This window comes from Ralstonia sp. R-29 (genome assembly GCF_049913345.1).
Lineage (GTDB): Bacteria > Pseudomonadota > Gammaproteobacteria > Burkholderiales > Burkholderiaceae > Ralstonia.
In genome coordinates this window covers 1,020,599-1,133,811 of the sequence record NZ_CP184377.1, presented here as the reverse complement: position 1 = coordinate 1,133,811, position 113,213 = coordinate 1,020,599, and the positions used below count along the sequence as shown (strand labels likewise).

The 113,213-nt window shown below is 63.3% G+C and carries 113 protein-coding genes and 1 tRNA gene (2 of these 114 running past the window's edge); 45 read left to right on the top strand and 69 right to left on the bottom strand.

Annotated features, from left to right (window positions below):
- From ACN9M1_RS05370 to ACN9M1_RS05345, 6 genes are all read right to left on the bottom strand, one after another.
- Nucleotides 1-95, bottom strand: the 5' end (the start) of a protein-coding gene (locus ACN9M1_RS05370) for a succinate dehydrogenase assembly factor 2 (RefSeq protein ID WP_426398033.1). It extends 193 nt beyond the left edge of the window; 95 of the gene's 288 nt are visible here — the first part of the coding sequence; the start codon lies at nt 93-95; its stop codon lies off the left edge, out of view.
- Nucleotides 96-165: 70 nt separating this feature from the next.
- Nucleotides 166-867, bottom strand: a complete 702-nt coding sequence (locus tag ACN9M1_RS05365; RefSeq protein ID WP_426398032.1) for a succinate dehydrogenase iron-sulfur subunit — start codon at nt 865-867, stop codon at nt 166-168.
- Nucleotides 868-885: 18 nt separating this feature from the next.
- Nucleotides 886-2,664, bottom strand: coding sequence for a succinate dehydrogenase flavoprotein subunit (gene sdhA / locus ACN9M1_RS05360; RefSeq protein WP_426398030.1), 1,779 nt, complete (start codon nt 2,662-2,664; stop codon nt 886-888).
- A gap of 3 nt (nt 2,665-2,667) precedes the next feature.
- Nucleotides 2,668-3,033 carry a succinate dehydrogenase, hydrophobic membrane anchor protein gene (gene sdhD / locus ACN9M1_RS05355; protein WP_426398028.1) on the bottom strand — a complete coding sequence of 122 codons (366 nt, stop codon included), beginning with the start codon at nt 3,031-3,033 and terminating at the stop codon, nt 2,668-2,670.
- A 10-nt stretch (nt 3,034-3,043) separates the two neighbouring features.
- Complete coding sequence (sdhC, locus tag ACN9M1_RS05350; RefSeq protein WP_426398026.1) at nt 3,044-3,454, bottom strand: succinate dehydrogenase, cytochrome b556 subunit; 411 nt, start codon at nt 3,452-3,454, stop codon at nt 3,044-3,046.
- A 260-nt stretch (nt 3,455-3,714) separates the two neighbouring features.
- Nucleotides 3,715-4,527, bottom strand: coding sequence for a GntR family transcriptional regulator (locus tag ACN9M1_RS05345; protein ID WP_426398024.1), 813 nt, complete (start codon nt 4,525-4,527; stop codon nt 3,715-3,717).
- 366 nt (nt 4,528-4,893) lie between these two features.
- On the opposite strand from ACN9M1_RS05345, the gene ACN9M1_RS05340 reads away from it, so the two are divergent.
- The 9 genes from ACN9M1_RS05340 to ACN9M1_RS05300 all read left to right on the top strand — a co-directional run bounded on the left by ACN9M1_RS05340 (nt 4,894) and on the right by ACN9M1_RS05300 (nt 15,416).
- A complete protein-coding gene (locus tag ACN9M1_RS05340) occupies nt 4,894-5,880 on the top strand; it encodes a malate dehydrogenase (protein ID WP_426398022.1) in 987 nt (328 codons plus the stop codon).
- 87 nt (nt 5,881-5,967) lie between these two features.
- Complete coding sequence (locus tag ACN9M1_RS05335; RefSeq protein ID WP_426398020.1) at nt 5,968-6,948, top strand: HpcH/HpaI aldolase/citrate lyase family protein; 981 nt, start codon at nt 5,968-5,970, stop codon at nt 6,946-6,948.
- Nucleotides 6,949-7,211: 263 nt separating this feature from the next.
- Nucleotides 7,212-7,781, top strand: coding sequence for a hypothetical protein (locus tag ACN9M1_RS05330; protein ID WP_426398018.1), 570 nt, complete (start codon nt 7,212-7,214; stop codon nt 7,779-7,781).
- A 35-nt stretch (nt 7,782-7,816) separates the two neighbouring features.
- Nucleotides 7,817-8,131 (top strand): hypothetical protein, encoded by a 315-nt coding sequence (locus ACN9M1_RS05325; protein WP_426398017.1) that lies wholly within the window; start codon nt 7,817-7,819, stop codon nt 8,129-8,131.
- Nucleotides 8,132-8,193: 62 nt separating this feature from the next.
- Nucleotides 8,194-10,899 (top strand): aconitate hydratase AcnA, encoded by a 2,706-nt coding sequence (gene acnA / locus ACN9M1_RS05320; protein WP_426398015.1) that lies wholly within the window; start codon nt 8,194-8,196, stop codon nt 10,897-10,899.
- Nucleotides 10,900-11,092: 193 nt separating this feature from the next.
- Entirely contained in the window at nt 11,093-11,389 is a 297-nt protein-coding gene (locus ACN9M1_RS05315; RefSeq protein WP_426398013.1) for a hypothetical protein, read from the top strand.
- An 83-nt stretch (nt 11,390-11,472) separates the two neighbouring features.
- Complete coding sequence (locus ACN9M1_RS05310; protein WP_426398012.1) at nt 11,473-12,684, top strand: DUF2863 family protein; 1,212 nt, start codon at nt 11,473-11,475, stop codon at nt 12,682-12,684.
- Between the two features lie 159 nt (nt 12,685-12,843).
- Entirely contained in the window at nt 12,844-14,439 is a 1,596-nt protein-coding gene (locus tag ACN9M1_RS05305) for an ABC transporter substrate-binding protein (RefSeq protein ID WP_426398010.1), read from the top strand.
- A 152-nt stretch (nt 14,440-14,591) separates the two neighbouring features.
- Nucleotides 14,592-15,416 carry a BspC domain-containing protein gene (locus ACN9M1_RS05300; RefSeq protein WP_426398009.1) on the top strand — a complete coding sequence of 275 codons (825 nt, stop codon included), beginning with the start codon at nt 14,592-14,594 and terminating at the stop codon, nt 15,414-15,416.
- Between the two features lie 62 nt (nt 15,417-15,478).
- On the opposite strand, the gene ACN9M1_RS05295 is transcribed toward ACN9M1_RS05300, so the two are convergent.
- Together ACN9M1_RS05295 and yaaA are read right to left on the bottom strand one after the other, a co-directional pair.
- Nucleotides 15,479-16,624: a M14 family metallopeptidase gene (locus ACN9M1_RS05295; protein ID WP_426398008.1), complete on the bottom strand. Its 1,146-nt coding sequence runs from the start codon at nt 16,622-16,624 to the stop codon at nt 15,479-15,481.
- A gap of 14 nt (nt 16,625-16,638) precedes the next feature.
- Complete coding sequence (gene yaaA, locus ACN9M1_RS05290) at nt 16,639-17,412, bottom strand: peroxide stress protein YaaA (protein WP_426398006.1); 774 nt, start codon at nt 17,410-17,412, stop codon at nt 16,639-16,641.
- 37 nt (nt 17,413-17,449) lie between these two features.
- Between yaaA and ACN9M1_RS05285 the strand changes: the two genes are divergently transcribed.
- Both ACN9M1_RS05285 and ACN9M1_RS05280 read left to right on the top strand, forming a co-directional pair.
- Entirely contained in the window at nt 17,450-17,953 is a 504-nt protein-coding gene (locus tag ACN9M1_RS05285) for a putative toxin-antitoxin system toxin component, PIN family (RefSeq protein WP_426398004.1), read from the top strand.
- 12 nt (nt 17,954-17,965) lie between these two features.
- On the top strand, nt 17,966-19,150 hold the full coding sequence (locus tag ACN9M1_RS05280) for a pyridoxal phosphate-dependent aminotransferase (RefSeq protein ID WP_426398002.1): 1,185 nt from the start codon (nt 17,966-17,968) through the stop codon (nt 19,148-19,150).
- A 15-nt stretch (nt 19,151-19,165) separates the two neighbouring features.
- Here the strand turns inward: ACN9M1_RS05280 and ACN9M1_RS05275 are convergent, their stop codons facing one another.
- Nucleotides 19,166-19,819, bottom strand: coding sequence for a glutathione S-transferase (locus ACN9M1_RS05275; RefSeq protein ID WP_426398001.1), 654 nt, complete (start codon nt 19,817-19,819; stop codon nt 19,166-19,168).
- Between the two features lie 122 nt (nt 19,820-19,941).
- On the opposite strand from ACN9M1_RS05275, the gene ACN9M1_RS05270 reads away from it, so the two are divergent.
- From ACN9M1_RS05270 to ACN9M1_RS05255, 4 genes are read left to right on the top strand one after another with little or no spacing between them, the layout of a single operon-like run.
- Nucleotides 19,942-21,450 carry a 3-hydroxyacyl-CoA dehydrogenase gene (locus ACN9M1_RS05270; RefSeq protein WP_426397999.1) on the top strand — a complete coding sequence of 503 codons (1,509 nt, stop codon included), beginning with the start codon at nt 19,942-19,944 and terminating at the stop codon, nt 21,448-21,450.
- Between the two features lie 27 nt (nt 21,451-21,477).
- A complete protein-coding gene (locus ACN9M1_RS05265) occupies nt 21,478-22,257 on the top strand; it encodes an oxepin-CoA hydrolase, alternative type (RefSeq protein WP_426397997.1) in 780 nt (259 codons plus the stop codon).
- A 2-nt stretch (nt 22,258-22,259) separates the two neighbouring features.
- Nucleotides 22,260-22,994, top strand: a complete 735-nt coding sequence (locus ACN9M1_RS05260; protein WP_426397995.1) for a histidine phosphatase family protein — start codon at nt 22,260-22,262, stop codon at nt 22,992-22,994.
- 38 nt (nt 22,995-23,032) lie between these two features.
- Nucleotides 23,033-24,118, top strand: coding sequence for a phosphotransferase (locus tag ACN9M1_RS05255; protein ID WP_426397993.1), 1,086 nt, complete (start codon nt 23,033-23,035; stop codon nt 24,116-24,118).
- 9 nt (nt 24,119-24,127) lie between these two features.
- Here ACN9M1_RS05255 and ACN9M1_RS05250 read toward each other — a convergent pair whose 3' ends face one another.
- Nucleotides 24,128-24,532 carry a glyoxalase gene (locus ACN9M1_RS05250; RefSeq protein ID WP_426397991.1) on the bottom strand — a complete coding sequence of 135 codons (405 nt, stop codon included), beginning with the start codon at nt 24,530-24,532 and terminating at the stop codon, nt 24,128-24,130.
- Entirely contained in the window at nt 24,529-25,233 is a 705-nt protein-coding gene (locus ACN9M1_RS05245; RefSeq protein ID WP_426397989.1) for an SDR family oxidoreductase, read from the bottom strand. Before ACN9M1_RS05245 ends, ACN9M1_RS05250 begins: the two co-directional genes overlap by 4 nt.
- A gap of 119 nt (nt 25,234-25,352) precedes the next feature.
- On the opposite strand from ACN9M1_RS05245, the gene ACN9M1_RS05240 reads away from it, so the two are divergent.
- Nucleotides 25,353-26,321 (top strand): LysR family transcriptional regulator, encoded by a 969-nt coding sequence (locus ACN9M1_RS05240; RefSeq protein WP_426397988.1) that lies wholly within the window; start codon nt 25,353-25,355, stop codon nt 26,319-26,321.
- Here the strand turns inward: ACN9M1_RS05240 and ACN9M1_RS05235 are convergent.
- Nucleotides 26,249-27,196, bottom strand: coding sequence for a LysR family transcriptional regulator (locus tag ACN9M1_RS05235; RefSeq protein WP_426397987.1), 948 nt, complete (start codon nt 27,194-27,196; stop codon nt 26,249-26,251). The two genes, ACN9M1_RS05240 and ACN9M1_RS05235, sit on opposite strands and share 73 nt — an antisense overlap.
- Nucleotides 27,197-27,263: 67 nt before the next feature.
- On the opposite strand from ACN9M1_RS05235, the gene ACN9M1_RS05230 reads away from it, so the two are divergent.
- The 4 genes from ACN9M1_RS05230 (at nt 27,264) to ACN9M1_RS05215 (ending at nt 30,622) form a co-directional block, all read left to right on the top strand.
- Nucleotides 27,264-27,716 (top strand): PaaI family thioesterase, encoded by a 453-nt coding sequence (locus tag ACN9M1_RS05230; protein WP_426397985.1) that lies wholly within the window; start codon nt 27,264-27,266, stop codon nt 27,714-27,716.
- A gap of 26 nt (nt 27,717-27,742) precedes the next feature.
- On the top strand, nt 27,743-29,005 hold the full coding sequence (locus ACN9M1_RS05225; protein ID WP_426397983.1) for an acyl-CoA dehydrogenase family protein: 1,263 nt from the start codon (nt 27,743-27,745) through the stop codon (nt 29,003-29,005).
- 194 nt (nt 29,006-29,199) lie between these two features.
- A complete protein-coding gene (locus tag ACN9M1_RS05220) occupies nt 29,200-29,841 on the top strand; it encodes a glutathione binding-like protein (RefSeq protein WP_426398805.1) in 642 nt (213 codons plus the stop codon).
- A 121-nt stretch (nt 29,842-29,962) separates the two neighbouring features.
- The gene (locus ACN9M1_RS05215) at nt 29,963-30,622 is read left to right on the top strand and encodes a methyltransferase family protein (RefSeq protein WP_426397981.1); all 660 of its coding nucleotides are present in this window, start codon (nt 29,963-29,965) and stop codon (nt 30,620-30,622) included.
- A gap of 13 nt (nt 30,623-30,635) precedes the next feature.
- Here ACN9M1_RS05215 and ACN9M1_RS05210 read toward each other — a convergent pair whose 3' ends face one another.
- The 49 genes from ACN9M1_RS05210 to ACN9M1_RS04970 form a co-directional block, all read right to left on the bottom strand.
- Nucleotides 30,636-30,944, bottom strand: a complete 309-nt coding sequence (locus tag ACN9M1_RS05210) for a hypothetical protein (RefSeq protein ID WP_426397980.1) — start codon at nt 30,942-30,944, stop codon at nt 30,636-30,638.
- 73 nt (nt 30,945-31,017) lie between these two features.
- On the bottom strand, nt 31,018-31,638 hold the full coding sequence (gene ureG, locus ACN9M1_RS05205; RefSeq protein WP_426397978.1) for an urease accessory protein UreG: 621 nt from the start codon (nt 31,636-31,638) through the stop codon (nt 31,018-31,020).
- 17 nt (nt 31,639-31,655) lie between these two features.
- Nucleotides 31,656-32,345 (bottom strand): urease accessory protein UreF, encoded by a 690-nt coding sequence (locus tag ACN9M1_RS05200; RefSeq protein ID WP_426398804.1) that lies wholly within the window; start codon nt 32,343-32,345, stop codon nt 31,656-31,658.
- Nucleotides 32,338-32,988: an urease accessory protein UreE gene (gene ureE / locus ACN9M1_RS05195; protein ID WP_426397976.1), complete on the bottom strand. Its 651-nt coding sequence runs from the start codon at nt 32,986-32,988 to the stop codon at nt 32,338-32,340. Before ureE ends, ACN9M1_RS05200 begins: the two co-directional genes overlap by 8 nt.
- Nucleotides 32,989-33,889: 901 nt before the next feature.
- Entirely contained in the window at nt 33,890-35,608 is a 1,719-nt protein-coding gene (gene ureC, locus ACN9M1_RS05190) for an urease subunit alpha (RefSeq protein ID WP_426397975.1), read from the bottom strand.
- A 13-nt stretch (nt 35,609-35,621) separates the two neighbouring features.
- Entirely contained in the window at nt 35,622-35,927 is a 306-nt protein-coding gene (locus tag ACN9M1_RS05185; protein WP_426397973.1) for an urease subunit beta, read from the bottom strand.
- 15 nt (nt 35,928-35,942) lie between these two features.
- Nucleotides 35,943-36,560, bottom strand: coding sequence for a HupE/UreJ family protein (locus tag ACN9M1_RS05180; protein WP_426397971.1), 618 nt, complete (start codon nt 36,558-36,560; stop codon nt 35,943-35,945).
- 24 nt (nt 36,561-36,584) lie between these two features.
- Nucleotides 36,585-36,887, bottom strand: a complete 303-nt coding sequence (ureA, locus tag ACN9M1_RS05175; protein WP_426397969.1) for an urease subunit gamma — start codon at nt 36,885-36,887, stop codon at nt 36,585-36,587.
- A gap of 52 nt (nt 36,888-36,939) precedes the next feature.
- A complete protein-coding gene (locus ACN9M1_RS05170; RefSeq protein WP_426397968.1) occupies nt 36,940-37,827 on the bottom strand; it encodes an urease accessory protein UreD in 888 nt (295 codons plus the stop codon).
- A 99-nt stretch (nt 37,828-37,926) separates the two neighbouring features.
- The gene (gene urtE, locus ACN9M1_RS05165; protein ID WP_426397966.1) at nt 37,927-38,619 is read right to left on the bottom strand and encodes an urea ABC transporter ATP-binding subunit UrtE; all 693 of its coding nucleotides are present in this window, start codon (nt 38,617-38,619) and stop codon (nt 37,927-37,929) included.
- Between the two features lies 1 nt (nt 38,620).
- A complete protein-coding gene (gene urtD, locus ACN9M1_RS05160) occupies nt 38,621-39,472 on the bottom strand; it encodes an urea ABC transporter ATP-binding protein UrtD (protein ID WP_426397964.1) in 852 nt (283 codons plus the stop codon).
- Nucleotides 39,469-40,653: an urea ABC transporter permease subunit UrtC gene (gene urtC, locus ACN9M1_RS05155; protein ID WP_426397962.1), complete on the bottom strand. Its 1,185-nt coding sequence runs from the start codon at nt 40,651-40,653 to the stop codon at nt 39,469-39,471. The genes urtD and urtC overlap by 4 nt, the downstream gene beginning before the upstream one ends.
- A gap of 3 nt (nt 40,654-40,656) precedes the next feature.
- Nucleotides 40,657-42,300: an urea ABC transporter permease subunit UrtB gene (gene urtB / locus ACN9M1_RS05150; protein WP_426397956.1), complete on the bottom strand. Its 1,644-nt coding sequence runs from the start codon at nt 42,298-42,300 to the stop codon at nt 40,657-40,659.
- Between the two features lie 101 nt (nt 42,301-42,401).
- Complete coding sequence (urtA, locus tag ACN9M1_RS05145; protein WP_426397954.1) at nt 42,402-43,658, bottom strand: urea ABC transporter substrate-binding protein; 1,257 nt, start codon at nt 43,656-43,658, stop codon at nt 42,402-42,404.
- A 253-nt stretch (nt 43,659-43,911) separates the two neighbouring features.
- Nucleotides 43,912-44,391 carry a MaoC family dehydratase gene (locus ACN9M1_RS05140; RefSeq protein WP_426397952.1) on the bottom strand — a complete coding sequence of 160 codons (480 nt, stop codon included), beginning with the start codon at nt 44,389-44,391 and terminating at the stop codon, nt 43,912-43,914.
- A gap of 35 nt (nt 44,392-44,426) precedes the next feature.
- Nucleotides 44,427-44,897: a MaoC family dehydratase gene (locus ACN9M1_RS05135; RefSeq protein WP_426397950.1), complete on the bottom strand. Its 471-nt coding sequence runs from the start codon at nt 44,895-44,897 to the stop codon at nt 44,427-44,429.
- A gap of 64 nt (nt 44,898-44,961) precedes the next feature.
- Nucleotides 44,962-46,092: an acyl-CoA dehydrogenase family protein gene (locus ACN9M1_RS05130; RefSeq protein ID WP_426397948.1), complete on the bottom strand. Its 1,131-nt coding sequence runs from the start codon at nt 46,090-46,092 to the stop codon at nt 44,962-44,964.
- Nucleotides 46,093-46,117: 25 nt separating this feature from the next.
- A complete protein-coding gene (locus ACN9M1_RS05125; protein WP_426397946.1) occupies nt 46,118-47,314 on the bottom strand; it encodes an acyl-CoA dehydrogenase family protein in 1,197 nt (398 codons plus the stop codon).
- A gap of 85 nt (nt 47,315-47,399) precedes the next feature.
- Complete coding sequence (locus ACN9M1_RS05120; RefSeq protein WP_426397944.1) at nt 47,400-47,861, bottom strand: DUF1178 family protein; 462 nt, start codon at nt 47,859-47,861, stop codon at nt 47,400-47,402.
- Between the two features lie 136 nt (nt 47,862-47,997).
- Nucleotides 47,998-48,627: an NUDIX domain-containing protein gene (locus tag ACN9M1_RS05115; protein WP_426397942.1), complete on the bottom strand. Its 630-nt coding sequence runs from the start codon at nt 48,625-48,627 to the stop codon at nt 47,998-48,000.
- 44 nt (nt 48,628-48,671) lie between these two features.
- A complete protein-coding gene (locus ACN9M1_RS05110; RefSeq protein WP_426398803.1) occupies nt 48,672-48,986 on the bottom strand; it encodes a DUF2818 family protein in 315 nt (104 codons plus the stop codon).
- A 24-nt stretch (nt 48,987-49,010) separates the two neighbouring features.
- Nucleotides 49,011-50,486, bottom strand: coding sequence for an NADH-quinone oxidoreductase subunit NuoN (gene nuoN, locus ACN9M1_RS05105; protein WP_426397940.1), 1,476 nt, complete (start codon nt 50,484-50,486; stop codon nt 49,011-49,013).
- Between the two features lie 16 nt (nt 50,487-50,502).
- Nucleotides 50,503-51,969, bottom strand: coding sequence for an NADH-quinone oxidoreductase subunit M (locus tag ACN9M1_RS05100; protein WP_426397938.1), 1,467 nt, complete (start codon nt 51,967-51,969; stop codon nt 50,503-50,505).
- A 12-nt stretch (nt 51,970-51,981) separates the two neighbouring features.
- Nucleotides 51,982-54,042 (bottom strand): NADH-quinone oxidoreductase subunit L, encoded by a 2,061-nt coding sequence (gene nuoL, locus ACN9M1_RS05095; RefSeq protein WP_426397936.1) that lies wholly within the window; start codon nt 54,040-54,042, stop codon nt 51,982-51,984.
- A 28-nt stretch (nt 54,043-54,070) separates the two neighbouring features.
- The gene (gene nuoK / locus ACN9M1_RS05090) at nt 54,071-54,382 is read right to left on the bottom strand and encodes an NADH-quinone oxidoreductase subunit NuoK (protein WP_021194982.1); all 312 of its coding nucleotides are present in this window, start codon (nt 54,380-54,382) and stop codon (nt 54,071-54,073) included.
- A 17-nt stretch (nt 54,383-54,399) separates the two neighbouring features.
- A complete protein-coding gene (locus ACN9M1_RS05085) occupies nt 54,400-55,032 on the bottom strand; it encodes an NADH-quinone oxidoreductase subunit J (protein ID WP_426397933.1) in 633 nt (210 codons plus the stop codon).
- Between the two features lie 149 nt (nt 55,033-55,181).
- Nucleotides 55,182-55,673 (bottom strand): NADH-quinone oxidoreductase subunit NuoI, encoded by a 492-nt coding sequence (gene nuoI / locus ACN9M1_RS05080; RefSeq protein ID WP_003261939.1) that lies wholly within the window; start codon nt 55,671-55,673, stop codon nt 55,182-55,184.
- Nucleotides 55,674-55,693: 20 nt separating this feature from the next.
- Complete coding sequence (nuoH, locus tag ACN9M1_RS05075) at nt 55,694-56,758, bottom strand: NADH-quinone oxidoreductase subunit NuoH (RefSeq protein WP_426397930.1); 1,065 nt, start codon at nt 56,756-56,758, stop codon at nt 55,694-55,696.
- Nucleotides 56,759-56,766: 8 nt separating this feature from the next.
- Nucleotides 56,767-59,118 (bottom strand): NADH-quinone oxidoreductase subunit NuoG, encoded by a 2,352-nt coding sequence (gene nuoG / locus ACN9M1_RS05070; protein WP_426397928.1) that lies wholly within the window; start codon nt 59,116-59,118, stop codon nt 56,767-56,769.
- A 12-nt stretch (nt 59,119-59,130) separates the two neighbouring features.
- Complete coding sequence (gene nuoF / locus ACN9M1_RS05065; RefSeq protein WP_426397926.1) at nt 59,131-60,426, bottom strand: NADH-quinone oxidoreductase subunit NuoF; 1,296 nt, start codon at nt 60,424-60,426, stop codon at nt 59,131-59,133.
- Nucleotides 60,427-60,927 carry an NADH-quinone oxidoreductase subunit NuoE gene (gene nuoE / locus ACN9M1_RS05060; RefSeq protein ID WP_426397925.1) on the bottom strand — a complete coding sequence of 167 codons (501 nt, stop codon included), beginning with the start codon at nt 60,925-60,927 and terminating at the stop codon, nt 60,427-60,429.
- 115 nt (nt 60,928-61,042) lie between these two features.
- Nucleotides 61,043-62,296, bottom strand: coding sequence for an NADH-quinone oxidoreductase subunit D (locus ACN9M1_RS05055; RefSeq protein WP_426397923.1), 1,254 nt, complete (start codon nt 62,294-62,296; stop codon nt 61,043-61,045).
- Between the two features lie 13 nt (nt 62,297-62,309).
- Complete coding sequence (locus tag ACN9M1_RS05050; protein WP_426397921.1) at nt 62,310-62,912, bottom strand: NADH-quinone oxidoreductase subunit C; 603 nt, start codon at nt 62,910-62,912, stop codon at nt 62,310-62,312.
- 1 nt (nt 62,913) lies between these two features.
- Nucleotides 62,914-63,396 (bottom strand): NuoB/complex I 20 kDa subunit family protein, encoded by a 483-nt coding sequence (locus ACN9M1_RS05045; RefSeq protein WP_004630808.1) that lies wholly within the window; start codon nt 63,394-63,396, stop codon nt 62,914-62,916.
- Nucleotides 63,397-63,402: 6 nt separating this feature from the next.
- On the bottom strand, nt 63,403-63,762 hold the full coding sequence (locus ACN9M1_RS05040) for an NADH-quinone oxidoreductase subunit A (RefSeq protein ID WP_426397919.1): 360 nt from the start codon (nt 63,760-63,762) through the stop codon (nt 63,403-63,405).
- A gap of 166 nt (nt 63,763-63,928) precedes the next feature.
- Nucleotides 63,929-64,013: transfer RNA gene (locus ACN9M1_RS05035), tRNA-Leu, on the bottom strand.
- Nucleotides 64,014-64,192: 179 nt separating this feature from the next.
- A complete protein-coding gene (secG, locus tag ACN9M1_RS05030; protein WP_426397917.1) occupies nt 64,193-64,552 on the bottom strand; it encodes a preprotein translocase subunit SecG in 360 nt (119 codons plus the stop codon).
- 65 nt (nt 64,553-64,617) lie between these two features.
- A complete protein-coding gene (tpiA, locus tag ACN9M1_RS05025; protein ID WP_426397916.1) occupies nt 64,618-65,364 on the bottom strand; it encodes a triose-phosphate isomerase in 747 nt (248 codons plus the stop codon).
- Nucleotides 65,365-65,444: 80 nt separating this feature from the next.
- The gene (locus ACN9M1_RS05020) at nt 65,445-66,449 is read right to left on the bottom strand and encodes an NAD(P)H-quinone oxidoreductase (protein ID WP_426397914.1); all 1,005 of its coding nucleotides are present in this window, start codon (nt 66,447-66,449) and stop codon (nt 65,445-65,447) included.
- Nucleotides 66,450-66,470: 21 nt separating this feature from the next.
- On the bottom strand, nt 66,471-67,418 hold the full coding sequence (locus ACN9M1_RS05015) for an HAD family hydrolase (protein WP_426397912.1): 948 nt from the start codon (nt 67,416-67,418) through the stop codon (nt 66,471-66,473).
- A gap of 112 nt (nt 67,419-67,530) precedes the next feature.
- Complete coding sequence (pnp, locus tag ACN9M1_RS05010) at nt 67,531-69,705, bottom strand: polyribonucleotide nucleotidyltransferase (RefSeq protein ID WP_426397910.1); 2,175 nt, start codon at nt 69,703-69,705, stop codon at nt 67,531-67,533.
- A 310-nt stretch (nt 69,706-70,015) separates the two neighbouring features.
- On the bottom strand, nt 70,016-70,285 hold the full coding sequence (rpsO, locus tag ACN9M1_RS05005) for a 30S ribosomal protein S15 (protein ID WP_252683993.1): 270 nt from the start codon (nt 70,283-70,285) through the stop codon (nt 70,016-70,018).
- A gap of 159 nt (nt 70,286-70,444) precedes the next feature.
- Nucleotides 70,445-71,704 (bottom strand): branched-chain amino acid ABC transporter substrate-binding protein, encoded by a 1,260-nt coding sequence (locus tag ACN9M1_RS05000; RefSeq protein ID WP_426397908.1) that lies wholly within the window; start codon nt 71,702-71,704, stop codon nt 70,445-70,447.
- 314 nt (nt 71,705-72,018) lie between these two features.
- Nucleotides 72,019-73,560 (bottom strand): 2-isopropylmalate synthase, encoded by a 1,542-nt coding sequence (locus ACN9M1_RS04995; protein ID WP_426397906.1) that lies wholly within the window; start codon nt 73,558-73,560, stop codon nt 72,019-72,021.
- A gap of 319 nt (nt 73,561-73,879) precedes the next feature.
- Nucleotides 73,880-74,752, bottom strand: coding sequence for a CDP-diacylglycerol--serine O-phosphatidyltransferase (gene pssA / locus ACN9M1_RS04990; protein WP_426397905.1), 873 nt, complete (start codon nt 74,750-74,752; stop codon nt 73,880-73,882).
- 13 nt (nt 74,753-74,765) lie between these two features.
- Nucleotides 74,766-75,413, bottom strand: a complete 648-nt coding sequence (locus ACN9M1_RS04985; protein WP_426397903.1) for a phosphatidylserine decarboxylase — start codon at nt 75,411-75,413, stop codon at nt 74,766-74,768.
- A gap of 149 nt (nt 75,414-75,562) precedes the next feature.
- A complete protein-coding gene (gene ilvC, locus ACN9M1_RS04980; RefSeq protein WP_426397901.1) occupies nt 75,563-76,579 on the bottom strand; it encodes a ketol-acid reductoisomerase in 1,017 nt (338 codons plus the stop codon).
- Between the two features lie 75 nt (nt 76,580-76,654).
- Nucleotides 76,655-77,146 carry an acetolactate synthase small subunit gene (ilvN, locus tag ACN9M1_RS04975; RefSeq protein WP_426397899.1) on the bottom strand — a complete coding sequence of 164 codons (492 nt, stop codon included), beginning with the start codon at nt 77,144-77,146 and terminating at the stop codon, nt 76,655-76,657.
- Nucleotides 77,146-78,903, bottom strand: a complete 1,758-nt coding sequence (locus ACN9M1_RS04970; protein ID WP_426397897.1) for an acetolactate synthase 3 catalytic subunit — start codon at nt 78,901-78,903, stop codon at nt 77,146-77,148. The genes ilvN and ACN9M1_RS04970 overlap by 1 nt, the downstream gene beginning before the upstream one ends.
- 372 nt (nt 78,904-79,275) lie before the next feature.
- On the opposite strand from ACN9M1_RS04970, the gene ACN9M1_RS04965 reads away from it, so the two are divergent.
- The 11 genes from ACN9M1_RS04965 (at nt 79,276) to ACN9M1_RS04915 (ending at nt 87,640) form a co-directional block, all read left to right on the top strand.
- On the top strand, nt 79,276-79,842 hold the full coding sequence (locus ACN9M1_RS04965) for an RNA polymerase sigma factor (RefSeq protein WP_426397896.1): 567 nt from the start codon (nt 79,276-79,278) through the stop codon (nt 79,840-79,842).
- Entirely contained in the window at nt 79,839-80,282 is a 444-nt protein-coding gene (locus tag ACN9M1_RS04960; protein WP_426397894.1) for a DUF3619 family protein, read from the top strand. The genes ACN9M1_RS04965 and ACN9M1_RS04960 overlap by 4 nt, the downstream gene beginning before the upstream one ends.
- 11 nt (nt 80,283-80,293) lie before the next feature.
- Complete coding sequence (locus ACN9M1_RS04955; RefSeq protein WP_426397892.1) at nt 80,294-81,148, top strand: DUF3106 domain-containing protein; 855 nt, start codon at nt 80,294-80,296, stop codon at nt 81,146-81,148.
- Nucleotides 81,149-81,241: 93 nt separating this feature from the next.
- The gene (locus ACN9M1_RS04950; protein WP_426397891.1) at nt 81,242-81,766 is read left to right on the top strand and encodes an RDD family protein; all 525 of its coding nucleotides are present in this window, start codon (nt 81,242-81,244) and stop codon (nt 81,764-81,766) included.
- Nucleotides 81,767-81,794: 28 nt separating this feature from the next.
- Nucleotides 81,795-82,814 carry an esterase/lipase family protein gene (locus ACN9M1_RS04945; protein ID WP_426398802.1) on the top strand — a complete coding sequence of 340 codons (1,020 nt, stop codon included), beginning with the start codon at nt 81,795-81,797 and terminating at the stop codon, nt 82,812-82,814.
- A gap of 235 nt (nt 82,815-83,049) precedes the next feature.
- Nucleotides 83,050-83,997, top strand: coding sequence for a UDP-2,3-diacylglucosamine diphosphatase (locus tag ACN9M1_RS04940; protein WP_426397889.1), 948 nt, complete (start codon nt 83,050-83,052; stop codon nt 83,995-83,997).
- Nucleotides 83,998-84,116: 119 nt separating this feature from the next.
- Entirely contained in the window at nt 84,117-85,160 is a 1,044-nt protein-coding gene (locus ACN9M1_RS04935) for a glycosyltransferase family 4 protein (protein WP_426398801.1), read from the top strand.
- A gap of 6 nt (nt 85,161-85,166) precedes the next feature.
- A complete protein-coding gene (locus ACN9M1_RS04930; protein ID WP_426397887.1) occupies nt 85,167-85,619 on the top strand; it encodes a diacylglycerol kinase in 453 nt (150 codons plus the stop codon).
- 137 nt (nt 85,620-85,756) lie between these two features.
- Nucleotides 85,757-86,455, top strand: a complete 699-nt coding sequence (locus ACN9M1_RS04925; RefSeq protein WP_426397885.1) for a TetR/AcrR family transcriptional regulator — start codon at nt 85,757-85,759, stop codon at nt 86,453-86,455.
- Nucleotides 86,452-87,036, top strand: a complete 585-nt coding sequence (locus tag ACN9M1_RS04920) for a TIGR00730 family Rossman fold protein (protein WP_426397884.1) — start codon at nt 86,452-86,454, stop codon at nt 87,034-87,036. The genes ACN9M1_RS04925 and ACN9M1_RS04920 overlap by 4 nt, the downstream gene beginning before the upstream one ends.
- A 7-nt stretch (nt 87,037-87,043) precedes the next feature.
- Nucleotides 87,044-87,640 carry a LysE family translocator gene (locus ACN9M1_RS04915; protein WP_426398800.1) on the top strand — a complete coding sequence of 199 codons (597 nt, stop codon included), beginning with the start codon at nt 87,044-87,046 and terminating at the stop codon, nt 87,638-87,640.
- Nucleotides 87,641-87,648: 8 nt separating this feature from the next.
- Here ACN9M1_RS04915 and ACN9M1_RS04910 read toward each other — a convergent pair whose 3' ends face one another.
- The 4 genes from ACN9M1_RS04910 to ACN9M1_RS04895 form a co-directional block, all read right to left on the bottom strand.
- Nucleotides 87,649-88,227 carry a DUF924 family protein gene (locus ACN9M1_RS04910; protein ID WP_426397883.1) on the bottom strand — a complete coding sequence of 193 codons (579 nt, stop codon included), beginning with the start codon at nt 88,225-88,227 and terminating at the stop codon, nt 87,649-87,651.
- 38 nt (nt 88,228-88,265) lie between these two features.
- The gene (locus ACN9M1_RS04905; protein ID WP_426397881.1) at nt 88,266-88,670 is read right to left on the bottom strand and encodes a group II truncated hemoglobin; all 405 of its coding nucleotides are present in this window, start codon (nt 88,668-88,670) and stop codon (nt 88,266-88,268) included.
- Nucleotides 88,671-88,696: 26 nt separating this feature from the next.
- On the bottom strand, nt 88,697-91,228 hold the full coding sequence (locus ACN9M1_RS04900) for an ABC transporter permease (RefSeq protein ID WP_426397879.1): 2,532 nt from the start codon (nt 91,226-91,228) through the stop codon (nt 88,697-88,699).
- Between the two features lie 70 nt (nt 91,229-91,298).
- On the bottom strand, nt 91,299-92,399 hold the full coding sequence (locus tag ACN9M1_RS04895) for a substrate-binding domain-containing protein (RefSeq protein WP_426397877.1): 1,101 nt from the start codon (nt 92,397-92,399) through the stop codon (nt 91,299-91,301).
- Between the two features lie 160 nt (nt 92,400-92,559).
- Between ACN9M1_RS04895 and ACN9M1_RS04890 the strand changes: the two genes are divergently transcribed.
- Nucleotides 92,560-93,396: a substrate-binding domain-containing protein gene (locus ACN9M1_RS04890; protein ID WP_426397875.1), complete on the top strand. Its 837-nt coding sequence runs from the start codon at nt 92,560-92,562 to the stop codon at nt 93,394-93,396.
- A gap of 32 nt (nt 93,397-93,428) precedes the next feature.
- On the opposite strand, the gene ACN9M1_RS04885 is transcribed toward ACN9M1_RS04890, so the two are convergent.
- Nucleotides 93,429-94,373: a LysR substrate-binding domain-containing protein gene (locus tag ACN9M1_RS04885; RefSeq protein ID WP_426397874.1), complete on the bottom strand. Its 945-nt coding sequence runs from the start codon at nt 94,371-94,373 to the stop codon at nt 93,429-93,431.
- Between the two features lie 201 nt (nt 94,374-94,574).
- Between ACN9M1_RS04885 and xdhA the strand changes: the two genes are divergently transcribed.
- The 7 genes from xdhA (at nt 94,575) to ACN9M1_RS04850 (ending at nt 104,015) form a co-directional block, all read left to right on the top strand.
- Entirely contained in the window at nt 94,575-96,089 is a 1,515-nt protein-coding gene (gene xdhA, locus ACN9M1_RS04880) for a xanthine dehydrogenase small subunit (RefSeq protein ID WP_426397872.1), read from the top strand.
- 4 nt (nt 96,090-96,093) lie between these two features.
- Entirely contained in the window at nt 96,094-98,460 is a 2,367-nt protein-coding gene (gene xdhB / locus ACN9M1_RS04875; RefSeq protein ID WP_426397870.1) for a xanthine dehydrogenase molybdopterin binding subunit, read from the top strand.
- A 16-nt stretch (nt 98,461-98,476) separates the two neighbouring features.
- Nucleotides 98,477-99,523, top strand: a complete 1,047-nt coding sequence (gene xdhC, locus ACN9M1_RS04870; RefSeq protein ID WP_426397869.1) for a xanthine dehydrogenase accessory protein XdhC — start codon at nt 98,477-98,479, stop codon at nt 99,521-99,523.
- Nucleotides 99,524-99,526: 3 nt separating this feature from the next.
- A complete protein-coding gene (locus ACN9M1_RS04865; RefSeq protein WP_426397867.1) occupies nt 99,527-100,564 on the top strand; it encodes an adenosine deaminase in 1,038 nt (345 codons plus the stop codon).
- An 18-nt stretch (nt 100,565-100,582) separates the two neighbouring features.
- Entirely contained in the window at nt 100,583-101,917 is a 1,335-nt protein-coding gene (guaD, locus tag ACN9M1_RS04860) for a guanine deaminase (protein ID WP_426397865.1), read from the top strand.
- A 239-nt stretch (nt 101,918-102,156) separates the two neighbouring features.
- Nucleotides 102,157-102,726 (top strand): TMEM165/GDT1 family protein, encoded by a 570-nt coding sequence (locus ACN9M1_RS04855; RefSeq protein WP_426397864.1) that lies wholly within the window; start codon nt 102,157-102,159, stop codon nt 102,724-102,726.
- 125 nt (nt 102,727-102,851) lie between these two features.
- Nucleotides 102,852-104,015: a lysozyme inhibitor LprI family protein gene (locus ACN9M1_RS04850; RefSeq protein ID WP_426397862.1), complete on the top strand. Its 1,164-nt coding sequence runs from the start codon at nt 102,852-102,854 to the stop codon at nt 104,013-104,015.
- Nucleotides 104,016-104,153: 138 nt separating this feature from the next.
- On the opposite strand, the gene ACN9M1_RS04845 is transcribed toward ACN9M1_RS04850, so the two are convergent.
- Both ACN9M1_RS04845 and uraH read right to left on the bottom strand, forming a co-directional pair.
- Entirely contained in the window at nt 104,154-105,404 is a 1,251-nt protein-coding gene (locus ACN9M1_RS04845) for a urate hydroxylase PuuD (RefSeq protein WP_426397860.1), read from the bottom strand.
- A gap of 19 nt (nt 105,405-105,423) precedes the next feature.
- A complete protein-coding gene (gene uraH / locus ACN9M1_RS04840) occupies nt 105,424-105,777 on the bottom strand; it encodes a hydroxyisourate hydrolase (RefSeq protein WP_426397858.1) in 354 nt (117 codons plus the stop codon).
- Between the two features lie 375 nt (nt 105,778-106,152).
- Here uraH and ACN9M1_RS04835 point away from each other — a divergent pair, with 375 nt between their 5' ends.
- The 6 genes from ACN9M1_RS04835 (at nt 106,153) to ACN9M1_RS04810 (ending at nt 112,381) form a co-directional block, all read left to right on the top strand.
- Entirely contained in the window at nt 106,153-106,905 is a 753-nt protein-coding gene (locus ACN9M1_RS04835) for a GntR family transcriptional regulator (RefSeq protein ID WP_426397856.1), read from the top strand.
- Nucleotides 106,906-106,995: 90 nt separating this feature from the next.
- A complete protein-coding gene (locus ACN9M1_RS04830) occupies nt 106,996-108,405 on the top strand; it encodes a nucleobase:cation symporter-2 family protein (RefSeq protein WP_426397854.1) in 1,410 nt (469 codons plus the stop codon).
- Between the two features lie 4 nt (nt 108,406-108,409).
- Entirely contained in the window at nt 108,410-109,822 is a 1,413-nt protein-coding gene (locus ACN9M1_RS04825) for an 8-oxoguanine deaminase (protein ID WP_426397852.1), read from the top strand.
- 111 nt (nt 109,823-109,933) lie between these two features.
- A complete protein-coding gene (gene puuE / locus ACN9M1_RS04820; RefSeq protein WP_426397851.1) occupies nt 109,934-110,896 on the top strand; it encodes an allantoinase PuuE in 963 nt (320 codons plus the stop codon).
- A complete protein-coding gene (gene uraD / locus ACN9M1_RS04815; protein ID WP_426397849.1) occupies nt 110,893-111,414 on the top strand; it encodes a 2-oxo-4-hydroxy-4-carboxy-5-ureidoimidazoline decarboxylase in 522 nt (173 codons plus the stop codon). Before puuE ends, uraD begins: the two co-directional genes overlap by 4 nt.
- A gap of 139 nt (nt 111,415-111,553) precedes the next feature.
- A complete protein-coding gene (locus tag ACN9M1_RS04810; RefSeq protein WP_426397847.1) occupies nt 111,554-112,381 on the top strand; it encodes an outer envelope protein in 828 nt (275 codons plus the stop codon).
- A 103-nt stretch (nt 112,382-112,484) separates the two neighbouring features.
- Here the strand turns inward: ACN9M1_RS04810 and ACN9M1_RS04805 are convergent, their stop codons facing one another.
- Nucleotides 112,485-113,213, bottom strand: partial view of an NADP-dependent malic enzyme gene (locus ACN9M1_RS04805; RefSeq protein ID WP_426397845.1) — the 3' end only. Its footprint extends 1,593 nt past the window's final position; the window shows 729 of its 2,322 coding nt (coding positions 1,594-2,322); the start codon falls outside the window, past its right edge; it ends in the stop codon at nt 112,485-112,487.

Genomic DNA, 113,213 nt, shown 5'->3' with positions numbered 1-113,213 from the left:
TTCTCAAGCAAACCGCGCCGGGCACGCCAGCGCAAACGCGCGCGCTTGTGCGGATCGGACTGGTGAGAGAACGTCGGAGTATTCACAGCAATCATGCTTCTTAAATGTGTGTCGCCGGAAAACGGCGCCGGCGACACACGATGCCAAAGTGCGCTGACTCGCGGCTTACACCGCGCGGCGCACCATCAATTCCTTGATCTTGCCGATGGCCTTGGTCGGGTTCAGACCCTTCGGGCACACATCGACGCAGTTCATGATGGTGTGGCAGCGGAACAGGCGGTACGGATCTTCCAGGTTGTCCAGACGCTCGCTGGTGGCTTGGTCGCGGCTGTCGGCGATGAAACGATACGCCTGCAGCAGACCAGCCGGGCCGACGAACTTGTCCGGGTTCCACCAGAACGACGGGCACGACGTCGAGCAGCTCGCGCACAGAATGCACTCGTACAAGCCGTCGAGCTCTTCACGCTCTTCCGGCGACTGCAGACGCTCCTTCTCGGGCGGCGGTTCGTCGTTGATCAGGTACGGTTTGATCGAGTGGTACTGGTTGAAGAACTGCGTCATGTCGACGATCAGGTCACGCACCACGGGCAGGCCCGGCAGCGGACGCAGCACGATCTTCTCGGGCAGCTCGCGCATGTTGGTCAGGCAGGCCAGACCATTCTTGCCGTTGATGTTCATGGCGTCGGAGCCGCACACGCCTTCGCGGCACGAGCGACGGAACGCAATCGACTCGTCCAGCTTCTTCAGCTTGACCAGCGCGTCGAGCAGCATGCGCTCGTGACCGTCGAGTTCGACCTCGTAGGTCTGCATGCGGGGCGCCGCGTCCTGATCCGGATCGTAGCGATAGACTTCAAAAATACGCTTCATTTTTGTGGGTCCTTCCGGTTAGAACGTACGGGCCTTGGGCGGCACGCTTTCCACCGTCAACGGCTTCATCGTCACAGGCTTGTACTCCAGACGATTGCCTTCGCTGTAGTACAGCGTGTGCTTCATCCAGTTTTCGTCGTCGCGGTTCGGGAAATCGCTGTGGGCATGCGCACCACGCGATTCCTTGCGAGCCGCCGCCGACACCATCGTCGCCTTCGCCACTTCCACCAGGTTGGCCACTTCCAGCGCTTCAACGCGCGCGGTGTTGAACACCTTGGACTTGTCCTTCAGGTGGATGTTGGCGCCGCGCTCAGCCACTTCCATGATGCGCTGGACGCCTTCGTCCATCAGCGTCTGCGTGCGGAACACGCCGGCGTGCGACTGCATGTTGCGGCGGATGTCGTTGGCGACGTCCTGCGCGTACTCGCCCGAGGTCGACGAATCCAGCTTGGCCAGACGTTCCAGCGCGCGGTCGGCAGCATCGGCCGGCAGCGGCTTGTGCTCGCGGTTCTTCAGGTTCTGCGCAATGATGTGGTTGCCCGCCGAGCGGCCGAACACCACCAGGTCGAGCAGCGAGTTCGTACCCAGGCGGTTGGCGCCGTGCACCGACACGCACGAGCATTCGCCGATTGCGTAGAAGCCGTTGATGACTTCGTTCGGGCTGCCGTTCTTCGGCACCACGACCTGACCGTGATAGTTCGTCGGAATACCGCCCATCTGATAGTGGATGGTCGGCACAACCGGGATCGGTTCCTTGATCGCGTCGACGTTGGCGAACTTCAGGCCAATTTCGCGGATCGACGGCAGGCGCTTCATGATGGTCTCGGCACCGACGTGGGTCAGGTCGAGCAGCACGTAGTCGCCGTTCGGGCCGCAGCCACGGCCTTCCTTGATTTCCTGGTCCATCGAGCGCGACACGAAGTCACGCGGCGCCAGATCCTTCAGCGTCGGAGCGTAACGCTCCATGAAGCGCTCGCCATCCTTGTTACGCAGGATGCCGCCTTCGCCACGCACGCCTTCCGTGATCAGCACGCCCGCGCCGGCCACGCCGGTCGGGTGGAACTGCCAGAACTCCATGTCTTCCAGCGGCACGCCAGCGCGTGCTGCCATGCCCAGGCCGTCACCGGTGTTGATGAAGGCGTTGGTGGAAGCGGCGTAGATACGGCCTGCACCGCCCGTGGCGAACAGCGTCGTCTTGCCTTCGAGGATGTAGACCTCACCGGTTTCCATTTCCAGCGCGGTCACGCCCAGCACGTCGCCTTCCTGATCGCGGATCAGGTCCAGCGCCATCCACTCGGTGAAGAAGTGGGTCTTGGCACGCACGTTACGCTGATACAGCGTGTGCAGCAGCGCGTGGCCGGTACGGTCAGCGGCGGCGCAGGCACGCTGCACGGGCTTTTCACCGTAGTTCGACGTGTGGCCACCGAACGGACGCTGATAGATCGTGCCGTCCGCATTGCGGTCGAACGGCATGCCGAAGTGTTCCAGTTCATAGACCACGTTCGGCGCCTGGCGGCACATGAACTCGATCGCATCCTGGTCGCCGAGCCAGTCGGAGCCCTTGATGGTGTCGTAGAAGTGATAGTGCCAGTTGTCTTCGCTCATGTTGCCCAGCGAAGCACCGATACCACCCTGCGCCGCCACGGTGTGCGAGCGGGTGGGGAAAACCTTGGACAGCACGGCCACGGAGAGGCCGGCTTCAGCCAGCTGCAGCGATGCACGCATGCCCGAACCGCCCGCACCGACGATCACGACGTCGAATTTGCGGCGCGGCAGCCCAGTCTTGACTGCGACCATGTCTTAAACCCTCCAGAGAATCTGAGCTGCGTAGCCCGCACAACCGACGAGCCACAGAATCGTCAACACTTGCAGCGTCAAACGCACTGCCACGGGCTTCACGTAGTCCATCCAGATGTCACGCACGCCAATCCAGGCGTGATACGTGAGCGACACGAACGCCAGGAACGTCAGCATCTTCATCCACTGGTTGGCGAACAGCCCAGCCCAGCTTTGGTACGACGTGTCTTTCGACAGCAGGAACGAGACCAGCAGCACAACCGTGTAGACCGCCATGATCACGGCGGTGACGCGCTGCGCGAGGAAATCCTTCAGGCCATAGTGCGCGCCAACAACGAGGCGCTTGGGACCGATATTGTTATTTGCCATCAGACGCTCCTCAGAACAGGCCGAACAGCTTGGCGCCGAACACGACGGTCAGCAGCAGGCTGACAATCAGCACGCTCACGGCGGTCTTCGACGACGTGGTCTTGTCGATGCCGATATGCAGATCGAGGATCAGGTAACGGATGCCGGCACAGAAGTGGTGCAGGTACGCCCAGATGAGCGCGAGGACGACAACCTTGGCGAAGCCGTTGGACAGGATCGCCGAGAACTTGGCGAAACTGATTTCCGACGTGAGACTTTGTTCGAACAAATACAGCACGAACGGAAGAAGAAGGAACATCAGCGCACCGCTGGCACGGTGCAAGATGGATACCTTACCGGCCCAGGGCAAGCGATAGCGGGCGATGTCGCCGATACCGATGTTCCTGAATTCCGGCCTGGCTTTCTTGATGGCTTCTGCCATGGTCAGACCCCAATTGGCTAATCAACAAACAAAACAGCTTTGCACAAATCCGCGAGATTCTAGCGCGCTTTTGTTGCGCAGCGCACCAATAATTCCACTCGGTGCGCTCCACTTTTGTGCTTTCCGCCCTCGCCTGCCAGTGGCGTGACAGGGGGGCGATTCTCCTCTCTACATCCGCTTCGTGACGCGCAATACGTTGTTGCGCGCCGCACAAATCAACACGCCGCCCGGCCGCACGAAACAGGCCCGGCCGCGTGCGGTCAATTCAGTTCATTCTGGTAGTAATGCCGCGTCGTGACGTATAGGCCACGGCGCACCTCCACCGGCCTGTCGCCGAACGTGTGTGACACGCGTTCCACGGATAGCAGCGGAGAGCCCGCCGCCACCGACAACAACTCCGCCGTCGCCGCATCGGCCGCCACGGCGCGAAGGCGCTCGGTAGCACGCAGCATGCGCACACCGAATTCCGCCTCGAAGAACGCGTACATCGGGCCCTTCCACTCGGTCAGCTTTTCGGCGGTCAAGCCCTTGAAGCTCGCGCCCGGCAGCCAGATCTCTTCGAGCACCGTCGGCTCGCCGGAAAAGAACAGAACGCGACGAATCTGTACGACGCTGTCGCCGGCCTTGAGCTCAAGCAGGCGAGCGATCTCGGCGGGTGCGCGCATGCGCTTGCACTCGAGCACACGGCTGCTGGGGTAGTGCTGTTCGCCCTGCTCCGGCATCAGACGCAAGAAACGGAACTGCACGCCCTCTTCGTAGTGCGTGGTGACGAACGTGCCCTTGCCTTGCCGGCGCGCGACGAGGTTTTCGGCGGCCAATTCGTCGATCGCCTTGCGCACAGTCCCCTGGCTGACCTTGTAGCGGGCCGCCAATTCCATTTCGCTGGGGATCATTTCGCCGGGCTTCCATTCGCCGGCTTGCAGGCTTTGCAGGATCAGCGTCTTGATCTGCTGATACAACGGACTGAAGGTGGGTGAGCCCGCACCCGCACCTGCGGAGACAGGCGATACACCGCCCTCGCCGCCCGAAGACGGTGGCGCAACTGCGGATTGAGGGTTGGGCGTACTCGACATAACTGCCGATTTCACCACAAAAGCGGCGACCCCGTCCAGCCCGTTTATAGAATGTCTTATGTCTTATATAAGACAGAAGATTGATTGACTTCGAGGCGGCGCCCGGCCTACACTCGCGCCGATTCCGGACGACGGGCCCGCGCTTGCGGCGACCAGCACCAAGGTCAACCACAAGGGTGTTTCCACTTCGTCATGCGGACGCAGTAAACTGCGAGGCTCTTGCCGATTCTGAGCCGGCCGCTTACGAGGCGCCGACCGTTGCCGGCAATGCCTGCGAGGCTGCACCCACATCCCGCCAGGATGTCCGCCGCGCGCAGTGCGATCCGCCGCTTTTTTGATACCGCACTACCGTTTTGGAGAGTTCTCATGGCAAAAGCACCCATGCGCGTCGCAGTGACCGGCGCTGCTGGACAGATCGGTTACGCCCTGCTGTTCCGCATCGCCGCCGGCGAAATGCTGGGCAAGGATCAGCCCGTCATCCTGCAACTGCTGGAAATCCCGGATGAGAAGGCCCAGAAGGCGCTCAAGGGCGTGATGATGGAGATCGAAGACTGCGCATTCCCGCTGCTGGCCGGCATGGAAGCCCACTCCGATCCGATGACCGCATTCAAGGATGTCGACGTGGCCCTGCTGGTGGGCGCCCGCCCCCGCGGCCCGGGCATGGAGCGTGCGGACCTGCTCTCCGCCAACGCGCAGATCTTCACGGCACAGGGCAAGGCCCTGAACGCTGTGGCCTCGCGCAACGTCAAGGTGCTGGTGGTCGGCAACCCGGCCAACACCAACGCCTACATCGCCATGAAGTCGGCGCCGGACCTGCCGCGCGAGAACTTCACCGCCATGCTGCGCCTGGACCACAACCGCGCCCTGTCGCAGATCGCCGCCAAGACCGGCAAGCCGGTGTCGAGCATCGAAAAGCTGTTCGTGTGGGGCAACCACAGCCCGACGATGTACGCCGACTACCGCTACGCCACGATCGACGGCAAGAGCGTCAAGGACATGATCAACGACCCGGTGTGGAACAACGACGTGTTCCTGCCGACGGTTGGCAAGCGCGGCGCCGCCATCATCGAAGCGCGCGGCCTGTCGTCGGCCGCCTCGGCTGCCAACGCCGCCATCGACCACGTCCGTGACTGGGTGCTGGGCTCGAACGGCAAGATCGTCACGATGGGCATCCCGTCGAACGGCGAATATGGCATCCCGAAGGACGTGATGTTCGGCTTCCCGGTCACCACGGAAAACGGCAAGTACAAGATCGTCGAAGGCCTGGAGATCGACGAGTACAGCCAAGGCAAGATCGAGATCACGCTCGGCGAGTTGCTGGGCGAGCAAGATGGCGTGAAGGACCTGCTGTAAGCGCATAATCTGAGAAAGAAACCGGAGCGGCTCGGCAGCGAACCCTCCGGTTTTTTTGCATTCAAATTCCCCCACCGAGACAGCGCAGTGCACCCCACCGAGGTTTTGTTCCAGGACGATGCCATGCCGGCCCAGTTGCCGGTCTGCGACCACTATGCGGGCGCCGAAAAGCTGATGCGCAAGTCGCTCGCCCTGCAACAAGCCCTTGGCCCCGTCTTCGACATCACGTTTGACTGCGAAGACGGCGCCGCCGTCGGCCAGGAACGCGCGCATGCCGAGCTGGCCGCCGCGCTCATCAACAGCGACGACAACCACTTCAACCGCGTCGGCGTACGCATCCACGACCCGAGCCACGACGCGTGGACGCAGGATGTCGACATCCTCGTCGGCCTTGCCGGCAGCCGGCTCGCCTACGTGACCGTGCCCAAGGTGCGCGATGTAGTGGAAGTCGCCCGCGTGACCGATCGCGTCAACCAGGCCGCACGCGCCGCCGGCATTGCGCGGCACCTGCCGATCCACGTGCTGATCGAAACGCATGGCGCGCTGGCGCAGGTGTTCGAAATCGCCTCGCTGGTGCAGGTGGAATGCCTGAGCTTCGGGCTGATGGATTTTGTCTCCGCGCACAACGGCGCGATTCCCGGTGCGGCGATGGGCTCACCCGAGCAATTCGAGCACCCGCTGGTCCGCCGCGCACTCACCGAGATTTCCGCCGCGTGCCACGCGCACGGCAAGGTGCCGTCGCACAACGTCAGCACCGACATCAAGCACCCCGACCGGGCCGGCACAGATGCCACGCGCGCCCGGAACGAATTCGGCTATCTGCGCAAATGGAGCATCCATCCAGACCAGATTGCGCCCATTGTTTCGGCGTTCCGCCCGTCGCACGAAGAAGTGACACAAGCCGCGTCCATTCTTGCTGCGGCACAGGACGCGTCATGGGGCCCGATCCAGCACGAAGGCCGGCTGCATGACCGCGCGAGCTATCGCTACTGGTGGGCCGTGCTGCAACGTGCGCACACCACTGGTGTCGAACTCCCGCCCGATGCGGTTGCGCGCTTCTTCGGATAAGAGGCGCTTCCTCGCAACGACAGACCTTGGCGAACACCCCCACGAACAAGGAGCTCGGACGACTCGACCACGAGGCACATTGCTCAGGAATCCGCACTGGACATGGCACAACACCCCCGTTTGGCGGATCGGTTGCATCGCCATGTAACAGAACGTTGGGCACGGCGTACAAATCGGTCAAAATACCGGCCGGTGTGCGCCGAACCCTGGCATTCCAGCCCCGGGCGGCCGCCTCCCCTGATTCAGTCTTACGGAAGGAAACTATGAACAAGTTCATCGCGGGCGCCTGTGCCGGCGTTCTCTCGCTGGCAACCGCGCAATACGCAACCGCCCAGACCACGACCAGCGCCAAGCCGGCCGCCAAGAAAAAGGCCCCGGCCAAGCGGACCTCCAAGAAGGCCGCCCCCGTTGCCGCCGCCAAGCCGGAAGGCGTGCAGTGGAAATGCGAACTCGGCAATGAGCTGTACATTGCCGGCGACATGACGCGCGACCAGATCATCAAGCTGCACTGGAAGGGCAAGAACTACGACCTGCCCCGCCAACTGACCCGTACCGGCGCAGACCGCTACTTTGATCAGAAGACCGGCTTCGACTTCGTTGTCATCCCCTCCAAGGCCATGCTGTTCGACCGCAACGAAGGCCACCGTCTGGCCGACGAGTGCCAGACCGCCGAAATGGCAGCCGGCGCCCCGGCCCCGACGCAAGCCGGCGCCCTGCGCGCTCCGGCAGGTCTGCCGCTGATGCTGCAGGACAACGCTGCCCCGGCTCCGGCTCCGGCTCCGGCTCCGGCGCCCGCTCCTACGCCGGACGCAGCGCAGCCCGCCAAGCAATAACGCAACATCGCGCGCGAGGCCCCGAGGAAACGCCCATGTCAGCGCTGGCTGCAAATACCCACCTGGAACCACGGCATGGCGATCCATGCGTGGCCGGTGCGGGCGCGCTGGCGAAGGGGCGCCTCGGGCGATCCGCAACTCGGAGGATGCCCGTCAGCAATTTGGCGGCCTCCGATGACTCAGATACCGTCATGCACGCATCAACGTGGGTGCATGACCGGCAGTGCATCAGGAATCATCACGACGCCCCTGAACACCCGATCGCCCAGGCGCTCACCGTCCAGCCGAAGGACGGCAAGGTGTTCAAGGAAATCGTGCAGCAGTTGGTTTGTAGTGATTGGATTGGTTGATTTGACGTCTCTGCAACGGGCGCCCAGGCGCCCCGCGCATCCTTAAGCCTTGGAGTCATGCCATGCCCCACAACCTGAAAAAAACACTCAAGGAATTCAAGATCAACGGCGGCCAGACCGGCAACTTCTATTCCCTGCCGCAACTGGGCAAGGAACTGGGCGTGGCAATCGAGCGCCTGCCGGTGTCGATCCGCATCGTGCTGGAATCCGTGCTGCGCAACTGCGACGGCAAGAAGGTGACCGAAGAGCACGTGGAGCAACTGGCCAACTGGAAGCCGAACGCTGACCGCGTTGACGAGATCCCGTTCGTGGTCGCCCGCGTGGTGCTGCAGGACTTCACCGGCGTGCCGCTGCTGGCCGACCTGGCCGCCATGCGCAACGTGGCCGAGCGCATGGGCAAGAACCCCAAGAAGATCGAGCCGCTGGTGCCGGTCGACCTCGTGGTGGACCACTCGGTGCAGGTCGACCACTTCCGCGAGAAGAAGGCGCTGGACCTGAACATGCAACTGGAGTTCTCGCGCAACAACGAGCGCTACCAGTTCATGAAATGGGGCATGCAAGCGTTTGACACGTTTGGCGTGGTGCAGCCGGGCTTCGGCATCGTCCACCAGGTCAACCTGGAATACCTGGCACGCGGCGTCCATAAGAAGGACGGCGTGTACTACCCGGATACGCTGGTCGGCACCGACAGCCACACCACCATGATCAACGGGATTGGCGTGGTGGGCTGGGGCGTGGGCGGCATCGAGGCGGAAGCCGGCATGCTGGGCCAACCGGTGTACTTCCTGACGCCGGACGTGGTGGGCGTGGAGTTGAAGGGTCGCCTGCGCGAAGGCTGCACGGCCACCGACCTGGTGCTCACCATCACCGAGCTGCTGCGCAAGGAGAAGGTCGTCGGCAAGTTCGTCGAGTTCTTCGGCGAAGGCACGGCCAGCCTGTCGCTGCCAGACCGCGCCACCATCGGCAACATGGCCCCGGAATACGGCGCCACGATGGGCTTCTTCCCGGTGGATGGGAAGACCATCGACTACTTCAAGGGCACGGGCCGCACCAAGGAAGAAATCAACGCGTTCGAAGCCTACTTCAAGGCACAGAAGCTGTTTGGCGTGCCGAAGGCAGGTGAGATCGACTACACCAAGACGCTGACGCTAGACCTGGGCACAGTGGCGCCGTCGCTGGCTGGCCCGAAGCGCCCGCAAGACCGTATCGAAATCGGCAATGTGAAGTCGACGTTCTCGTCGCTGTTCTCCAAGCCGGTGGCCGAAAATGGCTTCAACAAGAACGCCGACGACCTCGACAAGACCTTCACGACGACCAACGGCGTGAACGTGAAGAGCGGCGACGTGCTGATCGCGGCCATCACCTCGTGCACGAACACCTCGAACCCGAGCGTGCTCCTGGCGGCCGGCCTGCTGGCCAAGAAGGCCGTGGAAGCCGGCCTGGAAGTCGCACCGCACATCAAGACCTCGCTCGCGCCGGGAAGCCGTGTGGTGACGAAGTATCTGGAAGCTGCGGGCCTGCTGCCGTACCTGGAAAAGCTGGGCTTTGGCGTGACGGCCTATGGCTGCACGACCTGCATCGGCAACGCGGGCGACCTGACGCCGGAGCTGAACGAAGCCATCGTAAAGAACGACATCGTGGCCGCCGCCGTGCTGTCGGGCAACCGCAACTTTGAAGCGCGTATCCACCCGAACATCCGCGCCAACTTCCTGGCCTCGCCCCCGCTGGTCGTGGCCTACGCCATCGCCGGCAACGTGACGCGCGACCTGATGACGCAGCCGGTTGGCCAGGGCAACGATGGCCGCGACGTCTATCTGGGCGACATCTGGCCGACCTCGGAAGAGATCGCCAAGTTGATGAAGTTCGCGATGAACGCCGACACGTTCCGCACGAACTACGAGCAGGTCAAGAAGCCGTCCAAGCTGTGGGCCAACGTCAAGGGTACGAAGGGTCAGGTCTATGACTGGCCGAAGTCGACGTACATTGCCGAGCCGCCGTTCTTCGAAGGCTTTGGCATGACGCCGGCGGCTGCTTCGGCATCGGTGTCGGGCGCGCGCGCCCTGGGCGTGTTTGGCGATTCCGTGACGACCGACCACATCTCCCCGGCCGGTTCGATCAAGGAAACGTCGCCCGCCGGCAAGTACCTGCTGGCCAACGGCGTGCTCAAGGCCGACTTCAACAGCTACGGCTCGCGCCGCGGCAACCATGAGGTGATGATGCGCGGCACGTTCGCCAACGTGCGCATCAAGAACCTGATGATCCCGCCGAAGGCCGACGGATCGCGCGTAGAAGGCGGCGAAACGCTGTTCCAGCCGAGCGGCGAACAAATGTCGATCTACGACGCCGCCATGAAGTACATCGCCGACGGCACGCCGACGGTCGTGTTCGGTGGCGAAGAGTACGGCACGGGCAGCTCGCGTGACTGGGCCGCCAAGGGCACGCAACTACTGGGCGTGAAGGCCGTGATCGCACGCAGCTTCGAGCGTATCCACCGCTCGAACCTGGTCGGCATGGGCGTGCTGCCGCTGCAGTTCAAGGGCAACGACTCGGTGCAGTCGCTGGGCATCGTGGGCGACGAAACCTTCGACATCGAAGGCCTGGAAGGCGAAATCAAGCCGCAACAGGACGTCACCCTGGTAATCAAGCGCGCCAACGGCGAGACCACGCGTGCGCAAGTGCTGCTGCGTATCGATACGCCGATCGAAGTCGACTACTACAAGCACGGCGGTATCCTGCCGTTTGTGCTGCGTCAGTTGCTGGCTGCCTAAGCCACCACTGCGCTGTCGACCGGAAGCCGGCTCTTCGGAGCCGGCTTTTTCATGGCTGCCGAATCAAACAACGTGACGAGACCCCAACCGACGCGCAGCCTTTGGTAGAGTGTGCCGATTAGGCCGCGTGGCGGAGCGCTCGCCCATCGCCCGGTCTATCTTCAATCGCCCCATCCGCAGGAGCCTCGCACCCATGGCCAAAGTGGTTCTCGCCCTACTCGTCGTGGCGGCTGCCGTGTTCTACATCCTGTTCAAGGCGCCGCAGATCGATGCTCAGGCCCCGGCAGCGCCCTTGCCAGCCAACGCCACGACCGCCGCCGCTGCGCCCGTGCCACCGCCTCCGCCAATGGAGACTGCCGCTTCCGCCGTCACGCCGGCTGCTCACGCAAGCGCACCGGCAACATCGGAGCCCGCCGCAGTACTGGCACCAGCGGCACCTGCTGCGAGTAGCGTTGCAGCCGAAGCCTCGGCGCCTGCCGCGAAACCCTAGCGCTTTCGCCAACAAAGCGGCACACGAAAGCGTCCAAGGGTAAAATAACGCCCCTTCTTTCCAATCGACCGGTACGGCACAGCATGGCAGGATTCCGCTCCAAGGCCCCCCAACGTCTTTCCCCCGATGCAGAACGGCTTGTTGCCGATGCGCTGGCGCTTGATGCGTCAGGCAGCCGCATCGAAGACGTCTATTGGGAACAAAGGCTGTCCGAACGTCTTTCGCGGCTGCTGAAGAACGGCAGCCAGACCGCGCTCGACGCCGCGCTCGACCACCTCTTCAAGCACAACGAAGAGGCCTCCGACGTGCTGGCCGAACAGGCCGAAACGCTGGCCGAGTCGGCAGTGCTTAGCTCGGGCGACGTTGAGTACGATGCACTGCTGATCGCAGCGCCCATCCTGGCGCATACCCGCTACATGATCCCCTCGGGCACCATCAAGCCTGAGCTCGCGCAAACGCTGCAGGTGCATCTGCAAGCGCATGTGATGGCGTCCAACGCACGCGTGGCACTGGCGCCGTATCTGTACAGCATCGACCAACTGCCGCGCACGCACTCCGACACCTTCGCGCTCACGCACAAGCTGGCGGCGTACGCGCTGTCCGGCCAGCCACCCAAGATGGATTTGCGCGATATGCCCGAGACCGCGCCCATCCTCGCCGACCCGCGTTACCTCGTGGCCATTGTCGTGGCCCAGCATGGCCAGGCGCTGTTCCGCTGGCAGGAAGACGCCAAGGAGCACCACGCCGAACGCTCCGCCTGCCTGGAGCAATGGCGCGAGCAGGTCACGCCGACCATCTCCACGCTGATGCCTGGCTGCGAGTTCGACCTGCTGCTGCCGGACGCCTTCTTCCTGTCGTGCCGTGAGTCCGACAAGCAGATCCGCCCGCTCACGGTGCGCGCTGCCGTCAACTATCTGCAGGGCGCGCTGGACATGCCGGCCAACCGCTTCGGCGCCATCATCGGCGCCTTCGGCGAAGAGCAGATCGAGGAATATCGCGTGGCCTTCACGGTGCGTGGCGAGAAAGACCTCATCTACGGCATCGTCTGGCCCGTCTATGGCCGCGATGGCGGCGCCACGGATGTCACCGCAGAAGGCGAACCTGGCAGCCCGCTGGAGCAGATCTGCGACGAACTGCGCGCCTGCGGCATTGAAGACATCTTCCGCCACGGCCAACTCTTCGAACCGGAGTACTGCGAAGACTGCGGCGCCCCCCTTTATGCGGACCGCGCGGCAGAAATCGTCCACGCAGAGATGCCGGAAGACGCGCCGACACAACAGCCGCTGTTCCACTGACGCACCGCGACAGCACAAGCCACCTTCGGGTGGCTTTTTTATTGCTCTGTCGTCGCTTATATGGATTGTTGCTTTGCGTCGTACGCGCCCAGGCAGGCTGCGGCACAATGGCGGTCTTCCGCCACATGGCATCACCGCCCGAACTCCAGGAGCCCCCCGATGACAACGCGTCCCCTCTTTGGTGGTCCGATTCGCGCCTTGATTCGCAGCATGGCTGCATGTGCGCTGGCTGCGGCAGCCTCCGTGCCGATGGCTGCGCGCGCCGACGACCTCCGCATCGGCCTGTCCGCCGACGTCACGTCGATGGACCCGCAATGGAACAACGCCGGCCCCAACAACGCCATGGCGCTGCATATCTTCGAGTCGCTGGTCTTCCTCGACAAGAACGGCCGCTACACGCCGGGCCTGGCCACCTCGTGGAAGGCCATCGACCCCAACACGTGGGAGATCAAGCTGCGCCCCAACGTCAAATGGAGCGACGGCACGCCCTTCACCGGCGAAGACGTGAAGGCATCGATCGAACGCCCGGCGCGGCTGACCAACAGCCCCGGCCCGTTCACGAGCTACACCAAGTCGATCACCGAGGTACAGATCGTCGATCCGCTCACAGTGCGGCTGAAGGTGTCGATCCCGAACTACGCGAGCATTCCGAACGACCTGAACAGCCTGCCGATCATCCCCAAAAAGGTGGCGGACGCATCGCAAGCGGACTTTGATGCCGGCAAGGCAATGATCGGCACAGGCCCGTTCGTGTTCGACCACTTCACGCGTGGGCAGGAGATCGTGCTGAAGAAGAACCCGGGCTATTGGGGCCGTGCCCCGCAGTGGGACAAGGTCACCTTCAAGATCATCACTGACAACGCTGCGCGCACGGCTGCCCTGCTGTCGGGTGATGTAGACGTCGTGGAGGCCGTGCCTGCCGCCGATGTGCCGCGCATCAAGCAGAATCCGAAGTTCCACCTGGAGCAGCAGGTGTCCTGGCGCACGATCTTTTGGCAGATGGACCAGAGCCGCGATGCGTCGCCGTTCATTACGGACAAGGCCGGCAAGCCGCTTGCCAAGAATCCGTTCAAGGACCGCCGCGTGCGTGAAGCCGTGGCGCTGGCCATCAACCGCGACGCGATTGTCAGCCGCGTGCTGGAAGGCCAAGGCGTGGTGGCATCGAGCATCGTGTCGCCGCAGATCTTCGGGCATCCAGGTGGCAAGATTGGCTATGACCCGGATCGCGCGAAGAAACTGCTTGCCGAGGCGGGCTATCCGAACGGCTTCGGGCTCACGCTGCACGCTACCAACAACCGCTACCTGAACGACGCACAAGTGGCGCAGACCACGGTGCAACTGCTCACGCGCATCGGCATCCAGACCAAGGTGGAAACACTACCGGTAGCTGCGTACTTCTCACGCGCGCGCCAGGGCGAGTTCTCATTCATGATGCTAGGCTGGGGCTCGGTGGCAGCCGACGTGGCGCTGCGCAGCATCCTCGGCACACCCAACGCAGAAACCGGCTACGGCACCTGGAACTGGGGCCGCTACAGCAACCCGCAGTTGGACAAGCTGGTGCAGACGTCGCTCTCCACGGTATCGAGCGACCAAGCGCACGAGCAAGCCGCCAAGACCGCCGCACGCTTTGCGCAGACCGACTACGCGATCATTCCCTCGCATCATCAACTCGCCACGTGGGCCATGCGCAAGGGCATTCGCTATGAGGCGCGCACGGACGAATGGTCGCTCGCGTGGTTGTTCACCAAGCAATGATGATCGGTTCGTCATGTCGCAACCCAAGGTCGTAACGCCCTGTTACAGCAAAATCGCCGGATGTTCCGCATTGGGGTAACCAGCAGGAACTTTCGGCGCAGGCTTTCCTCTATCATGGCGTTTTTCCACGCCGACACCCTGTAACACTCGTGATGTTGCGACCCAAACTACTTTGTCTCGGCGTCGTTGCGCTGCTGGCCGCCTGCTCCAATTTGCAGACCCAACCGACCGATGCGTCGGCCCCGGCCACCACCACAACGCCGAGCACGCCGGCCGCGCAAGCCAAGCCGGCCATCCAGCCTGTACCGTCCACACCGCCCATCGTCTTCGGCTCGGCCGATGCCAGTGGCACCACCACGGTCAACCTGCCGGCCAAGGACAAGATGAGTTTGTCCGAGTACCGCGCACAGACTCGTGACCGCCTGATCCAATCGGAAGGTGCCCGCCCCGACGTGGCCGACTGCGCCGCGCATGCGAGCTGGATCATTCCACGCTCCACCAATTTCGATCAGTTCCGCCTGCCGACCGGCGCGCTGTCCAACGACCAGGCCAAGGTCGAGCCGTGGGACTCGCGCTTCTCGTCCAGCAAGCAAGGCGCTGTCAAGGTGTCGAGCGTGGTCAGCTTCAATGCCGCCGTGCACAAGCGCGGCACGGGCAACGACCAGTGGGAGCCGGTGCGCGTGCGCTGCGGCTATGACGAAGGGATGATGCTGGCGTACGAACTGCTTGATGCCAACGGCCAGCCGTTTGCGGCACCGGCGGCAGCGGCCTCCTCGTCGACCGTGCGCACCCACTGCCGCCGCGGCCACCGTTGCACGACCACGGCCGTGCACGGCAAGGGCACTGCCAAGGGCAAGGCCACGGCTAAATCGGCCAAGGCAAGCAAGGGCAGCAGCACAGCCAAGACCAAGTCGGCTACGACCGGCAAATCCACCACCAAGTCAACGGCCAAGAAAAAGAAGTCGACGAGCCAATAAGACAAACGCGCCGCCAGGGAACCCTGAGCGGCGCGTTGTCGTTATGGCTTCTGCATGATTGCTTAGCCGAGGTACTCCAGGATCGCCTGCAGCATGGCCGCACCCAATGCGGCGCTGCGGGCGCCGTCCCAGCCCACGCGTGCGTCGGGCAAGTTGGCGTTGTCTTTGAACGGCATTTCCAGCGTCAACGACAGGCAACCGTACGTGTGGCCGATGTACTTCGAGGCGAGCTTGAGCGCGTCTTCGTTGTACTTGCTGGCTTCGTAGCCGTATTGCGTCTGGAAGTCCGGTGAGGCACGCAGGAACGCTGCAACAAAGCGATCCTGATCGGCGCGCTGCGCATCGGTAAAGCCCGGCAGCATTTCGCTACCCGCCACGAACACGTAAGGCAGTGCCTCGTCGCCATGGATATCGAAGAACAGGTCGACGCCGGTCTGCTCGATAGCTTGGCGCACGCACAACACCTCGGGGCTGCGCTGGGCGTCGGGCTCCATCCATTCGCGGTTCAGGTTGGCGCCGGCCGCGTTGGTGCGCAGGTTGCCCAGCGAAGAGCCGTCCGGGTTCATGTTCGGCACGATGTGGAAGACAGCGCGCTCGGAGAGCACACGTCCGATCGGATCACCGCTCCACACGCCCTGCTGCGTCAAACGCGCCAGCAAGCCCTCAACGAACCACTCGGCCATCGTCTCGCCGGGATGCTGGCGCGCGATGATCCACACATTCTTCTTGCCGGGGCCGGGCTCGCCGACGGTGATGCACGTCATGTCGCGGCCCTGCACCGTTTGTCCCAGACGCTGCGTCCGCACGCCAGGCCGTGTCTGCGCGGCGGCCACCAACGACAGGTGACGCTCATCCGAATACGGCTCGAAATACGCAAACCAGATGCTGTCGTGCTCGGGCGTGATCTCGATGGTCATCGTCTTGCCGTCATAGCGCGTCGGCACGCGGAACCAGTGTTCGCGGTCGTATGAGGCGACGGCCTGGTAGTCCTTCCAACCGGCGGGGTACGTACATTCGCCGGCGTTTTCCAGCGCCAGCTTGCACGCCTGCCCCTGCACGCCCTGCAGGCGGAAGTGGAACCACTGCATGAAGTCGGCATGCGAATCGCGGCGGATGCGCAGGCGGATGGCATCCGCGCGTGCAGCATCGACGATCTCGATAGCGCCGCTGTCGAACGTGCTGGAGATGTACGGTTGGTTGGCAGTCATGTCGACTCCTGTGATCAGGTGAGCTTGCGGCGGAAGACCCAGCGCTCGTCGTCGGAATCGGCTGCTGCAAAAGCATAGCCGTCAACGTCGAAGGCCTTGAGCTTGCGCGGATCGGTGATGCGATGCTCGATCGCATAGCGCGCCATCAAGCCGCGCGCGCGTTTGGCGTAGAACGAGATGATCTTGTACTGACCGCTCTTCCAGTCTTCAAAGACCGGCGTGACGATGCGCGCCTTGAGCACCTTGGGCCGCACGACCTTGAAATACTCTTCCGACGCAAGATTGACGAGCACGGGGTCATCGTCCTGCTTGAAGAGCTTGTTGAGCGCGAGCGTCACTTCGTCGCCCCAGAAGGCGTAGAGGTCCTTGCCGTGCGGGTTGGCCAGGCGCGTGCCCATTTCCAGGCGGTACGGCTGCATCCAGTCGAGCGGGCGCAGCACGCCGTACAGGCCCGACAGAATCCGCAGATGCTTCTGCGCGAACTGCAGATCGTCCGCCGACAGCGAATTCGCATCGAGCCCGCCGTAGACATCGCCGTCAAAAGCCAGCACGGCTTGCTTGCTGTTCTCGGCAGTAAATTCGGTGGACCAGTCCCCGTAGCGCGTGGCATTGAGCACGGCCAGCGGGTCGGAAATCTTCATCAGCGTGCCGATCTGGGCCGGCGATAGCTTGCGAAGCACTGCAATGAGTTCTGCGGAGCGCGCGATGAAATCGGGCAGCGTGTGGGTCTTGGTGCGCGGCGGGGTGTCGTAGTCGAGCGACTTGGCCGGCGAGAGGACGATGATCATGTCAGAATCGCGGTTCACAAGTCTCGGATTGTATCGAATGGCAGACGCTGCCGCCCCGACCCATACCCCAGCGCCACGCGTGGTACTGGACTCCAACATCTGGGTCGATATCCTCATCTTTGACGACGCCGTTGCGCGCCCGATTCGCGCCGCACTGGAAGCCGGCCGGCTGGAGGCCATCATCAGCCCCGCCTGTCGCGAAGAACTGCGCCGCGTGCTGGACTATCCGCAGTTCGCGCGCTACGCCATCGACGCCGAAGCGGCGCTGGCCTGGGTCGATCGTGTAACCCGCTCGGTGGCCGATCCGGAAGACGCTGCCCGCGCGCAAGGCGAAACGTTCGTCCCGCGCTGCAAAGATCGCGACGACCAGAAATTCCTCGCGCTGTCCGATGCCGCCGGCGTTGCCTATCTCGTCTCCAAGGACCGCGCCGTGCTCAAGCTCAAGCGCCGCATGGCCAAGTATTGCGACGTGGCGGTGCTGCCGCCCAAGCAGTTCGTCGCGCTGGTCCAGTTGGAAAGCACTTCCACCATTCAAGCCTGAAGCCGTTTCATCATGACCACTGCTGCCCTGTCCGCTGATTCGCTCGCGCCCATCGCTCCGCCGCCCTCGCGGCTGCCCAACGTTGGCACCACCATCTTCACCGTGATGTCGGCGCTGGCGGCGGAAAAGCAGGCCGTCAACCTGGGCCAGGGCTTTCCGGATTTCGACTGCGACCCGCGCATTGTCGATGCGGTGTCCGACGCCATGCGCGCGGGCCTGAACCAATATCCGCCGATGACGGGCGTGCCTGCGTTGCGCCAGGCCATCGCCGTGAAAGTCGCCAACCTGTACGGCCATACGTACGACGCCGACCGCGAGATCACCATCACCGCCGGTGCCACGCAGGCGCTGCTGACCACCGTGCTGTGCTGCGTGCATCCGGGCGACGAAGTGATCGTCTTCGAGCCCACGTACGACAGCTACATCCCGTCGATCGAGCTGGCCGGCGGCAAGGTCGTGCCGATCACGCTGAACGCGCCGGACTTCCGCATCCCGTTTGACACGCTGGCTGCTGCCATCACACCGCGCACGCGCCTGATCATGCTGAACACGCCGCACAACCCGACGGGCACCGTCTGGCACGCGGACGACATGCAGAAGCTGGCCGAGATCCTGGCGCCTACCAACGTGCTGCTGCTCTCCGACGAGGTGTATGAGCACATGGTGTACGACGGCGTGCCGCATGCGTCGGTTGCGCGCATTCCCGAGCTGGCGCGACGCGCTTTCGTGGTGTCGAGCTTCGGCAAGACGTATCACGTGACGGGCTGGAAGGTCGGCTACGTGGCCGCGCCCGCCGCGCTCATGGCGGAGTTCCGCAAGGTGCATCAGTTCAACGTGTTCACCGTCAACACGCCGGTGCAGCATGGACTGGCGCACTACATGGCCGATCCGCGTCCATATCTGGATTTGCCGGCGTTCTATCAGCACAAGCGCGATCTGTTCCGCGCGGGGCTGGAGAAGACCCGCTTCAAGCTGCTGCCTTGCCAGGGCACCTACTTCCAGTGCGTGGACTACAGCGCCATCTCCGACCTGCCCGAGGCCGAGTTCGCCAAGTGGCTGACCAGCGAAATTGGCGTGGCGGCGATCCCCGTCTCGGCGTTCTACTCGCAGCCGCACGAATCGGGCGTGGTGCGGTTTTGCTTTGCCAAGAAAGACGAAACGCTCCAACTTGCGCTGGAGCGTTTGGCGAAGGTGTAAGAGAGGAATCGGCGATCAGCGCTTGCTGGCGTAATGCGCCAGCATCTGCTCCAGATTCGCCTTGCTGTCTGCGCGCATCTTCTGCACGTTGGGGTTCTCGGCCATCGCGGCCAGGTAAGGCTTGACGCCCTCGACCTGCGCCAGCAGGTCTTCACCGTAGATGATCTTGGTGGCCGAGCTCACCAGCGGAAAGTGCACGATGGCTGCGCAGTCCGCAATGGTGAACGTGTCGCCCGCCACGTACGGCGCAAACTTGAACAGCTTGGCCGCCGCCGGGATGTTCTTCTGCAGTTGCTCGCGCACCTTCACCTTCAGGTTGTCGCTGATCTTGCCGCCGAAGAACGCCTCGGGAAACAGCTGGCGCGCCACCAACTCCAGGTGCAGCTCCAGGAAGGTCACGACCTCGCGCACCTTGGCCGCCTGGAACGGGTCGGCCGGAATCAGCGGATGTTCCGGATAGCGCGCCTCCAGATAGTCGACGATGACCTGCGACTCGCACATGCCGCGATCGCCATCCTTCAGATACGGTACCTTGTGCAGCGGCGAGATTTCGCCGTCGGTCTGGTCCGGCCAGCGCAGCGACTCTTCAAACGGAAGGCCCTTCTCCAGCAGTGCGAGCTTGACCTTGTTGTAGTAGTTGCTCGCGGCAAAACCGTATAGCGTCAGCATGAAGCACTCTCTCCTTGGGTGGCGCTGTGTGATGGAAGCGCCCATTATGGTTGGCGCGGATGCCTAAAATCGCACGCTCGTGCTATTTTAGCCAAACTTCTTTCGATCGAAGCGGATTTCATATGCAGACTGTCGGGATTGTAGGGACCGGCGCCATGGGCCGCGGCATTGCGCAGATCGCGGCCCAGGCCGGCTTGCGCGTCAAGCTGTTCGACGCCAACCCGCAAGCCGTGAAAGCGGCGCGCACCGCACTGGCCGATACGCTCGGCAAGCTGGCCGCTAAGGGCAAGCTGACGCAGGAGGATGCCGACGCGACTGTCGCGCGACTGATCCCAGCAGGCGCCCTTTCCGATTTGGCCGACTGCGATCTCGTGGTCGAGGCCATCGTCGAGAAGCTGGAGGTGAAGCGCGACCTCTTCCGCCAGCTCGAAGACATCGTCCGCGCCGACGCGATCCTGGCGTCGAATACGTCGTCGCTGTCGATCACGGCGATTGCAGCCACCTGCAAGCACCCCGAACGCGTCGCGGGCTTCCACTTCTTCAACCCGGTGCCGCTGATGAAGGTGGTCGAAGTGATCGACGGCCTGCGCAGCGCGCCTGCCACCGGCGATGCGCTGGCCGTGCTGGCTAAGCGCATGGGCCACACCGCCGTGCGCTGCATCGACATGCCGGGCTTCATCGTCAACCATGCCGGGCGTGGCATGAACACCGAAGGCTTGCGCGTGGCGCAGGAAAGCGTAGCCACCTATGCCGATATCGACGCCATCATGCGCGAGCAGGCCGGCTTCCGCATGGGCCCGTTCGAGCTGATGGACCTAACGGGGCTGGACGTGTCGCACCCGGTGATGGAGTCGGTCTATCGCCAGTTCTATGACGAGCCGCGCTATCGCCCCTCACAAATCACCGCCGTGCGTTTTGCCGGCGGCATTCTGGGCCGCAAGACGGGCGAAGGGTTCTATCGCTACCCCGAAGGCCAGAAGCAGGTGCCCGCCGAAGCACCAGTGCCTAGCGCTCGCCCATCGTCCGTATGGATCAGCCGCGCGCACGAGGCCGGTCACGCTGCCGCGCAGCGGCTGATGCTCGACCTGGGCATCACGCCCGAGGCAGGTTCCAAGCCTTCCGCTGATGCGCTCATCATCGTCACGCCGCGCGGTCTGGATGCCACCGCCTGTGTGGCCGCCGAAGGGCTCGACGCACGCCGCAGCGTGGCGCTCGACACGCTCTATCCATTTGCCGCCACCAAGCGCCGCACGCTGATGACCACGCCCGCCACTGACGCCGCCTATCGCGATGCCGCGCATGGCCTGCTCATCTCCGACGGCGTCCCAGTCACGGTGATCCGCGATTCAGGTGGCTTTGTCGCCCAGCGCATCGTCGCGTGTATCGTCAACATTGCGTGTGACATCGCGCAGCAGCGCATAGCCACACCAGGCGACATCGATCTCGCTGTCACGCTTGGCCTCGGCTATCCGCAAGGGCCGCTGGCGCTGGGCGACACGCTCGGCGCGAACGTCATCCTCGAAGTGCTGCAGAACCTGTACGCGCTCTATGGTGACCCGCGTTATCGCCCGAGCCCGTGGCTGCTGCGTCGTGCGCGTCTTGGCATGTCGCTGCTCACGCCTGACGCCTGATTGCCGCCAACCCCTACGAGGCCGCCAATGACCGCGCAATTGCTCTCCCAACGCATCGGCTCGACGCTGGTGCTCACGCTGTCCAACCCCGACGCACGCAACGCGCTCGACCCGGTGATGTACACCGCGTCGATGGAAGCGCTGGACCGTGCCGCCAACGACAACGAGATCCGCGCCGTCATCTTCACCGGCGCCGGCAATGCGTTCTGCGCAGGCGGTAACCTGAACCGACTGCTGGAAAACCGCAGCAAGCCGAAGAGCGTGCAAGAGGAAGGCATCGATGCGCTCAACCATTGGATCGAGACGATCCGCACGTTTCCGAAGCCTGTGATTGCGGCAGTGGAAGGCCCCGCGGCGGGCGCAGGTTTCTCGCTGGTGCTGGCGTGCGACTTTGCAATTGCCGCGTCGGACGCAAAGTTCGTGATGGCGTATGTGAACGTGGCGCTTACGCCGGACGGCGGCGGCTCGTGGCATATCGCGCGCTTCCTGCCGCGTCCGCTGGCGAGCGAGATCATCATGCTCGGCAGGCCTGTTGGCGCGGAACGGCTCGCGCACTTCGGCTTGATCAACGAAGTCGTCAAACCCGGCGAGGCGCTCGACCACGCGCTGTTGCTGGCCGAGAAACTCGCCGCGCAATCGCCGCATGCCGTGGGCCGCATCAAAGGCTTGATCGCCAACGCGGAAGAGGCCTCGCTGCACGATCACCTCAAAGCCGAGCAGCACAGCTTTGTCGAAGCGCTGCACCACGCCGATGGCAACGAAGGCATCTCTGCATTTCTGCAGAAGCGCAAACCCCAGTACCGCTGAGCATGGCTCCCTTCCCCACACCCAAGCGCCGACGCGTCTACTTGATGCGCCATGGCGCTGTGACGTATTTCGACGAAACCGGTCGCCCCGTTCCCTCACCCGAGAACGTGCCGCTCAACGAACTCGGCCGCAGCCAGACCACCGCTGCGGGCAAGATCTTCGCCGCCGAGAACATCGTCTTCGATCGCGTGATCGTCAGCGGTCTGCCGCGCACGGTAGAGACGGCACAGCGCGTGCTGGCCGAGATGCCGGCGATGCAGGAACGCGGCATCACGCTCGAACACTGGCACGAGCTGCAGGAGATCCGCGGCGGCAAGTTGGCGGAGATTCCCGAGCATGAACTGGCGCAAGCCTTCATCGGTGCGTTTGAGGGCACGGTGCGCGAAGACCGCCGCTTCCTGAACGGCGAGAGCATCGGCGAGTTCCTCGACCGCGTGATTCCGGCCATTGCACGCCTGCGCGCCCTGCCCGACTGGGACACCGTTCTGCTCGTGCTGCACGGCGGCACCAACCGGGCGGTCCTCTCGCACGCCATTACCGGCGGCGAGCGCGTGTTCTTCGGCAGCCTCGCGCAGACCGCCGGCTGCATCAACGTGCTCGATGTCGGTGAGGCCCCGACCGATTGGGTGCTGCGCATGAGCAATTTCTCGCCGCCCTCGCCCACACATCTCGGCTCACGGCTGACGACGATGGAGGTGCTGCTGCAGGAATACCTCCGCCATCGCAATCCCGCCTGAACTTTCCTCGACACACAACAAGATTCGGAGACACACCCATGGCACAGACGGAGCAGGATTTCTCGGCATTCGAAGGCACGCGCCCGGTGGCGGAACAGCAGAAGTTCGACGTCGATGCGATGGAAGCATGGATGCGCGAACACGTGGAAGGCTTCGCCGGCCCGCTCACCGTGGAGCAATTCAAGGGTGGCCAGTCGAACCCGACGTTCAAGCTGATCACGCCATCGCGTACGTATGTGATGCGCGCCAAGCCGGGGCCGAAGGCGAAGCTGCTGCCGTCCGCCCATGCCATCGAACGCGAGTACCGCGTGATGGACGCACTCGCCAAAACGGACGTGCCCGTCGCCAAGATGTTCGCGCTGTGCGAAGACGAAGCCGTGATCGGCCGCGCCTTCTACATCATGGAGTTCGTGCAGGGCCGCGTGCTGTGGGACCAAGCGCTGCCCGGCATGGCGCCCGCCGAGCGCACCGCCATCTACGACGAGATGAACCGCGTCATCTCCGCGCTGCACACGGTGGACTACGCCGCGATTGGACTTGCCGATTACGGCAAGCCCGGCAACTACTTCGCGCGCCAGATCGAGCGCTGGAGCAAGCAATACAAGCTGTCGGAAACCGAGTCGATTCCGGCGATGGACAACCTGATCGAATGGCTGCCCAAGCACGTGCCGCAAGAGGCCGAGGAAGTCACCAGCATCGTCCACGGCGACTACCGGCTCGACAACCTGATCTTCCACCCGACCGAGCCGCGCGTGCTGGCCATTCTCGACTGGGAACTGTCGACGCTGGGCCATCCGCTGGCCGACTTCAGCTACCACTGCATGAGCTGGCACATCGAGCCGGGGCAGTTCCGCGGCGTGGCTGGGCTGGACTTCAAGGCCCTCGGTATTCCCACCGAAGCCGAGTACATCCGCCAATACGAAGAGCGCACCGGCCGTCGCATCACAGGTGACTGGAACTTCTACCTCGCCTACAACATGTTCCGCATTGCCGGCATCCTGCAGGGGATCATGAAGCGCGTGGTGGACGGCACGGCGTCTTCCGCGCAGGCGCTGGAAGCCGGCAAGCGCGCCCGGCCGATGGCCGAGCTGGGCTGGAAATACGCCCAGCAGGCCGGCGCCTGATTCGGCGATTCATTCGTACTCGCGCGCCGCTTCCAACGGACCGGATAGCGGCGCTTCCAGCTCCAGCACCACCCCGCCCGGCAACTGCACGAAGATCTGTGCAGCAGGCCGCGCGGGGTGTTTTCGTACTTGGTGCTGCATGCCGCTTTCGCGCACCGCCGCCAGCACGTCGGCCGCATCTTTCTTGGTGCGGAACGCGATGTGCGAGAACACCAGTTCGGGGGTGTCCCCCTCCTGATCGACGAGATGCACCAACGCATCGTCGTTCTGGTAGAGCCACGTGCCGGGAAACGGAAACGCCGGGCGCGGCCCCGGTTTCCACCCGAGCACATCTGAGAAAAACTTCAGGATGGGCGCATCGCCTGCCACGTGAAAGTTCACGTGGTCGAATGTCCAATCGCTGTCTGAACTCATAGCAAACCGCCTCCTTCAATGTCGATGATGGCGCCGGTCATGAAACCGTTGGTCATGGCCAGCAGATAGCCCTGGGCGAGGTCGTCCGGCGTGCCCACGCGGCCGACCGGCAGCCCGCTGCCGATGCGCGCGAGCATGGCTTGGCGATCGGCCGGCGCGCCCCACACTTCCGTGTCGACCACACCGGGGCTCACAACGTTGACGCGGCGCGGCGCCAATTCCTTCGCGAGGTTCTTGGCCGCCGCTTCCACTGCTGCGTTGATCGAGCCGCGAAGCAACCCGGTCGCCGTCGCCTTGCGTGACAGCAGCCCAGACGTGAGCGTAATCGACGCCCGGTCCGCCAGATACGGCAACGCGGCCTGCACGGCCATCAGCGCGGCAAACAACTTGGTGCCGAACCCCTGTTCCAGATCACTGCGCTGCAGCAACGCAAACGGCGGCGGACTCGTGCGCGAGCCGATGGTGATGACAAGGTGGTCGATCTTGTTACCGGCCGCAGCCTGCGCCAACGCACTGCCAAGCGACGCCGTGTCATTCGCGTCCACGGCAATCCCGTGGATACCGTCATCCGCCTTGGCCGACCGGCCCAGCACCGTCACGCGTGCGCCTGCCGCCAAGGCTGCTCGTGCCACCGCCTGCCCAATGCCCGCCGTACCGCCCAACACCACCACCGCCTGGCCCTGCAAGGTCTTCGAAGTCATGCCAATGCTCCTTTGAGAAGAGAAAGAAAAAACCGTCCATCGATTGGGGCCATTCTTTCATCAAACAGAAACAAGACAATCTGGCTATGCTTTGATGATTCTCCAAACCCGCTTTGACAATGATTGCCCTCGACGACCTCCGCCTGCTGGTGCGCATTGCCGATGCCGGCAACCTTTCCTCCGCCGCAAGGCAGCTGGGCTGGCTGCCGGCCACCGCCAGCGCGGCACTCAAGCGCGTGGAGACTGAACTCGGCGCCCGCCTGTTCGAGCGCACCACGCGCAGCATGCGCCCCACCGAAGCCGGGCAGCGCTATCTAGGGTATGCGCGGCAGGCGCTGGAAGCGCTGGATGAAGGCGCCGAAAGCCTGGGCCAGGACCGCACCGAGCTGTCCGGTGCCATCCGCATTGCCGCCACATCCGACCTGGGGCGGCACATCCTGCGCCCGTGGCTGGATGCGTTCTGCGACGCGCACCCCGGCGTGCGCATCACGCTGGTGCTGGGCGACCGGCTGGCCGACCTGATGCGCGAAGACCTCGACTTCGCGCTGCGCTACGGGCATCTGCAGGATTCCGCGCTGGTGCGGCGGCCGCTGGCGTCGCATCCGCGCGTGATCGTGGGTGCGCCGTCGTACTTCAAGCAGCACGGCCGCCCCGCTCACCCGAGCGATCTGGCCGACCATCGTTGCCTGATCCTCCTGCGCAATGGCGAGCCCGTCACGCGCTGGCAGCTCACGCACGCCAGCGGCCCCGCGCCCATCGACGTGCGCGGTGATTTCCAATGCGATGATGGCGCCGTCGTGCGCGACTGGGCCGTCGCCGGGCGTGGTCTGGCGTTCAAATCGTGGTTGGATGTCGCGCAGGACGTGTACGCAGGCCGGTTGGAACTCGCGCTGCCCGCCTGGAGTCACGCGCCGACCCCGCTACAACTCGTCGCGCTGGCGCGGCGCCATCGCCCAGCGCGGCTGACGGCCTGTGCGGACTTTCTCGCCGCGCGCTTTGCCGAGTTCAGCGCGCGCTATCCGTTCCCATCAGCAAAAGCGGCGGCAGCGTCGTCCAAAGCCACTTCCGCCATCGCGGCGAACACGTGATCGCGCAGCCAGCGGCTCGCGGCATCCTGGTCGCTGTTGGTGTGCCAGTACAGGTAAAGCTCCAGCGGCTGCACGTTGAACGGCAGCGGCAGCATCACGTTGCCATACGGCTCGTTGGCGATGCGCGCGTAGCGGATCGGCAGCGTAGCCAGCAAGTCGGTGCAGCTCACCACGCGGCACGCAGCGGGGTAATGCTGGCAACGTAGCCGCACGCGCCGCTCATGCCCCAGCCGGCGCAACTCCACATCCTCCAACCCTGCCCCGCGGCGGCGCGATGACACCTGCACGTGCTCGCACGCCAGGTAGCGCTCCAGCGTCAACGGCCCGTTTGCGATGGGGTGACCAGGGCGCGCCAGCACCACCATCGGATCACTCAGCAGTGGTGCATGGCGGATGGCCGGCGACGTCGGCAGCAAGATGTCCGCCGCCGCGTCGATGGTGCCGGCCAGCAACTCGGCTTCCAGCTGGCGGCGGTCGCCACGCGCAGTCGTCACGTCGATACGCGGCGCTTCCTTGGCGATGGCCGCCATGAGCGGCGGCAGCAACGTCGCCTCCAACGCATCGCGCATCGACAGCGTGAAGCGGCGCTCGCTCGTGGCCGGGTCAAAGCGTGTGCCCTCGCGCAACGTGCGCTCGAACCCCCGCAGTGCCGTCCGCACCTCGGCGATGAGCGTGCGGGCCAGCGGCGTCGGCACCATGCCCTGCCCGCGCCGCTCGAACAGCGCGTCGTCAAACAGCTCGCGCAGCCGGCCCAGCGCGTGGCTGACGGCGGGCTGCGTCAGGTTGAGCGTGCGTGCCGCCGCCGTGATCCCACCTTCCGTGTAGATGGCATCGAAGACGACGAACAGGTTCAGGTCGACCCGGGAAATATGCATGGCGTTGATGAACAGCAATCCACGAAATTCATTTTTCTTATTGTAAGCGAAGGCTTATGCTGCCCGCATGACAAGTGACCCGACCGCGCTGACCGTGCCGACTGGCTTTGAAAAGCTGGTCAAGCCGAGCCCCTTCCTGACGATGCTGGGGCCGGTCTACGCACGTGCGATGGGGCCAAATGCGGGCACATCGATGGTGATGGGCTTTCATGTGCTGGAGCACCACCTGAACCGGCGCGGCATCCTGCACGGCGGCGTGGTCGCCTCGCTGGCCGATGCGGCGCTGGGTTACTGCTTGGCCGAACCCGGCGACGGCACCGGCGGCGCGATCGCCATGTCCACCGCCAGCCTCACCGTGGATTTCATCGCCTCAGCAGGTATGGGCGACTGGATCGAGATCACCCCGGAAGGGTTGCGCACCGGCAGCAAGCTGGCTTTTGCGCAAGCCCTCTTCCACCGCGACGACCGCTTGATCGCCCGCGCGAGCGCAGTGTTTGCCGTACTGGGCGGCCCCGCCTGAACGATTCGACTTTCGGAGGAGACACCATGAATTTCGACTACACGCCCAAGGTCAAGGAGATGCAGGAGCGCCTGCTCGCCTTCTTCGATCAGCACATCTATCCGAACGAGCATCGTTTCCATGAAGAGGTGGAAGCCAACCGCCGTGCCGGTAACGCATGGATCCCGACCAAGGTGATCAAAGAGCTCAAGCCGCTGGCACGCAAGGCCGGGCTGTGGAACCTGTTCCTGCCGCGCTCGCCGCGCGCGCCGGAAGGTCTGTCGAACCTCGAATACGCGCCGCTGTGCGAAATCATGGGCCGCGTGCCCTGGGCGCCGGAAGTGTTCAACTGCTCCGCGCCGGACACCGGCAACATGGAAACGCTGGAGCGCTACGCATCGGAAGAACTGAAAGACCGCTGGCTCGAACCGCTGCTGCGCGGCGAGATCCGCTCCGCCTTCCTAATGACCGAACCGGCCGTGGCCTCGTCGGATGCCACCAACATCGAATGCCGCATCGAGCGCCAGGGCGATGAGTACGTCATCAACGGCCGCAAGTGGTGGTCGTCGGGCGCCGGCGACCCGCGCTGCGCCGTCTACATCGTCATGGGCAAGACCAACCCGGACGCAGGCCGCCATGAGCAGCAATCGATGATCGTCGTGCCGGCCAATGCGCCGGGCATCACCGTCATGCGCCCGCTGTCGGTGTTCGGCTATGACGACGCACCGCACGGCCACATGGAAGTCGACCTGAAGAACGTGCGCGTGCCGGTCGGCAACATCCTGCTGGGTGAAGGCCGCGGCTTCGAGATCGCGCAGGGCCGCCTGGGCCCGGGCCGTATCCACCACTGCATGCGCAGCATCGGCGTGGCCGAGCGCGCGCTGGAACTGATGTGCAAGCGCCTGTCGTCGCGCATCGCATTCGGCAAGGCCATCGCACAGCACAGCGTCTGGCACGAACGCATTGCCGAAGCACGCTGCATGATCGAACAGGCCCGCCTGCTCACGCTCAAAGCCGCGTACATGATGGACACCGTCGGCAACAAGGTCGCCAAGGCCGAGATTGCGATGATCAAGGTCGTGGCCCCGAACATCGCCTGCCAGATCGTCGATTGGGCGATCCAGGCGCACGGCGGCGGCGGCGTATCGGGCGACTTCCCGCTGGCTTCGGCCTACGCGCACCAGCGCACGCTGCGCCTGGCGGACGGCCCCGACGAAGTACACCGCGCGGCCATTGCCAAGCTGGAGCTGGCCAAGCACCTGCACAAGCTGGCGGACGTGGCTGATATGCCAGTCACACGCGGCGCATAACGCGGCTCGGGCTGTACCGTTCACTCCTTAACCCCGCCTCGAGCGGGGATTTTTTTGCCTGCGGTCGCCGTCTGCGCGCTTGGCCGTTCTGTGCTTGAATTGGCGGTTCGTTCCCCTCTTTCTCGCTCAGGAGCACGCAAGTGACGATCGACGTCTACAGCTGGGCCACGCCCAACGGCCACAAGGTTCACATCATGCTGGAGGAATGCGGGCTGCCGTACCGCGTTCACGCCATCAATATCGGTGCCGGCGACCAGTTCAAGCCCGACTTCCTCAAGATCAGCCCCAACAACAAGATTCCGGCCATCGTTGATCAGGACGGCCCCGATGGCAAACCCATCTCGCTGTTCGAATCGGGCGCGATCCTGTTGTACCTCGCCGGCAAGACGGGCAAGTTCCTGCCCGACGATGTGCGCGGCAAGTACGAAGTGCTGCAGTGGCTGATGTTCCAGATGGGCGGCGTCGGCCCGATGCTCGGCCAGACGCACCACTTCCGCGTCTATGCGCCCGAGAAGATCGAATACGCCATCAACCGCTACAGCAACGAAGCCAAGCGCCTGTATGGCGTGATTGACAAGCGCCTGGGTGAATCGAAATACCTCGGCGGCGCGGACTACTCCATCGCCGACATCGCCACGTGGCCATGGCTGCGCAGCTGGAAGAACCAGGGCATCGAGCTGTCGGACTACCCCAAGCTGCAGCGCTGGTTCGAAGCCATCGAAGAGCGCCCCGCCGTGCAGCGCGCGGTGAAGGTGCTGGCCAAGGAACGCCCCGCCGTGCAGGACGACAAGGCAAAGGAGATCCTGTTCGGCGCGACGCAGTACGAGCGTCGTTGATTCGCACGTCTTGCTCGCAGGAAACAGGCCGCGTGATGCGGCCTTTTCTTTTGGGCCGCATCAATGTCTGCCGGGGGCAGGGCCGCCTACACTGCCGTTCACACACTCTTGCGCGAACACCATGACAGCGTCTCCCAAGTTCGGCCTGGCGGCCGTCGTATCTGTGGCGGGTTATCTGGGCCTCACGGCCCTGGGCTGGGGCGGTGTGGGCGCGTTGCTGGCGCATCCGGCGCGCGTGGCGCTGGTGGTGGTGACCGTCCTACTGGCCCTTGCCGCGCTGTTTGCCGGCGGCAACCTCAGTTCCGGCGTGCGGGAGGATCGCTCCAACCGCTGGGTCTTGCCCGTATTCGGCGTGATCGGCTTGGCGAGTGCATGGCTACCCGCCTACACCGACCGGCATGACCTCTGGTGCATCGACGGGGATGCCGTGCGGTGGCTGGGCGTGGTGCTCTATGCCGCCGGCGGCGTGCTGCGCTTGTGGCCCGTGTATGTGCTGGGGAATCGGTTCAGCGGGCTGGTGGCGATTCAGCCGGGGCATACGCTGGTGACCGAGGGCATCTATCGGTACGTGCGGAATCCCAGCTACCTCGGGTTGCTCATCGGCACGCTGGGGTGGGGATTGGGGTTCCGCGCGATAGCTGGCGTGGTGCTGACCGCGCTGCTGATTCCCCCGCTGATCGCGCGCATGCATGCCGAAGAAGCGCTGCTGCAATCGCAGTTCGGAGCCGAGTACGACGCATATCGCGCCCGGACCTGGCGGTTGATTCCTTGGCTCTATTAGATCGGCTTCGCGCTCAGCCCTGCCCGCCTAAAGCGAAGCACTGCACATCTGGTGCGGTATAGGGCGTTGGATACGGCGACCTCGGCCCCACCTCCAACCGCATCGGTTGTAGCGCCAGCACCTCGGCTTCATTGCGCTCGCGGGTGGTGAGTGCCGGCCCGGGCGGGTTGGGCGGCGCCAGGGGCTGGTTGACGGCGCAACGCACCGGCTTGCCGTCATGCAGCCGTACATCCATGGTGTAAGACGGCCCAGATGGCAGCGGAGTACACGCCACGGCACTCCACACCAGTCCCGTCAGCACGATCCAAAGACGCGAGCCCATGCGGCACCTCCGACTTTGCGCACACCACACGGTTTGACTCACCGTGTCACCGCGAGTGCCGACATCGCGCGCTTCAGGCGGCCAACATCCCCTGCTTCTCAATGAAGCGGATCACCGCATCCAACCCACCCTGCGCGCGCAGGTTGCACATCACAAACGGGCGATCCCCGCGCATCTTGCGGGTGTCGCTTTCCATCACCTCCAGATTGGCACCAACGTACGGCGCGAGGTCCGTCTTGTTGATGATGAGCAAGTCCGACTTGGTGATGCCCGGCCCGCCCTTGCGCGGGATCTTCTCCCCGCCCGCCACATCGATCACGTAGATGGTCAGGTCCGACAGCTCGGGGCTGAACGTGGCCGCGAGGTTGTCGCCGCCCGATTCAATGAACACCACATCCGCATCCGGAAACTTCGCCAGCATGCGGTCCACCGCTTCCAGGTTGATCGACGCATCTTCGCGAATGGCGGTGTGCGGGCAGCCGCCGGTCTCCACGCCCATGATGCGATCGGCAGGCAGCGCACCGGAGATGGTCAGCAGGCGCTGGTCTTCCTTGGTGTAGATGTCGTTGGTGATGGCCACGAGGTCGTAGCGCTCGCGCATGGCCTTGCAGAGCATTTCCAGCAGCGTGGTCTTGCCGGAGCCCACCGGGCCGCCCACGCCAACGCGCAGGGCAGGAAGTTTCTTGGTACGCATGATGATCAGGTTCAGGATCAGGAACGAAAAAGTCGTGAGTATTGCGTTTCATGCCGGGCCGACAACACGCCAAGGCCGGGCGAAAACGTAGACAGTTCAGGCGGATGACACGCCGCGCGGCGCGTGGCCTCTTCCACCGCGCGCGCCACTGGCGCATGCAGAGCGAACAGGATGCGCTGCCCCGCCGATTGCCCCAGCGGCACGGCCTTCACCGCCGCCGCCATCTGGTTTTCCACCCAGGCAAAGCAGTACGCCGTGACACCGTCGTGCGGATCAACATTCAGCGCGGCAGCCGCCGCCGCGAACGCTGTTGGGAAGGTGACTGACGCGCGCGCCGCCAGCGCTCCACGCAAAGCATCATCGCCCCACTGCATCTGCTGGATCAGCTTGCTGAGCGACCAGCCCATCTGCGCTGTTTCCAGCCGCAACTCGCGCGTTTCGCGCGTGGCGAGGAACCAGGCATCGTGCTCGGCCACAGCATCGAAACGACCGGCTTGCCAATCGGCGAATTGCAGCAGCCACAGCGGCGCCTCGCACGCGGCGAGTACGTCGAGGCCTTCAGCAATCCACCTCGCGGCGGAGGCCTCATCGCCCACGTGCCGCACATCCACCGCCGCCTCCAGCCCCTGCGAATAGCTGAACGCGCCCACCGGCAGCGCCGGGGACGCAAGGTGCAGCAAGGCGGTCAGTTGGGCAACGCTAGTCATGGTGATGATGACCGCAGCCCGGGCCGTGCACGTGACCATGGTCGTGGTCGTGGTCGTGGTCGTGGTCGTGCGAATGATCATGGCTGTGCGCATGCCCGTGGTCATGGCTGTGACCATGCGAGTGACCGTGATGCTCCTGGTACAGCGCCTGCGCGGCAGCGTAGTCCTCTTCGAACGTGGCATCGTGGCCATGGCGATGGCCGCCACCGTATGCACCTGCCTCGGGTTCGAACGGCGCTTCCACGTGCGCAACGGTCACGCCCAGGCGCACGAGCATGTCTTCGAGTACCGGGTCGGCTTCGAGCTGCAGCGCATCGGCGCTGACCTGCACGGGCGTGTGGCGATTGCCGAGGTGGTAGGCGGCGCGCATCAGGGCGAGGCGGTTCTCGCTGGTGACGCGCAGCACCTGCTCGGGCGCGGCCAGCACTTCTACCAGCGTGCCGTCTTCGGCGACGAGCACATCGCCGCCGCGCATGACGGTACCGCGCGGCAGCACGACGGCCACCTCGCGGCTATCGTCGAGCGTGGCGCGCAGGCGGCTGCGGCTGCGCTCCAGGAACGGCAGCACCAGCTTGGGCGCACGCTTGACCAGCACGGGCGCTAGGCCATGCGGCGCGGGAAGGTGTTTGTTGATGGAAAGCATTGTCGATATCCGGTTGCTGCGCGGGGATGCAGTCCGAAGAACCCGGCGTTGGGTCTTGGACTGACATCGGTGACTCTTAAACACTCAACGATGGACCTCAGACTGTCGTCTGTGACTCTCAAACACTCAATGTTGAGGCTCAGGCTGTCATCGATGGCTCTCAAACACTCAACGTTGAGCCTCAGACTGTCATCGATGGCTCTCAAACACTCAACGTTGAGCCTCAGACTGTCATCGATGACTCTTAAACACTCAACGTTGAGGCTCAGACTGTCATCGATGACTCTCGGACACTCAACGTTGAGCCTCTGAGGCTCGGCGCTCGGCGCGGCGGGCCATCCCTTGTTTCATCCCCTGCCGGGGCTGACTCACTTTCTTTGTCTTGCCAAAGAAAGTAAGCAAAGAAAGGCGCGCCCAAGATGGCGAAAGACTCCTTGAATTTATGTCGCGGACAGGGGAAGGGAAAAACTCGCTGCGCTCAGACAGTTTCCCTTCCTTTTTCCTCTCTGCAACAGAAATTCAAGGCGCCATCTAGGGCAAGGGTAAAGCACCCAATCTCTTGCCAGCGCCCTACTTCGTCTCACAGCGGGCCTGCCGCCGTGCGCCCTACAACCGCCAGCCTTTTCGCTCGCACTAGTGTCCCGTCGGTTTGGCCTTTGACGTTCCTGCCCTTGATGGCGCCTTGAATTTTCGTAAGCGGGCGGAAAAAAGGCCGGGAACTGTCTGAGCGCAGCGAGTTTTCCCGGCCTCCGCCCGGTTACGCAAATTCAAGGAATCTTTCGCCATCTCGGGCGCGCCTTTCTTTTGCTTACTTTTCTTTGGCAAGACAAAGAAAAGTGAGTCGGCCCCGGCAGGGGACGATACCGGGGATGGACCACCAAGGCCCATCCCAAGCAAATCCCTAAAACAAAAAGTACCGCTGCGCCATCGGCAACACCTCAGCCGGCTCGCAAGTCAACACAACACCATCCGCCACCACCTGATAAGTCTCCGGATCCACAGTAATGTCGGGCTGCCAGTCGTTATGAATCATGTCCGCCTTCGTCACACGGCGCGTGCCCTTGACCACGGCGGTGGTCTTAGCCAACCCATACTGCTCCGCCACCCCCGCAGCAGCCGCGGACTGCGACAAGAAGCTCAGTGAAGTCCGTCCCAACGCCCCACCCGCCGATCCAAACATTGGCCGATAGTGCACCGGCTGCGGCGTCGGAATCGATGCATTCGCATCCCCCATCGCCGCCGAGGCAATCATCCCGCCCTTCAAAATCAGGCTCGGCTTCACACCAAAGAACGCCGGCTTCCACAGCACCAAGTCCGCCCACTTGCCGACTTCGACGGAGCCCACTTCATGCGCAATGCCGTGCGTGAGTGCCGGGTTAATCGTGTACTTCGCCACGTAGCGCTTCACGCGAAAATTGTCATGCCCGCCGCGCGCGTCGTTCGGGTCCCCCGCCAGCTTGCCGCGCTGCACCTTCATCTTGTGCGCGGTCTGCCAGGTGCGAATCACAACCTCACCCACGCGGCCCATCGCTTGCGAATCGCTGGAGAGCATCGAGAACGCGCCCAGGTCGTGCAGGATGTCTTCCGCAGCAATCGTCTCGCGGCGGATGCGGCTCTCGGCGAAGGCGATGTCTTCGGCGATGGATGCATCGAGGTGATGGCACACCATCAGCATGTCGAGGTGCTCGTCCAGCGTGTTGACGGTGAACGGCCGCGTCGGGTTGGTCGACGATGGCAGCACGTTCGATTCACCGCACACGCGGATGATGTCCGGCGCATGCCCGCCGCCAGCACCTTCGGTGTGATACGTGTGGATCGTGCGGCCCTTGAACGCCGCCACCGTCGCTTCGACGAAGCCCGATTCGTTCAGCGTGTCGGTGTGGATGGCGACCTGCGTGTCGGTGTCGTCGGCCACGCCCAGGCAGCAGTCGATGGCCGCGGGCGTGGAGCCCCAGTCTTCGTGCAGCTTCAGGCCGATGGCGCCGGCGTCGATCTGCTCGCGCAGCGGGCCCGGCAGGCTGCCATTGCCCTTGCCCAGGAAGCCGATGTTCATCGGGTAGGCATCGGCCGCCTGCAGCATGCGCTGCATGTACCACGGCCCCGGCGTGCAGGTTGTCGCATAGGTGCCGGTAGCCGGCCCTGTGCCGCCGCCGATCATCGTCGTCACGCCGCTGTTGAGCGCTTCGTCGATCTGCTGCGGGCAGATGAAGTGGATGTGCGAGTCGACACCGCCAGCCGTGACGATCATGCCTTCGCCCGCGATGACTTCGGTGCCCGGGCCGATGACGATGGTCACGCCGGGCTGGATGTCCGGGTTGCCTGCCTTGCCGATCGCCGCGATGCGGCCGTGCTTCAAACCGATGTCGGCCTTGACGATGCCCCAGTGGTCGATGATCAGCGCGTTGGTGATGACGGTGTCGGCGCAGTCCTTCGATTCGCGCTGGCTCTGGCCCATGCCGTCGCGGATGACCTTGCCGCCGCCGAATTTCACTTCTTCGCCGTAAAGGGTGAAGTCGCGTTCGACTTCGACAATGAGGTCGGTGTCGGCCAGGCGGAGGCGGTCACCCGTGGTGGGGCCGAACATTTCCGCATAGGCGCGGCGGTCGATCTTGAGTGTCATGTTCGTGTCTCGCTTAGAGCTTGCCCATCACGCGGCCGGCGAAGCCGTAGACGACGCGGTCGCCAGCCAGCGCGACCAGTTCAACCGTGCGCTCCTGCCCCGGCTCGAAACGCACGGCGGTGCCAGCGGCAATGTTGAGCCGATAGCCGCGCGTGGCTTCGCGGTCGAAGCGCAGCGCGTCGTTCACCTCATAGAAGTGATAGTGCGAGCCGATCTGCACGGGGCGGTCGCCGGTGTTGGCCACTGTGACTGTCAGCGTGGGCCGCCCTGCATTGAGTTCGAGTTCGCCGTCGAGCGGCAGGAGTTCGCCGGGGATCATGGTGTGCCCTTTGCGTTAGATGGCGGCAGCCAGCAGGCTTGCGCCGTACAGCGCCACGCCCACGCCCGACAGGCGCGCCAGCCACGCCAGACGCGGCTTGAGCGCGAAGCCCGCGCCAATGCCGGCGGTATGCAACAGTGCCGTCGCCACGGCAAAGCCGCCGACGAAGTACGGGAACATGGCCTGTGCGCCGGCCGGGAATTCCGTGCCGTGTGCATAGCCGTGGAACAGCGCAAACGCGCCGCACAGCAGCGCGCCGCCCCACGTCGACAGCTGCGCGCGCGCGGCAATCAGCAAGCCGAACACCAGCAGCGATGCGGCGATCATCGGTTCGACCATCGGCAGCGCCATGCCGCCTGCGCCCAGCAGTGCACCCATGACCATCAGCGCGACAAAGGCGACCGGCGCCCACAGCGCATCACGCACCGAGCGCGAGGCGAGCGCACTCCACACGCCCACGGCGACCATCGCCAGCAGGTGGTCGGCCCCGGTAAGCGGATGCAGGAAGCCGGCGAGCAGGCTTCCCTCTGCCGTGTGACCGGGGTGCCCCGGGTGGGCGAAGGCGATGGATGCGCCAAACGTGAGCGCGATGGCCGCAGCGGGCCGGACGAAGCGAGACAGGAGTTGGGTCATGGCAGGACTCTTCGTAGAGGGCGTTTAAACAATCGGGTGGTGGACGGTGACCAGCTTGGTGCCGTCTGGGAATGTGGCTTCGACCTGGATATCGGGAATCATCTCGGCCACGCCGTCCATCACGTCATTTCGTGTGAGCAGCGTGGTGCCGTAGTGCATGAGTTCGGCCACGGTCTTGCCGTCGCGCGCGCCCTCCATGATGGCGGCGCTGATGAAGGCGACGGATTCCGGGTAGTTGAGCTTGAGGCCGCGGCCCTTGCGGCGCTCGGCCAGCAAGGCGGCAGTGAAGATCAACAGCTTGTCTTTTTCGCGCGGGGTCAGTTCCACGAGGGGCTCTCTTCGGTGAGGTTCTTTGGAGTTTCAGTTGAGCGACGCACGGTCACGTCGCCCACAGACGCAGCGGTCGGCCCGCCACGGCATGCATCGGTTCGCGCAACGCCAGCCATGTCTTCGACAGCAAGGCGCGCGCATCTTCGGGGCGGCGTGCGAGCACGCGCAGCAGCAAAACGTTTGGCAGGCCGGGCGCATCCTGCGTCAGACAGGTCACGCCAGCGCGCAGGGTATCGTTGTACGGTAGGTGTTCGGCCATCGATTCGGCCAGGGCTTCGGTTGCGCCCTCGCCCACGGCCCACAGCGTGCCGACGACGTGGAAGTCAGCCATACCCGTCGTCGCGTTCAACATGGGCGATTGCGCATCGAACGCCGCCGACTCGATCCACAGCGGTTGCCCGTTGCAGCGCAGTTCGGTTCGCATGGCGATACGGCCTTCGGCCCACGATTCACCGGCAGCATGACGGCCAAGCATGGTGGTGTCCCAGCCGATGGCGGTGGCGCCGGGCGCGACATCCACTGCCAGATCGATGATCGGGCATGCCTGGTTGAAGACGATGTTCTCCTGCGGCAGCCAATCGAGCCGCGCACCTGTATCCACGCGGATGGCAACCCGCTGCGTGGCCGTACGGCCGAGCGACTTGTACCATTTGGTCGCGCCCGGCGTGGTCAGCACGGCATGCGCATCGGCACCCAGCTCGATGTCGATATCGAGCACATCGCCGCCGGCAATGCCCGCTGGCGGATGCAGCATGACGACGTGGCAGATGCCTTCGCCTTCCGGGTACAGCGCCTTCTGCACCCGCAGCGGCCCTTGATGGCGGCACGTTGCCAGCACCGTCCGCTCCGCACGGCGGGCGAATGCCAGACGCAGCGAGGCCTCCCAGGACGCGAACGCGGCGGCCTGCGGCGGAAGTGGAAAATCGGGATGGCGCATCAGGCGTGCAGCACGGCGACTAGGAATTTTCTCATCATAGCCAGATGCCACCGCTTCCGCACACCCCGCATTCGACTTTTTTCGCAGCGCGGGGGTGCATCAAACGGCCACCAGATCACGCACACCGTCGGCTTCCATGTTGGCGCCATCGCCCTGGGCAACCACCTCGCCGCGGCTCATGACGACGTAGCGGTCGGCAATGCTGCGAGCGAAGTCGTAGTACTGCTCGACCAGCAGCACCGACATGCCGAACTCGTCCACCAGCCGGCGCAGCGTGCGGCCGATCTCCTGGATGATCGACGGTTGAATGCCTTCGGTCGGCTCGTCCAGGATCAGCAGGCGCGGCTCGCTCATCAGCGCGCGACCGATGGCGAGTTGCTGCTGTTGACCGCCGGACAGATCGCCACCACGCCGGCCCTTCATCTCCTTGAGCACCGGAAACAGCTCGTAGATCGAATCCGGCACCTTGGATGGCGCACGCTTGGCAGCGGCCCCGATCAGCAGGTTCTCTTCCACCGTCAGGCGCGGGAAGATTTCGCGGCCCTGCGGCACATAGGCGAGGCCCTGGGAGACACGTTCGTAGGCCGGCAGCTTCTGGATGGCACGCCCTTCCCAGTCGACGGTGCCGCTGGCGGTGGGCACCACACCCATCAAACACTTGAGCAGCGTCGTCTTGCCGACGCCGTTGCGGCCGAGCAGCGTGGTCAGCTTGCCCGTGGGCACCTCAAAACTGACGTTGCGCAGGATGTGGCTGCCGCCGTAGAACTGGTTCAGTTGCTGGATCGTCAGCATGTCAGCGCCCCAAATACGATTCGATCACGCGCTCGTCGCGCTTCACCGCATCGAGCGTGCCTTCGGCCAGGACGCTGCCTTCGGCCAACACGGTCACACGGCCCGTCTCCCCCGCCAGCGCAGCGACGAATTCCATGTCGTGTTCCACCACCATGATCGAGCACGAGCCGCGCAGGCCGTTGAGCAGCGCGGCAAGCTGCATCGTTTCTTCGTCCGTCATGCCGGCGACGGGCTCGTCGAGCAGCAGCAGTTGCGGCTGCTGCATCAGCAGCATGCCGATCTCCAGTCGCTGCTTCTGGCCGTGGGAGAGCAGCCCGGCGGGGCGATACGCTTCCGCTTCCAGATGGATGCGGCCAAGCGTTTCTTCGATGCGCTGGCGGCCGTCGTTCAGCAGCCGCGCACGCAGCGACACCCACCAGCGCTTGTCGGCCTTCATCGCGAGTTCGAGATTTTCCCACACGGTGTGCTGCTCGAACACCGTGGGCTTCTGGAACTTGCGGCCGATGCCGATCTGCGCGATGCGCGGCTCGGTCAGGCGCAGCAGGTCGATACTCTGACCGAGGAAGACGCGGCCCGTGACATCCGCATTGCGCGGCCCGGTCTTGCCGGTGATCACGTCCATCATCGTGGTCTTGCCGGCGCCGTTGGGACCGATGATGCAGCGCAGCTCACCGTGGTCGATGGAAAGCGTGAGCGCATTCAGTGCGCGGAAGCCGCCAAAGCGCACCGTCACGTCTTCGAGATACAGGATGGCGCCGTGCGAGACATCGATCGTGTCCGGCTCGACCAGGTGGCCCATACCGGTGGCGGTGCCGGTCTCCGCGCGGTCGGGGAGTTCGGTAAACGTGCTCATGCGTGGTCTCCGGCGGGCGGTGCGGCTTTGGCGATGGGCTCGGCGGGCGCATCCGCACGGAGGACGTTTTCACGCCGCAGTTGCCGGCGCAGCGTACGCAGGCCCAGTACGCCGTTCGGCAGGTACAGCGTCACCAGCACGAAGATCGCGCCGAGCACGAACAGCCAGTACTCCGGCACCCACGCCGTCAGCAGCGTCTTGGCCCCGTTGACGAGGAACGCACCGATGATCGGGCCGATCAACGTGCCGCGCCCGCCCACGGCCACCCACACGGCCATCTCGATCGAGTTGGCTGGCGACATCTCGCCCGGGTTGATGATGCCGACCTGCGGCACGTACAGCGCGCCTGCGATACCGCATAACACCGCTGAGAACGTCCACACGAAGAGCTTGTAGCCGAGCGGGTTGTAGCCCGAGAACATCACGCGCGCTTCGGCGTCGCGGATGGCCGTAACGACACGCCCGAACTTGGACGTGACGATGGCGCGACAGGCAATGAAGGCCAGCACCAGCGCAATGAACGTCGCGACAAACAGCACGGTACGCGTCGGTAACGCCCAAACCTGAAAGCCGAGGATGCGCTTGAAATCGGTGAAGCCGTTGTTGCCACCAAAGCCCGTCTCGTTGCGGAAGAACAGCAGCATGGCCGCATACGTCATGGCTTGCGTGATGATCGACAGGTACACGCCCTTCACACGCGAGCGGAACGCGAAAAAGCCGAACAGCCACGCCAGCACACCGGGCACCAGAATCACCAGCAGCATCGCCCAGGCGAAGTGCTCGGTGCCATGCCAGAACCAGGGCAGTTCCTTCCAGTCGAGGAAGACCATGAAATCCGGCAGGTCGCTCTTGTAGACGCCCTCGCGGCCGATGGAGCGCATGAGGTACATGCCCATCGCATAGCCGCCCAGCGCGAAGAACAACCCGTGGCCGAGGCTGAGAATGCCGCAGTAACCCCACACCAAATCGAGCGCCAACGCCGCCAGCGCATAACACATGATCTTGCCGACCAGCGTGAGCGCATACGCCGACAGATGCAGCGGGCTGCCCTCCGGCACCAGCAACGCGCACACCGGTGCCCCGATGCAGACGATGACCGACACCAGCACCAGCGCCGACCACCCGCGCCGAGACAGCAGCGGCATGCGCGGCGGAATATCGAGAGAGAACTTGGTCGTCATGAATCAGGCCTCCGCGCTGCGGCCCTTGAGGGCAAACAGGCCCTGCGGACGCTTCTGGATGAACAGCACGATCAGCACCAGCACGATGATCTTCGCCAGCACCGCGCCATAGAACGGCTCGATGAACTTGTTGATGAGCCCCAGCCCGAACGCCCCGATGATGGTGCCCGCCAACTGCCCCACCCCGCCCAGCACCACGGCCATGAACGAGTCGATGATGTAGCTCTGGCCGAGATCCGGCCCCACGTTGCCGATCTGCGAAAGCGCGCAGCCGCCTAGCCCCGCAATGCCCGCACCGAAGGCGAACGCGTAGCTATCGACCTTCCACGTGCGCACGCCAACGCAGGCGGCCATCGTGCGGTTCTGCGTCGTCGCGCGCACGAACAGGCCCAGGCGCGTGCGGTTGAGCACCGCCCACGCAATCGCCACCACCGCTAGCGCAAACAGCAGAATCACCAACCGGTTGTACGGCAGGATCAGGCCGGGATACAGCGCAATGCCGCCGCTCATCCAGCTCGGGTTGGCGACCTCCACGTTCTGCGCGCCGAAGATGGAGCGCACGGCTTGCATCAGCAGCAGGCTGATACCGAACGTGGCAAGCAGTGTTTCCAGCGGGCGGCCGTACAGGTGCCGCAGCACCAGCCGCTCCAGCGCAAAGCCGACCACGGCTGCGGCCAGGAACGCCGCAGGCAGCGCCGCCGGCAGATACCAGTCGAATGCGTTCGGGAAGTGGTTGCGGAAGATCGTCTGCACCACGTAGGTGGCATACGCGCCGATCATCAGGAACTCACCGTGCGCCATATTGATGACGCCGATCAAGCCGTAGGTGATCGCCAGCCCCAGCGCGGCCAGCAACAGCACCGAACCCAGGCTCAGGCCAGCGAACAGGTTGCCGACCAACTCAGCCTTCCGTTGTTGTGCAGACAGGCTATCGAGCGCCTGTTGCGCAGCGGTGCGCAGTTCGTTATCAGCGCCGCTGTCTTTGGCGAGCAGCGGCAACAGGCGTTGGCGCGTTTGCGGGTCGGTGTCGTTGGCGAGCAGCTTGAGCGCTTCGAGCTTTTCAGCATGCGTGCCGTCGTCAAGCGCGAGGTTGGCCCACAGCAAATCGAGCTTGGCGCGCAGGGCGGCGTCAGTCTCATGCTTGCGCGCGGCATCGACGATGGGGCGCGACGCGGTTTCGGTATGCGCCAGCAGTGTGTCGATGGCTTGCGCGCGCACGGCGCGGTCCGGCGATTGCAGCACGAAGCCGCTCGCCGCGCTGTCCACTTGCGCACGCAGGGCGTTGTTCAGGGTGAGGGATTGCAGATCGTCCGGCTTGACGGTGACGGGCTTGCCGGAGATGGCATCCAGGTATGTCTCGCCATCCTGACGCACCATGCCGGCAGCGGGGGCAAAGAACAACGCGTCGTTCTGCAGGGCTTGCAGGATGGGGCCAGCCTGCTCAGCAGGCGCAGCGGTCAGCGCGTTGAGCGTCTTCACCTTGGCATCGAAGTCGTCTTCGGCAAGGGGCTTGAGATCGGCCTGGGTGAGTGGCTGCCCTGCGGCCCATACAGATGCAGCGGGCACCGCACCCAGACAGAACGCGCACAGCAGTGCAGCAAGGGAATGAAGCAGGGAATGAGACAACCAGTGGGACAAGCGCATCATGGCAATCCGATGCGTGGCGACCGGTGTTGGGGCCGGTGCGCCACGCCGTGCAGCGTCATTCAAAGGACCGGCCACGCTGCATGCGCCGCCGGTCCGCCTGATCACTTCACTTCATCAGGCTTGCCTTCGTTGCCCGGGATGTACGGGCTCCACGGCTTGGCGCGAATGACCGTCGGCGTCTTCCACACCACGTTGAACTGGCCATCGCCCTTTACCTCGCCGATCATCACCGGCTTGCTCAGGTGGTGGTTGTTGTTCATCACCAGCGTGTAGCCCGACGGTGCCTTGAACTGCTGGCCGTACATGGCCTTGCGCACCTTGTCCACGTCGGTGGAGCCGGCCTTCTCGACAGCCTGCTTCCACATCATGATGCCGACGTAGGTGGCTTCCATCGGGTCGTTGGTGACGCGCTTGTCACCGCCCGGCAGGTTGTTGGCCTTCACCCACGCGGCCCACTTCTTCTTGAAGCTTTCATTGACCGGGTTCTTGACCGACATGAAGTAGTTCCATGCCGCCAGGTGGCCGACCAGCGGCTTGGTGTCGATGCCGCGCAGCTCTTCTTCACCCACCGAGAACGCCACCACCGGCACGTCCTTGGCCTTCAGGCCCGCGTTGCCGAGTTCCTTGTAGAACGGCACGTTCGAATCGCCATTGATGGTCGACACCACGGCCGTCTTGCCGCCCTGCGCGAACTTCTTGATGTTCGCAACGATGGTCTGGTAGTCGGAGTGGCCGAACGGCGTGTAGACCTCTTCGATGTCGCTGTCCTTCACGCCCTTGCTGTGCAGGAACGCGCGCAGGATCTTGTTGGTCGTGCGCGGGTACACATAGTCGGTCCCCAGCAGGAAGAAGCGCTTGGCGCCACCGCCTTCCTTGCTCATCAGGTATTCCACCGCGGGAATGGCCTGCTGGTTGGGCGCGGCACCGGTGTAGAAGACGTTCTTCGACATCTCTTCGCCTTCGTACTGCACCGGGTAGAACAGCAGGCCGTTCAGCTCTTCATACACCGGCAGCACGGATTTGCGCGACACCGACGTCCAGCAGCCAAACGTCACCGCCACCTTGTCTTGCGTGAGCAGGCCACGCGCCTTCTCGGCAAACAGCGGCCAGTTCGAGGCCGGGTCCACCACCACCGGCTCGAGCTTGCGGCCGAGCACGCCGCCGCTCTTGTTGATCTCGTCGATGGTCATCAGCGCCACGTCTTTGAGCGACGTTTCGGAGATGGCCATGGTGCCCGACAGCGAATGCAGGACCCCGACCTTGATCGGCTCTTTTGCCTGGGCAAACGCGAAATTGGATACGGACAACAGCGTTGCTGCGGCAACTGCCGACAGCTTCAACAGCTCACGACGTTTCATTGCGGCTCCTTGGGTTATTTGGTGGCAAGAACGACCCCCGGTGCCGAAAGTGCAACTACCGTGCCATCACATTCCGCTCATGGAATGGGAAAACCGCGCCAAAACGGTGCCAAAACCGCGCCAAGGAAGCGCATTTGCATTCCGTGATGCGCGTGCCTGGGGCACACACAGACAAGCACAAAACAAGCGGAGCGCAAGCAAAAAAACGAAGGCCGGCATTGCGCCGGCCCTTTCAGACAGATGCGGAACGCGCTCAGGAATAGCGGCGCGAAATCGATTCCGCCACGCACACCGGGCGCTCCTGCCCTTCGCGTTCGATGGTCACCGCCCACGTCAATTGGGCGCCCGCCAGTGCGGGCGCATTCGGCAGCGGCGGCAGGGTTTCCAACTCCAGCAACGTCACGCGTGCGCGCACGCGGCTGCCCACCGGCACGGGCGCCGTGAAACGAACCTTGTTCAGCCCGTAGTTCACGCCCATCTTCACGTCCGGCATCGCCAGCGCGTTCTGCATCAGCATTGGCAGTAGCGATAGCGTCAAGAACCCATGCGCCACCGGCGCCCCGAATGGCGACTCCCGCTTGGCGCGCTCCACATCCACGTGGATCCACTGATGATCGCCCGTGGCCTCGGCAAACAGATTGACCTGCTGCTGCGTGATCTCGGTCCAGTCGCTCACCGCGACTTCCTGGCCGATCAATCCTTTCAGTTCATCGAGCGACTCAATGGTGCGCATCTGCGTTGTCTCCTTGTTGTTGTTCGATGGCAGCGTCAAGCTTGCGGGCGCCGTCCGAACATGCCCATGCCGGTCAGGGTGCAGACCAATTCGCCGTGCTGGTTGTGGGCTTCCCAGCGGTTCTTTGCCACGCCGCGATCCGGCTTCGACTGCGACGGCTTGATCTCCACACACGTGGTCGACACCGACAGCGTATCGCCCGGATACACCGGTTTGAGCCAGCGGATCTCATCCACCCCCGGCGAGCCCATGCTCGACGACTTGCTGAGAAAACCCGTCACCATCAGCCGCATCATGATCGAGCACGTCATCCAGCCGCTCGAAATGATGCCGCCATAGATGCTGTGCTTGGCGGCTTCGGCGTCGATGTGGAATGGCTGCGGATCGTACTGGCGCGCGAAGGTCAGGATTTCTTCTTCGGTGACGGTGTACGTGCCCACCTGCAGCGTGCGGCCGACTTCGAAATCATCGAAATAGAACTCGTATGGAAGCGTTGCCTGCGTCATGTCGTACTCTCCAAATGACAACGCCCCGCACGCATCGGAATGGGCGGGGCGCTGAATGTTGCGCTTAGGCGGCCTTCTGGAAACCTGGCAGCGATGCAAAACGCGCCAGATGATGGTCCACATCGCCGAGCGTCGTGTTGATCATCGTGAGCCGCTTGAACATGTGCGCGGCGGGCAGTTCGTTCGTCACGCCCATGCCGCCGTGCAGTTGCACCGCTTCCTGACCGACATCACGCGCGGCTTGTCCCACGCGTGCCTTGGCCGCCGACACGTAGCGGCGGCGCGCTTCCACATCGCCATCTTCAAAATGCGCAGCCGCCAGATACGTAATCGAACGCGCTTGCTCACCGTGGATGAACATGTCGACCATGCGATGCTGCAGCGCCTGGAAGCGCGCGATCGGCACACCAAACTGCTGGCGCGTCTTGGTGTACTCCAGCGTTGCGGCATTCAGGGCATCGATCAGGCCAACCGCTTCAGCGCACAGCATGACGCAGCCAAGATCGGCCACGGCATCGATGACCTCCCATGCTTCGCCCGCCTTGCCCAGCAGCGTGGCCGGTGCATTGTCGAAGCGGATATCCGCAGCATGCAGATTGTCGATCGTGCGGTAGTCCTTGACCGTCACGCCGGCGGCATCGCGGTCGACCACGAACAGCGACAAGCCAGAGGTGTCGCGCGCTTCGCCACCTGTGCGCGCGGACACGATCAGCTTGCCCGCCTGCCCACCGTGCACCACCACCGCCTTCGCGCCGGTGAGCGTCCAGCCACTGCTCTGCTGCGTCGCACGCGTCGTCACGTTAAAGAGTTCGTAGCGCGATTGCGGCTCGCCAAAAGCGATGGCCAGCTTGACGGCACCGCCGGCCACTTCCTCCAGCAGCGCATCCTGACCACCTGCAAGCTTGAGCGCCTGCGCGCCCAGCACAGTCGCCTGATACGGCTCCACGACCAGGCCGCGGCCCAGCTCCTGCATCACCACCAGCAAGTCCATCGCGCGGCCATCAAAACCACCCTGCGCTTCCGGCACCGGCAACGCCGTCAGGCCCAGCTCAGCGATGCTGTCCCATGCGCTCTTCGACACGCCCTCGGGCGAGTACACAATCTTGTTGCGCGCCTCGAAACCGTAGTCCTTGTCGATAAAGCGGCGCACCGCATCGGCCAGTTGCTTCTGTTCGTCGGTGAACGAGAAATCCATTGTTGTCTCCGTTATCCGTTGCTCGTTAGACGCCCAGAATCATCTGGCTGATGATGTTGCGCTGGATCTCGTTCGACCCGCCGTAGATCGAGGTCTTGCGATAGTTGAAGTAGTACGGTGCGAGCGGTGCCGCATCGTTGTCGCCCGTGATGGCTTGGAGGGTCTCGCCCTCCAGGTAGCTCGGATCAAACGGCTGCGCATACGGGCCCACGGCCTCGACCATCAGCTCGGTCAGCATCTGCTGGATCTGCGTGCCCTTGATCTTGAGCAGCGATGCCTCGGGGCCCGGGCCCTTGCCGGCGTTCTCGCTCGACACCACGCGCAGTACGGTGATCTCCAGCGCCAGCAGTTCGATCTCCAGCGACGCCACCTTGGCGCCGAACACCGGGTCCTGCAGCAGCGGCTTGCCGTTCTTCTGGTGCTGCAAAGCGACGCGCTTGAGGAAGGCCAGTTCGCGCTTGGAGTTACCCACGCGCGCAATGCCGGTGCGTTCGTGGCCAAGCAGGTACTTGGCGTACGTCCAGCCGCGGTTCTCTTCGCCGATCAGGTTTTCGACCGGCACCTTCACGTTGTCGAAGAACACCTCGTTCACTTCGTGTTCTTCGTCGAGCATGATGATCGGCCGCACAGTGATGCCCGGCGTCTTCATGTCGATCAGCAGGAACGAAATGCCCTCCTGCTTCTTGGCTTCGGGGTCGGTACGAACGAGGCAGAAGATCATGTCGGCGTGCTGGCCGAGCGTGGTCCAAGTCTTCTGGCCGTTGACGATGTAGTGATCGCCCTCGCGCACGGCGCGCGTCTTGACGGATGCGAGATCGGAGCCCGAGCCTGGTTCCGAATAGCCCTGGCACCACCAGTCGGTGCAATCGACGATGCGCGGCAGGAAGTAGCGCTTCTGCGCCTCGTTGCCGTACTTCATGATCACGGGCGCGACCATACTGACGCCGAACGGCAGCACGCCCGGTGCGCCAATCTGCGCGCACTCTTCGTCCCAGATGTGCTTTTGGATGGGGGACCAGCCGGTACCGCCCCACTCGACCGGCCAGTGCGGCACCGACCAGCCCTTGGCTGCCAGCGCCTTGTGCCAACGAACAAAATCTTCGCGGTTGAGGCGGCGGTGGTTCAACACCTTGTCTTGGATGTCCTTGGGCAGATTGGCCTGCAGCCAGCCGCGGACTTCCTGGCGGAACGCATCGTCGGCCGCCGAGTAGTTCAGATCCATGCCTGTCTCCTTTGGTTGGCTCCCCGCTGCGGCAAATCAGCAGAGAACGTTCTTGTCGGACCGGCGCGGACCTGAATCAGGGCGACTAGTGCACGGGCTGCTTGAGCGCGTCGGGCACCAGCAGCGGCATCACGTCAATGCCCTCCTCTGCCAGCTCCTGCGCTTCTTCCCGAGAGGTTGTCCCGCGAATGCCCCGCTCCGGCGCCTCGTCGTAATGCATGCGACGCGCCTCTTCTGCGAACCGTTCACCAACGTCCTCGGTGTTGGCCAGGATGTGGCGCACGGCTTTCAGATAGAGCTGTTGCAGGGCCACGGGCGCACCCCCCTCGCCTTCGACCGCTTGGGCGGCGCTGCTCTTGGGGGCAGCATCCGCACGCGACGACGACAGGTTCAGGCGCGGCGCACTCGGCAAGCGCTCAACCTCGCTGTGCCCGCAAACCGGGCACGTCAACAGCCCGCGTTCCTGCTGCGACTGCAAGTCGGCATCGGAGCCGAACCAGCCTTCGAAGCGGTGGTCATTGGCACAACGGAGGTTCAGCACTTTCATGATCGGTCCAGCGCATGGGGACGAGTGTATCCCCGATTCGAATATTTGTGAACGGTCGTGCTAATTTTTTCGCACGACCGTTCACCATCGTACGTCAAACAAGAAATTGGCGGTCGGCGGCGAGGATTCAAGCGGCTCAGACACCACCCGGTGTCCACGCGCCCGACAGGATTTTCTCCAGCCAGAACGTACCGATGATGGTCTTCACGTCAGAGATCTTCCCCTCACGCACCCAGTCGATCAACTGGCCGGCGGGCGCGATGAACGTCTCGAGGAATTCGCCCTCATCGAGCTTCGCTTCGCCCTGCGTTAGATCGCGCGCAAGATAGATGTCGATGAACTCGGTGGAGTACGAGATGCCCGGGTGGATGCGCGTGAGGTAATCCCAACGCTCGGCGGTGTAGCCCGTTTCCTCGATCAGTTCGCGCTTGCCGCAGGCCAGTGCCCCTTCTTGCGGGTCCAGCTTGCCGGCGGGGAACTCGATCATCACCTGGCCAATGGGATAGCGGAACTGACGTTCCATCAGCACGGTGCCATCGTCAAATAGCGGGATCATCATGACCGCGCCGGGATGGATCAGATATTCCCGGCTGGTATTGCGGCCGTCCGGCAGGCGGACGATGTCTTGCTTGAGCGTGAGGAACTTGCCCTGATGCATCAACGCGGAAGCCACTTGGGTCTCGCGCAGGCCGGCGTCCTGATCGTCTTGATTGGACGTGGCACCAGTCGATGTCGGGGATGCGTTAGGCGGTGTGGGGTCGGACATGGCGCTCTCTCATGCCGAGACAGCGGGAACCTGCCCGGCGGGAATTAACGGGAATCGCGGGGATGGCGAACCAGGTATTGCCACGTAAAGCCGGGAAACGCGAACACCAACATCAGGCAGGCGGTAATCGCATAGAACTGCCAGCCTTGCGGGAAAGCATTGCCCTGGCTCGATTCGATGCCGAAACCGATCAGCCCCACCACGATGTACATGGCGATCAGTTCGGTGCCGCGCAACCAGAACGGCTTGCGCGGCCAGCGTACCGCCACGAGGGCCAGCACGCGTTGATTGACGAACGGCAGGTTGGCACAGATCAGTGCCAACACGATGACAAACAGGCCGCCCACTGATGTGCCCATCATGCGCTCATCGTGCCGCGCCGATTACGACGCCAGCGTCAGGCGGATCGCTTGATAGCACATGGCCATCAGACCGGCCGGGAAGATACCCAGCAGCAGTACCAGCACGCCATTGAGCGACAGCAGCGAGCGCAGGCCGAAGGTCGCTTCCACCGGGCCTTCGTCGGCCGGCGTGTCGAAGTACATGACCTTGACGACGCGCAGGTAATAGAACGCGCCCACCAGCGAGAACATCACCGCCACGATCGCCAGCCACGACATCCCGGCGTCCACCACCGCACCCAGCACCGACAGCTTGGCGTAAAAGCCAACCGTCGGTGGCAAGCCCGCCAGCGACATCATCATGAACAGCGTCAGCAGCGCAAACCATGGGCTCTTCTTCGACAAGCCCTTCAGGTCGGCAATCTCTTCCGCCTCGTAGCCCTTGCGCGACAGCAGCAGGATGACGCCGAAGGCGCCCAGCGTGGTCAGCACATAGGTCACGGCGTAGAACATCGAGGCGCTGTAGGCCTGCGCCGTCAGGTCCGGCTTGCCAGAGCTCACGCCCGACAGCAGACCCAGCAGCAGAAAGCCCATGTGCGAAACCGTCGAATACCCCAGCAGACGCTTGAAGTTGGTTTGCACCACACCGGTGATGTTGCCGACAGCCAGCGACACAACCGCCAGCACGATCAGCATGTTCTGCCAGTCGAACGCCAGCGGCAGCATGCCTTCGACCAGGATACGCAGCGTCATCGCAAACGCGGCCAGCTTGGGCGCGCCTGCAATCAGCAGCGTCACTGCCGTCGGCGAACCTTGATAGACGTCGGGCACCCACATGTGGAACGGCGCAACACCCAGCTTGAACGCGAGACCCGCCACCAGGAACACGACGCCGAACACCAGGATCGTCTTGTTGATGTTGCCGGTGTTGATCTGGCGGAACACCTCACCCAGTTCGAGCGAGCCCGTTGCGCCGTACATCATCGACATACCGTACAACAGCAGACCCGAGGCCAGCGCGCCGAGAATGAAGTACTTCATCGCCGATTCCGACGACACGTTCGAGCGGCGGCGCAGTGCCACCAGCGTGTACGACGCCAGTGACAGCAGTTCCAGACCCAGGTACAGCGTCAGGAAGTTGTTGCCGGTGATCATCACCACCTGCCCGCCCAGCGTGAACAGCGCGAACATGTAGAACTCGCCGTTGTACATGTCGCGGTCGGCCAGATACTTGCGCGTGTACACCAGCGTGACGAACAGCGCCAACGCGGCCGTCGCACACAGCACGTTGGCCATCGGGTCGATCACGGCCAGATTGCTGAACACGTAGTGCGTTTCACCGGTGGCTGCGTTGAGCGCGAACCACACGGTCAGCACCAGCGTGATCACCAGTGACACCGGATAGGCGACGCTAGTGCGGTTGCGACCGCGCGCCAGGTCGATCCAGTTGACCGCACCAATACCCAGTGCGAGGAAGATGATCGGGGCGATAGCCGCCATGGATGAGGACGATTGCATGGTTTCTTCTCCCCGCTTACAGCTTGCTCTGTGCCACGTGGGTGAGGAGATTCACCACGGACGCGTGCATGACATCAGTGAAGGGCTTCGGATACAGGCCCATGTACAGCGTGGCGATGGCCAGCACGCCCAGCATGAAGAACTCGCGGCAATTCAGATCCTTCAGCTCAGCCACGTGCTTGTGCGTCACATCGCCGAAGATCACGCGCTTGACCATCCACAGCGAATACGCTGCGCCGAAGATCAGCGCGGTGGCGGCCAACAGGCCAATCCAGAAGTTGTACTTGACCGAACCCAGGATCACCATGAATTCGCCGACGAAGCCCGAGGTGGCCGGCAGACCGCAGTTGGCCATCGCAAAGAACACAGACAGCGCGGCGAACTTCGGCATCGTGTTGACTACACCGCCGTAATCGGCGATCTGGCGCGAGTGCACACGGTCATACAGCACGCCGATGCACAGGAACATCGCGCCCGAGATGAAGCCGTGCGAGATCATCTGAACGATACCGCCCTCGACACCAATCTCGTTGAAGATGAAGAAGCCCAGCGTGACGAAGCCCATGTGCGCGATCGACGAATACGCGACCAGCTTCTTCATGTCAGCCTGCACCAGCGCCACCAGACCGATATAGATCACGGCAACCAGCGAGATCGCGATGATGAACGTCGACAGGCTGTGGCTGGCATCCGGCGCGATCGGCAGCGAGAACCGCAGGAAACCGTAGGCGCCCAGCTTCAGCATGATCGCGGCCAGGACCACGGAACCGCCGGTCGGCGCTTCCACGTGGGCATCCGGCAGCCAGGTGTGCACCGGCCACATCGGCACCTTCACGGCAAACGCCATGAAGAAGGCAATGAACAGCAGGATCTGCTCGTTCATCGACAGCTTAAGCTGGTGCCACTGCAGGATCTCGAACGTGCCGCTGTGGAAGTACAGATACAGCAGCGCAACCAGCGTCAGCAGGGAGCCCAGCAGCGTGTACAGGAAGAACTTGATGGCCGCATACACACGGTTCGGGCCGCCCCACACACCGATGATGATGTACATCGGGATCAGCGTGGCTTCGAAGAACACATAGAACAGCAAGCCGTCGAGCGATGCGAACACACCGATCATCAGACCCGACAGGATCAGGAACGCGGCCATGTACTGCGCCACACGCTCGGTGATCACTTCCCAGGCCGAGATCACCACGATCACCGTGATGAAGGCGGTCAGCACCACAAACCACATCGAGATGCCGTCGACACCCAGGTAGTAGCTGATGTGGAAGCGCTCGATCCAGCTCGATTTCTCGACAAACTGCATCGCGGCCGTCGACTTGTCGAAACGCGTGATCAGCGGCAGCGTGATCACGAAGCTGATCAGCGAACCGATCAGCGACATCCAGCGGACATAACCGGGATTGCGGTCTGAGCCCGAGGCCAACACCAGCACGCCGAAGAAGATCGGCAGCCAGATCGCAAAAGACAGAACCATTTTTGTTATCCCTTATTTGCCCGCCAGGAACACGAAGTACGTCAGCAGAGCAACCGTGCCGACAATCATCGCGAACGCATAGTCATAGATGTAACCGGACTGGAGCAGACGCACGACGCTCGCAAACCAACCCACCAGACGGGCGCTGCCATTGACGATCACGCCGTCGATCACACCCTGATCGCCGCCCTTCCACAGGCCACGGCCAAACTTGACCGCACCGTTGGCGAAGACAATCTCGTTGATCTTGTCCATGTAGTACTTGTTGTCCAGCAGCTTGTAGACGCCCGAGAAACGCTTGGCAATTGCTGCCGGAATATCCGGACGCTTCAGGTAGAAGAACCACGACAGCACCACACCGGCCGTCAGCAGGATGAACGGTGCCGATGTGAAGCCATGCAGCGCCATCTGGACCCAGCCGTGGAAGTCTTCGCTCAGCACCTTCATCGCTTCGTGGTTCTCGCTGTTGAAGATGACTTCCGAGAACACCACGCCGTGCTTGAAGAACTCGCCGAACAGCATCGGCTGGATCGCCATCGCACCGATGATGACCGACGGGATCGCCAGCAGCACCAGCGGCAACGTCACCACCAACGGCGACTCGTGCGGCTTTTGACCCGGAGCCAGGCCATGGTGATGGTCGGCGGTTTCTTCCTCGTCCACGTGATTGCCTTCGTGATGCGAGTGCTCCTTGCCGAAGCGCTCTTCGCCGTGGAACACCAGGAAGTACATGCGGAACGAGTAGAACGCCGTCACGAACACACCGGCCAGCACCGCCCAGTAGGCAAACTCTGCGCCCGGCAGGTGCGACTCGCGCACCGCTTCAATGATCGAATCCTTCGAATAGAAGCCCGAGAAGAACGGCGTGCCGATCAGCGCCAGCGAACCCACCAGCGACGTCAGCCACGTGATCGGCATGTACTTGCGCAGGCCGCCCATGTTGCGCATGTCCTGGTCGTGGTGCATGCCGATGATGACCGAGCCGGCGCCGAGGAACAGCAGCGCCTTGAAGAACGCGTGCGTCATCAGGTGGAACACGGCCACTTGGTAAGCCGATGCGCCCAGCGCCACGGTCATGTAGCCCAGCTGCGACAGCGTCGAATAGGCCACCACGCGCTTGATGTCGGTCTGGATGATGCCCAGGAAGCCCATGAACAGCGCGGTGATGGCGCCGATGATCAGCACGAACGACAGCGCAGTGTCCGACAGTTCGAACAACGGCGACATGCGCGCAACCATGAAGATACCGGCCGTCACCATCGTGGCCGCGTGGATCAGTGCAGAAATCGGGGTCGGGCCTTCCATCGAGTCCGGCAGCCACACGTGCAGCGGGAACTGCGCCGACTTACCCATCGCGCCGATGAACAGGCAGATGCAAGCCACGGTCAGCATGTGCCAGTCGGTACCCGGGAAACCGATCGTCGCCAGGTTGTCGCGCGCGGCAAACACATCCGCATAGCTCAGGCTACCGCTGTAGGCCAGCAGCAAGCCAATACCGAGCACGAAGCCGAAGTCGCCCACACGGTTGACCAGGAACGCCTTCATGTTGGCGTAGATAGCCGTCGGGCGCTTGAACCAGAAGCCGATCAGCAGGTACGACACCAGGCCCACCGCTTCCCAGCCGAAGAACAGCTGCAGGAAGTTGTTGCTCATCACGAGCATCAACATCGAGAACGTGAACAGCGAGATGTACGCGAAGAAACGGTTGTAGCCGTCGTCCTCCGCCATGTACCCGATGGTGTAGATGTGCACCATCAGCGAGACGAAGGTCACCACGCACATCATCATCGCGGTGAGCGAATCGATGAGGAAGCCGACTTCCATCTTCAGCGAGCCGACCGTCATCCATTCATACACGGTGCCGTTGTAACCGGCGCCGTTCAGGACGTCGGACAGCGTCAGGGCCGACAGCACGAAGGCGATCGCCACACCAAGAATGGTGACGCTGTGCGACGCCGCGCGGCCGATCTTTTCACCAAAGAACTTCGTGCCGAACAGCCCGGCGATCGCCGCGCCGGCCAGCGGCGCCAGCGGAATCGCCAGCAGCAGGTTGGGATTGAGCGTAGTAGCCATTGGAGCTTCTTATAAGTGGATACGCCGATCAGCCCTTCAGGCTGTCCAGGTCGTCAACGTTGATGGTGTCCAGATTACGGAACAGCACCACCAAGATGGCGAGACCAATCGCGGATTCCGCCGCGGCCACCGTCAGGATGAAAAACACGAACACTTGCCCCGCCAGGTCGCCCAGATAATGGGAGAACGCGACGAAGTTCATGTTGACCGCAAGCAGCATCAGCTCGATCGCCATCAGCAGCACGATCACGTTCTTGCGGTTCAGGAAGATGCCGACGATGCTGATGGCAAACAGCACCGCGCCGAGCACGAGGTAATGGGCAAGGGATAGCGATGACATATGGATTCTCCCGGGGCTCAGCTCTTGGATTCAGCCGAAGCTGCGCCTGCCGCCTTTTCCGCCGGCATCGAAACCAGGCGCACGCGGTCCTTGCGTTGTACGCGGATCTGCTCGGCCGGCTTCTGGCTCTTGTTGTCCTTGCGGCGGCGCAGGGTCAGCGCCACGGCAGCGACGATCGCCAGCAGCAGCACCACGCCCGCCACTTCAAAGGCGTAGATGTAATCGGTATAGATAAGCTTGCCGAGCGCCTGGGTGTTCGGGCCGGTAAAACCCTTGGGCAACTCCTGCACAGGCTGAGTGCGACCCATGAACGTCTTGGTCAGCACGACGGCCATTTCCAGGATGATCACCACGCCGACAAACGCCGCCATTGGCACATACGTCCAGAAATCGCGGCGCAGATGCTCGATGTCGATATCGATCATCATCACCACGAACAGGAACAGCACCATCACCGCCCCCACGTAGACCAGCACCAGCGTAATGGCGAGGAACTCTGCCTTGAGCAGCATCCAGATCGCCGCCGCAGTGAAGAACGAGAGCACGAGGAACAGCGCCGCGTGCACCGGATTCTTCGCGGTGATGACCTTCAGCGCTGCGAGCACGAGCACGAGCGCGAAACTGTAGAAGATGATCGTCGTGATTTCCATGATCCTGGCGCGGGCCATTTGGCGGCACGCGCTTGTCCAAAGTCGAGGCAGCACGAGGCTGCCGCAACTGGTTGGCTCACGAGGAGCCGTTATCCAACCGGGATGTCAACTGCACCGCCCCCCGCCAACTGCTCGGCGGACGGATTGAATCAGCGGTACTTTGCGTCGGCCGCCTTGTTTGCCGCGATTTCCGGCTCGAAGCGGTCGCCCACGGCCAGCAGCATGTCCTTGGTGAAATACAGGTCACCTCGCTTCTCACCGTGGTATTCCAGGATGTGCGTCTCGACGATGGCGTCCACCGGGCAAGCCTCTTCGCAGAAGCCGCAGAAAATGCACTTGGTCAGATCGATGTCGTAGCGCGTGGTGCGGCGGGTGCCGTCGTCACGCTGATCGGACTCGATCGTGATGGCCAGGGCCGGGCACACGGCTTCGCACAGCTTGCACGCGATGCAGCGCTCTTCCCCGTTCGGATAGCGACGCAACGCGTGCAGACCGCGGAAACGCGGCGACAGCGGCGTCTTCTCTTCCGGGAAGAGCACGGTGATCTTGCGCGCAAACAGGTAGCGCCCGGTCAACGCCAGCCCCTTGAAGAGTTCCTTCAGGAGGAGGCTGTTAAAGAATTCCTTGATGGCAAGCAACATGGTGGCTTCCTATTGTCCCGTTACTTCCAAATGTTCCACGGTGACACGATCCAGATGGCAACAACAACAAGCCAACCCACAGTGAGCGGAATGAAGATCTTCCAGCCCAAGCGCATGATCTGGTCATAGCGATAGCGCGGGAACGATGCGCGCAGCCAGATGAAGACCGACAGCAGCAGGAAGACCTTGATCAGCAGCCAGAAGAAACCCGGGATCCAGTTGAACACCGGCGCATCGATCGGCGAGGCCCAGCCGCCCAGGAACATCGTAGCCGTCATCGCCGAGATGACGATCATGTTGATGTACTCGGCCAGGAAGAACAGCGCGAACGCCATGCCCGAGTATTCGATCATGTGACCGGCCACGATTTCCGACTCGCCTTCCACCACGTCGAACGGATGGCGGTTGGTTTCCGCCACGCCCGAAATGAAGTACACGCCGAACATCGGCAGCAGCGGCAGCCAGTTCCACGACAGGATGTTCACACCGTGGTCAGCAAAGAAGCCGCGGTTCTGCGAGTTGACGATGTCCGACAGGTTCAGGCTGCCCGTCACCATCAGCACCGTCACGAGCGCAAAGCCCATGGCGATTTCGTACGAAATCATCTGTGCCGAGGCGCGCATCGCACCCAGGAACGCGTACTTGGAATTCGAGGCCCAGCCAGCCAGGATCACGCCATACACACCCACCGAGCTGATCGCCATCACATACAGCAAGCCGGCGTTGATGTTCGACACCACCGCTTCGGCCTGGAACGGCACCACCGCCCAGATCGCCACAGCCGGCATCAGCACCATCAGCGGCGCGATGATGTACATGCCGCGGCTGACCGCGCTCGGCACCATGACTTCCTTGAGCAGCAGCTTGAGCACGTCGGCAATCGGCTGCAGCAGGCCCAACGGGCCCACGCGGTTCGGGCCCAGACGCACGTGCATCCACCCGATGAGCTTGCGCTCCCACAGGATCAGATAAGCCACGCACAACAGCAGCGGCACGATGATGCAAACCGCACGCACCAGCGTCCAGATCAGCGGCCACCAGCCACCAAACGTGGACGCGCCGAAAGAAGTAATCGACTCGATCATGTTGACCCTTACACCGTCGCCGCCAGCGCGGACGATTCAACCTTCTCAACGCTTACCGCTCCGAACATCGCACCCAACTGAGCCGATGCTTCGGTTGCGGCCGGCACGCGGATCACGCCAGCTGCCAGCGATTTATCCAGCACCGCCGGCAGTACCACGCTGCCCTGCCCTTGCGTCACGCGAACGGCATCGCCGCTAGCCAGACCCAGTTGCGCGAACACGTCCGCCGACAGGCTTGCGCGAACCGCTGCGCGCGCAGCGGCAGTCAGTTGCAGCGAACCTGCACGGCGCACGATCGGATCAGCGTGGTAGATGGGCACATCAGCCAGGCGCTCGACACCAGCCGCGGCAGCAGTCGAAGCCGCAGTTTGCGCAGTCGTCACATTCGACAAACGCTCGGCAACCGGCTTGGCCAGCACCTCGTCACGCACGACTTCGGACGTGTCGTAATCGAAACCCGACACGTTCAGCAGGTTACCCAGCACGCGCAGCACCTTCCACGCCGGGCGCGAATCGCCCAGGCTGCGCACGACACCGCTGAAGCTCTGCGGCAGGCCTTCGCAGTTGACGAAAGTGCCCGAGGTTTCGGTGAACGGCGCGGTCGGCAACAGCACGTCTGCGTATTCGAGCGCAGCGCGCGACGCAAACGGGGCCAGCACGACCACGGTGTCAGCTTGGTCCAGGGCAGCACGCGCTTGCGCCGGGTTGGCCGTATCAAACTCGGGCTCGGCGCCCAGCAACACGTAAGCGCGACGCGGCTGCGCCAGCATGGCAGCAGCGTCCAAACCGTTGCCTTGCGGCAGTGCGCCGGCAATGTAGCCCCCGACGGTGTTCGCGGCTTCGGTCAGGAAGCCCAGCGTCGCGCCGGTCTGCTGCGCAACCCACTGGGCCAGCGCGTGCAGTTGCGAGAATTGCGGGTGTGCCACGGCAGCGTTGCCAAGGAACACAGCCTTGCGCTCGCCCGAAGCCAAGCTAGCGGCGATGCGCTTGGCAACGTCGCCCGCTTCGATACCGTCAGTACCAGCCGGACGCGCGGCGTTGTTCGCCGCTGCAACTGCCACGGCCACTTCGGCCAGCAGCGACAGCCATTGCGACGGCGCACCCAGCAGTTGCGTGGCCGGCATCAGCAGATCTTCGCCGCCGGCGCCGATCACATTCAGCTGCGAACCCTTCTTACTGGCTTGGCGCAGACGCGCTGCCAGCAGCGGGTGATCCTTGCGCAGGAAGGCGCCCACTACCAGCGTGCGCTGCAGCAGCGACACATCGGCGATCGGCATACCCAGCCACGGAGCACCCGTCGGCTTGACCGAGAAGTCAGACTGGCGCAGACGGAAATCGACGTTGTCGCTGCCGATGCCGCGCACCAGCTTTTGCAGCAGGAACAGCTCTTCCAGCGTGCTGTGCGGGCTGGCCAGTGCACCAATCTGCTCGGCGCCATGGTCACGCTTGATGTTGTTCAGGCCGTTGGCCACGTATTCGAGCGCCGTGGTCCAGTCCACCGCCTTCCACTGACCGCCTTGCTTGAGCATCGGCTGGGTCAGACGGTCGTCGCTGTTCAGACCTTCATAGGCGAAGCGGTCCTTGTCGGACAGCCAGCATTCGTTGATGGCCTCGTTGTCCAGCGGCAGCACGCGCATCACGCGCTGATTCTTGGTCTGGACGATCACATTGGCGCCCAGGCCGTCGTGCGGCGACACCGACTTGCGGCGCGCCAGTTCCCACGTGCGAGCCGAGTAACGGAACGGCTTGCTGGTCAGCGCACCGACCGGGCACAGGTCGATCATGTTGCCCGACAGCTCGGAGTCAACGGTCTGGCCAACGAACGTCGTGATCTCGGAATGCTCACCGCGGTTGAGCATGCCCAGTTCCATCACGCCGGCGACTTCCTGGCCGAAGCGGACGCAACGCGTGCAGTGAATGCAGCGCGTCATTTCTTCCATGGAGATCAGCGGGCCCACGTTCTTGTGGAACACCACACGCTTTTCTTCCTTGTAGCGCGATTCGGACTTGCCATAGCCGACGGCCAAATCCTGCAGCTGACACTCGCCACCCTGATCGCAGATCGGGCAATCCAGTGGGTGATTGATCAGCAGGAATTCCATGACGGACTTCTGTGCCTTCACCGCCTTCTCAGAATTGGTGAAGACCTTCATGCCCGCAGTAACAGGCGTGGCACAGGCCGGCAACGCCTTGGGCGCCTTCTCGACCTCGACCAGGCACATCCGGCAGTTAGCCGCGACCGACAGTTTGCGGTGATAGCAGAAGTGAGGAATGTAGGTGCCCGTCTGGCGAGCCGCCTCCATCACTAGGCTGCCTTCGGCAACCTCGACCTTCTTGCCATCGATTTCGATTTCAACCATGTTCTGCCACGCTTAAATGTAGGTGGGCACCATGCACTGCTTGTGTTCGACGTGATACGCGAACTCATCCCAGTAGTGCTTGAGCATGCCGCGGACCGGCATCGCGGCGGCGTCGCCGAGCGCGCAGATGGTCCGGCCCATGATGTTCTCGGCCACGTTGTTGAGCAGGTCCAGGTCTTCCTGGCGGCCCTTGCCGTGCTCAATGCGATCGACCACGCGGTACAGCCAGCCGGTACCTTCACGGCACGGCGTGCACTGGCCGCACGACTCCTCGAAGTAGAAGTACGACAGGCGCAGCAGCGACTTCACCATGCAGCGCGTTTCGTCCATCACGATCACGGCGCCCGAGCCCAGCATCGAGCCAGCCTTGGCGATCGAGTCGTAGTCCATGTCGGAGGCCATCATCAGGTCCGCCGGCACAACCGGCGCCGACGAGCCACCCGGGATGACCGCCTTGAGCTTCTTGCCACCGCGCATGCCGCCGGCCAGCTCGAGGAGCTTGGAGAACGGCGTGCCCAGCGGAATCTCGTAGTTACCCGGGCGCTCCACGTCGCCGGACACCGAGAAGATCTTCGAGCCGCCGTTGTTCGGCTTGCCCATCTTCAGGTAGTTGTCCGGACCGATCGACAGCAGGAACGGCACTGCGGCAAACGTCTCGGTGTTGTTGATCGTGGTCGGCTTGCCGTACAGGCCGAAGCTGGCCGGGAACGGCGGCTTGAAGCGCGGCTGGCCCTTCTTGCCTTCCAGCGATTCGAGCAGCGCGGTTTCCTCGCCGCAGATGTACGCGCCATAACCATGGTGCGCATGCAGCTGGAAGTTGAAACCGGAGCCGAGGATGTTGTCACCCAGGAAGCCGGCAGCACGCGCTTCTTCCAGCGCCTGCTCGAAAATCTTGTATTCGTTCCAGATCTCGCCGTGGATGTAGTTGTAACCCACGGTGATACCCATCGCGTAGCCGCCGATGGCCATGCCTTCGATCAGCGCGTGCGGGTTGTAGCGAATGATGTCGCGATCCTTGAACGTGCCCGGCTCGCCCTCGTCCGTGTTGCAGACCAGGTACTTCTGGCCCGGGAACTGGCGCGGCATGAAGCTCCACTTCAGGCCGGTCGGGAAGCCCGCACCGCCACGACCACGGAGGCCCGAGGCCTTCACGTCGGCGATGACTTGTTCAGGAGAAATCTTTTCCGTCAGGATGCGCTTGAGCTGCTGATAGCCGCCGCGCTTGACGTAGTCTTCAAGGTGCCAGTTGTCGCCGTTCAGGCCAGCGAGAATCAACGGCTGGATGTGTCGATCGTGCAGGGAGGTCATTTACTTGCCTGCTCCGTTGGACGCCTTCGCCTGCAGATCGGCGATCAGCGCGTCGAGCTTCTCGTTGCTCATGAAGCTGCACATATTGGTGTTGTTGACGATCATGACCGGTGCATCACCGCACGCGCCCATGCACTCGCCTTCCTTCAGCGTGAAGTTGCCGTCGGCAGTCGTCTCGTTGAAACCGATGCCCAGCTTCTTCTTGAGGTAGTCAGCTGCGCGCTCGCCGCCCGACAAGGCGCACGGCAAGTTCGTGCACACCGACAGCTTGAAGCGGCCCACCGGCTTGGTGTCGTACATGTTGTAGAACGTCGCCACTTCCTCGACCCACACCGGCGGCATTTCGAGGTACTCGGCCACAAACTGCATGACTTCGGGCGAGACCCAGCCTTTCTCGCTCTGCGCAACCGCCAGCGCCGCCATCACGGCGGACTGCTTCTGGTCGGCGGGATATTTCGCGACCGCCCGGTCGATTTCCTTGAGAGCTTCTGCGGATAGCATGTTCGTTGCAATTGGTGCGGGACGCGGGGCGTATTGCCTGACTGCCTTACCCCGGCGTGCGTCCTCGTTTCACAGCCGCGCTTGCCAGCGCGTCAAACCGTTGTTTTCTGCGGGTTCAGCGGTCGATCTCGCCAAACACGATGTCTTGCGTACCGATGATCGTCACAGCGTCGGCGATCATGTGGCCCTTGGCCATTTCATCCAGCGCAGCCAAGTGGACGAAGCCCGGTGCACGAATCTTCAAACGGTACGGCTTGTTAGCGCCGTCCGAGATCGCGTAGATGCCGAACTCGCCCTTCGGATGCTCGACGGCGGCGTACGCCTCGCCTTCGGGCACGTGCATCCCTTCCGTGAAGAGCTTGAAGTGGTGAATCAGCTCTTCCATGTTGGTCTTCATGTCCACGCGCGACGGCGGCGCCACCTTGTGGTTATCGGTGATCACCGGCCCCGGGTTCTTGCGCAGCCACTCGATGCATTGACGGATGATGCGGTTGCTCTGGCGCATTTCTTCTACGCGCACCAGATACCGGTCGTAGCAATCCCCGTTCACGCCCACCGGGATGTCGAAATCCATGCGGTCGTACACTTCGTACGGCTGCTTCTTGCGCACGTCCCAGGCGATACCCGAGCCACGCAGCATGGCACCCGAGAAGCCCTTGTTGAGCGCACGCTCCGGGCTCACCACGCCGATACCGACCAGACGCTGCTTCCAGATCCGGTTGTCGGTCAGCAGCGTTTCGTACTCGTCGACATACTTCGGGAAGCGATTGGTGAAGTCTTCGATGAAGTCCAGCAGCGAACCCGAACGCGTTTCGTTCAGAGCGGCCAAGGCCTTCTCGTTGCGCACCTTGGATGCCTTGTATTGCGGCATCGTGTCAGGCAGATCGCGATAGACGCCACCCGGACGGTAGTAAGCCGCGTGCATACGCGCGCCCGACACCGCTTCGTACATATCGAACAGGTCTTCGCGCTCGCGGAAGGCGTACAGGAACACCGCCATCGCACCCACGTCCAGCGCGTGCGAACCGATCCACATCAGGTGGTTCATGATCCGCGTGATCTCGTCGAACATGACGCGGATGTACTGCGCGCGCAGCGGCACCTCGAGGCCCAGCAGGCGCTCAATGGCCATCACATAGGCGTGCTCGTTGACCATCATCGACACGTAGTCGAGACGGTCCATGTAGGGGACGCTTTGAATCCAGGTCTTCTGCTCGGCGAGCTTCTCAGTCGCACGATGCAGCAGACCGATGTGCGGATCCGCACGTTGAATGACTTCGCCGTCCAGCTCAAGCACCAGGCGCAGCACGCCGTGTGCGGCCGGGTGCTGCGGGCCGAAGTTCAGGGTGTAGTTCTTGATATCTGCCATGATCGGGCGCCCTTCAGTGCTTCAGACCACCGTATTGATCCTCGCGGATCACACGCGGCGTAATCTCGCGCGGCTCGATGGTCACCGGCTGGTAGACCACGCGGCGCTGCACCGGGTCGTAACGCATTTCAACGTAGCCCGACACCGGGAAGTCCTTACGGAACGGGTGGCCGATGAAGCCGTAGTCGGTCAGGATGCGGCGCAGGTCCGGATGGCCTTCGAACACCAGACCATACAGGTCGAATGCTTCGCGCTCGAACCAGTCGGCGGAATTCCAGATCGTGGTCACAGACGACACCACCGGCAGATCATCGTCCGGTGCGAACACGCGCACACGCACACGCCAGTTGTAGGTGATCGACAGCAGGTGCGACACGGCGGCAAAACGGGGGCCGTTCCAGGCGCCGTCACCATAGTCGGCGTAGTCGACGCCGCACAGGTCCATCAGCTGTTCAAATTTGAGGGATGCGTCGTCGCGCAGCGTACGCATGACGTCAAGATAGTCGGCGGCCTTCACCACGAGGGTGAGTTCACCAACCGACTCGGTCAGGCTCTGAACGCGATTGCCGAGCGCCTTTTCCAGCGCGGCTTTCAGGGTGGCAAGCTTGTCGGTCATGTCAGGCCTTGCGCGCGATGGTGTTGGTGCGGCGGATCTTGGCCTGCAGCTGGATGATGCCGTAGATCAGCGCTTCGGCCGTCGGCGGGCAGCCCGGCACGTACACGTCGACCGGCACGATGCGATCGCAGCCACGCACGACAGAATACGAGTAGTGGTAATAGCCGCCGCCGTTGGCGCACGAGCCCATCGAGATGACCCAGCGCGGCTCGGCCATCTGGTCGTACACCTTGCGCAGCGCAGGTGCCATCTTGTTGCACAGCGTGCCGGCCACAATCATCACGTCGGACTGGCGCGGTGACGGGCGGAACACCACGCCGAAGCGGTCCAGGTCATAACGCGACGCGCCGGCGTGCATCATTTCCACGGCACAGCACGCCAAGCCGAACGTCATCGGCCAGAGCGACCCGGTACGGGTCCAGTTGATCAGCTTGTCAGCAGTCGTCGTGACAAAGCCTTCGTTGAGTACGCCTTCGATCGCCATTTCACATCACTCCCAATCGAGCGCGCCTTTTTTCCAGATGTAGACGAAGCCCACGAGAAACTCGAGCAAAAAGATGCCCATCGCAATGAACCCCGGCCAGCCAATGTCGCGCAACGCCACGCCCCACGGAAAGAGGAACGCGGTCTCCAGATCGAACAAGATGAACAGGATGGCGATGAGGTAATAGCGCACGTCGAACTTCATGCGCGCGTCTTCGAAGGCTTCGAAGCCGCACTCGTACGGCGAGAGCTTGTCAGGATCGGGATTGTTCGGACCGAGAACTCGGCCGATAGCCATCAGAACGAGGCCAAGGCCCACACCGACGACGATGAACAGCAGAACGGGGAAATAGGCTTCGAGGTTCAAGGGACGCCCGCCTTTTTGAATGGTTGCAACAGCACTGCCCGCAGGCGGCGCCTTGTCGCCCCATCGAAGGCGCCGGGTCCGCAGCCTTACGACGCCTCGACTACACGTCGTCTTGCGGAGGGGCCTGCGCGGAACACTCCCGTTGAACAGACCCCGAAAATTTGATTGGTGCCGACGGCGAGACTCGAACTCGCACAGCTTTCGCCACTACCCCCTCAAGATAGCGTGTCTACCAATTTCACCACGTCGGCTGGGGGAAGAAACTTTATCAGGAAGCCAGATCAGGCCAAGGGCCCTTGCTGTTTTCCGTATTGTTTCAAGCCTCACATTCTACCGCAAAGCGAAGCTTTTGTTCAATGCACAAAGAAAAATCTTATGCTTCGTGGCGCACCGAGGATCCCGGCAGTGCGCACACGATGATTACACCCGATTATTTCGGCACGGCCGGGCCGGAGGCCGCAGCAGGAGCAGCCGGCGCCGACGCAGCGGGCACCGAAGCCGCGGGAGCCGTAGGCGAAACCGAACCCATCACACCAGCCGAAACGCTGCCCTTGTTGGTACCGATGAGCGTAAGTGCCAGCGTTGCCACAAAGAACACCGTGGCCAGCACGGCCGTCGTGCGCGACAGGAAGTTAGCCGAGCCCGTAGCACCGAACAAGCTGCCCGATGCACCGGAGCCGAAGGCCGCACCCACATCCGCGCCCTTACCGTGCTGCAACAGCACAAGGCCGATCACACCAAGCGCGCTCAGAATTTGTGCCACCAGCAGCAGAGTCTTCAGAATTGCCATTTCGCTTCTCTCAATAATGTGTTGCAGCGACATACCCACGGCATGCCGCAACGTCGACCGACCGCTTAAGCGCGACCAATCGCCAGGAAATCTTCGGCCTTCAGCGATGCGCCGCCGATCAGACCGCCATCGATGTCCGCCATCGCAAACAACTCGGCTGCGTTGTCCGGCTTCACGCTGCCGCCGTACAGGATCGACAAACGCTGCGCCACACCAGCATCACGGCCAGCAACGCGCGCGCGCAGGAACGCATGCACCGCCTGCGCCTGCTCGCTCGTCGCGGTCTTGCCGGTGCCGATCGCCCAGACCGGCTCGTAGGCGACGACGATACGACCAAGCTGCTCGACCGACAGCGCTTCCAGCACGGCATCCAGCTGACGACCGACCACCTGCTCCGTCTCCCCGGCTTCACGCTGGGCGAGCGTTTCACCCACGCAGACGATCGGGGTGATGCCATGTTCCAGCGCACGCAGGGCCTTGGTCGCCACTTGTGCGTCAGTTTCGCCGTGGTACGTGCGGCGCTCGGAATGACCGACGATCGCGTAGCCGCAGCCAAATTCCGACAGCATCGACGCAGCCACTTCGCCGGTGAAGGCACCACGCGATTCGGCCGACACGTCTTGTGCACCCCAGCCCACGACCGACCCCGTCAGCAACGACTGACACTGCGCCAGATACGGAAACGGCACACATACCGCCAGCGTGGCGTTGGTTTTGCCTGCTGCTTTGATCTGCTCAAGCAGTGCTGCATTGGCATTCAGACTGCCATGCAGCTTCCAGTTGCCTACCACCAGCTTCGGTCTTGCGTTCACGTTTTTGCCCGGTCGACTGTCAAATAAACCCGGCATTCTACCGTGGCGGCAAAAACAGGGTCAATTTTGGCGTCTTGGAATCAATCCCAAACCAACATGATCTTGCCGATGTGAGCGCTCGATTCCATCAAGGCGTGCGCCTGAGCTGCCTTTGCAGCGGGCATGACCTCATGGATGACGGGCTTGATGCGACCCGAAGCCAGCAGCGGCCAGACCTTTTCATACAGATTGGCCGCAATCGCCGCCTTGAACGCGACCGGGCGCGGCCGCAGCGTCGAACCCGTGAGCGTAATGCGTCGACGCAGAATGTCGCCCAGCGGTACCTCAGCCTTGGCACCACCAAGCAACGCGATCAGCACGATGCGGCCATCGTCCGCCGTGCAGGCAATCTCGCGAGCGACATAGCTGCCGCCGACCATATCGAGTACCACATCGGCGCCCCGCCCCGTCTCAGCTTTGACGACCTCGACAAAATCTTCGGTCTTATAGTTGATTGCACGCGTGGCACCCAGTTCGACGCAGGCGTCGCACTTGTCAGAGCTGCCCGCCGTAGCGAACACGCGATGGCCCAGGGCGGATGCAATCTGGATCGCCGTGGTGCCAATGCCGCTGGAACCGCCCTGCACCAGCAGCGTTTCACCGGCACCGTGCGCGCCCTGCCCCAACAAGCCGCGATCGAACACGTTCGACCACACGGTGAAATAGTTCTCGGGCAGCGCCGCGGCTTCGACATCTGACAGACCGGCCGGCACGGGCAGCACCTGCCCCAACGGCGCCGTACAGAACTCCGCATAGCCGCCACCCTGCACCAGTGCGCAAACGCGATCGCCCGCCTTCAGGCCGTAGCGGTTATCGGCGTGCGCCAGATCACCGCTGACGATTTCCCCCGCCACCTCCAGCCCCGGAATATCCGAAGCACCGGGCGGCACCGGATAGTTGCCCGTGCGCTGGAACACATCTGGCCGATTCACACCGGCCGCGCGCACGCGGATCAGCACTTCGCCGGCCCTCGCCTCGGGCATCGGGCGCTCGCCGAGCTTCAGCACTTCGGGGCCACCGTACTCGGTAATTTCAATCGCTTTCATGGGAATCGGATCGGGTGAGGATTACGACGCAACGCGCTTCGGTTCGACAAAATGCTGCGGGATGCCGCGCGATGTCTCGCGCAAGATTTCATCCTTGCCATGAACGATGGCGTCGGCGATCTTGCCGATATGCAATTTGAGCCACATCTCGGTCTGCGAACCAGCACGATAGTCAGCGGGACCAAAGCTATCGACACGGGCACTTGCACGCAAATTGTCGGCCTGCTCGAATGAGCGCGGGCTCTCGGGGTTGTAGACCGCATACGTGCGCCCACCGCCCTTGCGCGCCACCGAAAACGCAGGAATATCGCTCGGCCCATCGGCCACGTAGATCATGTTGGCGAACGGCACGCGGCGTTCGTCTTCAGCAATCGACGAGTTCACATTGACCGCTTCAGGGTGCTTGTTGACGCCCTTGTTGATCTCGAACAGCGCACGCGTCTTGGTGGTGTTGTCGATGGCGTAGATGACCTCCGAGATGACGGGGCAGCCATTCGCGTCAGGCGCCTCAAGAAATTCGCAGCCCCACACGCCGTCGATGTACGGGGCAATGGGCGAACCCTTGATCATCTCCGTCAGGCCGGTGCTGACGATGTAATGCTCGAGCTTGATATCGAAAGCCTGGTAGGCGCCGTTGTCGCGTACCCAGGCTTTGCTTCGCTCAAAGAAGTCCGTCACGCCCGGAAAAAATTCGAGCTCGGCACCGAGTTCGCGCAACGCCGCGTTGTTGAGGCCGGCCATTCGCCCATCGCGCACGTGGCGCAACAGCACATTCAGGTAGAACGTTTCGCGATTGACCTTCTGACCACGCGATTCGATTTCCCTTGAACCCGTTTCCACCTCATCCCAGAAACCCTGCTCGGCGATATTGAAGCGCTCGAACAGCGGCACTTGCATGTAACGCGGGATCAGCGTCTTGTCGAAATCCCAGACGACGGCGATGCGGTTTTGCTCAAACAGGCGGCTCATGATGGGGCGCGAAGACGTAACGAGAAGAACTCGCGACGCAGTGTAAACAAAAAAACGGCTGGACATCGTCCAGCCGTTTTTGGTGCGAGAAACCCCGCCGCCTTTACTACGGTTACTGCTGTTGTTGCTGCTGCTGTTGCGACACAGCTTCGCCAGCGCCCGGCGCCTGCGGTGCAGCGGCCGGCACGTCGCCTTCCTCAGCCTTGGCGGCCTTGATCGACAGACGCATGCGGCCCTTCTCGTCGGTGCTCAAGAGCTTCACGCGCACAGCCTGGCCTTCCTTCACGTAGTCGGAGACCTGGTTCACACGCTCGTTGGCGATTTCCGAGATGTGCAGCAGACCGTCCTTGCCCGGCAGGATGTTCACGATCGCGCCGAAGTCCAGCAGCTTGAGCACGGTGCCGTTGTAGATCTTGCCCACTTCGGCTTCAGCCGTGATGCCTTCGATGCGGCGCTTGGCTTCGGCCATGCCTTCCGACGAGGTCGACGCGATGGTGATTGTGCCGTCTTCGCCGATATCGATCGTGCAGCCGGTTTCCTTGGTCAGCGCCTGGATGGTCGAGCCGCCCTTGCCGATCACGTCGCGGATCTTCTCCGGATTGATCTTGACCGTGATCATGCGCGGAGCGTGCTCCGACAGCTCGGCGCGGGCGCCACCCATGGCAGCCTGCATCTTGCCCAGGATGTGCAGACGGCCTTCCTTGGCTTGCGCCAGTGCCACCTGCATGATTTCCTTGGTGATGCCCTGCACCTTGATGTCCATCTGCAGTGCGGTGATACCAGCGTCGGTACCCGCCACCTTGAAGTCCATGTCACCCAGGTGATCTTCGTCACCCAGAATGTCGGTCAGCACGGCGAACTTGTTGTCTTCCAGGATCAGGCCCATGGCCACGCCAGCCACGTGCGCCTTGAGGGGCACGCCAGCGTCCATCAGTGCCAGCGAGCCGCCGCACACCGAAGCCATCGACGACGAACCGTTCGACTCGGTGATTTCCGACACCAGACGGATCGTGTAACCGAATTCGTCAGCAGCCGGCAGCACCGGAATCAGTGCGCGCTTAGCCAGGCGGCCGTGGCCGATTTCGCGACGCTTCGGGCTGCCCACGCGACCGGTTTCGCCCGTGGCGAACGGCGGCATGTTGTAGTGGAGCATGAAGCGGTCACGGTACTCGCCTTGCAGCGCGTCGATGATCTGCTCGTCGCTCTTGGTGCCCAGGGCGGCCACCACCAGCGCTTGCGTTTCACCACGCGTGAACAGGGCCGAACCGTGCGCACGCGGCAGCACCGACGAACGGATCTCGATCGGGCGCACCGTGCGCGTGTCGCGGCCGTCGATACGCGGTTCGCCATTCAGGATCTGGCCGCGCACGATCTTCGATTCGAGCTCGAACAGGATGTTGTCGACTTCCACGCCGTCGGCTTCCACACCGGCTTCGGCCAGCTTGGCTGCGACCGACTTGTAGACTTCCTTCAGCTTCTGGCTGCGGGCCGACTTCTGGCGCAGTTGGTAAGCAGCTTGCAGATCGGCCAGGCCCAGCTCGGACACCTTGGCGGTCAGCGCTTCGTTCTTCGGTGCAGCTTGCCAGTCCCACTCGGGCTTGCCGCCTTCGCGCACCAGGTCGTGGATCGCGTTAATGGCGATCTGCGACTGCTCATGGCCGTACACCACGGCACCCAGCATGATCTCTTCCGACAGCTGGTTGGCTTCGGACTCGACCATCAGCACGGCACGCTCAGTACCGGCCATGACCAGGTCCAGCTCCGAATGCGCCAGTTGCGCGCGATTCGGGTTCAGCAGATATTGGCCATCCTTGTAACCCACGCGGGCAGCGCCCACCGGGCCGTTGAACGGCAGACCCGACACAGCCAGTGCAGCCGAAGCAGCCACCAGCGCAGGGATGTCGGCCGGCACTTCCGGGTTGATCGACAGCACGTGGATGACGACCTGGACTTCGTTGTAGAAGCCTTCCGGGAACAGCGGGCGCAGCGGACGATCGATCAGGCGCGAGGTCAGCGTTTCGTTTTCCGACGGACGGCCTTCACGCTTGAAGAAGCCACCCGGGATCTTGCCGGCGGCGTAGGTCTTCTCGAGGTAGTCGACGGTCAGCGGGAAGAAGTCTTGACCCGGCTTCGGGTTCTTGGCGCCCACCACGGTGGCGAGCACGACGGTGTCTTCCATGTCGAGCAGCACGGCACCGCTCGCTTGACGGGCGATCTCACCCGTTTCCATGCGGACCTTATGGCCGCCCCATTGGAATTCTTTGACGACCTTATTGAACATGGTCATAGCATCTCCTGTTCGGTATTCGCGGCGCGCTTCATTACGCTTCGCCGCGACAAACACGTTCCGGAAGACGGTGCGGTTGCAGCGGTGTGTTTATGCCATTCCAGCGCAGCGCTGCGGCTCAACATCGCGCTGGAATGACACAAGATTCTGCTTCCTGCCGCCCCCGGTCCTAACAATCGGCGATGTCACCGACTGCCATCATTGCCGGTTGCCCGGCGCAGCCGCAAATGCGGCCGCCAAAAACAAAATGCCTGCATCAGCATGCTGACGCAGGCACTTGTTCATCACGCGCAATGCGTGAGACCCACCATTACTTACGCAGACCCAGCTTGGCAACCAGCGCGGTGTAACGGTCAGCATCCTTGCTCTTGAGGTAGTCCAGCAGACGACGACGACGGCTCACCATCTTGAGCAGGCCACGACGGCTGTGGTGATCCTTCATGTGCGCCTTGAAGTGCGGCTGCAGTTCGTTGATGCGGGCGGTCAGCAGTGCAACTTGCACTTCCGGGCTACCCGTGTCGTTGGCGCTGCGGCCGTTATCCTTGACGATGTCTTGCTTCTTGATGTCAGCGACGGACATTTTGATTCCTTTGACTTGCGGACACTGCAGCGCCAGAAGGCCGCCGCGGGTGCCGTGTTGAACAATGATCTTGCCAACCATTCCGAATCCGGTTTGGACAGCAAGACCGCGATTATAGCCGAGAACCCCGTCCTGACGACAGTTCTGTGTCAGGCGCGCTCAATAGCGCACCATCTTGCACGTCGTCGGCAGTGCCGTTTGCGCTGCAGGAATCACTTTCAGCGTTCGAAAACCATAGGCGGAACCCTCGATGTCGAACGGCACGCCGGGCGTACCAGCGCGTTCCATCTGCGTGACAATCAGCGCTTGAATGGCTTGATGGTCCTCCGCGCGTAGCGTGATGCGGTGGAATCCGTTATCGAGCGAAGCGCCTTGCAGCGCACGCGCCACGGCACCCGCCTCTGTGGTGCCGGCACGCTCGATGGCGGCGGCCAGCATGTCGATCATCATCTGGTCACGCAGCAGCGGGTAGTCGTCAGCAGGCGACGGATAGCGCGCGCGGAAAGCCTTGTAGAACGCGTCGGACTTGGCGCCACCCAGATTTGGATGCCACTCCGCCACCGCGACCACGCGGCCGACGCCCGCCTCACCCATCGCGCCCGGCGCACCCAGCGAGTTGCCATAGAACGTGAAGAAGCGCGCCTTGAGCCCGGCATCGCGTGCCGCCTTGACCAGCAGCGTCAGGTCATTCCCCCAATTGCCGGTGATGACGGTGTCCGCGCCCGAGGCGGCAATGCGCGCCACGTACGGCGCGAAATCCTTCACCTTGCCGATGGGGTGCAGCACCTCTCCGACGATGGTCACGTCCGGCCGCTTCTCGCTCAATTGCTGGTGTGCGAGTTGCGCCACCTGGCGGCCGAAGGTGTAGTCCTGGCCGATCAAATAAACCTTCTTGACGGCCTTGTCCGCGCGGATCACTTCCGTCAGCGCATGCATGCGCATGTCGGCCGACGCATCGAAGCGGAAATGCCAGAAGCTGCAGGCCTCGTTGGTCAACGCCGGGTCAACGGCGGCGTAGTTGAGGAACAGTACGCGCGCGTCCGGATGACGCTCGTTGTAGCGTGAAATCGACGTCGACAATGCCGCCGCAGCCGCCGAGCTGTTGCCCTGCAGGACGAAGCGCATGCCTGCATCGGTGGCGGCCTGCAGTTGCAACAACGATTCATCGACGGTGTTCTTACTATCCAAACGCACCAGCGCGAGGGGATGACGACCATCAGGCAGCTTCACGCCACCGCGCGCATTCACGCCTTCGATGGCGATGCGCAGATTGCGGTCCACCGCCTCACCTGCATTGGCGAACGGGCCGGAGAGGCCCTCGATCAACGCCAGCCGGATCGGCGCAGCTTCAGGCTGGGCACTTGCCCCGCCGCACAACCCCACGGCCGCCAGCGCGGCCACGAACCAACGAAACACCATCGCAAATCTCCGTGAAGCGCGGATGGTAAAGCGGCTGCGCACGCCAACACAAGGCACGCGCAGCCGCACTTGACGCATGGGATCGTTTCAACGGCAACATCCACGCGAGGCGCATCACCTGGCGTGGATGTTCGGGTCGGCCATGTCGTGGATCGCACGGACATCGCTCTCAAAGACAGTCAGCATGGCGCACGCTCCTGGCGCGTCCGGTGCTGCTGCACCCGCTTCGCGTCGCGGTGGGTAACCGGCAGCGCGCTCTGTGGTGATCGTGTGGGGTCTGGGCTGACTCCTGCGTGTGTTGGCGAACCCCGCGATCAGATCTGCGGGTTGAGTTTTTCGCTGCTCTTGTCCTGCAGCTTGTTCAGCGCGGCCAGATAGGCCTTGGCAGATGCAGCCACGATGTCTGGATCGGTGCCCACGCCATTGACGATGCGGCCCGACTTGGACAGACGCACCGTCACCTCGCCCTGCGCCTGCGTGCCGGTGGTGATCGCATTGACGGAGTACAGAAGCTGTTCAGCGCCGCTGGCGACCTTGCTTTCGATAGCGTTGAGCGTGGCGTCGACCGGGCCATTGCCCTCCGCTTCGCCCGTCACTTCCTTGCCGTCGGCAACGAAAACGATGCGTGCGTGCGGGCGCTCACCGGTTTCCGAGCGCTGCGCCAGCGACACGAAGCGGAAGTGCTCGCCTTCGCTCTGCTGCGCTTCGTTCGAAACGATGGCAACGATGTCCTCATCGAAGATCTCGGCCTTCTGGTCGGCCAGTTCCTTGAAGCGCGTGAAGGCGGCGTTCAGTTCGGCTTCCGAATCCAGTTCGATACCCAGTTCCTGCAGGCGCTGCTTGAACGCGTTGCGGCCCGACAGCTTGCCGAGAACGATCTTGTTGGCCGTCCAGCCCACATCTTCGGCACGCATGATTTCATAGGTGTCACGCGCCTTGAGCACGCCATCCTGGTGGATGCCCGAAGCGTGCGCGAACGCATTGGCGCCCACCACGGCCTTGTTCGGCTGCACCACGAAACCGGTGATCTGCGAAACCAACTTGGAGGCCGGCACGATCTGCGTGGTGTCGACGCCGACGTCAAGATTGAAGTAGTCGCGGCGCGTCTTGACCGCCATCACCACTTCTTCGAGGCTGGTGTTACCGGCGCGCTCGCCCAGGCCGTTAATCGTGCATTCGATCTGGCGCGCGCCACCCAATTGAACAGCGGTCAACGAATTGGCAACGGCCATACCCAGATCGTCATGGCAATGCACCGACCAGATCGCCTTGTCCGAATTCGGGACGCGCTCGCGCACCGAGCGGATCAGCGCCGCGTAGCCTTCCGGCACCGCATAGCCCACCGTATCCGGCAGGTTGATGGTGGTCGCACCTTCGGCAATCACACCTTCCAGCACGCGGCAGAGGAAGTCCATGTCCGAACGGCTGCCGTCTTCCGGCGAGAACTCGATGTCGTCCGTGAACTGGCGCGCAAAGCGCACGGCCAGACGCGCCTGCTCATACACCTGATCCGGCGTCATGCGCAGCTTCTTCTCCATGTGCAGCGCCGACGTGGCGATGAACGTGTGGATACGGAACTGGCCAGCCGGCTTGAGCGCCTCGGCAGCGCGGGAAATATCGCGATCATTCGCACGAGCCAGCGAGCAGATACGCGAATCCTTGACCGACTGAGCAATCGCGCGGATCGCCTCGAAATCCCCATTGGAGCTGGCGGCAAAGCCGGCCTCGATCACGTCCACCTTGAGCCGCTCGAGCTGCTTGGCGATGCGGATCTTCTCTTCCTTGGTCATCGACGCACCGGGGGACTGCTCGCCGTCGCGCAAGGTGGTGTCGAAAATAATCAGTTTGTCGCTCATGGCGGCTCCTTGGTGGGGTGACGTTTTTGGCGTCAGTCTTGGTGGTGTCTCGAATATTTGGATTTTGGCGGCGCAGAATGCAAAACGCCCCGGCGTGCATGGTTGCAGGCCGGGGCGCTGTGAATCCTGGTTCGCGAAAACTTGGCTGTTTCTGCTTGCCTTGTCTTGCGATTTCCTACGCGCGTGTCCCGACCTGACGACCTAGTAGGCCATCAATCGAGACTAGCGTAATCAGAATGGAAATCGGGTGCGAAAGCATGCGAACGACTATAGACGAATTCAAAAATTGACGCAAGCGCACACTCGTGCCGCGCATCGATCACCCGTGTGCGTCATCCGTGGCCTGCTTCGGCACGCGCGGACTACCCTGTTGACCATGCAGCGTGCGCCAGCCCCACAGCAGGTAACCCGACACCGCGTAGCCGACAAACAGCCCGAACAGCGCCACCGGCGGGTCGCTCGAGACCACCACGAAGAGCACGAGCACCAGCACCATGACGCCAAACGGCACACGATGCCGCACATCGAGTGCCTTGCCGCTGTAGAACGGCGCATTCGAGACCATCGACAGTCCTGCGTACAGCGTCAGCCCGAAAGCCACCCACGGCATCCAAACCTCCTTGACGGGAAGCTTGTTATCGATTGCCAGCCAGACGAAGCCCGCGATGAGCGCTGCGGCAGCCGGGCTCGGCATGCCTTGGAAGAAGCGCTTATCGACCGAACCAATGTTCGTATTGAAGCGCGCCAGACGCAGCGCGGCGCCCGCGCAGTACACAAATGCAGCCAGCCAGCCCCACTTACCCAGGTCGCGCAGGATCCATTCGTACATCACCAGCGCTGGAGCAACGCCAAACGACACCATGTCCGAGAGCGAATCGAATTGCTCGCCAAACGCGCTTTGCGTATTGGTGATGCGGGCTACGCGACCGTCCATGCCATCCAGCACCATGGCCGCGAAAATGGCAATCGCAGCCGTCTCGAAGTTCAGGTTCATCGCCTGCACGATGGCGAAAAAGCCAGCGAACAGCGCAGCCGTCGTGAAGGCGTTGGGCAGCAGGTAAATGCCACGGCGGCGCGGGCGGATGACTTCCAGATCATCGTCCTCCGAGCGCGGCTGGTTGTGACGCAGCGGACGCAAATGCGTGACGTTGCTGGCGGTAAAACGCTTCTTGCGTCGGTTGAACGCGGGCATGGCGGCCTCCGGATCAGTCCAGCTCTGCAAGCACCGTGAGCGTGGCGGACACCTTTTCGCCGATCGTCACGCGCGGGCGCGCGGTCAGCGGCAGGTACACGTCGACGCGCGAACCGAAGCGGATGAAACCATAGCGCTGGCCACGCGCGAGCGTCTCGCCTGCCCTGGTATAGCAAAGGATACGCCGCGCAATCAAACCCGCGACTTGGACCGACGTGACGACCTGGCCGTCAACGCGACGCAGCACGACCGCGTTGCGCTCGTTTTCCAGCGACGCCTTGTCCAGATCGGCATTGACGAACTTGCCCGGGAAGTACTGCACTTGCTGCACCGTGCCATCCACCGGCGCGCGGTTCGAGTGCACGTTGAAGACGTTCATGAACACGCTGATCTTCAGCGCATCACGATCGGTGTACGGGTCACGCACCTGTTCGACGGCTACGATGCGGCCGTCTGCCGGCGAGAGGATCGCGTTGGCTTGCGTCGGCACGGCACGCGCAGGATCGCGGAAAAACTGCAGCACAAACAGCGTCAGCACCCAGAACGGCCACGCCCAGCCGAAGCCGGCGGCCATCTGCACGATAAGCGAGACGATGAAAATCCCGCCCAGATACGGCCAGCCCTCGCGGGCGATGATGGGATGCGGATACGTGTTGTTCAAATCAGACCTCGACAGCGTCTTGAAGGAAATGCGGCATTCTAGCCGACACGGGGCTGCACCAGCACTTGAAACGGTGGTAAATCCAGTCGATTCAGCATAAAAAAAGCCAGCCCGAAGGCTGGCTTTCTTCTCGCACAAGGTGCGGACGATCAGTTCTTCGACTGGTCGACCAGCTTGTTCTTGGCGATCCACGGCATCATCGCGCGCAGCTTGGCGCCAACTTGCTCGATCTGGTGCTCTTCGGTCAGGCGGCGGCGCGAGATCAGCGTCGGCTGGCCTGCCTTGTACTCCAGCAGGAAGCTCTTGGCATACTCGCCGGTCTGGATGTCCTTCAGGCATTGCTTCATGGCCTTCTTGGTCTCGTCCGTCACGACGCGCGGGCCAGTGACGTACTCGCCGTATTCGGCGTTGTTCGAGATCGAGTAGTTCATGTTGGCGATGCCGCCTTCATAGATCAGGTCGACGATCAGTTTCAGCTCGTGCAGGCACTCGAAGTACGCCATTTCCGGAGCGTAGCCGGCTTCCACCAGCGTCTCGAAACCGGCCTTGATCAGTTCGACCGTACCGCCGCACAGCACAGCTTGTTCGCCGAACAGGTCGGTTTCGGTTTCTTCGCGGAAGTTGGTCTCGATGATGCCGGCGCGGCCGCCGCCGTTGGCGGTGGCGTACGACAGGGCGATGTCACGTGCAGCGCCCGACTTGTCCTGGTGCACAGCGATCAGGTGCGGCACGCCGCCACCTTGGCTGTACGTGCCACGCACGGTGTGGCCCGGGGCCTTCGGGGCGATCATGATGACGTCCAGGTCAGCGCGCGGGATCACGGCACCGTAGTGCACGTTGAAGCCGTGAGCGAACGCCAGAGCGGCGCCTTGCTTGATGTTGCCGTGCACTTCGTTCTTGTACACGTCAGCGATCTGCTCGTCCGGCAGCAGGATCATGACAACGTCGGCTTCCTTCACCGCCTCGGCCACTTCCTTGACCTGCAGGCCGGCATTGACGGCCTTGTTCCACGACGCGCCGCCCTTGCGCAGACCGACCGTGACCTTCACGCCCGAGTCATTCAGGTTCAGGGCGTGGGCATGGCCTTGCGAGCCGTAGCCGATGATGGTGACGTTCTTGCCCTTGATCAGGGAGAGGTCGGCGTCCTTGTCGTAAAACACTTTCATGGTGATGTCCTAATTTTCAAATACTTCAATATCGATGGGGTCCGGCCGCATTTACACGCTGGTTCACGCGCCGGTTCAAACCTTCAGAATGCGCTCGCCGCGGCCGATGCCCGAGCCACCCGTGCGGACGGTCTCAAGAATGGCAGCGCGATCGATGGCATCGAGGAACGCGTCAAGCTTGCTGCCGTTGCCGGTCAGCTCAATCGTGTAAGTCTTCTCGGTCACGTCGATGACGCGGCCGCGGAAGATATCCGCCGTACGCTTCATCTCCTCGCGCTCCTTGCCGACTGCGCGCACCTTCACGAGCATCAGCTCGCGCTCGATGTGCGCACCTTCGGTCAGGTCGACGACCTTGACGACTTCCACCAGGCGGTTCAAGTGCTTGGTGATCTGCTCGATGATGTCGTCCGAACCAGTCGTGACGATTGTCATGCGCGACAGCGAGGCGTCTTCGGTCGGGGCGACCGTCAACGTCTCGATGTTGTAGCCGCGCGCCGAGAACAGGCCCACCACACGCGACAGCGCGCCCGGTTCGTTTTCCAGCAGGACAGAAATGATGTGGCGCATTACAGGTCCTCCGCGCCGAGCAGCATTTCAGAGATGCCCTTGCCTGCCTGGACCATCGGCCAGACGTTTTCGGTCGGGTCGGTCTGGAAGTCGAGGAACACGGTGCGATCCTTGAGTCGGAAGGCTTCGCGCAGCGCGGGCTCGACGTCGGATGTCTTTTCAACGCGCATGCCCACGTGGCCATACGCTTCGGCCAGCTTCACGAAGTCGGGCAATGCCTGCATGTAGGAGTGCGAGTAACGGTTGTCGTACTCGATTTCCTGCCATTGGCGGACCATGCCCAGGTAACCGTTGTTGAGCGAGCAGATCTTCACCGGGGTGTCGTACTGCAGGCAGGTCGACAGTTCCTGGATGCACATCTGGATCGAGCCTTCACCGGTGATGGTGACGACTTCCTTGTCCGGGAACGCCTTCTTGATGCCCATGGCGTACGGCAGACCCACGCCCATCGTGCCCAGGCCACCGGAGTTGATCCAGCGGCGCGGCTCGTTGAACTTGTAGAACTGCGCGGCCCACATCTGGTGCTGGCCAACGTCGGAGCAGATGAATGCGTCGCCGTTGGTCAGTTCCCAGATCTTCTCGACCACGTACTGCGGCTTGATGATCTCGGAGGTGCGGTCGTATTTCAGGCAATCGACGCTGCGCCACTGCTCGATCTGCTCCCACCACTTGGCCAGTGCCGCCTTGTTCGGCTTGGCTTCACCCGACTGGATCTGGGCGATCATCTCCTGCAGCACGTCCTTGACGTTGCCGACAATGGGGATGTCGACCTTCACTCGCTTGGAGATGGACGACGGATCGATGTCGATGTGGATGATCTTGCGCGGCTGCGACGTGAAGTGCGCCGGGCTGCCGATCACGCGATCGTCAAAGCGCGCGCCGATGGCGATCAGCACGTCGCAGTTCTGCATCGCCATGTTGGCTTCGTACGTGCCGTGCATGCCCAGCATGCCGACGAACTGCTTGCTGGTGCCGGGGAATGCGCCCAGGCCCATCAGCGTGTTCGTGACCGGATAACCCGTCAGTGCAGCCAGTTGGCGCAACTCTTCGCTGGCCTCGGCAAGCACCACGCCACCACCCGAATAGATGTACGGACGTTCGGCCTGCAGCAGCAGGCTCACCGCCTTGCGGATCTGTCCAGAGTGCCCCTTGTTGACGGGGTTGTACGAGCGCATCTCGATGGTTTTCGGATACTCGTACTTGCACATCTCGCGCGAAACATCCTTCGGGATATCCACCACCACCGGGCCCGGACGGCCGGTCGCGGCGATGTAGAACGCCTTCTTGATGGTCGAAGCGAGGTTGCGCACATCCTTGACCAGGAAGTTGTGCTTGACGATCGGTCGGGTGATGCCGACGGTGTCGCATTCCTGGAAGGCGTCCTGGCCGATGGCGTGCGTCGGCACGTTGCCGGTGATGATCACCATCGGGATCGAATCCAGGTAGGCGGTGGCGATGCCGGTCACGGCATTGGTCACGCCCGGGCCGGAGGTCACCAAGGCGACACCGACCTTGCCCGTGGCACGCGCATAGCCGTCAGCCGCATGGACTGCCGCCTGTTCATGGCGCACCAGGATGTGTTCGATCTTGTTTTGCTTGTAGAACGCGTCGTAGATATAGAGCACCGCGCCGCCGGGGTAACCCCAGACGAACTCGACGCCTTCTGCCGCGAGCGCATTGACGAGGATGTCAGACCCCATCATGTCGGCAGATGAACCGCTATTGGCGTGGGAAAATTCCGCGCTTGGCATATTCATGTCAGTCCTTTGCAATTTTCGGCAAAAAATTGTTTGGATGCTCTCTACCGGGCTTATGGCGCGGATTTGAGCGGTGCGCGTCTGCATGGATGGACCGCCTGATGGGCAGCCAGATGAGACAAACCACAGATATTGTGAACCGACGATGATACTGCAATGCCGCATGCCGGTCCAGCAGCGGCGCGATTCGCCCAGGAACGCGGCCCGCCAGACAGTTGGACTGTCCGCGGACCCGCATTTTTGCTAGCATCGCAACATTTTTGACGGTTCAGGCCGTCGTTGCCGTGCGGCGTTATGCTCACATTGCGTCACGCCGTGACATTGTGAAATTTCGCCAGACCGCCCCCCCCTTAGGATTCGCTCCGCCGTTGTATGGCCTCTGAACAGGAACTGTCGGCCTTCCTCATAAGCGTCGAAAAACGCGCCTTCAAGCAGGCAGTATTCGCGGTCCGCGATGATGACGCCGCGCTCGACATCGTGCAGGACGCGATGATCAAGCTGGCCGAGAAATACGGCGATAAGCCCGGTGCCGAACTGCCGCTGCTGTTCCAGCGCATTCTTCAAAACACGATCCACGACTGGTTTCGCCGCACCAAGGTGCGCAATACGTGGGTCAGCCTGTTCTCCAGCTTCCGCACGGACGCCGAGGGCGACGACACCGACCCCTTGGAGCTGATCGAAAGTGAAGCCGGCTCCACAGCGGCCGAAAGCAGCGCCGACAAGGTTGAACGCGCCCAAATGCTGGAAATTCTGGAGCGCGAGATCGAGAAGCTCCCGACGCGTCAACGGGAGGCCTTCCTGATGCGTTACTGGGAGGACATGGATGTTGCTGAAACGGCCCAGGCAATGGGCTGTTCCGAGGGGAGCGTAAAGACGCACTGCTCGCGGGCAACGCACGCCCTGGCCCAAGCGCTGAGGGCGCGAGGGATCCGACTATGAACAAGGTAGAACTCCGAGAACGCCGTTTTGCGCATGCCGTCCGCACCGCTCTGAATGAGTCGGCCGGACAGCTGCCGCCCGATGTGCGTGACCGCCTCGCTGCGGCGCGCCGGACAGCGCTCGCACATAAGAAAGCGGAAGCACCGCGCACGGTGCACTCGCCCGCCTTGGCCATGCCGGGGGGCGGCTCCGTCTCCTTCGACGCGGAGGGCGGCACGCCCTCGCCGCTCCACCGTGTTGGCGCCTTCCTGCGCCGCTTTGGGCTGCTGTGGCCGACCATCGCGCTGGTGGCTGGGTTGGCCGGCATCTATCAGTGGCAACAGCAGCAACGCGTGGACGAACTCGCCGAAGTCGATGCTGCGATGTTGCTCGATGATCTGCCGCTGGCCGCCTACGCCGATCAAGGCTTCCATCAGTATCTCGATAAACGCGATCAGTGAAAGGCTGATCGATGAGCAATTTGCACCGCACCCACGGCCAACCACCGCGAGGCGATCGGCTCCTGCGCCTGCGCGTCGGCTTCCTTGCGCTCCTTGGCGCAGCGGGGCTGCTCACGGCTGAGTTGGCGATAGGACAAATGCCTGCAGCATCGGCACCCGCGTCCGCGCCCAGCGTGACGGCCAGCGCGCCGCTGGCATTGCCGACGCCGCCTACGACGAATCCGCAACCGTCCATCCACCCGAACTGGTCAGAGTTGACCATCGTGCAGCAGCGTATCCTCGCGCCGCTGGCTCCGGAATGGAATGGCATGCCTGAACTCGCGCGCAAAAAGTGGCTGCAGATCACGCAGGCGTACCCAAAGTACACGCCCGCGCAGCAGCAGCGACTGCAGACACGCATGGCTGACTGGGTCAAGTTGACGCCAGAACAGCGTCACCGCGCCCGCGAAAACTTCCAGACCAGCAAGTCCGTTCCACTGCAGAAGAAAAGCGAGGCTTGGCAACGCTATCAGGAACTCCCGGAAGAGCAAAAGAAGGCGCTCGCCGCTGCGGCAAAGGCGCAGAAACGCCCGTCTGCAGTGACTGCCTTGCCGGGCAACGCAGTCCTCGCCAAGGATGCCGCCAAGGCGCTGCATCACGGCGCACGCACCAAGCCGGGCACGACCAAATCGGCGCCGAATCCGCTTGCGCCTGCCAAGTCCACGGGTACAGCGTCCGCACCGCCTGCAGCGCCGGCGCAGGCGCCGGCGGTTTCCGCGCCTCAGACGCCAGTCACGCCGATTGCGCCTGCACATCCGACGGCGTCACCGACCAACACGGAAGGGGACTCCGGCAACCCACCGCCGTCCACCGTGCTGGGCGGCTAAGCCCGGCACACCGTTTGGCATAATCCGATCACGCGCCGCGCACCTTCCGCCGGCGCATGATCGACAGCGCGACGCTTGCGCTCACCCGGTTCGATGCCCAATACCGCTCTCCCCACTTCGCCCGTTGGGGCGCATGACTCACTGGTCGCTCCCACGCTGCGCCGCCGCTTGGCTGCGATGCTCTACGAGGGGCTGCTGCTGTTTGGCGTGATGTTCGGCGCGACGGCGATCTTTCTACTGCTGCGCGCAATCGTGCCGCCGTTGGCGCGTACGGGCGATGTCGGCCTGCAAGTGTGGGGCTTCTTCGCGCTAGGTCTGTACTTCGTGGGGTTTTGGCGCAAGCGTGGTCAAACGCTCGCCATGCAGACGTGGCGGATGCGCGTGGTGAATGCGGATGGCTCGCGCATCTCGCTCGGGCGTGCCGTGGTGCGCTATGCGTTGGCGTGGATCTGGGTGGCAGTCGCTGTCGGCATCATTCACGTGAGCGGGGTTTCACGCTGGGCGGGCGCTGGCGTTGCGCTGGTCTGCGTGCTGGCGTGGGGTGCGTTGGCGTGGCTGGACCCGCAACGCCAGTTCCTGCATGACCGCCTGGCCGGTACGCGGCTGGTGCGCGACTGACGCCATCCTCATCGGCGACGGCCCTGCCATGACCCGCGCCGATCTCTCCGCTTCGTCCGTGCCCTTCGCTTCGCTGACGGCCGCCAATGCGCGACGCGTGGCCGTGGCGCTGCAATGTGCGGCAACGCTTACCGTGGGGTGGGCGGCGTATCGCTGGGGCGGTTTGGGATGGGCGGGGGCGGCCGCCGTTGCTGCGGTGGCGCTGGTGCTTGGCTATCTCATCTCCGTGGGCTGGGCCTTCGTCGTAACGCGAACCACGCTCGGTACGGCTATCCCAGATGACCCTGCATGGGACCGCATGCCCGTGCCGCACGAATTCCGGATTAGCGCAGCGGGCTTCATTGCCTGCTGGTTGCGCGAATGCGCATCGGTGGCGTGGATGTTCAACGTGCTGCAGCCGTTTCGGGCGCAAGCTGCGTTCGATATGCCAGCCAACGGCGGCAAGCGTGTGCCGGTGCTGATGATCCATGGCTATGGATGCAATCGCGCGGTGTGGTTGCCGCTGCAGAAGCACCTCGCGGCCGCCGGCCACCCGATCGATGCCATCGACCTGATGCCGCTGCTGGGCGACATTGACGGTTACGCGCGCGACATCGCGGGTGCGGTTGCACGTATGACCCGCGCGCACGGCTGCGCGCCAGTCCTGCTCTGTCACAGCATGGGTGGGCTCGCCGCGCGTGCGCTACTGCGGCAAGCACCGGACGGCTGCCAAGTCGCGCACGTCATCACGTTGGGAACGCCACATCGCGGTACGGCGATGGCGCGCTCGGGGCGCGGTCACAACGTCCGCCAGATGGCGTGGGCAAGCCCATGGTTGCGCCAGCTTGCGGCCTCTGAAACGCCTGCGGTGCGCGAACGCATCACGTCGATTTTTTCGTGGCACGACTCCATCGTCGGGCCGGCCGGCGCCTCGTGGCTGGAGGGCGCGCGGCATATTGCCTTTGCCGCGATCGGCCATGTGTCGTTGCTATGCGACGCCCGCGTGCGCGATGCCGTGCTGGCCGAACTCGCCCGCATCGACGGCCTCCAGCCGACCGCATCCGCTTAAAACGCGCGCCCGGCTTCGTTCTTGGCCGCAGGCCTTCTCGTCCTGCAGCAACCACGTCATGTGACGGTCATGTTTCTGACATGGCTTGTTCACGCAGCGATGGCGAAATCCGTCCAACGCAGCCACCGTTGCCGACATGGTCTTGCCTACTCGCTCAGGTTTTCTCCGCCGCCTTGCGCAACGCTTTCGCGCCGCTCCCCTCTCGGGTTCCGACTGGAACGCCTCACCGCCCCTGATGCAAATGGCTGCCGGACTTGCTGCCGCCGGCGCGCTGGGCTCAGCCTTACCGGCTGGTCGCGGCGATGTGCGAGAGCATGAGACGCCTGCTGCCGCACCCGCCACCGCCTTGGTGCCGGACCAACTGGCAGACAAGGACACCGACCCGCCCGCCGAGAAAATCCACCGCTACCGCACGATCTGGCTGTCGGACATCCACCTCGGCACGCCCGGTTGCCAGGCCGAATACCTGCTCGATTTCCTCAAGCACCACGAATCGGACACGCTGTACCTCGTTGGCGACATCGTCGACGGCTGGCAACTGCGTAAGGGCTGGTACTGGCCGCAGGCCCACAACGACGTGGTGCAGAAGGTGCTGCGCCGCGCGCGCAAGGGCACGCGTGTGGTGTTCATCCCCGGCAACCATGACGAGATGGCACGCCAGTTCCACGGGCTGAATTTCGGCGACATCGAAGTCGCGGAAGACGCGGTGCATGTCACCGCCACGGGCAAGCGCCTGTGGGTCGTGCACGGCGATCTGTTTGACGGTGTGATGCAGCACGCGCGCTGGCTGGCCTACGTGGGCGACACGCTCTACACCTTCATCCTGGCGATGAACCGGCACTTCAACCGCATCCGCGTGCGGCTGGGATTTCCGTACTGGTCGCTGTCGCAATACCTCAAGCACCAGGTCAAGAACGCGGTCAACTTCATCAACTCGTTCGAACGCGTGATGACCGACGAGGCGCGCCGACGCGGCTGCGACGGCGTGGTCTGCGGGCACATCCACAAGGCCGAGATCCGCGAGATCGACGGCCAGCTTTACTGCAACGACGGCGACTGGGTGGAGAGCCTCTCCGCGCTGGTCGAAACGATGGAAGGCGAACTGCAGATCGTTTATTGGACGCATCTGCTGGATGCGCCGCGCACTTCCCGCCGCGCACGCCGTGCCCTAGCAAACACCTAGGCCGCTGCCTGATGGAAACCCAAGCCCACATGACCAACACCAACATCGACCTCACGCAGCCCCAGCCCGCCGCCACTCAATCGACATCCGCCACACCGCAAGGAGAGCCCGTGAAAGTCATGATCGTCACCGATGCGTGGGAACCGCAAGTCAACGGCGTCGTCCGCACCCTGACCCAAACGCGCCGCGAGCTTGAGGCCATGGGCCACATCGTCGACATGATCACGCCGCTCGAATTCAAGACGGTGCCGTGCCCGACGTATCCGGAAATCCGCCTGTCGATCCTGCCGGCCAAGCGCGTGCGCGAGCGCATCGAGAAATTTGCCCCGCAGGCGCTGCATATCGCCACAGAGGGCCCGCTCGGGCTGGCTGCGCGCGCGTATGCGCTACGCCACAAGCTGCCCTATACGACGGCGTATCACACGCGCTTTCCGGAGTACGTGCAGGCGCGCTTTGGCATTCCGCTGGCGTGGACGTATCGCTTCCTGCGCTGGTTCCATAACCCTGCCCAGGCCGTGATGGCCCCGACGCCGGTGGTGCTGAAAGACCTCGCCGACTACGGCATCACCAATGGCGTGCTGTGGACGCGCGGCGTCGATCTCGACATTTTCACCGCCCAGCGCAGCAACGTCTTGAATACGGCGCACCCGATCTTCCTGTACGTCGGTCGCGTCGCCGTGGAGAAGAACGTCGAAGCCTTCCTGGAACTCGATCTGCCCGGTTCCAAATGGGTCGTCGGCGAAGGCCCGGCGCTGGCCGGCCTGAAAGCGAAGTATCCGAACGCCAACTATCTGGGCGTGCTGAAGCAGCCGGAACTGGCCAAGGTGTATGCGTCGGCGGATGTGTTCGTCTTCCCTAGCCGCACCGATACGTTTGGTCTCGTGCTGCTTGAAGCGCTGGCTAGCGGCCTGCCAGTCGCCGCATATCCGGTGACGGGCCCGATCGACGTGCTGGGCGATTCGCCAGCCGGCGCGCTGCGCGAAGACCTGCGCGAAGCCTGCCTGGAAGCGCTGCGCATCGACCGGACCACGGCGCGCGCGCACGCCGAGAAGTTCTCGTGGCGCGCGGCTTCGGAACAATTTCTCGCCCACCTGCGCCCGATGCCGGTCGTACAATCCAGCGATTCCAAGACTGTTCAACCGTCCACCGCCGCAGGTGGTTGACCCTGCATGAACCCCACTACCCCGCCGGAGCATCCGCCGGCACCCCCATCCGCGACCACGTATTCGCCCGCCGACAACCCGCACAAAGGCAATCGCGGCGTCACGCGGGCGTGGTTTGCGCTCAAGAACTCCATCAGCGGCATCCGTTTCGCCATTGATGAAGAAAGCGCGTTCCGCCAGGAGCTGACGCTGTGCGCCATCCTGCTGCCCTGCGCGTTCATCATCCCCGCGACCACGGTGGAGCGGATCCTGATGATCGGCACGCTGGTGCTGGTGCTGATTGTTGAGCTGCTCAATTCCAGCGTGGAGGCGGCGGTCGATCGCATCTCGCTGGAGCAGCATGGGTTGTCAAAGCGCGCCAAGGATTTCGGCAGCGCGGCGGTCATGCTGGCCCTGCTGCTGTGCGGCGGAACGTGGGTAGCGATCGCTTGGCCGTGGGTGGCGTCGCTATTGCGATAAAGAAGATCGGCGAGAAGGTCCCCGCCAACGTTTGGCAAGGTCTGCTGCGTCACACTTAGGCTCGTTGCGTGGGCACGATCTTTTATAATCCGGGCACACAACGCCACGGAGACAGGGCCACCGGCCTTGGCAGTTCAATGGAAACCAAGCAGCATTCCACCGGCCCACGCCGCACGCGCGATCGCATCCTTGAGGTGTCGCTGCGCCTGTTCAACGAGCTGGGCGAGCCCAACGTCACCACGACGACGATCGCCGAAGAGCTGGAAATCAGCCCGGGCAACCTGTACTACCACTTCCGCAACAAAGACGACATCATCAACTCGATCTTCGTGCAGTTCGAGCAGGAGATGAGCCGTCGCCTGAAGCTGCCGGATGATCACAAGGCCACGCTGGACGAAACCTGGGGCTATCTGCAGTACATGTCGGAGTTCATCTGGAACTACCGATTCCTGTACCGCGACATCAACGATCTGCTCGCGCGCAACCGGATGCTGGAGCTGAACTTCAAGCGCATCGTCGAGCAGAAGCGCCACTTTGCGATGGACATCTGCCACCAGTTCATTGAAGACGGCGAAATGGAAGCCACGCCCGAACAGGTGGATGTCATCTGCACCAACATGGTGGTGGTCGGCACCTACTGGCTGTCGTTCCAGTTTGTGCAGCACCCGCGCCAGTACAACGACCCGAACGCGATCCGCGACCACCTGCACGGGGCGAGCTATCACATCCTGTCCATCCTCGCGCCGTATCTGCGCGGCAAGCCGCGGCGGGCCTTTGATCTGCTGGCCGTCAGCCGCAGCAGCGATTTGCCGCCGGAAACCAACCCTGTCAAATGAAATCGATCTGCGTCTATTGCGGTTCCAGCCCCGGCGTGCGTCCGGAATACAAGGCCAACGCCATCGCGCTGGGCGAAGAAATGGTCAAACGCGGCCTCTCGCTGGTCTACGGTGGCGGCAACGTCGGCTTGATGGGCATCGTGGCCGATGCGGTGCTGCATGGCGGCAACCCGGTCGTCGGCATCATCCCTAAGTCGCTGGTGCGCAAGGAGGTCGGCCATAAAGAGCTGACCGAGCTGCACATCGTCGACAGCATGCACCAGCGCAAGCAGATGATGGCCGACCGCGCGGATGCCTTCATCGCCATGCCCGGCGGCGTGGGCACGTATGAAGAGCTGTTCGAAACCTTCACGTGGCTGCAGCTCGGCTACCACAACAAGCCGATCGGCCTGCTGAACGTGGCGGGCTTCTACGACAAGCTGCTGGCCTTCATCGACCATGCGGTGCAAGAGGGCTTCCTCAAGCGCCATCACGCCGACTTGCTGCACGTGAGCCAAGACCCGGCCGAGCTGATCGACATGCTGGCAAACGCGCCGCGCGAAACGGTCGACAAGTGGTCAGAGCGCCGTGAGCGCACCTAAGGCCGCTATGCAAGACACGTTGCTCAAGATGGCGCTGTATGTGTCGCTGGTGCTGATCGTGCCGGGGCCGACCAATACGCTGCTGCTGTCGTCCGGCCTCAAGGTCGGCGTGCGCCGGACCAGCCCGCTCATTGCGGCAGAAGCGCTCGGCTACGTGGTCGGCATTTCGCTCTGGGGATTCTTTCTCAGCGCAGTGTCGGCCAAGCAGCCTTGGCTACCGATGGCTGTCAAGCTGGTGAGCTCGGTCTACATCCTCTTTCTGGCCGCCAAGATCTGGCGACAGAGCGGCGCGCTGCAGCACGTCACCGCCAGCCCCGTAAGCCTGCGCGACATGTTCCTCACCACGGTGATGAACCCGAAAGCGCTGTTGTTTGCGAGCACGCTGTTTCCGCTGGAAGCGTTCCGGTCCGCCAGCTACTTTGGGTGGACGATCGGCGTATTCCTGACCGTGCTCGTGCCGATTGCGATTGGCTGGTCCTACCTGGGCGTACTGCTGACGGCACGGCGGACGTGGGCACCCCACACGCCCGTGCTGCTGCGTGGCGCCTCGCTGGTGCTGCTGATGTTTTCCGGCACGCTCATGTATTCAGTGCTCGGCCACTGAGCCACCCGCTAGAACGACGAGCCCGGCTGCGCAAGAAACGTCACCTCTTCCGGCGTGGACACGCGCCCGAGCGCAGCATTGCGATGGGGGAAGCGCCCAAAGCGCGCGATGATCTCGCGGTGCTTCTCCGCCCAAATGAGCGAATCGGCATCGCCGTCCTGATCACGCAGGCGCGTGTAGAGACGAATCGACTCGTCCTGCATGGCCAACGCCTCGCTGTGCTCGAACGGCAGATAGCAGAACACGCGATGATGGCGCGTCGGCAGTTTGGCGTCCCAGCCGGCTGCCACGACGATCTGCGCGGTATGCAACGCTGCGGCATCACTGGCGAAGGCGCGCGCGGTGTCGCGAAACATATTGCGCGAGAACTGATCGAGCACCACGATGCGCGCGATGGCCTCCTGCGGCGTGTCCATCCACGTATCCGCGTTGCCCGTGGCAAGCGCTTCCCACAGCGGCAGGAAGCGCGCGCGGATCTCCGCATCAAACGCGTCGGACTTGGTGAACCACTCCGGCCGCGCGTCGACCAGCGGCGCATTGCCAAACCAGAACGCGAGCACGTCGTCTGCGGTGGGCAAACCGATCATCGGGGTCTCCTCAGCTTTCTTTTTGTGATGTGTGCGCTTTAGCGCGGCACATTGCGCATCCAGTCGGCGGTCTGCCAGAAGGCTTGCATCAGGCGCATCTGCAACGCTTCGTCCAGGCCGAGGTCTTGCATGGCCAGCGCCATGCACCGCATCCATTGATCGCGTTCCTGCGTGCCGATCTCAAACGGCAAATGGCGCGCGCGCAAACGCGGATGGCCAAAGCGTTCGATGAAATGGTTCGGGCCACCGAGCCAGCCGCACAAGAACCAGAAGAGTTTGTCACGCGAGCCATCGAGGCTTGGCGGATGCAGCGCGCGCAGCACGGCAAACTCGGGCTCGAGGTCCATCAGGTCGTAGAAGCGATCGACGAGCTCGCGCACGCGCGCCTCTCCGCCGATCAGGTCGAAGGCCAGGGTTTCCTGGCCGGTAGTTTCATCAGTCATACAGCGTCATTCACATCAAGAGACGATCAAGCATCGCGCAGCGTTGCCATGGCTGGGCGGCGCAGCACGTCACGCAGGCCAAGCCAGCCGCCAACAAAGGCGCACAGCATGCCGCCCACGATGCCCACCGGCAAGATCGCCGGGTTGAAACGATACGGAAAATCGAACACATACGCCGACAGCACCCAGCCGATGGCGATGGCGCCCACGCCCGCCATCAGCCCGGCCAGGCCGCCAACGATCAACACCTCGGCGTACTGCGTCTGGCGCACCACGCCGGAGCCCGCGCCCAGTGCACGCAGCACGCCGGCATCGCGCAAGCGCTCGTCACGCGAGCCGGACAGGGCTGCATACAGCACCAGCACGCCCGCCGCCAACGTGAACACGAACAGGAACTCCACCGCTGCTGTCACTTGGTCGAGCACACCCTGCACCTGTCGCAGGATCAGTTCGGTATCCACTACCGTCAGGTTCGGAAATTCGCGTACGAGCTTGGCCGGCAGATCAGCCCGACCGGCAGGAATGCGAAATGCCGTCACATACGTCTGCGGCATATCGTGCAACGCCACGGGCGGCAGAATCACGAAGAAGTTCACGCGCATCGAGCTCCAGTCAAGCTTGCGCAGCGACGTGATGGGCGCATCCACAGTCTGCCCGCCGACATCGAAACGCAGCACATCGCCCAGGTGCAGGTTCAGCGTCTTGGCGATGCCCTCTTCCACCGATGCCTCGGGCTTCTGCCCGCTGAACCATTGGCCCGCGACGATGCGGTTTTCCGGCGGCTGCGCAGTTGCGTAAGAGAGGTTGAATTCGCGCTCGACCAGGTTGCGGGCGCGCGATTCGGCATAGGTCTGACGGTCGATGGTCTGGCCATTCAACTGGGTTAGCCGGCCGCGCACCATCGGGTACAGCTTCGGCTCGGCTACACCTGCCTGCGCCAGTGCTTGCGATACCGCTTCCATCTGGTCGGGCTGGATATTGATGATGAAACGATTAGGCGCGTTAGCCGGCGTGGCGTTGTGCCACGAGCGGATCAGGTCATTGCGCGTCATAGCCAGCAACAGCAGCGCCATCAGGCCAACGGCCAGCGCCACGGTTTGCAGCACGCTCACGCTGCGCCGGCGCTCCAGCACCGCCAGCGCAAAACGCCAGCCCACGCCAAGCGCCCGACCACGCCCCAGCGACACCGCCAGCGCACGCAACCCGCCTGCCGCCAGCAACGCGAACACGACGATGGCGCCGGCAAACCCGGCCGCCGTCAGCGCACCGAGCTTCACATCCCGCGCGGACACCACAAGCAGCGCAAAGAACGCTGCGGCCCCTAGCGCATAGCCGACCCACGACGCGACAGCGCGCTCGGCCACATCACGGCGCAGCACGCGCAACGGCGCCACACGCACCAGCGTCAGCAGCGGCGGCACGGCAAACCCCACCAGCAGCACCAGCCCGGCCGTGACGCCAACGACCGCCGGCCAAATGGACGGCATCGGCAGCGTTACCGTCACCAGATCGCCCAGCGACGCCAGCAGCAGCCAGTGTGCGCCATAGCCCAGCGCGACCCCCACCGCGGAGCCCAGCACGCCGATCAGCAGGAACTCCAACGCAAACGTCCAGAGAATCTGGCCCTGCTTAAGCCCCAGGCACTTGATGACCGCCACCGCATCGGTGTGCCGCGCCGTATAGCGGCGCGCGGCCATGGTGATGGCGACTGCCGCAATCATCGCGGCGAGCAGCGCAACGAGCGAAAGGAAACGCTCGGCACGGTCCAGCGTTTCGCGCATCTGCGGCTGGCCGTTCTGCAAGGATTCGATGCGCACGCCACGCAGCTGACGCGTCTTCAGTTCGTTCTCCGCCCAGGCGTGGAAGGCATTCGCCGCCGCATCCGGCCCCGCCACCAGCAGGCGATACGTGATGCGGCTGCCATAGGTGACGAGGCCGGTGGAGGCCAGATCGGCCATCGGCAGCATCACGCGCGGCGCGAAGTTCATAAAGCCCGCACCACGGTCCAGTTCCTGCGTGATGACGTGGGCGATCTTGAATGTGCGCGTGCCCAGGCGGATGGCGTCGCCCACACGCACGCCCAGCGCTTCAAGCAGCGGCGCGTCGACCCACACCGTGCCGGGTGCAGGAATGGCGTGGATGGCAGCGCCAATCGCATCACGCCCGTCGCTCACCTTGACGGCACCACGCAGCGGGTAGCCCGGCGCAACAGCCTTGACCGCCGCCAGTTGCGACGCGGGCTCACCGGAAGATCCGTTCGTCAACGTGGTCGCCATGCTGGGAAACGCCGCAGTGTGCGTGACCTGCAGGCCGCTGGCGCGCGCATGCGCTTCGATATCCGCAGGCAGCGGCTGATCCGACACCACGAGCACATCGGCACCGATCAACTGTCGCGCGTCGCGCTCCAGGCCGGCATGCATGCGATCGGCCAGGAAGCTGACGGACGCCAGCGCGGCCACCGCCAACACCAGCGCAATGAGCAGCAGGTTCAGCTCACCCGCGCGCCAGTCGCGGCGCAACATGCGCAGGGCTTGGGTCCAGACGGAAAAACGTGACATGGGCAGAACACGGACGGGGCGCAGAGCGCTTCGACGTCAATTAGGCAGACCCCGCCATGTTCGCATGACTTCAGCGCGCGAGCGCGGGCGCCTCCTCGGCATGCCAGGGCAGCGCCTGGTCTGCGGTGAGCAGCGCCACCTGCTCGGGGGCGCGATAGCCCGCCAGATGACTCAGGCCCGTACGGAAACCGGCCTCGCCGATGCGCTCCATCAGCTCGCGCACCCAGGGACTGAGCGCGTCATTGCGGCGCACCGCCAGGTAGTACGTTTCGCGCGTCAGCGGGACGAAGTGCAGGCCATGGGCCTCGGCCCCTGGGCGCAGGCCGAAGCCGATGTCCGCGCGGCCTTCCTGCACGGCCACGGCAATCTTGTCGCTGGAGAATTCCTGCTCGTCGTACCCATTGATCTGGTCTGGGTACAACCCCGTCGCCACCAGCAACTGATCAAACAGCAGCCGTGTACCCGAACTGCGCTGCCGGTTGATAAAGCGCGCTTGCGTGCGCGCCAGATCGGCCAGCGACTGCACGCGCCCGGCCCATTCCGGCGACATCATCAAACCCTGCTCGCGGTCAGCCAGTGCGATCAGGCGCACGGCCGTCGGGCGTAACCACTTGCGCAAGGTCTGGTGCGCGATCGACCCCGCACCCTGCTGCGGCGCCACATAGAAACCTGCCACCTCGCATTGCTTTTCCTGCAGACAGATCAGGCCTTCGACCGCGCCGCAGAACACCGTATCGAGCTGCGCGCCGTGGCTTTCGTGGGCAAACGACTGCGCCAGCACTTCCACCGCCGGGTCATGACTGCCGGAAAAGCGGATGCGCGTCTGCGATTGCGAGGCGTCTTCCAGTTCCGACAGAAACTGGTTCATGGCCTGACGCACGGCTGGGTCAAGCTGCTCACGCAGGCGCATTTCGGCGCGCAGCATGCGCTCGCCAAACAGCGTGAGCGACGCGCCACGGCCGCGCTCCATATCGAGCAGCGAGCGCCCCAGCATCTCCTCCCACGCGCGCATCACCCCCCAGGCGTGCCGGTACGACAACCCCACCTGTTTGGCCGCCCGATGCAACGACCCCGTCTCGCGCACCGCCCGCAGCAACTGGAAGACCTTGCCATTAGCACGCGGGTTGTCATCCGGCCCGACCACCGGAAATACCTCGAACTGGAATGTCATTATGTTTATGGTTTCCTATTTACTTCGGTCCGGCTCCCGGAGAACAATCCCGTCGTCTCTCCGGGGCGGGTGAATCGTGGCCGCCGACTGCCCCCGCGGCTGCCGCCATCATGCAGCATCCGACATAAAGCGTCCACGGCCCTCATATTGACCACACAACATGTCCGGATTGCTCAAGGCGTTTCGGTGGTTTACCCCCACGTTCGCGGCACTCGCATTTAGTACGACTGCATATGCTGGCGATCTCCGCATGGCCACGACCACCAGCACCGAAAACTCAGGCTTGTTGAAAGTGCTGCTGCCCAAATTTGAAGCCGCGACCGGCGTCCATGTGCAAGTGATTGCCGTTGGCACCGGCAAAGCGGTGAAGCTGGGGGAATCGGGGGATGTGGATGTGGTGCTCGTGCACGCGCGGCAATTGGAGGACGCCTTCGTCGCTTCCGGCGGCGGCATCGACCGGCGCGACGTGATGTACAACGACTTCATCCTCGTCGGGCCTACGGAAGACCCCGCTCGCCTGCGTGGTCAGAAAGACGTCATCCAGGGCATGGCGCGCATTGCCAGCACGGGGGCCAAGTTCATCTCGCGCGGTGACAACTCTGGCACCGACGTCATGGAAAAGGCCTACTGGAAAGCCGCCAACATCGACCCGAAAGGCAAGCCCTGGTATGTGAGCGCCGGCCTGGGGATGGGCGAAGTGCTGAACATGGCCGCACAGATGAACGCCTACACACTGTCCGACCGCGCCACCTACGGCGCCTACCGTGCCAAGACCGGGCTCGATATTGTGCTGGCCGGCGACACGCGCATGTTCAATCCGTACGGCATCATCGCCGTCAATCCGAAGAAATATCCGACGACCAACTACACGGATGCGACCAAACTGATCGAGTGGATCACCTCACCCGCCGGCCAACAGGCGATTGCCGATTTCAAGGTGAACGGGGAACAGGTGTTCTTCCCCGATTACGGCAAGACCGTCGCAAGCGGAAAGTAAGCTTCCGCGGACGCGCGTGACAGAACGGCAGCTCAAGCTGCCGTTTCCAATTGCGGATGCTGCGGCAACTCGGCGGCCACTTCGCCGATCATGCGGCGCAGCCACATCACATCGGGTGCCGCGTGGCTGCGCTCGTGCCAGAGTTGGTAGAAGCGCATTTTCGGAAATGCCACAGGCGCGGGCAGGATGCGGATCGGTAGGTACTGCGCGCAATGCGCGGCGAACTGACGGCCCGTGGTGAACACCAGATCCGTGCGCATCAGCACATACGGCACCAGCCCGAAGTACGGCAGCGACACCTGGATCTGGCGTTTCAGCCCCTGCTCAGCAAGTGCCTGATCGATCATGCTGCGCTGCATGACGGCGTACGGCGCGGGCGCCAGATGCGGCATCTCCACATAGTGCTTGAGTGAGATGCCCTTGCGCGCCAGCGGGTGCTGCGCGCCGAGCATGCAGACCACCTCATCGTCGAACAGCGGGGAGATGTGCAGATGCTCCGGCGGCGAGAGCCAGTTGCCGATCACCAAGTCCATGCCGCCCTGCTCCAGCGCGGCCAGATAGTCGACGCCGGCATTGAGCGGATGCACGACCAGCTTGGCTTGCGGCGCGTGCTTGCGCAGCCGTTCGACGATGTTCGGCAGGAAGAACGCATCCAGATAATCCGGCGCGCCCAGGTGGAAGGTGCGCGTGGTATTGGCTGGATCGAACTCCTGCGACGGTCGGGCGATGCGCTCCATCGCCTCCAGGCTCTGCTGCGCCAGCGACAGCAGTTCGTGACCGCGCTCCGTCGGCACCATGCCGTTCTTGCCACGCACGAGGATGGCGTCGCCCGTGATCTCGCGCAGGCGCTTGAGCGTGTTGCTGATGGCCGGCTGCGATTGGCCGAGCTTGACCGCCGTGCGTGTCACGCTTTGCTCGGTGAGCAGCGTGTAGAGAACGCGCAGGAGGTAGGTATCGAGGTGATCTTTGCCGTGCATCTTTGGGCGGAGTCAGGCTGCCGTGGGGTCATGTCAGTGTATGTCACCTGTACATCGCGCCGCCAGACCGCTACCGGCGGGTATACCCCGGATTTTGGCTTTCCGATGCGGGTTATCACCTGGGCCAAATATTGCATTCCTAGCCCAGTGCTATGGTTCCAATACGGACACAACGACACACAAACAGGCATGGAAACCCCCATGGAGACTCAGCCCATCCGCTTCTTCCATCGCGGCCAGGTGCGCACCGTTACGGACGCCCCGATCACCCGGACGGTGCTGCAATACCTGCGTGAAGACGCGCACTGTACAGGCACCAAGGAAGGGTGCGCCGAGGGCGATTGCGGTGCATGTACCGTCGTGCTCGGCGAGCTTCAGGAAGACGGCTCCGTCGGCCTGAAAGCCGTCAACGCCTGTATCCAGTTCCTGCCGACGCTGGACGGCAAGGCGCTCTTTACCGTGGAAGATGTGCGCAGCAAGGACGGCACGCTACACCCGGTGCAACAAGCGATGGTCGAGTGCCACGGCTCGCAGTGCGGCTTCTGCACACCGGGTTTCGTGATGTCGCTCTACGCCCTGTACGAGAACACCGGCAGCGAGGCCCCGATCCCCTCGCGCCAGACCATCTGCGATTCGCTCACCGGCAACCTGTGCCGCTGCACCGGCTACCGCCCCATCATCGACGCGGGCGAACGCATGTTCGAGCTGCCCTCGCCGGCCGGCATCGATCGCACGCAACTGGCCGAAACGCTGCGCAAGCTGCAGCGCAAAGACACCTTCACCTACGCGCCCACCGGCACCGAGAATGCATCGCGCTTCTACGCACCGCGCACCGCCTCGGCATTCGCCGCGATCAAGGCTGCGCACCCAGACATCCGCATCCTCGCCGGCAGCACGGACGTGGGCCTGTGGGTCACCAAGCAGTTCCGCGAGCTGGGCGACATCCTCTACATCGGCCAGGTGGCGGACCTGTACGCACTGGAAAAGCGCGACGGCTGGATCAAAATCGGCGCTGCGGTTTCGCTGGAACAAGCCTACGAATTCCTCGCCCCGGACTACCCCGAGCTGACCGAACTGTGGAAGCGCTTCGCCTCGCTGCCGATCCGCAATGCCGGCACGCTGGGCGGCAACATCGCCAACGGCTCGCCGATCGGTGATTCGGCGCCGGCGCTCATCGCCATCGGCACGCGCGTCGTGCTGCAGCGTGGCGAAGTCCGCCGCGAGCTGCCGCTCGAAGACCTCTACCTCGCCTACCAGAAGAACGCGATGGAAGAAGGCGAGTTCGTGGCCGGCCTGCGCATTCCGGCGCGCGAAGGGCGCGCTGCGCTGCGCTTCCGCACGTACAAGCTGTCCAAGCGCTTTGACGAAGACATCTCCGCCGTGTGTGCGGCACTCGCCATTGAGCTGGACGGCGACATTGTGCGCAGCGCGCGCATCGCCTACGGCGGCATGGCAGCCACGTCCAAGCGCGCGACCGAAACCGAAGCCGCCATCACCGGCCAGCCGTGGAACGAAGCGACCGTGCGTGCTGCCATGGCAGCCATGTCGCGCGACTACACGCCACTGACGGACATGCGCGCCACCGACAACTATCGCCGCATCTCGGCCGCCAACACGGTGTACCGCTTCTGGCTAGAAACCCGCACTGACGCGCCGCTCACCCTCGAACAGATCAATGTGCGTGCGGTCGAACTGAATACCCTCACTGCGGCCTGAGAACATGAACAAGCAAACTGACGCCTTCCTGCTCGCAGAAGCCGATATTCCAGCGACACTGCCTGACCAGCGCGGTGCTGTGGTGGGGATTTCGCGCCCGCATGAGTCCGCGCATCTGCACGTCGCAGGCTCTGCCACGTACACCGACGACATTCCCGAACTGGCCGGCACGCTGCACGCGGCGCTCGGCATGAGCACGCAAGCCCACGCGCGCATCGTCAACATGGACCTGGATCGTGTGAAGGCCGCGCCGGGCGTGGTGGCCGTGTTCACGTCGGCTGACATTCCGGGCACTAACGATTGTGGCCCGATCATCCACGACGATCCGATCCTGGCGACCGACACGGTGCACTTCATCGGCCAGCCGGTGTTCATCGTGGTGGCTACGTCGCATGATGCAGCGCGTCGTGCCGCGCGCCTGGGCAATATCGACTACGAAGTCCTGCCCCCGCTGCTGACGCCGGAAGAAGCGCGCGCTGCCGGCAAATCCGTGTTGCCGCCGATGCACCTGAAACGCGGCGAACCGGCTGAGCGCATCGCTGCCGCGCCGCATTCGGAAGCCGGTCAGATGTCGCTGGGCGGCCAGGAGCAGTTCTACCTCGAAGGCCAGATCTCGTACGCGGTGCCGAAGGAAGACAACGGCATGCACGTGTGGTGCTCGACCCAGCACCCGACCGAGATGCAGCACATGGTGTCGCACATGCTGGGCTGGCACGCCAACCAGGTGTTGGTGGAGTGCCGCCGCATGGGCGGTGGCTTTGGCGGCAAGGAATCGCAGTCGGGCCTGTTTGCCTGCTGTGCATCGCTGGCGGCGTGGAAGCTCGCCTGCCCGGTCAAGCTGCGTCCGGATCGCGACGACGACATGATGATCACCGGCAAGCGGCATGACTTCCGCTTCGCCTACGAAGCCGGCTATGACGACGACGGGCGCATCCAGGGCGTAAAAGTCGACATGACCTCGCGCGCCGGGTTCTCGGCGGACTTGTCCGGCCCGGTGATGACGCGTGCCATCTGCCACTTCGACAACGCCTACTGGCTGCCCGAAGTGGAGATCGACGGCTTCTGCGCGCGCACGAACACGCAGTCGAACACCGCCTTCCGCGGCTTCGGCGGCCCGCAGGGCGCGTTTGCCATCGAGTACATCATGGACAACATCGCGCGCTCGATCGGCAAGGATGCGCTCGACGTGCGCCGCGCCAACCTGTACGGCAAGGACAAGAACAACATCACGCCGTACGGCCAGACCGTGGAAGACAACGTCATCCACGAGCTGCTCGATGAGCTGGAAGCGTCGTCCGATTACCGCGCCCGCCGCGAAGCCATCCGCGCATTCAACGCGACAAGCCCCGTGCTCAAGCGCGGCCTGGCGCTGACGCCCGTGAAGTTCGGCATCTCGTTCAACGTCAAGCACTTCAACCAGGCCGGCGCGCTTGTGCACGTGTACAACGACGGCTCGATCCTCGTGAACCACGGCGGCACTGAAATGGGCCAGGGCCTGAACACGAAGGTCGCGCAGGTGGTGGCGCACGAGCTGGGCGTGGCGTTCACGCGCATTCGCGTCACGGCCACGGACACGAGCAAGGTGGCCAACACGTCCGCCACGGCCGCATCGACCGGCAGCGACCTGAACGGCAAAGCCGCGCAGGACGCTGCACGCCAGATCCGCGCACGCCTGATCGCGTTTGCCGCCGAGCACTACGAGGTGCCCGTCGAAACGGTATCGATCGTTGGTGACCAGTTGGAAATCGGCGCACGCCGTGTGCCGTTCGATGAGCTGATCCGCCTGGCCTACGTCGCGCGCGTGCAGTTGTGGTCCGACGGTTTCTACGCCACGCCGAAGCTGCACTGGGATCAGGCCAAACTCAAGGGTCGCCCGTTCTACTACTACGCCTATGGCGCAGCAGTGTCGGAAGTGGTGGTGGACACGCTCACCGGCGAATGGCGCCTGCTGCGCGCCGACGTGCTGCACGACGCCGGTCGCTCGATCAACCCAGCCATCGACATCGGCCAAGTGGAAGGCGCCTTCATCCAAGGCATGGGCTGGCTGACCACGGAAGAACTCTGGTGGAACAAGAACGGCAAGCTAATGACGCATGCGCCGTCCACCTACAAGATCCCGACGGTCAATGATTGCCCGCCAGACTTCCGCGTGCGCCTGTTCAACAACGCCAACGTGGAAGACAGCATCCACCGCTCCAAGGCGCTGGGTGAGCCGCCGCTGCTGCTGCCGTTTTCGGTGTTCTTCGCCATCCGCGACGCGGTGGCCGCCGTGGGCGATGGCCGCACCAATCCGCCGTTGAACGCACCCGCCACCAGCGAGGAAATCCTCAAGGCGGTGGACGCCATCCGCAGTGCCCCACTGTCTGCCTAAGTCCGGAGACGACGTCATGGACCACACGCAACTGCGCCCCTTCCGCTTCGCCGATGTGCTTGCCACTGTGCAAGCGGGGCAGCCGTGCGTGCTGGTCACGGTAACGGACGTGCAGGGCTCCGCCCCGCGCGAGCCGGGCACGCTGATGTTGGTGTGCGGTGATGGCTTCTTCGGCACCATCGGCGGCGGCCATCTCGAATGGCGCGCGATGGAAATCGCCCAGGCGATGATGGGTGCGCCCGAAGCCAGCGGTGAAGCACGCCGCCAGTTCGTGCGCATTCCGCTGGGCCCTGCGCTCGGTCAATGCTGCGGCGGTGTGGTGCGCCTGTCGCTGGAACGACTCGACGCGCGTGATGCGGAGTGGATCGCCCAAGCCGATGACGCCATGCGCCAACGTCGAAGCCTGCGCCGCTTCGTCTCCGCAGATGCGGCTGTGCCGGTCGAAGCGAGCATCGGCGACGCGGCGGCAGCCGGCGTGCAGTTCGACGCCAACGGCTTCACGCAAACGGTATTGCCGCCCGATATGTCGATCGTGCTGTGTGGCGCGGGCCACGTCGGCCACGCCATCGTGCGTGCGCTGGCGCATCTGCCCTGCCGCGTGACGTGGGTGGACGAGCGCGATGCGATGTTCCCGTTCCCCACCGAGGTGCCGCCGAACGTCGTCATCGAATCCACCGATACGCCGGAAGCCGTGATCGACCACGCGCCCGCCGGCAGCTACTTCCTGGTCATGACGCACAACCATGCGTTGGACCTCGCGCTGTGCGAACGCATCATGCGCCGCACGGACTTTGCCTACTTCGGCCTGATCGGTTCCAAGACCAAGCGCGCGCGCTTCGAGCACCGCATGGTCGAGCACGGTGTCGACCCGGCACGCTTGCCCGAAATGATCTGCCCAATTGGCATTGCTGGCATTGCCGACAAAGCGCCGGATATCATTGCGGTCTCCGTCGTCGCGCAACTGCTGCAGGTGCGAGAGCTGCGAGAGCATGCGCTCACCAGTGCGAGCAGCGGCGCGGCGGTTCCATACCGTGTCCCTACGTCCGCGTCCGCGTCCGCTTAAATCATGCCGATCTCGCCAGCCCTTGCAGAACGCATCGCCACCAGCCCGAAAGCTGAGCTGCACATCCACATCGAAGGCTCGCTCGAACCCGAACTGATGTTCGCGCTGGCCGAGCGCAACGGCGTCAAGCTGCCGTATGCGTCCGTTGAAGAAGTGCGCGCGGCCTACGCGTTCGACGATCTGCAATCGTTTCTCGACCTGTACTATGCCGGCGCCAGCGTGCTGCTAACCGAGCAGGATTTCTACGACATGACTGCCGCGTACGTGGCACGTGCCGTGGCCGACAACGTCCGCCACGCCGAGATCTTCTTTGACCCGCAAACGCACACCGCACGCAACGTGCCGATGCATGTGGTGATCCACGGCATCGTCCGCGCACTGGATGATGCGGAGCGCGAGCATGGTTTCTCCAGCCGCCTGATCCTCTGCTTCCTGCGCCATCTGAGCGAGGAAGACGCGTTCGCCACGCTCGAAGCCGCCCTGCCCTACATCCAGGACCCGGCCAACCGCATCATCGGTGTGGGGTTGGATTCTTCGGAGCGCGGCAACCCGCCCGAGAAGTTCGCGCGCGTGTTCGCCCGCTGCAAGGAACTGGGCCTGCGCCTGGTCGCCCACGCCGGTGAAGAAGGCCCAGCGCAATACGTGATCGACGCGCTCGACATCCTGAAGGTGGAGCGGATCGACCACGGCGTGCGCGCCATCGACGACGCGGCGCTCGTCAAGCGCCTGGCCGCCGAGCGCATCGCCCTGACGGTCTGCCCGCTGTCGAACGAAAAACTGAAGGTCTACCCCGACTTGCGCGATCACTCGCTCAAGCAACTGCTGGACTCCGGCTGCGCAGTGACCCTGCACTCCGATGACCCAGCCTACTTTGGCGGCTACATGAACACCAACTGGCTCGCCACCTTCAACGCGCTCGACCTGACTGCCGCCGATGCCCACACGCTCGCTCGCAACAGCTTCGAGGCGTCGTTCCTGCCCGAGCAGGACAAAGCCCTGTGGCTGAACGCGGTGGATGTCCACTGGAACGCCACACACTAAGCCCCCACGAGACAACGAATGACCACAATGCCCCCGACTTCCAACACCGTTCACGCCTACCGCGGCCGCGTGCTGCATTTCCTGCACGACCCGCAGTATCGCGAGCGCGATGCCTATGAGTATTGGGAAGATGGCCTGCTCGTGGTCATGGGCGGCAAGGTGGTGCAGGCGGGCGACTACGCTGCGCTGCGCGAGAACCTGCCCACCGGCACGCAGCTGCACGATTACAGCGGCAAGCTGATCGTGCCCGGCTTCATCGACACGCACATCCACTACCCGCAGACGGACATGATTGCCTCGCCGTCGCCGGGCCTGCTGCACTGGCTGGAGACATACACCTTCCCCGAAGAGCGTCGCTTCGAGAGCGAGCAATACGCCGCGGGCGTCGCCTCGTTCTTCCTCGACGAACTGCTGCGCAACGGCACGACCAGCGCGATGGTGTGGAGCACCGTACATCGCGGCTCGGCCGAAACACTATTCACGCAGGCCCAGCAACGCGGCATGCGCCTGATCACCGGCAAGGTGATGATGGATCGCAACTGCCCGGAATACCTGCGCGACACGGCCGAATCCGGCGCACGTGACACGGCCGACCTGATCTCGCGCTGGCACGGCAAGGACCGCCTGGGCTACGCCATCACGCCGCGCTTTGCACCCACTTCGAGCGAAGCGCAACTGCAAGCCTGCGCAGAACTCGCCAAGCAGTACCAAGACGTCTTCATCCAGACCCACGTCGCCGAAAACCCCGACGAAGTGAAATGGGTGGCCGACCTGTTCCCGAACGCACGCAGCTACCTGGACGTGTATGACAAGTACGGCCTGCTGCGCAAAGGCGCCTTCTACGGCCACGCCATCTGGCTGGACGACGGCGATCGCCAACGCCTGGCGGAATCCGGCGCGGCCGTGGCGCACTGCCCCACGTCCAACCTGTTCCTGGGCAGCGGCCTGTACAACTTCCACAAGAACGACGCGCACCGCCTGGCGCTGACGCTCGCCACGGACGTGGGCGGCGGCAGTTCGTTCTCGATGCTGCGCACGATGGGCACCGCGCACAAGGTTGCGCGCATGGGCGGCTATCACCTGACCGCGCTACGCATGTTCTACCTGGCCACGCGCGGCGCCGCTGAGGCGCTGGGCTGGGAAGATCGCATCGGCAGCTTCGTGCCCAGCGCAGAAGCCGACTTCATCGTGCTGGACCCGGCCGCCACGCCGCTGCTGGCGCGCCGCAACGCGCGCTCGGAAACACTGGAAGAACTGCTGTTCTCGCTGGCACTGCTGGGCGAGGACCGTGCGGTATCCGCCACCTACATCCAAGGCGAGCCGGCCACACTGGGTGTTGGCGCCGTCGCCTGATCCCCTTATAATCGCGGCTTCCATTGGGGAGTAGCCGCTCGAAGTCGAGACTTCGAGGGCCACGTCAACAGACTTGACCGCTGTCGCAATGACAAGTGGTTATGGCGTGGTCAGCAGCCACTCGGGTGCCACTTAGGCACTTGGTGACGCGTCTGGCGAGACCGATGACACACCTCTGCGGATAGGGCCGGCAGCGGTGCGTCATTGGTTCGCATACGGCCCGGACACCACACAACAACATGGAAGCCTTCCTCGTCTCCACCGGCATCGTCGCCCTCGCGGAAATCGGCGACAAAACGCAACTGCTGTCGATCCTGCTGGCCGCGCGTTTTCGCAAGCCGGTGCCGATCATCCTCGGCATTTTCATCTCCACCCTCGTCAATCACGCACTGGCCGGCGCTGTCGGCGGCTGGATCACGCACATGCTCGGCGAAAACGCGCTGCGGTGGATTCTCGGTATCGCCTTCATCGCGATGGCCGGGTGGATGCTGATTCCGGACAAACTCGACGATGAAGAAGCGCCGAAAGACACGCGCGGCCTGGGCATTCTTGGCACCACCATCGTTGCATTCTTCTTTGCCGAGATGGGCGACAAGACGCAGATCGCCACAGTGGCACTGGCTGCACGCTTCCACGACGTCGCATGGGTTGTCGCTGGCACGACTGTCGGCATGCTGCTGGCCAACGTGCCAGCCGTGCTGATGGGCAACAAGTTCGCCTCGCGCATGCCGATCACGCTGGTACATCGGATTGCGGCGTTGATCTTTTTGGTGCTGGGGGTGTTGGCGCTGTTGAGTGTCGGTAAGTAATCGCGCAGCGCACCTCTTCGCTCGCTCGGCCTGACTAAAGGACCCGATTTAGGTCAACAACTCCAGGGCGAACGGCAAGTCAATACTTCCCGCCCTGTTTGCTATCGAATGGATCTATGCAACCCATGAAAGTGTTCGCGCTCCTGGCGCTTGCGTCATTGCCGGCTGCCCAGGCTTACGCCGTATCGTTCCAATGCGAGAAAGCCTCCACCACAGTCGAGCATGCTCTCTGCGACGACAAGGCGCTCGGTGCATTAGACGACCAAGTCTCGGAGAGCTACCGCCGCTTGCTCGAGAGCGCGCCAGAGGCAAGCGTGTCAGCGCTGCGGGATGGCCAGCGCGCCTGGCTCAAGCAGCGCAACCAATGCTCGCAGGCTCCCGCGAACATCAAAGCCTGTCTGTCTGATACGCTGAAAAAGCGCCGCGAAGATCTGGATGCATTCACAGCTAAAGAAGAGGCCACGCTGGATAAGATCATTGCCAGCATTCCCGATGCGCCGGCCGCCGCCGCGCAAACGCTACGTGGCTATGCAGGGCCATTGGCTTCGGCTTGGCTGGTTTATCTACATACCTACGAACCCAAGGCAGCCGTGGGTGCGCAAGAAGCGCGGCAACGGCGCGACGCTGCTGTGGCAGCGTTGACCAGTGATTCGCTTGCCAAAAGTCTCTACCTTGACATCGAGGGTAAAAAGACCGGTCCAGGCGGCAACGCACCACTGACTTTATTGCGCATGCAGATCGAACGAGCCGACTACGACACGTCTCGCCCTTACGCCCATTGCTTCATCTTTGCGCGTGTGGGAGAGCCAGCATATGAGGCATTCGGCCCACTGTACGGCTCTTCTCGCGATGGCAGCGCGCCCATCTGCGCCCCACAGGGCGACCTGTTCGAGCGCGTTGAATGGAAGTCGTTGGCTACGGCCATTCAGCCTGCGCTATACAGAGGCGTCGAGAGTACCGGCACCATCCGCTTTAGCTACTTTGCCGGTTGGCGCGAGATGGAACTACGGGCAACCGTGTCGCCGCGCGACTATCTCAAGCCATCCAAGGAAAGGGCCACGGATGTCGAGCAGGACATTCGCAACTGGTCCGACGTAAAAACCTGGCCCGCCGAGGAACGCACTGCGACGCTCGCCGCCGTTGAACCCGCCCGCAGAGCCACGGCGGAATGGCTAAAAACCCACCGTGGATTTTCTGATGCCGATGCCGCGAAGGCTGCACGCGAGATCGTGCAAGCGTGGCTACGTGGGCGAGTGGGCTTCGTGACAGACATGCTGAGCGGCGGGTAACTAGGCCAAGAGACATCGTCGCCACAAGAAAAAAAAAACGGGGCCACAGCCCCGTTCAACCCTCACCGGTCATGTCACCCGCTAGGGAACGAATGACATGCTCCGATAAACCTTTCTGTTGTTGCCTCAGCATGCGCCTCAGTTCGTTTTGGCGCCGCCTTCAAACCACTTGGCGATGATCGTGCGCTCGTCGTCGGTGATGTTGGTCACGTTGCCCAGTGGCATCAGCTTCTGCTGCACGACCTGCTGGTAGACGAGCTGTGCGTGCTTGCTCAGCTCATCCGGCGAATCGAGCAACACACCCTTGGCCGGCGAAGGCATCAGGGTAGGATGCGCCGAATGACATTGGTAGCACCGTGCGGTAACGACTGCCTGTACTTTGGCGAAGTCCGAACCGCCAGCCGCAGCTGTTGCAGCGGGTGCAGAGGCACTTCCTGCAGCGACAGCCGGGACCGCAGCGGCGCTTTCCGCCACCGGAGCAGCCGGACGCGGCGCGAGCCACACCGCCACACCCAACAGCACCGCGACGCCCGCCGCCGGATAACCCCAGTTGATCACGCCCTTGTGCTTCAGGATGAAAAACTGACGGATCAACACCCCCGCCAGCATGATCAGCACCAGCACAACCCAGTTGTACTTGTTCGCATACGTCATGCTGTAGTGGTTCGACAGCATCGCAAACAGCACCGGCAGCGTGAAATACGTGTTGTGCACGCTGCGCTGCTTGCCGCGCTTGCCGTGGATCGGGTCAGGCTTTTCGCCCGCCTTGAGCGAGGCCACCACCTTGCGTTGCCCCGGGATGATCCAGAAGAACACGTTGGCGCTCATGATGGTCGCGATCATCGCGCCGATCAGCAGGAATGCCGCGCGGCCCGAGAACAGGTGGCACGCGGCAAACGCCGCAATCACCACATAGACCGCCACCAGGATGCCGACCACGCGGTCGTTCTTGCCGAACACGCGGCAGATGGTGTCGTACACCAGCCAGCCGACCACCAGGAACGCCAGCGCGAGGATCACCGCCGTCGTCGCCGTCATGTCGAACACGCTGCGATCGATCATGTAGACATTGGCGTTGAACAGATACACCACCGTCAGCAGCGCGAAGCCCGACATCCAGGTGGAGTACGACTCCCAGTAGAACCAGTGCAGATGATCCGGCAGTTGCTTCGGCGCCAGCAGGTACTTCTGCGGGTTGTAGAACCCGCCGCCGTGCACGGCCCACAGCTCGCCGTCGACGCCCTTGTCCTGCAGGTCCGGTGCCGTCGGCTTGGTCAGGCTGTTGTCGAGCCAGACGAAGTAGAACGACGAGCCGATCCACGCGATCGCGACGATCACGTGCAGCCAACGCAAGAGCAAGTTGGCCCAATCGAGGATATAGCCTTCCATGATTCGCTCCCCTCTGCCCTTAGCTACCGCGATAGGTCGAGTACGACCACGGCGACACCAGCAGCGGCACGTGGTAGTGCGCGCTGGTATCGGCCACGCCAAAGCGCAGCGTCACCACGTCGAGGAACGCGGGCTCGGGGAGTTTGACGCCGGCTGCGCGGTAGTAATCGCCCACCGCGAAGTCCAGCTCATAGACGCCGGTCAGCAGCGCGTCGCCTTCGAGCAGCGGTGCATCGCAACGGCCATCGTGATTGGTGCGAACCGATTTGATCGGTTGGCGCTGATTGTCGACAATCTTGAACAGAGCGATCGCCAGGTTTTGGCCCGGCGTGCCTGCAGCGGTGTCGAGCACATGGGTAGTCAAGCGTCCCATTTGTCTTCCTCTGTAGTTCGAATTTTCAGAAGCGCCGCTGCCTCCACTTGCACCTCGCGCCAAACCCTTGTGTCCCAGGTGGGATAAGGGCAGACGTCGGGGCCCGCTCGGTACGTGCTGTGCACGCATCCCGGCGCGCGTCCAGCCGGTTTACGCCTGCCGCCTTCGCTTTGAAGGGACGTGCCAAACCGGCAAAGCCGTCGCTCGTTCTGGGCTCGACTCCCTGTCCTCGTGGGGACGTGAAACAGGGATTTCCCTAGTTTGTCGAATTCCCGAACGCATTTTGTTGACAATATTGAGGGCGTCCACGAATAATTGTCAACAGATTTTCGCAGTTGCTTATGCTGCGATGCGTTACTCAAAGGCGGGTCTGCCATGTCCAAGAATCTCAAGCTGGTCTCCACGGAAACGACATCAAAGTCAGGCGCCAAGGCATCGGGGGCAACGCGTATGTCAGTCGAAGAGCGGATGTATCACGAGATCTACGACGCGATCATGGAGCACCGCCTGCCCCCGCGCACCAAGCTGACGGAGCATGCGCTTTGCGAAATCTATGCCACCGCGCGTCATACGGTTCGCAAGGTCTTCTCTCAACTGGCCGCGGATGGTCTGGTTGATCTGGAACCGAATCGCGGTGCGTTCATTGCGGCCCCGTCCATTGATGAGGCGCACGCCATGTTCGAGTTGCGCCAGATCCTGGAGCGCGCCGTGCTCGACAAGGTCGGCCATAGCGCCAATCCCAAGGCCGCCATTGCTCCGCTGGTGGAGCTCGTTAAGGAAGAGCGCCAAGCCTTTGTCACGCATGACCGGCCTCGCTGGATTCGTCTTTCTGCGGAGTTCCACGTCGCGCTGGCTGAACAGGCCGGCAACCCGCTAGTGGTCGAGATGATGCGCCGTCTGGTGTCGCGCACCACGCTGATGATCGCCAGCGTGGAAGCCCCCGGCCACAACGCCTGCTCGTTCGACGAGCACCTGGACATCCTCAACGCACTGGAGCGCGGAGACGCTGCTGCCGCGCAGGCCCACATGGCCCAGCACTTGCAATGTTGTGCCGATCGCGTGCGCCCGGAGGCGCCCGCTGACTTCGATCTGCGTTCGGTGCTGGGCACACGCGAGGACAACGTCTAAGACCGGTTTTGCTGTATTGGGCGAGCCGGCACGACAGAGGCCGGCCGCCCCAAGCCGGACGCCGTCCGGCTCACCACCCAAGGAGACCTTATGACGAGCAGCACCATCGCCGCCCCCACGGCGGACCTGACCAACGAGCGCGTGGCGTACGGACGCCTGCTCGCACTGGGCTTGCAACATGTCTTGGTGATGTATGCAGGCACCGTGGCGGTGCCGCTCATCGTGGGCGGTGCACTGCATCTGCCCAAGGAACAACTCGCCTTCCTCATCAACGCCGACCTGTTTGCGGCCGGTCTTGCCACGCTCATCCAGGCGTTCGGCGTGTGGAAATTCGGCATCCGCATGCCCGTCATGATGGGCGTCACCTTCGCCTCGGTCGGCCCGATGATCGCCATCGGCTCTGACCCGAGCATCGGTCTGTTGGGCATCTATGGCGCGGTGATTGCGGCGGGGCTGTTCGGCATCATCGTTGCGCCGCTCATGGGGCGCGTGCTGGGGCTCTTCCCCCCGGTAGTCACGGGCACCGTCATCACTCTGATCGGCATGTCGCTGATGGGCGTAGGCATCAACTGGGCCGCAGGTGGACAGCCGACCATGAAGACCATGGTCGACGGCGTGCTCAAGACCGTGCCGAACCCCGCGTATGGCGACCTGAGCGGCTTGGCGATTGCGCTGGCGGTGCTGGTCATCATCCTGTTGCTGACGAAGTACGGCAAAGGCTTGATCGGCAACATTGCCGTGCTGCTGGGCATCGTGATCGGCACGTTCATCGCCATGGCGTTCGGCAAAGTCAGCTTTGCCGGCATTGCCGAGGCCAACATGGTCGCTGTCATCACGCCGCTGCACTTCGGTATGCCGACGTTCCACTTCGGCGCCATCGCGTCGATGTGCATTGTGATGATGATCACGCTGGTGGAATCGACGGGCATGTTTCTCGCGCTGGCGGAAATCACCGGCAAGAAGCTTTCCACCGATGACCTGACCCGCGGCCTGCGCGCCGATGGTCTGGGCACGGTGATCGGCGGCGTGTTCAACACGTTCCCGTACACCTCGTTCTCGCAAAACGTGGGGCTGGTGACGGTGACGGGGGTACGCTCGCGCTACGTAGCGGCCATGGGCGGCGTCATCCTGATCCTGCTGGGCCTATTTCCAAAGATGGCGCACATCGTGGCGTCCGTGCCGTCGTTCGTGCTGGGCGGCGCGGGCATCGTGATGTTCGGCATGGTGGCGGCCACCGGCGTGCGCATCCTGGGCTCGATCGATTTCAACAAGTACCGCCACAACCTGTTCATCGTGGCCATCTCAATCGGCTTCGGCATGATCCCGACGCTGGCACCGACGTTCTTCCAGTACCTGCCGCATTGGCTGGAGCCGATCACGCACAGCGGCATCGTGCTGGGCACGCTGGTCGCGGTCATCCTGAACCTCTACTACAACGGCATGCAGTCGGCGGAGCACGCCATGCGTGATGCCGCTGCCAACACGCACGGCACGGAGTAATCGGATGACCGAGCGCATGAACGACCCGCTGCTGATCGCCCGTCATGCCGACGTGCTGGTCACCATGGACGCACAACGCCGCGAGATTGCAGACGGTGCGCTGGTGGCGCGCGGCGGCGTGATCGAATGGGTGGGCGCCACGGCCAATCTGCCACCGCAGTATCACGACGCCATCGGCCGGCCCAACGTGCGTGTGATGGAGCTGCGTGACCACGTGGTCACGCCTGGCTTCGTCAACACGCACCACCACATGTATCAAAGCCTGACGCGCGCCCTGCCCGCTGCGCAGGACGCCGAGCTGTTCGGCTGGCTCACGAACCTGTATCCGGTGTGGGCCGGTCTCACGCCCGAGATGGTGCGTGTGTCGACCCTCACGGCGATGGCGGAACTGCTGCTGTCAGGCTGCACGACCTCCAGCGACCATCTGTATCTGTACCCCAATGGCAGCCGGCTCGATGATTCGATCGAAGCCGCGCAGCAGATCGGCATGCGCTTTCACGCCGCGCGCGGCAGCATGAGCGTGGGCCGCAGCCAGGGCGGCCTGCCGCCGGACCGCGTGGTCGAGGGCGAAGAGGCCATCCTCAAGGAAACGCTGCGCCTGATCGAAACCTGGCACGACGCCGATCGCCATTCCATGCTGCGCATGGTGGTGGCGCCGTGCTCGCCGTTCTCCGTCTCGCGTGACCTGATGCGCGAATCGGCCAAGCTCGCACGCAGCTACGGCGTGTCGATGCACACCCATCTGGCCGAGAACGACAACGACATCGCCTACTCGCGCGAGAAATTCGGCATGACGCCGGCTGAATATGCGGAAGACCTCGGCTGGGTCGGCCACGACGTTTGGCATGCGCACTGCGTGAAGCTCGACGCGCACGGCATCGACGTATTCGCACGCACCGGCACGGGCGTGGCGCACTGCCCGTGCTCGAACATGCGCCTCGCTTCAGGCATCGCGCCCATTCGCACCATGCGCGACGCCGGCGTGCCGGTCGGCCTGGGCGTGGACGGCAGTGCATCGAACGACGGCGCGCACATGCTCGGCGAAACGCGCCAGGCGATGTTGCTCGCGCGCGTCGGCTTCGGCCCGTCGGCAATGAGCGCGCGTGAGGCACTGGAAATCGCCACGCTCGGCGGCGCCCGCGTGCTCAACCGCGACGACATCGGCGCGCTCGCACCCGGCATGTCCGCCGACTTTGTCAGCTTCGACCGCCATCAGGTCGGCTTTGCCGGCGCCGACCACGACCCGGTCGCCGCGCTGGTGTTCTGTGCCCCGTCCAACGTCGCGCACAGCGTGATCAACGGGCGTGTGATTGTTGAAGACGGCCGCCTGACCACGCTTGAACTTGACGCCCATCTCACGGTTCACCGAAGGCTCGCGCTGGAACTCGCGCAGGCCGCTCGGGCAGTCCCGGCATGAGGTGACGGCGCTTTGCATCGTTCATGACCCATTTGTGATGTCGTGAATTTGGAAAGCCGCACGCCACTGTCTGACCGGTGTTGTATGAAGTCTCCTCGATCTCAAAAAACCATGACCAACAATAACTATCCGCGCGATCTCATCGGTTACGGCAAGACCCCGCCGAATGCCAATTGGCCGGGCGGTGCGCGCGTGGCTCTGCAGTTCGTTCTCAACTACGAAGAAGGCGGCGAAAACTGCGTGCTGCACGGCGACGCCGGCTCCGAGCAGTTCCTCTCCGAAATCATCGGTGCGGCCGCCTACCCTGCTCGCCACATGAGCATGGAAGGCATCTACGAATACGGCTCGCGTGCGGGCGTGTGGCGCATCCTGCGTGAGTTCGAAAAGCGCGGCCTGCCGATGACGATCTTCGGCGTGTCGATGGCCCTGCAACGGCACAAGGACGTGACGCAAGCCTTCGTTGATCTGGGCCACGAAATCGCGTGCCACGGCTGGCGCTGGATCCACTACCAGAACATCGACGAAGCCACCGAGCGCGAGCACATGCGCATCGGCGTCGAGATCATTCGCCAGCTCACCGGCAACGCGCCCCTGGGCTGGTACACCGGCCGCGACAGCCCCAACACGCGCCGTCTGGTGGTCGAGCACGGCGGCTTTGCCTACGATGCCGACTACTACGGCGACGACCTGCCTTTCTGGACCGAAGTCGAAGTCTCGGATGGCGAGCGCAAGCCGCATCTGGTGGTGCCGTACACGCTCGACACCAACGACATGCGCTTCGCCAGCCCGCAAGGCTTCAACACCGGCGACCACTTCTACCAGTACCTGAAGGATGCCTTCGACGTGCTGTATGAGGAAGGCGACCCCAGCGGCCTGGCGCAACCGAAGATGCTGTCGATCGGCATGCATTGCCGCCTGCTGGGCCGCCCGGCGCGTTTCCGGGCGCTGCAGCGCTTCCTCGATTACGTGCAATCGCACGACAAGGTGTGGATCTGCCGGCGCATCGACATCGCCAATCATTGGATGCAACACCACCCGTACGCAAAGCAACCCGTTTCGAGCACCACAGCATGAGCCAGACCACTTACACCCTCTCGCAACTCAACGGCATGGACGCTGCCCAGTTCGTGCAGACGCTGGGCGGCATCTACGAGCACTCGCCGTGGGTGGCAGAACAGGCTGCCACGCAGCGCCCGTTCGCGTCCGCTGATGCGTTGACCGCAGCCATGCGCAAGGCCGTCGACACTGCGGGTGAGGAGGCCCTGCTCAAGCTCGTGCGTGCCCACCCGGAACTCGCCGGCAAGGCCGCCGTGCGCGGAGAGCTGACCGCCGAATCGACACGCGAGCAAGCGGGCGCAGGTCTCGACCAATGCACGCCGGAAGAATTCGCACGCCTGCAGACACTCAATCAGCAATACAACGAGAAGTTCGGCTTCCCGTTCATCCTGGCGGTGCGCGGCTATGACCGTCACGGCATCATCGACAACTTCAGCAAGCGCGTTCAGAACGATCGCGACACCGAGCTGCGCACGTCACTCGAACAGATTCACCGTATTGCAGGCTTTCGTCTGGCCGATTTGATTTCAGGTTAACCGCACGACAACGCTGCAGGTGCGGTGCCATAGGGCACGGCGCACCGCCTGGCATGGAGCCTGACCAGCCGGCCTGTGACTGCATCAAAGAATGCAGCACAACCCGCAGCGATTCCATCAACAACGGAGGAGATAGGAAATGCAGTGGAACATCTTGCGCGGCGCCGCCGCGTTCACGGTCGCGACCGCGACCTTTTTCATTGGGGCAGCAGATGCAGGGGCAGTCGAATGGAGCGATACCTCCATCGGCTATCGCTATGGCACCCAATTCGCAGAGCCGTTTGTGGGTGACGGCATTCACAAGAACATTTTCAACTTCACGCACGCCAGCGGGTACAAGTACGGCACGAACTACCTGAACGTCGATTTCCTGCAGTCAGACAGCAAGGACGCCAACGCGCAGGAAGCCTATGTCGTGTATCGCCACACGCTCGATATCGGCAAGGTGCTCGACAAAAACCTCAGCGCTGGCCCGATTCGCGGCTATGGCCTGACCGCCGGCTTTGACTGGAACACCAAGAACGACCCCGGCTATGCGTCGAAGAAACGCATGCTGGTGGTCGGGCCGACGGTCATGATGGACGTGCCGGGTTTCCTGAACATCAGCCTGCTGATGCTGTGGGAGAGCAACGAGCCGGTCGGCGTCACGAGCCGCTACCACTACAAGGCGCACCCGATGCTCAACGCGGCATGGGGTATCCCCATCGGCTCGACGGGGCTGTCGTTTGAGGGGTATGCCAACTACATCGCGGCCAAAGGCAACAACGAATTCGGTGGCGGCACTGCACCGGAATTGAATATCGATGCCATGCTGATGTACGACCTGGGCACGCCTTTGCATCTGGGTAAGAACACGCTGCGCGTGGGTATTGAATATCAATACTGGCGCAACAAGTTCGGCAACCCGGCATCGGTGCCCGGCTCGCTGGCAAAGACGCCGATGGTGCGTGCCGAATACCACTTCTGACCGCGCAGCCCTGGCCACAAATAAAAACGGCGCCTGAATCGCTTCAGGCGCCGTTTTTCTTGGGGCCGCTGATCTGCAGCGGCCCGCTCAGCGTATCAACCGATCAACGCGCAGCCGATACGTCTGCCACCGCCAGCGCCGTCATGTTGACGATACGGCGCGACGTAGCCGACGGGTTCAGGATGTGCACCGGCTTGGCCGCACCCAGCAGGATCGGGCCCACCGTCACGCCCTGCCCGCCCGTGATCTTGAGCAGGTTGAACGCGATGTTGGCCGCATCCAGCGTCGGCATCACCAGCAGGTTGGCGCTGCCAGCAAAGGCGCTCTTGGGCAGGAAGTGATGGCGGATGTCTTCCGACAGCGCCGCATCGCCCTGGATCTCGCCTTCCACCTGCAGCTCCGGTGCTTCGACCTTCAGCAGGTCGTATGCCGCGCGCATCTTGCGGGCCGACGTGCTCTTCGACGAGCCGAACATCGAGTGCGACAGCATCGCCACCTTCGGCTCCTGGCCGAAGCGGCGCACTTCTTCCGCCGCCAGCTTGGTGATGTCGGCCAATTCTTCAGCGCTCGGGTTCTCGTTGACGAACGTGTCGGTGATGAACAGCGTGTGCTTCTCGAGCATCAGGCCGTTCATGGCGGCGAACACCTTGGCGTTCGGTGCCAGGCCGATCACGTCGCGCACGTGCTCCAGGTGCGCGTCGAAACGGCCGACCGTGCCGCACAGCATCGCATCGGCATCGCCCAGGCGCACCAGCATCGCGCCGATCAGCGTGTTCGAGCGGCGCAGTTGCGACTTGGCCATGTCCGGCGTCACGCCGTTGCGGCCCATCAG

Bases quoted from the DNA above. Each gene is read 5' to 3' on its own strand.
- ACN9M1_RS05365 (WP_426398032.1), bottom strand. From the start codon at position 867: ATGAAGCGTATTTTTGAAGTCTATCGCTACGATCCGGATCAGGACGCG.
- sdhA (WP_426398030.1), bottom strand. From the start codon at position 2,664: ATGGTCGCAGTCAAGACTGGGCTGCCGCGCCGCAAATTCGACGTCGTG.
- sdhD (WP_426398028.1), bottom strand. From the start codon at position 3,033: ATGGCAAATAACAATATCGGTCCCAAGCGCCTCGTTGTTGGCGCGCAC.
- sdhC (WP_426398026.1), bottom strand. From the start codon at position 3,454: ATGGCAGAAGCCATCAAGAAAGCCAGGCCGGAATTCAGGAACATCGGT.
- ACN9M1_RS05345 (WP_426398024.1), bottom strand. From the start codon at position 4,527: ATGTCGAGTACGCCCAACCCTCAATCCGCAGTTGCGCCACCGTCTTCG.
- ACN9M1_RS05340 (WP_426398022.1), top strand. From the start codon at position 4,894: ATGGCAAAAGCACCCATGCGCGTCGCAGTGACCGGCGCTGCTGGACAG.
- ACN9M1_RS05330 (WP_426398018.1), top strand. From the start codon at position 7,212: ATGAACAAGTTCATCGCGGGCGCCTGTGCCGGCGTTCTCTCGCTGGCA.
- ACN9M1_RS05325 (WP_426398017.1), top strand. From the start codon at position 7,817: ATGTCAGCGCTGGCTGCAAATACCCACCTGGAACCACGGCATGGCGAT.
- acnA (WP_426398015.1), top strand. From the start codon at position 8,194: ATGCCCCACAACCTGAAAAAAACACTCAAGGAATTCAAGATCAACGGC.
- ACN9M1_RS05315 (WP_426398013.1), top strand. From the start codon at position 11,093: ATGGCCAAAGTGGTTCTCGCCCTACTCGTCGTGGCGGCTGCCGTGTTC.
- ACN9M1_RS05310 (WP_426398012.1), top strand. From the start codon at position 11,473: ATGGCAGGATTCCGCTCCAAGGCCCCCCAACGTCTTTCCCCCGATGCA.
- ACN9M1_RS05305 (WP_426398010.1), top strand. From the start codon at position 12,844: ATGACAACGCGTCCCCTCTTTGGTGGTCCGATTCGCGCCTTGATTCGC.
- ACN9M1_RS05300 (WP_426398009.1), top strand. From the start codon at position 14,592: ATGTTGCGACCCAAACTACTTTGTCTCGGCGTCGTTGCGCTGCTGGCC.
- ACN9M1_RS05295 (WP_426398008.1), bottom strand. From the start codon at position 16,624: ATGACTGCCAACCAACCGTACATCTCCAGCACGTTCGACAGCGGCGCT.
- yaaA (WP_426398006.1), bottom strand. From the start codon at position 17,412: ATGATCATCGTCCTCTCGCCGGCCAAGTCGCTCGACTACGACACCCCG.
- ACN9M1_RS05285 (WP_426398004.1), top strand. From the start codon at position 17,450: ATGGCAGACGCTGCCGCCCCGACCCATACCCCAGCGCCACGCGTGGTA.
- ACN9M1_RS05280 (WP_426398002.1), top strand. From the start codon at position 17,966: ATGACCACTGCTGCCCTGTCCGCTGATTCGCTCGCGCCCATCGCTCCG.
- ACN9M1_RS05275 (WP_426398001.1), bottom strand. From the start codon at position 19,819: ATGCTGACGCTATACGGTTTTGCCGCGAGCAACTACTACAACAAGGTC.
- ACN9M1_RS05270 (WP_426397999.1), top strand. From the start codon at position 19,942: ATGCAGACTGTCGGGATTGTAGGGACCGGCGCCATGGGCCGCGGCATT.
- ACN9M1_RS05265 (WP_426397997.1), top strand. From the start codon at position 21,478: ATGACCGCGCAATTGCTCTCCCAACGCATCGGCTCGACGCTGGTGCTC.
- ACN9M1_RS05260 (WP_426397995.1), top strand. From the start codon at position 22,260: ATGGCTCCCTTCCCCACACCCAAGCGCCGACGCGTCTACTTGATGCGC.
- ACN9M1_RS05255 (WP_426397993.1), top strand. From the start codon at position 23,033: ATGGCACAGACGGAGCAGGATTTCTCGGCATTCGAAGGCACGCGCCCG.
- ACN9M1_RS05250 (WP_426397991.1), bottom strand. From the start codon at position 24,532: ATGAGTTCAGACAGCGATTGGACATTCGACCACGTGAACTTTCACGTG.
- ACN9M1_RS05245 (WP_426397989.1), bottom strand. From the start codon at position 25,233: ATGACTTCGAAGACCTTGCAGGGCCAGGCGGTGGTGGTGTTGGGCGGT.
- ACN9M1_RS05240 (WP_426397988.1), top strand. From the start codon at position 25,353: ATGATTGCCCTCGACGACCTCCGCCTGCTGGTGCGCATTGCCGATGCC.
- ACN9M1_RS05235 (WP_426397987.1), bottom strand. From the start codon at position 27,196: ATGCATATTTCCCGGGTCGACCTGAACCTGTTCGTCGTCTTCGATGCC.
- ACN9M1_RS05230 (WP_426397985.1), top strand. From the start codon at position 27,264: ATGACAAGTGACCCGACCGCGCTGACCGTGCCGACTGGCTTTGAAAAG.
- ACN9M1_RS05225 (WP_426397983.1), top strand. From the start codon at position 27,743: ATGAATTTCGACTACACGCCCAAGGTCAAGGAGATGCAGGAGCGCCTG.
- ACN9M1_RS05220 (WP_426398805.1), top strand. From the start codon at position 29,200: ATGCTGGAGGAATGCGGGCTGCCGTACCGCGTTCACGCCATCAATATC.
- ACN9M1_RS05215 (WP_426397981.1), top strand. From the start codon at position 29,963: ATGACAGCGTCTCCCAAGTTCGGCCTGGCGGCCGTCGTATCTGTGGCG.
- ACN9M1_RS05210 (WP_426397980.1), bottom strand. From the start codon at position 30,944: ATGGGCTCGCGTCTTTGGATCGTGCTGACGGGACTGGTGTGGAGTGCC.
- ureG (WP_426397978.1), bottom strand. From the start codon at position 31,638: ATGCGTACCAAGAAACTTCCTGCCCTGCGCGTTGGCGTGGGCGGCCCG.
- ACN9M1_RS05200 (WP_426398804.1), bottom strand. From the start codon at position 32,345: ATGACTAGCGTTGCCCAACTGACCGCCTTGCTGCACCTTGCGTCCCCG.
- ureE (WP_426397976.1), bottom strand. From the start codon at position 32,988: ATGCTTTCCATCAACAAACACCTTCCCGCGCCGCATGGCCTAGCGCCC.
- ureC (WP_426397975.1), bottom strand. From the start codon at position 35,608: ATGACACTCAAGATCGACCGCCGCGCCTATGCGGAAATGTTCGGCCCC.
- ACN9M1_RS05185 (WP_426397973.1), bottom strand. From the start codon at position 35,927: ATGATCCCCGGCGAACTCCTGCCGCTCGACGGCGAACTCGAACTCAAT.
- ACN9M1_RS05180 (WP_426397971.1), bottom strand. From the start codon at position 36,560: ATGACCCAACTCCTGTCTCGCTTCGTCCGGCCCGCTGCGGCCATCGCG.
- ACN9M1_RS05170 (WP_426397968.1), bottom strand. From the start codon at position 37,827: ATGCGCCATCCCGATTTTCCACTTCCGCCGCAGGCCGCCGCGTTCGCG.
- urtE (WP_426397966.1), bottom strand. From the start codon at position 38,619: ATGCTGACGATCCAGCAACTGAACCAGTTCTACGGCGGCAGCCACATC.
- urtD (WP_426397964.1), bottom strand. From the start codon at position 39,472: ATGAGCACGTTTACCGAACTCCCCGACCGCGCGGAGACCGGCACCGCC.
- urtC (WP_426397962.1), bottom strand. From the start codon at position 40,653: ATGACGACCAAGTTCTCTCTCGATATTCCGCCGCGCATGCCGCTGCTG.
- urtB (WP_426397956.1), bottom strand. From the start codon at position 42,300: ATGATGCGCTTGTCCCACTGGTTGTCTCATTCCCTGCTTCATTCCCTT.
- urtA (WP_426397954.1), bottom strand. From the start codon at position 43,658: ATGAAACGTCGTGAGCTGTTGAAGCTGTCGGCAGTTGCCGCAGCAACG.
- ACN9M1_RS05140 (WP_426397952.1), bottom strand. From the start codon at position 44,391: ATGCGCACCATTGAGTCGCTCGATGAACTGAAAGGATTGATCGGCCAG.
- ACN9M1_RS05135 (WP_426397950.1), bottom strand. From the start codon at position 44,897: ATGACGCAGGCAACGCTTCCATACGAGTTCTATTTCGATGATTTCGAA.
- ACN9M1_RS05130 (WP_426397948.1), bottom strand. From the start codon at position 46,092: ATGGATTTCTCGTTCACCGACGAACAGAAGCAACTGGCCGATGCGGTG.
- ACN9M1_RS05125 (WP_426397946.1), bottom strand. From the start codon at position 47,314: ATGGATCTGAACTACTCGGCGGCCGACGATGCGTTCCGCCAGGAAGTC.
- ACN9M1_RS05120 (WP_426397944.1), bottom strand. From the start codon at position 47,861: ATGAAAGTGCTGAACCTCCGTTGTGCCAATGACCACCGCTTCGAAGGC.
- ACN9M1_RS05115 (WP_426397942.1), bottom strand. From the start codon at position 48,627: ATGTCCGACCCCACACCGCCTAACGCATCCCCGACATCGACTGGTGCC.
- ACN9M1_RS05110 (WP_426398803.1), bottom strand. From the start codon at position 48,986: ATGGGCACATCAGTGGGCGGCCTGTTTGTCATCGTGTTGGCACTGATC.
- nuoN (WP_426397940.1), bottom strand. From the start codon at position 50,486: ATGCAATCGTCCTCATCCATGGCGGCTATCGCCCCGATCATCTTCCTC.
- ACN9M1_RS05100 (WP_426397938.1), bottom strand. From the start codon at position 51,969: ATGGTTCTGTCTTTTGCGATCTGGCTGCCGATCTTCTTCGGCGTGCTG.
- nuoL (WP_426397936.1), bottom strand. From the start codon at position 54,042: ATGGCTACTACGCTCAATCCCAACCTGCTGCTGGCGATTCCGCTGGCG.
- nuoK (WP_021194982.1), bottom strand. From the start codon at position 54,382: ATGTCATCGCTATCCCTTGCCCATTACCTCGTGCTCGGCGCGGTGCTG.
- ACN9M1_RS05085 (WP_426397933.1), bottom strand. From the start codon at position 55,032: ATGGAAATCACGACGATCATCTTCTACAGTTTCGCGCTCGTGCTCGTG.
- nuoI (WP_003261939.1), bottom strand. From the start codon at position 55,673: ATGTTGCTTGCCATCAAGGAATTCTTTAACAGCCTCCTCCTGAAGGAA.
- nuoH (WP_426397930.1), bottom strand. From the start codon at position 56,758: ATGATCGAGTCGATTACTTCTTTCGGCGCGTCCACGTTTGGTGGCTGG.
- nuoG (WP_426397928.1), bottom strand. From the start codon at position 59,118: ATGGTTGAAATCGAAATCGATGGCAAGAAGGTCGAGGTTGCCGAAGGC.
- nuoF (WP_426397926.1), bottom strand. From the start codon at position 60,426: ATGACCTCCCTGCACGATCGACACATCCAGCCGTTGATTCTCGCTGGC.
- nuoE (WP_426397925.1), bottom strand. From the start codon at position 60,927: ATGCTATCCGCAGAAGCTCTCAAGGAAATCGACCGGGCGGTCGCGAAA.
- ACN9M1_RS05055 (WP_426397923.1), bottom strand. From the start codon at position 62,296: ATGGCAGATATCAAGAACTACACCCTGAACTTCGGCCCGCAGCACCCG.
- ACN9M1_RS05050 (WP_426397921.1), bottom strand. From the start codon at position 62,912: ATGACCGACAAGCTTGCCACCCTGAAAGCCGCGCTGGAAAAGGCGCTC.
- ACN9M1_RS05045 (WP_004630808.1), bottom strand. From the start codon at position 63,396: ATGGCGATCGAAGGCGTACTCAACGAAGGCTTTGTCACGACGACTGCT.
- secG (WP_426397917.1), bottom strand. From the start codon at position 64,552: ATGGCAATTCTGAAGACTCTGCTGCTGGTGGCACAAATTCTGAGCGCG.
- ACN9M1_RS05020 (WP_426397914.1), bottom strand. From the start codon at position 66,449: ATGAAAGCGATTGAAATTACCGAGTACGGTGGCCCCGAAGTGCTGAAG.
- ACN9M1_RS05015 (WP_426397912.1), bottom strand. From the start codon at position 67,418: ATGAGCCGCCTGTTTGAGCAAAACCGCATCGCCGTCGTCTGGGATTTC.
- pnp (WP_426397910.1), bottom strand. From the start codon at position 69,705: ATGACCATGTTCAATAAGGTCGTCAAAGAATTCCAATGGGGCGGCCAT.
- rpsO (WP_252683993.1), bottom strand. From the start codon at position 70,285: ATGTCCGTCGCTGACATCAAGAAGCAAGACATCGTCAAGGATAACGGC.
- ACN9M1_RS05000 (WP_426397908.1), bottom strand. From the start codon at position 71,704: ATGGTGTTTCGTTGGTTCGTGGCCGCGCTGGCGGCCGTGGGGTTGTGC.
- ACN9M1_RS04995 (WP_426397906.1), bottom strand. From the start codon at position 73,560: ATGAGCGACAAACTGATTATTTTCGACACCACCTTGCGCGACGGCGAG.
- pssA (WP_426397905.1), bottom strand. From the start codon at position 74,752: ATGCCCGCGTTCAACCGACGCAAGAAGCGTTTTACCGCCAGCAACGTC.
- ilvC (WP_426397901.1), bottom strand. From the start codon at position 76,579: ATGAAAGTGTTTTACGACAAGGACGCCGACCTCTCCCTGATCAAGGGC.
- ilvN (WP_426397899.1), bottom strand. From the start codon at position 77,146: ATGCGCCACATCATTTCTGTCCTGCTGGAAAACGAACCGGGCGCGCTG.
- ACN9M1_RS04970 (WP_426397897.1), bottom strand. From the start codon at position 78,903: ATGAATATGCCAAGCGCGGAATTTTCCCACGCCAATAGCGGTTCATCT.
- ACN9M1_RS04965 (WP_426397896.1), top strand. From the start codon at position 79,276: ATGGCCTCTGAACAGGAACTGTCGGCCTTCCTCATAAGCGTCGAAAAA.
- ACN9M1_RS04960 (WP_426397894.1), top strand. From the start codon at position 79,839: ATGAACAAGGTAGAACTCCGAGAACGCCGTTTTGCGCATGCCGTCCGC.
- ACN9M1_RS04955 (WP_426397892.1), top strand. From the start codon at position 80,294: ATGAGCAATTTGCACCGCACCCACGGCCAACCACCGCGAGGCGATCGG.
- ACN9M1_RS04950 (WP_426397891.1), top strand. From the start codon at position 81,242: ATGCCCAATACCGCTCTCCCCACTTCGCCCGTTGGGGCGCATGACTCA.
- ACN9M1_RS04945 (WP_426398802.1), top strand. From the start codon at position 81,795: ATGACCCGCGCCGATCTCTCCGCTTCGTCCGTGCCCTTCGCTTCGCTG.
- ACN9M1_RS04940 (WP_426397889.1), top strand. From the start codon at position 83,050: ATGCAAATGGCTGCCGGACTTGCTGCCGCCGGCGCGCTGGGCTCAGCC.
- ACN9M1_RS04935 (WP_426398801.1), top strand. From the start codon at position 84,117: ATGATCGTCACCGATGCGTGGGAACCGCAAGTCAACGGCGTCGTCCGC.
- ACN9M1_RS04930 (WP_426397887.1), top strand. From the start codon at position 85,167: ATGAACCCCACTACCCCGCCGGAGCATCCGCCGGCACCCCCATCCGCG.
- ACN9M1_RS04925 (WP_426397885.1), top strand. From the start codon at position 85,757: ATGGAAACCAAGCAGCATTCCACCGGCCCACGCCGCACGCGCGATCGC.
- ACN9M1_RS04920 (WP_426397884.1), top strand. From the start codon at position 86,452: ATGAAATCGATCTGCGTCTATTGCGGTTCCAGCCCCGGCGTGCGTCCG.
- ACN9M1_RS04915 (WP_426398800.1), top strand. From the start codon at position 87,044: ATGCAAGACACGTTGCTCAAGATGGCGCTGTATGTGTCGCTGGTGCTG.
- ACN9M1_RS04910 (WP_426397883.1), bottom strand. From the start codon at position 88,227: ATGATCGGTTTGCCCACCGCAGACGACGTGCTCGCGTTCTGGTTTGGC.
- ACN9M1_RS04905 (WP_426397881.1), bottom strand. From the start codon at position 88,670: ATGACTGATGAAACTACCGGCCAGGAAACCCTGGCCTTCGACCTGATC.
- ACN9M1_RS04900 (WP_426397879.1), bottom strand. From the start codon at position 91,228: ATGTCACGTTTTTCCGTCTGGACCCAAGCCCTGCGCATGTTGCGCCGC.
- ACN9M1_RS04895 (WP_426397877.1), bottom strand. From the start codon at position 92,399: ATGACATTCCAGTTCGAGGTATTTCCGGTGGTCGGGCCGGATGACAAC.
- ACN9M1_RS04890 (WP_426397875.1), top strand. From the start codon at position 92,560: ATGTCCGGATTGCTCAAGGCGTTTCGGTGGTTTACCCCCACGTTCGCG.
- ACN9M1_RS04885 (WP_426397874.1), bottom strand. From the start codon at position 94,373: ATGCACGGCAAAGATCACCTCGATACCTACCTCCTGCGCGTTCTCTAC.
- xdhA (WP_426397872.1), top strand. From the start codon at position 94,575: ATGGAGACTCAGCCCATCCGCTTCTTCCATCGCGGCCAGGTGCGCACC.
- xdhB (WP_426397870.1), top strand. From the start codon at position 96,094: ATGAACAAGCAAACTGACGCCTTCCTGCTCGCAGAAGCCGATATTCCA.
- xdhC (WP_426397869.1), top strand. From the start codon at position 98,477: ATGGACCACACGCAACTGCGCCCCTTCCGCTTCGCCGATGTGCTTGCC.
- ACN9M1_RS04865 (WP_426397867.1), top strand. From the start codon at position 99,527: ATGCCGATCTCGCCAGCCCTTGCAGAACGCATCGCCACCAGCCCGAAA.
- guaD (WP_426397865.1), top strand. From the start codon at position 100,583: ATGACCACAATGCCCCCGACTTCCAACACCGTTCACGCCTACCGCGGC.
- ACN9M1_RS04855 (WP_426397864.1), top strand. From the start codon at position 102,157: ATGGAAGCCTTCCTCGTCTCCACCGGCATCGTCGCCCTCGCGGAAATC.
- ACN9M1_RS04850 (WP_426397862.1), top strand. From the start codon at position 102,852: ATGAAAGTGTTCGCGCTCCTGGCGCTTGCGTCATTGCCGGCTGCCCAG.
- ACN9M1_RS04845 (WP_426397860.1), bottom strand. From the start codon at position 105,404: ATGGAAGGCTATATCCTCGATTGGGCCAACTTGCTCTTGCGTTGGCTG.
- uraH (WP_426397858.1), bottom strand. From the start codon at position 105,777: ATGGGACGCTTGACTACCCATGTGCTCGACACCGCTGCAGGCACGCCG.
- ACN9M1_RS04835 (WP_426397856.1), top strand. From the start codon at position 106,153: ATGTCCAAGAATCTCAAGCTGGTCTCCACGGAAACGACATCAAAGTCA.
- ACN9M1_RS04830 (WP_426397854.1), top strand. From the start codon at position 106,996: ATGACGAGCAGCACCATCGCCGCCCCCACGGCGGACCTGACCAACGAG.
- ACN9M1_RS04825 (WP_426397852.1), top strand. From the start codon at position 108,410: ATGACCGAGCGCATGAACGACCCGCTGCTGATCGCCCGTCATGCCGAC.
- puuE (WP_426397851.1), top strand. From the start codon at position 109,934: ATGACCAACAATAACTATCCGCGCGATCTCATCGGTTACGGCAAGACC.
- uraD (WP_426397849.1), top strand. From the start codon at position 110,893: ATGAGCCAGACCACTTACACCCTCTCGCAACTCAACGGCATGGACGCT.
- ACN9M1_RS04810 (WP_426397847.1), top strand. From the start codon at position 111,554: ATGCAGTGGAACATCTTGCGCGGCGCCGCCGCGTTCACGGTCGCGACC.